Raw genomic sequence first — 113,449 nt, forward strand, 5'->3', positions numbered from 1 at the left:
AACCACCTGCACATCTTCATCGACCCCAACCCGGACCCTGCCACCAGCTTCGTCGAGCGCAAGCGCCTGTTCGACCTGCCGCGCTCGGCCTGGAGCGACTACGACGCCAGCATCATGTCCGAAGGCGGCGGGATCTTCCCGCGCAGTGCCAAGAGCATCGCCATCAGCCCGCAGATGAAGGAACGCTTCGCCATCGAGGCAGACCGCCTGACCCCGACCGAACTGCTGCACGCACTGCTCAAGGCACCGGTCGACCTGCTGTGGAACGGCGGCATCGGCACCTACGTCAAGGCCAGCAGCGAAAGCCACGCCGATGTCGGCGACAAGGCCAACGACGCCTTGCGCGTCAACGGCAACGAGCTGCGCTGCAAGGTGGTGGGCGAGGGCGGCAACCTCGGCATGACCCAACTCGGCCGTGTCGAGTTCGGCCTGCACGGCGGCGCCACCAACACCGACTTCATCGACAACGCGGGTGGCGTGGACTGCTCCGACCACGAGGTCAACATCAAGATCCTGCTCAACGAAGTGGTGCAGGGTGGCGACATGACCGAGAAGCAGCGCAACCAACTGCTTGGCAGCATGACCGACGAAGTGGCCAGCCTCGTGCTGGGCAACAACTACAAGCAGACCCAGGCGCTGTCGCTGGCAGCCCGCCGCGCCCGCGAGCGGATCGCCGAGTACAAGCGCCTGATGGCCGACCTCGAAGGCCGTGGCAAGCTGGACCGGGCCATCGAGTTCCTGCCGTCCGAAGATCAGTTGGCCGAACGCCTGGCCGCTGGCCAGGGCCTGACCCGCGCCGAGCTGTCGGTGCTGATCTCGTACAGCAAGATCGACCTGAAGGAGCAATTGCTCAAGTCGCTGGTACCGGACGACGACTACCTGACCCGCGACATGGAAACCGCCTTCCCGCCGTCGCTGGTCAGCAAATTCGCCGACGCCATGCGCCGTCACCGCCTGAAGCGCGAAATCGTCAGCACCCAGATCGCCAACGACCTGGTCAACAACATGGGTATCACCTTCGTCCAGCGCCTGAAGGAGTCGACCGGCATGAGCCCGGCCAACGTTGCCGGGGCCTATGTGATCGTGCGCGACATCTTCCACCTGCCGCACTGGTTCCGCCAGATCGAGGCGCTGGACTACCAGGTGCCAGCGGAAATCCAGCTGACCTTGATGGACGAGCTGATGCGCCTGGGCCGCCGCGCCACCCGCTGGTTCCTGCGTAGCCGGCGCAATGAGCAGGATGCCGGGCGTGACACCGCGCACTTCGGGCCGAAGATCGCCCAGCTGGGGCTCAAGCTCGACGAGCTGCTCGAAGGCCCGACCCGCGAGCGCTGGATGGTGCGTTACCAGAGCTTCGTCGACGCAGGTGTACCGGAGTTGCTGGCGCGCATGGTTGCCGGTACCACCCACCTGTACACCCTGCTGCCGATCATCGAGGCCTCCGACGTGACCGGCCATGAGCCGGCGCAGGTGGCCAAGGCGTTCTTCGCCGTGGGCAGCGCGCTGGACCTGACCTGGTACCTGCAGGAAATCAGCAACCTGCCGGTGGAAAACAACTGGCAGGCCCTGGCCCGCGAGGCGTTCCGCGACGACATCGACCTGCAGCAGCGGGCGATCACCATCTCGGTGTTGCAGATGGCCGATGGCCCGGAGGACATGGATGCCCGTGTGGCGCTGTGGGCCGAGCAGCACCGGGTGATGGTCGAGCGCTGGCGCGCCATGCTCGATGACCTGCGCAATGCCACGGGCACCGACTATGCGATGTACGCGGTGGCCAACCGCGAGCTGGTCGACCTGGCCATGAGCGGGCAGGCGGCGGTGGTGCCGTCCTGAACCTTGAGCTGAAATGAAAAGCCCCGGCAGCGATGCCGGGGCTTTTTTTATGCCTGTGCTGGCCCTTGTGGGAGCGGCCTTGCGTGGCGATAGGGCTGCGCAGCAGCCCCTGCAATCTAGCGAGGGGCTCAAATCTGGGGGGGCGCTACGCACCCCTATCGCGACGCAAGGCCGCTCCCACAGTGCCGCTTCAACAGGGTCGGTGTTTACTTGAACCTGCGCTCCACGCCTTTCTCCACAAGGATCTTCGCCGAAATCTCTTCCACCGAAAAATGCGTGGAGTTGATGTTGGGAATGTTCTCGCGGCGGAACAGGTTCTCCACCTCACGCACCTCGAACTCGCACTGGGCAAAGCTCGAATAGCGGCTGTTGGGCTTGCGCTCGTGGCGGATGGCGGTCAGGCGGTCAGGGTCGATGGTCAGGCCGAACAGCTTGTTGTGGTGCTTTTTCAGCACCGCTGGCAGCTGCAGGCGCTCCATGTCGTCTTCGGTCAGCGGGTAGTTGGCTGCGCGGATACCGAACTGCATGGCCATGTACAGGCAGGTCGGGGTCTTGCCGCAGCGCGACACGCCAACCAGGATCAGGTCGGCCTTGTCGTAGTAGTGGGTGCGCGCGCCATCGTCGTTATCCAGGGCAAAGTTGACCGCCTCGATCCGCTCCATGTAGTTGGAATTGCCGCCGATCGAGTGCGACTTGCCCACGGAATACGACGAATGGGCTGTCAATTCCTGCTCGAGCGGGGATAAAAACGTCGAAAAGATGTCGATCATGAAGCCGTTCGACGTCGCCAGGATCTCACGGATGTCCTGATTGACGATGGTGTCGAAGATGATCGGGCGCATGCCGTCGCGCTCTGCGGCAGTGTTGATCTGCTGCACCATGGTCCGTGCTTTTTCCGGGCTGTCGATGTACGGACGGGTGAATTTATTGAACGGAATGCTCTCGAATTGAGCGAGCAGGCTTTGGCCCAGGGTTTCGGCGGTGATGCCGGTGCCATCGGAGATGAAAAACGCGGTTCGTTTCATTTGCGATATGGGCCTTAAGCTGATGACGTTTCTTGGATATGATAGGTTCGGTTTGCCGAATGCGGCTGTCGGCATTCTGCCATATTTTACGAGCCTATTTTCCAGGTCCAGGCCACACGCGTCCGGCCCAGTCAACGATGGCAGGCGGGCGCCCTTGAGCTTTTCCAATACAGTTAGTGGAGAGATCACCTTGGTAGAGTACGTAGTTTCCCTCGATAAGCTCGGCGTCCATGATGTAGAGCATGTGGGGGGCAAGAACGCATCCCTGGGCGAGATGATCAGTAACCTCGCCGGTGCCGGCGTGTCGGTGCCGGGCGGCTTTGCCACTACGGCTCAGGCGTACCGTGATTTTCTTGAACAAAGTGGCCTGAACGACAAGATTCACGCGGCCCTCGACGCGCTGGACGTAGACGACGTCAACGCCCTGGCAAAGACCGGCGCGCAGATCCGCCAATGGGTGATGGAAGCTGATTTCCCGGCGCGCCTTGATTCGGAAATCCGAACCGCTTTCGCCGCCATGGCCAACGGTAACGACAACATGGCCGTTGCCGTGCGTTCCTCGGCCACCGCCGAAGACCTGCCAGACGCCTCGTTCGCCGGTCAGCAAGAGACCTTCCTCAATATTCGCGGCGTCGACAACGTGATCCGCGCGGCCAAGGAAGTGTTCGCTTCGCTGTTCAACGACCGCGCCATTTCCTATCGCGTGCACCAGGGCTTCGACCACAAGCTGGTCGCCTTGTCGGCTGGTGTGCAGCGTATGGTCCGCTCCGAAACCGGCACCGCCGGCGTGATGTTCACCCTCGACACCGAGTCGGGCTTCCGCGACGTGGTGTTCATCACCGGCGCCTACGGCCTGGGTGAAACCGTGGTTCAAGGCGCGGTCAACCCGGACGAGTTCTACGTCCACAAAAACACCCTGCAGGCCGGCCGCCCGGCCATCCTGCGCCGCAATCTGGGCAGCAAGGCCATCAAGATGGTCTACGGCGAAGAAGCCAAGGCCGGCCGTTCGGTCAAGACCGTCGAGGTCGACCGCGCCGAGCGCGCCCGCTTCTGCCTGAGCGACGACGAAGTCAACGAGCTGGCCAAGCAGGCGATGATCATCGAGCAGCACTATCAGCGCCCGATGGACATCGAATGGGCCAAGGACGGTGACGACGGCAAACTGTACATCGTTCAGGCCCGCCCTGAGACGGTCAAGAGCCGTGCCAGCGCCAACGTCATGGAACGTTACCTGCTCAAAGAGAAGGGCACCGTGCTGGTCGAAGGCCGCGCCATCGGCCAGCGCATCGGCGCCGGCAAGGTCCGCGTGATCAACGACGTGTCCGAGATGGACAAGGTGCAGCCGGGCGACGTACTGGTCTCCGACATGACCGACCCGGACTGGGAACCGGTGATGAAGCGCGCCAGCGCCATCGTTACCAACCGTGGCGGGCGTACCTGCCACGCGGCGATCATCGCCCGTGAACTGGGTATCCCGGCCGTGGTCGGTTGTGGCAATGCGACCCAGGTGCTCAAGGACGGCCAGGGCGTGACCGTATCCTGCGCCGAAGGCGATACCGGCTTCATCTTCGAGGGCGAGCTGGGCTTCGACGTCAAGCAGAACTCGGTGGACGCCATGCCGGAGCTGCCGTTCAAGATCATGATGAACGTCGGTAACCCGGACCGCGCCTTCGACTTCGCCCAGCTGCCCAATGCAGGTGTGGGCCTGGCGCGTCTGGAATTCATCATCAACCGCATGATCGGTGTGCACCCCAAGGCGCTGCTGAACTACGCCGGCCTGCCAGCCGAGCTGAAAGAGAGCGTCGACAAGCGTATTGCCGGTTACAACGACCCGGTCGGCTTCTATGTCGAGAAGCTGGTCGAAGGCATCAGCACCCTGGCTGCAGCCTTCTACCCGAAAAAGGTCATCGTGCGCCTGTCGGACTTCAAGTCCAACGAGTACGCCAACCTGATCGGCGGCAAGCTGTACGAGCCGGAAGAAGAAAACCCGATGCTGGGCTTCCGCGGCGCCTCGCGCTACATCAGCGAGTCGTTCCGTGACTGCTTCGAGCTCGAGTGCCGTGCGCTGAAGCGCGTGCGCAACGAAATGGGCCTGACCAACGTCGAGATCATGGTGCCGTTCGTGCGCACCCTGGGCGAAGCCAGCCAGGTCGTCGACCTGCTTGCCGAAAACGGCCTGGCCCGTGGCGACAACGGCCTGCGCGTGATCATGATGTGCGAGCTGCCGTCCAACGCGATCCTTGCCGAAGAGTTCCTCGAGTACTTCGACGGCTTCTCGATCGGCTCCAACGACCTGACCCAGCTGACCTTGGGCCTGGACCGCGACTCGGGCATCATCGCCCACCTGTTCGACGAACGTAACCCGGCCGTGAAGAAGCTGCTGGCCAACGCCATCCAGGCGTGCAACAAGGCCGGCAAGTACATCGGCATCTGCGGCCAGGGCCCATCGGATCACCCGGACCTGGCCAAGTGGCTGATGGAGCAAGGCATCGAAAGTGTCTCGCTGAACCCGGACTCGGTACTCGAGACCTGGTTCTTCCTGGCCGAAGGCCAAGGCGCAGCCTGATGCGGTAAATTGCGGGGGCGCGTCTGGCGCGCCCCCGCCTGGTTTTTTCCAGGGCGAGTTCCAGTGATGGATCCCGCCCTTTTTTGTGCACCAAGCAACCTTATGCAAAGCAGCAGCAACCTTTTTCCCGTGGCCTTGCTCAGTGCCGAGCGCCGCGGCGACCTCAGCGAAGACGTGTACCGGATCAAGGCCGGCAACAGCCCTGATCCCAGCGTCGAACTGGCCGTGACCCGCCTGGGTCTGGCTGATCAAGGCCGGGCCCAGGGGGTGCCGGTGATTCTGCTGCATGGCAGTTTCTCCAACCGGCGCTTCTGGTATTCGCCCAAAGGCATCGGCCTGGGCGCCTACCTGGCGCGGGCCGGGTTCGATGTGTGGATCCCGGAGATGCGTGGCCATGGCCTGTCGCCGCGCAATATCGCCTGGAAGCACAACAGCGTCGCCGACTATGCCCGCGACGATTTACCGCTGATCAGCGCGTTCGTGCGCGAACAGTCTGGCCAGGCGCCGCACTGGGTCGGCCACTCCCTGGGTGGAACCACCCTGGTGGCGGCCTTGGGCGGCGGCTTTCTCAAGGCTGAGCAGGTAGCCAGCGTGGCGCTGTTCGGTACCCAGATCAGCCGTGTCTACTGGCCGCTCAAAGTGCCGCCGCTGACCTGGGGGGCGAAACTGCTGCTCAGGCGCTGGGGGCAGATTTCCGGGCCGCGTTTCAAGCGTGGGCCGGAGGACGAGCCGATCGGCCTGGCCCTTGAGAGCATGCGCTGGCATGGCCTGTTCGGCCGTTTTGGCGACAAGCAAGGTGATTGGTGGGCGGGGCTGGCTGAAGTGGATGTGCCGCTGCTGGCCGTGGCTGGCGCCGGCGACTTCCAGGACCCGGTGTGGGCCTGCCGCAAACTGTTCGATCAGCTCGGCGGGGAGCGCAAGCAGTTCCTGCGCCTGGGGCGCGAAGAGGGCTTCGAGGCTTTCGGGCATGTCGACATGCTGGTGAGCAAGGCGGCGCAGGCGCAGGTCTGGCCGTTGGTGGAGCGCTGGTTGCGCGATCCGCTGCTGCCGGTGCATGAGTCGACGGTGATGCGCGAGCCTGTACCTGTTGGCTGAATCTGTTTCGCCTGTACCGGCCTCTTCGCGGGCAAGCCCGCTCCCACAGGGATAGCACCGATCTCAGGGGCTGTGCAGTTCCTGTGGGAGCGGGCTTGCCCGCGAAGAGGCCGGTACAGGCTGAATACAGAACTGACTGCCCGGTCCCGGATGACTGCGACAGCTTCTACGGTGTAGCCTTGGCCGATAACCGCTTTCGTTGTGACTGACAGGAGCTTCCCATGCAGCATTACGTAACGCCCGACCTGTGTGACGCCTACCCGGACCTGGTTCAGGTGCTGGAACCGATGTTCAGCAACTTCGGTGGCCGCGATTCCTTCGGTGGCCAGATCGTCACCATCAAGTGCTTCGAAGACAACTCGCTGGTCAAGGAACAGGTCGAACTCGATGGCAAGGGCAAGGTCCTGGTGGTCGACGGGGGAGGCTCGCTGCGCCGTGCGCTGCTCGGTGACATGCTCGCGGAAAAGGCTGCGAAAAATGGCTGGGAAGGCCTGGTTATCTATGGCTGCGTGCGTGACGTCGACGTGCTGATCCAGACCGACGTCGGTGTGCAGGCCCTGGCCAGCCACCCGATGAAAACCGACAAGCGCGGTATCGGCGACCTCAATGTGGCCGTGACCTTTGCCGGTGTCACCTTCCGCCCGGGTGAGTACCTGTACGCCGACAACAACGGTGTGATCATCTCGCCAAGCCCGCTGAAAATGCCGGAGTGACGCGCAGTACGCGCTGATGGAGTTTTGATGTTCGAGGAAGACAACGCGCAGTGGGGGCTGGTGCATGCCCTGGTGCTCGATGGTAAAGGTGGCGCGCGTTCGATCGCCCGGACCGAGCTGGACGGCTTGCAGTTGCAGCCTCAGGAAAGCCTGTGGCTGCACTGGGACCGCAGTCATCCGCAAACCCGTACCTGGCTGTTGCATAACAGCGGCCTGAGCGAGTTTGCCTGTGACCTTCTGCTGGAAGAAAACACCCGGCCACGTCTGTTGCCGCAGGCAGGGGAGCAGTTGCTGCTGTTCCTGCGTGGAGTCAACCTCAACCCGGGGGCCGAACCCGAGGACATGGTCTCGGTACGCATTCATGCTCAGGCGCAGCGGGTCATTTCGCTGCGTTTGCGGCCGCTGCGTGCCAGTGATGAAGTCCTCCAGCAACTGGAAGAGGGCAGGGGGCCGAAATCAGCGTCCGAACTGTTGCTGCTGATGGGCGAGCTGCTGACCGAGAAGGTTCAGAGCCTGGTCAGCGACCTCTCGGAACTGGTCGACCTCGAAGAAGAAAAGGTTGAATCCGACGAACGGTATACCCCGGAACAAGGCAGCTTGCAGCAGATCCGTCGGCGCGCTGCGGGCTTGCGCCGGTTTTTGGCGCCACAGAGGGATATCTATGCCCAGTTGTCGCGCAGCAAGTGGAGCTGGTCCTGCGATGCCGACGCCGATTACTGGAACGAGCTGAACAACAGCCTGATCCGCTACCTCGAAGAGCTCGAACTGACCCGCGAGCGCGCAGCGCTGGTGTTGGAAAGCGAAGACCGCCGGCGCAGCGAACGGATGAACCGGACCATGTACCGCTTCGGCATCATCACCTGCATCTTCCTGCCCATGAGTTTCATCACCGGGCTGCTCGGCATCAATGTCGGCGGCATCCCGGGGGCGAGCAACCCATACGGCTTCCTGCTGGCCTGCATCGTCGTACTGGCCCTTGCAGTGGGGCAGTGGTGGTTGTTCCGGCGGTTGCGCTGGGTATGAAGGTGCCGAGTCATCTTGAAACATTCGCCCCTGTGCGATGTGTGACCCGTCGCCCGGCCATCTCGTCTCTGACTGATACTGCGCGAGGTGCCCATGCACGATCCGTTTGAACAATCCCTGCGTGACCTGCTCAATGCGTCGCCCTCCGGTGAGGAGCGAGACGATGCCGCGTGCCTGGGTCGCGTGCTGAAAACCGCCAACCGCCAGGTCGGTGCCGGTGATCTGTTCAGCCTGCTTGGCCGCTGGAGCCAGGCGCTGCTGATTGCCGTGAACAATGGTTCGGCGCACGTTGCGCCGGTGCGTCGACACTCTACCCGCAACGCTGCCGATGGCAGCAAAGCAGATAAGGCCGATTGAATATGGAACTCGATCTCTGGACCCAGAGCCTGGTCACTGCGATGACCGCCCTATGGACCAAGGTAGCGAACTTCATCCCTAACCTGTTCGGCGCGCTGGTCGTGGTGCTGCTCGGTTTCGTGGTGGCCAAGCTGCTCGATACACTGCTTTCCAAGCTTCTGGCCAAAGTCGGCCTGGACCGCCTGATGGCCGGCACCGGGCTGACCAAGATGCTTGGCCGGGTCGGCATCCAGGTGCCGATCTCGACCCTGATCGGCAAGGTCGTCTACTGGTTCGTGTTGCTGATCTTCCTTGTTTCGGCCGCTGAATCGCTGGGCCTGGAGCGGGTTTCGGCAACTCTCGACATGCTCGCCCTGTACCTGCCCAAGGTCTTTGGCGCAGCCCTGGTGCTGCTGGCCGGCGTGCTGCTGGCGCAGGTTGCCAACGGTTTGGTGCGTGGCGCTGCCGAAGGTATCGGCCTGGAGTACTCCGCAGGCCTGGGGCGCATCACCCAGGGCCTGGTGATCATCATCAGCATCTCGGTGGCGATCAGCCAGCTCGAGGTCAAGACCGACCTGCTCAACCACGTGATCGTCATTGGGCTGATAACCGTTGGTCTGGCCGTTGCGCTTGCGATGGGCCTTGGCAGCCGCGAAATCGCCGGGCAGATCCTGGCCGGCATCTACGTTCGCGAACTCTACCAGGTCGGCCAGCAGGTGCGGATTGGAGAGGTTGAAGGAATGATCGAAGAGATCGGCACGGTCAAGACGACGCTGTTGACCGATGATGGCGAACTGGTATCGCTGTCCAATCGCGTGCTCCTTGAGCAGCGAGTCAATAGCCGCTAACCGCACAAAAGCTGTTAATGTATGCCGCCGCGAAATCAGCCCAAAGGGGGCTGAGCGGCGACATTGACCTGACTGTCGGCCAGATCCGTTTTGAATAAAGTTCATTCGCCGCCCATGCGTTATGACCCCCGCGAACTCACCGACGAGGAGTTGGTGGCGCGTTCGCATGAGGAGCTGTACCACGTAACCCGCGCCTATGAGGAACTCATGCGGCGCTATCAGCGGACCCTGTTCAACGTCTGTGCGCGTTATCTGGGGAACGACCGCGATGCTGATGATGTCTGTCAAGAAGTGATGCTGAAGGTGCTGTACGGTCTGAAGAACTTCGAGGGCAAGTCCAAGTTCAAGACCTGGCTCTACAGCATTACCTACAACGAATGCATTACCCAGTACCGCAAGGAGCGTCGTAAACGCCGGTTGATGGATGCCTTGAGCCTGGACCCTGTAGAAGAGGCGTCCGAAGAGAAGGCTCCGAAACCGGAAGAAAAAGGCGGGCTGGACAAGTGGCTGGTGCATGTGAACCCGATCGATCGGGAAATTCTGGTGTTGCGCTTTGTCGCGGAACTGGAATTTCAGGAAATCGCCGATATCATGCACATGGGCCTGAGCGCGACGAAAATGCGCTACAAGCGCGCGCTAGACAAGCTTCGTGAGAAATTTGCAGGTCTGGATGAAACTTAGTCCCTTGTAAATATCTCTAACGGATCGGCGAGTTCTGCTAGACTTGCCGTCGAGTTGTCCCCCGGATGTTGGTGGGACTGCTTAACTATCACCAGATGGGGATTTAACGGATGAAATTGAAAAACACCTTGGGCTTGGCCATTGGCTCGCTCGTCGCAGCTACTTCGTTCGGCGTTATGGCTCAAGGCCAGGGCGCGGTCGAAATCGAAGGCAACGTTACCAAGCAGTACTACGACAGCGAGCGTAACTTCAAGAACGACGGCACCAATCCTGGTGTTCGCCTGGGCTACTTCCTGACTGACGACGTATCCCTGGACCTGGGCTACAACGAGACTCACAACGCTCGTGGCGAAGTCTTCAACAAGGACATCAAAGGTTCCAAGGCCAAGCTGGACGCTACCTACCACTTCGGTACCGTCGGCGACGCTCTGCGTCCGTACGTTTCCGCTGGTTTCGCTCACGAGAGCCTGGGCCAGGCCACTCGTAGCGGCCGTGACCACTCCACCTTCGCCAACGTTGGCGCTGGCGCCAAGTGGTACATCACCGACATGTTCTTCGCCCGTGCCGGCGTAGAAGCCATGTACAACATCGACGACGGCAACACCGAGTGGGGTCCAACCGTTGGTGTTGGTCTGAACTTCGGTGGTAGCGGTGGCAAAGTTGCTGCTGCTCCGGCTCCAGTTGCTGAAGTCTGCTCCGACTCCGACAACGACGGCGTTTGCGACAACGTCGACAAGTGCCCAGACACCCCAGCCAACGTTACCGTTGACGCTGATGGCTGCCCGGCTGTTGCCGAAGTCGTTCGCGTTGAGCTGGACGTCAAGTTCGACTTCGACAAGTCGGTCGTCAAGCCAAACAGCTACGGCGACATCAAGAACCTGGCTGACTTCATGAAGCAGTACCCACAAACCACCACCGTGGTTGAAGGTCACACTGACTCCGTCGGCCCAGACGCTTACAACCAGAAGCTGTCCGAGCGTCGTGCCAACGCTGTCAAGCAGGTCCTGACCCAGCAGTACGGCGTAGAATCCAGCCGTGTTGACTCGGTTGGCTACGGCGAAACCCGTCCGGTTGCCGACAACGCCACCGAAGAAGGCCGCGCTATCAACCGTCGCGTTGAAGCTCAGGTAGAAGCCCAGTCCAAGTAATTGGTCTGAAGCTTCAATGAAAAACCCGGCCTCGGCCGGGTTTTTCTTTGCCTGGATTTTCTTTTGCCTGTGCCGGCCTTATCCAGCCATTGCCACCCATTCCTTCATCGCCTGCTCCCCAACCACTTCGCCGATCACCAGAATTGCCGGGCTGCACAGGCCGAACGCCCGCGCATCCTCGACCATTCGCGACACATCGCTGCGACATTCCCGCTGCTGTGGCAACGACGCATTCTCGATCATCGCCACCGGCATCCCCGGCGCCATACCGCCCTCCAGCAGCCCCCGGCGAATCTGCTCAAGCCGCGCCACGCCCATGTAAACCACCAGGGTCGTGCCGCCCTGGGCCAGTGCTGCCCAATTCAGTTCGCTGTCATCCTGGGTGTGCGCGGTCACCAGCGTCACCCCTCGGCTGACCCCGCGCGAGGTCAGCGAGATCCCGCACTGGGTGGCTCCGGCCAGGCCTGCGGTAATGCCGTTGACCAGTTCCACGTCGATGCCATGGCCTTGCAGCCACAGCGCCTCCTCGCCGCCTCGGCCAAAGATGCACGGGTCACCGCCCTTGAGGCGCACCACGCAACGCCCCTGCCGAGCATGGCGCAGCATCAGGCGCTGGATGAAGGCCTGTGGCGTGGAGCGGCAGCCGCCGCGCTTGCCTACGGCAATTACCCTGGCTTGCGGGCAATGCTCCAGTACGGTCGGGTTGACCAGGTCGTCGATCATCACCACTTCGGCCTGTTGCAGTGCGCGCACGGCCTTGAGCGTGAGCAGTTCAGGGTCGCCAGGGCCGGCACCGACCAGCCAGACTTTTGCATTCATCAGTGTTTCCTCATCGGCAAGGCACATTCAGCCCTTGAACAGGGCGAACAGCAGTATCAGGTTGAACAACAGCGATAGCAGGGCCAGCGTTCGCCAGACTTTCAACGGCTCGCGTTCAAGCAGCGGGCGTGGGCGGTTGGGCAGTTCCTGGCGGTCACCGCGCTCGAGCAGAAGTAGCCACTGCTCAGCGGTTTCAAAGCGTTGTGACGGGTCCGCTGCCACGGCTTGCTGAAGGTTGTGCTGCAGCCATTCGGGCAGGTCGGGGCGATAGCGTGAGGCATTGACCGCCTGGCCGAAGCGTGGGCGCTGGAAGGCCTCGATCTCGCCGTAGGGGTAGTGCCCGGTCAGCAGGTGATAGAGCGTGACGCCCGCCGCGTACAGGTCCTGCCGTGGGCTGGGCGGTTGGCCTTCGAAGGCTTCCGGAGCGATGAACGAAGGCGTGCCGGGGAGCTCGTGCAACGGGTCCTGGGAGAGGCCGGGGCAATACGCCAGGCCGAAGTCCAGAAGGCGCAGCTGGCCGTCATCACCCAAGTGCAGGTTGTCGGGCTTGATGTCGCGGTGCAGCAGGTTGCGCCTGTGCAGTACACCGACCGCTTGCAGCAGTTGGCGGGCGACCTCCATCCACTGGGCCAGCGGTAATGGGCCATTTTCGGCGAAGTGTGCCGCGAGGGTTTTGCCGCTGTGTTCGCGCATCACGTAGTACAGGTGTTGACGCTGGCTGGCGGTATGCAGCTCGGGGAAGTGACGGCCTGCGACCCGGCGCAGGAACCATTCCTCCAGCAGCAGGCCTTGGGCGGCGCCGGGTTGCTGCTCGCGGTTCTCGGGCAAAGTCTTCAGCAGCCATGGTTGGCCCTGCGCGTCACGCACACGGTAGAGCAGTGACTGGCGGCTGTGCGCCAGGCGCGTTTCGACCTGCCAACCATCGATCATCTGGGTGTCACGCAGTGGGCCCGGTAATGGCCACTGCTGCAGTTGCACCAAGGTGTCGCCGAGGTTGGCTGTGCCCAGTTGCTCGACGCGCACCAGCAAGGCGCTGGCGTTGTCCTGGCTACCGTTGTGCAGGGCGCTGGCCACCAGGGTGTCGGCGGCAGACTGCAGGTCGGGTTGCTCGCGCAGCACGGCCTGGATGTGCTGGTCGCCTAGGCTTGCCCATACGCCGTCGCTGAGTAGCAGGTAGCACTCGCCGGCCTGCAGTTCGCCGTCCAGGTAGTCGACCAGCAGGTGCTGATCCAGCCCCAGCGCGCGCTTGAGCACGTGCTGCATGCCGGGCTGGTCCCAGACGTGGTCTTCGCTCAGGCAATGCAGGTGCCCGGCGTGCCAGCGATAAGCCCGGCAGTCGCCCACGTGCGCCAGGGTGAAGCGGCGCCCTCGCAGGACCAGGGCGCTCAGTGTGGTCAGCAAAGGCTGGCTGCCTTGGGCGCGCAACCAGCGGTTCTGCGCCAGCAGCAGGCGGTCCAGGGCCTGGGCCACACCCCAGGTGGCGGGCGTGGCGTAATAGTCCATGGCCAGGGCCTGCAAGCTGGCGCGGGCTGCCAGGCCGCCGTCGGCACACTGGCTGACGCCATCGGCGAGGGCGAACAGGTAGCCTTTGCTGGCGGCCAGCTCCGGCGCAGGCGTGACCAGGCGCAGGGCGTCCTGGTTCTCTGTGCGTGGCCCGGTGGCGCTGGCCTGGGCAAAGCTCAGTTGCAGGCTCATGGCGCTGCCTCAGACCCGCGCAGCGGTAACCGCTGCCGAGCCCCAGGTGGTGCGCCAGCGTTGCTTGACCCCGTGCAGGCCGAACCAGGCGAGCAGGCCAAGGCTGGCGAACAGCCACAGGCCAAGCTGGTAGTCGCCGGTGTGCTGCTTGATGGCGCCCAGCCCTGCTGCCAGCAGGAAGCCGCCGATACCACCGGCCATGCCGATCAGCCCGGTCATTACACCGATCTCTTGGCGGAAGCGTTGCGGTACCAGCTGGAACACCGCGCCATTGCCGGCGCCGAGGCCGAGCATGGCACTGACGAACAACGCCAGGGCGGCTGTGGCGCTCGGCAGGTTGAAGCCGACTGCCGCGATGCAGATGGCGGCCACGCTGTACATGCCGAGCAGGGTGCGGATACCGCCGAAACGGTCGGCCAGGGCGCCCCCCAGCGGGCGCATCAGGCTGCCGGCGAACACGCAGGCGGCGGTGTAGTAGCCAGCGGTGACCGGGCTCAGGGCGTACTGGTCGCTGAAGTAGCCGGGCAGCGCGCTGGCCAGGCCGATGAAGCCGCCGAAGGTGACGCTGTAGAAGAACATGAACCACCAGCTGTCACGGTCGCCCAGGGCTTTGAGGTAGTCGGCGGCGGCCTTCGGCTTGGGCCGTTGTGGGGCATTGCGGGCGAGCAGGGCGAACAGCGCCAGGGTCAGCAGCAGCGGGAGCACGGCAAAGCCGAACACGTTGTTCCAGCCGAACGCAGCAGCCAGCACGGGGGCCAACAGGGCGGCGAACACCGTGCCGGAGTTGCCCGCGCCTGCGATGCCCATGGCCTTGCCCTGATGCTGTGGCGGGTACCATTGCGAGGCCAGTGGTAGCGACACGGCGAACGAGGCACCGGCAACACCGAGGAACACGCCCAGCAGCAGGGCTTGTTCATAGGTGTGCACGCCCAGGTACCAGGCGCCGGCGAGGGCGACGATGACGATCACCTGGCCGATCAGGCCGGCGGTTTTCGGCGACAAGCGATCGACCAGCACGCCCATGACGAAACGCAGCACCGCACCGGCGAGAATCGGCGTGGCCACCATCAGGCCGCGTTGCTGGGCACTCAGTTGCAGGTCGGCGGCGATCTGCACTGCCAGTGGGCCAAGCAGGTACCAGACCATGAAGCTCAGGTCGAAATACAGGAACGCGGCGAACAGCGTGGGCACATGCCCGGATTTCCAGAAGCTGGTACTCATCGAACACCTCACTCGGCAATGCAACGGAAACGAAAAAGACGCCGCTACCCGGTCCACTGGCGTGGAGGGGGAGCGACGTCTTTGTCGGGAGTTTTATGAGGCAACCGCCGTTGGCTACCGGTGGAATATCTTCAGCAAGAGTTGGGCCAACTTTGTACCTGGCAGGCACGCTTCCTGTAGGAGCGGCCTTGATCTGGTCAAGTAATTTTGGACACCGGTTAAGGTTCATGCCGCTGCCCTGAGCTTTTCCTCCATAGCTACCGGGGTCTCGTAGCCGTTGTAGCTGTGGAGACGCTTTAGGTTGTAGCGCACCAAATAAGCCATGATGTCGGCTTTAGCTTCAGCTTCGGATTCATAGCCTCCTGCTGGCACCCATTCTGATTTCAATGCCCCGAAGAATCGCTCCATGGCCGCATTGTCCCAGCATTGGCCACGGTGGCTCATGCTCTGTTTCAAGCTGCACTCTTCAAGTACAGCCCTGAATTTATGGCTGGTGTACTGACAACCTTGATCTGAATGAAACATCACGCCCGTAGGCTTGCCTCTGGACTCAGACGCCATGCGCAGCGCGTCACAGGCCAACTTGGCATCAGCAGTCATTGAAAACGCCCAGCCCACAACTCGGCGTGCGTACAAGTCGATTACTGCGGCCAAGTACAGCCAACGTCTGCCAACCTGAATGTAAGTCACATCGCCACACCAGACCTCGTTGATCGTTGAAACCTTGAAGTTTCGCTTCAGTTGGTTTTCCGCAATCAGTGCTTCCGTGCCTGATGACCGATACCGGTGTGGCCTACGCTGCCGGCATTTCAGGCCAGCTTCACGCATAAGCGCACGCACTTTGTAACGCCCAACCACATGGCCTTCACGCCGCAGTTCTTGCATCAACGTGCGTGAACCCGCGGAGCTTCGTGACGCCATGAAGTGATTGATTACACGCGAGCGTAGAGCATCCCTGCCGGGATTCTCACGCCCTTGGCGTTTGCGCCATGCATAGAAACTACTGCGTTTGACCCCAAGCACACGACAGCAGTCGACAACACCGTATTGCTCACTCAGCTCGTTGATCAGCGAGAACGATCTTTGGAGTCCCGAAGCAGGAGAGCACTGGCCTTTTTTAGGATTTCGATATCCCGATCCTTTTGACGAACCAATGCTTCCAGCTCTTCGATACGTTGCTGCTCCGGAGTGATGGCTTTGGCTCCAGTCGGAACCTTACCCTCTCTCTCCTGGCGTACCTGCTCAACCCAACGGCGAAGGGCTGTACGGCCAATCCCGAGGATTTCGCATACCTCAGGAACTGACTGGCCACCGTCCAGGACCATTTCGGCAGCTTGGATTTTGTGTTCTTTCGAATAAGACTTGCGCACTGATTTTGCCTCCAATTGGGCGCCATCATAGCGCCCGATGAAGGTGTCCAAAATCATTAGGCCAGTTCACCTTGCGTCGCGAAAGGGCCGCAAAGCGGCCCCAAAATCTTAAGGCATATGCTGGAACAGCCGGGGCCGCTTCGCGGCCCTTTCGCGACGCAAGGCCGCTCCTACAGGGATCGCGATTGCAGTGCTAGCCGAGCATTTCATGCATGGCGATGATCTGCTCGGCTACCTGGATGAGCTTCTGCTGCCGGCTCATGGCCTGCCGGCGCATCAGGGTGTAGGCCTGTTCCTCGTTGCAATCCTTCATCTTCATCAGCAACCCCTTGGCCTGCTCGATGCGCTTGCGCTCGGCCAGTTGCTGGTCGCGGGCCAGCAGTTGCGCCTTGAGCGCCTGGTCGCTTTCGAAACGGGCCATGGCTACATCGAGGATCGGCTGCAGGCGTGCGGCATGAATGCCTTCAACGATGTAGGCACTGACCCCGGCCTGGATCGCCTGGCGCATTACTGCCGGGTCGTGCTCGTCGGTGAACAGCACGATTGGCCGTGGCTGGTCGCGGCTGACCAGCACCACCTGTTCCATCACGTCGCGGTCGGGGGAGTCAGTATCGATCAGCACGACGTCCGGGCGCACCGTTTCGATGCAGGACGGCAGGTCGATGGTCAGGTTCGGGGCTTCGATCACTTCGAAGCCCGCTTCGCATAAGGCGGCCTTGAGGCGGCCAAGTTTGTTCCGGGTATCGTCGATCAGCAGTATGCGCAGCATGGCGATGGCCCTCACAGACCGATCCGGGCACCGGGCGTATCGCCCAGGGCGTGCAGGCGGAAGCTGCGGGCGTAGGCATACGGGTCACTGCCGTCCCAACGCAAACCGTCGATCAGCAGGCTGCTGCGCATGGCTGACTCGGGGCAGGGCACGCCGAGTGATGCGGCGGCCTCGCGGTACACCTTCAATTGCTGCACCTGGCGAGCCACGCCCAGGTAGTCGGGGTCTTCGTGCAGCAGGCCCCAGCGGCGGAACTGGGTCATGAACCACATGCCGTCCGACAGGTAAGGCAAATTGGCGCGGCCCTGGTCGAACAGGCGCAGGGCGTGCCGGTCGTGCCAGGCGTTGCCCAGGCCGTCCTGATAATCGCCCAGCAGGCGCGGTTCGATATTTTCCAGCGGCGTGTCCAGATAGGCGCTGCCGCTGAGCAGTTGTGCGGTGCTGCGCAGGTTCTCCGGGCTTTGTTCGATGAACCGGCTGGCGGCGAGCACCGCCTTGATCAGTGCGCGTGCGCTATTGGGGTAGTGTTCGACGAAGGCGCGGGCGCTGGCCAGTACTTTCTCCGGGTGGTCGGGCCAGATCGACTGGCTGGTGGCAAGGGTGAAGCCCAGGCCTTGGCCGACGGCGGCAGCGGCCCAGGGTTCGCCGACGCAGAAACCGTCGATGCGCCCAGCCTGGATGTGCGCCGCCATCTGAGCTGGTGGCACCACTACGCTGTTGACGTCATGCAACGGGTGGATGCCCTGGCTGGCCAGCCAGTAATACAGCCACATGGCGTGGGTGCCGGTGGGGAAGGTCTGGGCAAAGGTCAGTCGTGCGCCATGCTGGTGCACCAGTTGCGCCAGTGCCTCAGGGCTGGTCACACCTTTGTGCTGCAGGGCTGGCGACAGGTTGATGGCCTGGGCATTCTGGTTCAGGCCCATGAGGACCGCCATGTCGCTGGCCGGCACGCCACCGATGCCCAGGTGCACCGCGTAGACCAGGCCATAGAGGCAGTGGGCGGCATCCAGTTCGCCGCTGGCCAGCTTGTCGCGCAAGCCGGCCCAGGAGCCCTGGCGCTTGAGGTTGAGAGTCAGGCCATGTTGCTGGGCGAAGCCCTGGGTGGCAGCGACCACCACCGAGGCGCAATCGGTCAGGGCCATGTAGCCGATATTGAGGCTGGGTTTTTCCGGCGCGTCGCTACCGTTTACCCAGGCTAGAGGTGCTGTATTCACAAAGGTCCTCGCCCGTACTGAATAGGCCGTAGGCAAGCGAAGTAGCAACCCATGTGCCAAGCCCCTGTCATGCCAGGCGCGCGCTGGCTATAATCGCTGCCTCACTCACCCCGAGCCTTGCCCGCCCATGTATACCCTGGCCCGCCAGCTGCTGTTCAAGCTTTCCCCGGAAACCTCCCATGACCTGTCCCTGGACCTGATCGGCGCCGGTGGCCGGCTTGGGCTCAACGGTGTGCTGTGCAAGCAGCCGGCTGCGCTGCCGGTGACCGTGATGGGTTTGAACTTCGCCAACCCGGTGGGGCTGGCGGCGGGCCTGGACAAGAACGGCGCGGCCATCGACGGCTTCGCCCAGCTGGGCTTCGGCTTCGTCGAGATCGGCACCGTGACCCCACGCCCGCAGCCTGGCAACCCCAAGCCACGGCTGTTCCGCCTGCCGCAGGCGACGGCGATCATCAACCGCATGGGGTTCAACAACCTGGGCGTCGATCACCTGCTCGAGCGCGTGCGTGCTGCGCGCTATGACGGGGTGCTGGGCATCAACATCGGCAAGAACTTCGATACCCCGGTCGAGCGAGCGGTCGACGACTACCTGATCTGCCTGAACAAGGTCTATACCGAGGCCAGCTACATCACCGTCAACGTCAGCTCGCCGAACACCCCAGGCCTGCGCAGCCTGCAGTTCGGCGACTCGCTCAAGCAGCTGCTGGATGCCCTGGCCGAGCGCCGTGAGCAGCTGGCTGCCGGGCATGGCAAGCGCGTGCCGCTGGCGATCAAGATCGCGCCGGACATGAGCGACGAGGAAACCGCGCTGGTGGCCTCGGCGCTGATGGAGTCGGGAATGGATGCGGTGATTGCCACCAACACCACCCTGAGCCGCGAGGGAGTCGAAGCGCTGGAGCATGGTGGTGAGGCCGGTGGCCTGTCGGGTGCGCCAGTGCTTCAGAAGAGTACGCACATTGTGAAGGTGCTTGCAGGTGAGCTTGCTGGCAAGCTGCCGATCATCGCCGCTGGTGGCATTACCGAAGGCCGTCATGCAGCAGAGAAGATCGCCGCTGGAGCGAGCCTGGTGCAGATCTACTCGGGCTTCATTTACAAGGGGCCGGCACTGATCCGTGAAGCGGTGGATGCGATCGCGGCAATGCCCAAGGCCTGAAGGCGGGCATAAAAAAGGGCCCCTTCAAGGGGCCCTTGGGCCGAAGCCCGCCGCCCGGATAGGGCGCGCATGGTAACTCGAATTCAGTGTCCTCGATCAGCCAACGGCGTGATTTTCGTTGAGTCTATGGATGCCAGCGGTGCCAGTCATTCCGTCCCAGTTATCACCGCGACCTTCGCGCCAGCCGTTGATCCAGGCTTGGCGAACTGAAGGTAGAGTAAAGGGGCAAAGTTCGCGGGATTTGCCGGTGACCCCGTATTGGTAGCCACGTGAATATGCTCTTTCCAACGGATCACGCTTAAGTCTTCTCATAGGGTGTTGCCCTCACTTGTTGACTGTAATGTCCCGTCGGCCTCTCCGAGGCCGGGCAGAGTCTTTCTGCCGGTTTTGCGCTCGCTGCCGGCGTGGCGAGCTGAAGGTGCCGCCTCGTTGCGAAGCGGCCTGAGACCAGTTCTATCGAATGCAGGTCACCGTGTGAATGATCGATTTGTCATAAGCACGTAACCTTTCCAAGGGTGAGGGGATAAGTAAATAAATGCGACTCAACCTTGTTTGACGTTGAGCCCGCTATGATCAGGGTTTGCCGAACCTTGACGTCATTTCGCCAGCGTCGCTGGGGAATGACAGAAATATTTAGTAATGCGACGAAGGGTCACACTGGCCCCGAAGTCGATGGAAATTATTTGAACTGCCTGATGATCTAAGCTGTTTTTGCCACCTGGCGAGCGGCTGAACGATCAGGCGGCCCGGCCGCCCGGCTGCGATGACGCAGTGGGGAAGGCCACCCGGACGCTTGCTGGAAGGGCGTTCGGGCAAACATCGGCAAGGCGATGCGTCGCCTTGTCACTTACATAGCCCATGGCGCTGGAATACTCATGTCGGACCGTTTCGAACTCTATCTCACCTGCCCCAAAGGCCTGGAAGGCCTGCTTGCCGAAGAGGCACGAGGCCTCGGCCTGGATGATGTGCGTGAGCACACCTCGGCCATTCGCGGCGCCGCCGACATGGAAACCGCCTACCGCCTGTGCCTGTGGTCGCGCCTGGCCAACCGCGTGTTGCTGGTGCTCAAGCGCTTCTCGATGAAGAACGCCGATGACCTTTACGATGGCGTACACGCCGTGGACTGGGCGGACCACCTGGCTGCTGACGGCACCCTGGCCGTGGAGTTCAGCGGCCATGGTTCGGGCATCGACAACACCCATTTCGGTGCGCTCAAGGTCAAGGACGCGATCGTCGACAAGCTGCGCAACCGTGAAGGCCTGCGCCCGTCGGTGGAAAAGGTCGACCCGGATGTGCGCGTGCACCTGCGCCTGGACCGCGGCGAAGCGATCCTGTCCCTCGACCTGTCCGGCCACAGCCTGCACCAGCGGGGCTATCGCCTGCAGCAAGGCGCCGCGCCGCTGAAGGAAAACCTGGCGGCAGCGGTACTGATCCGCGCCGGCTGGCCGCGCATTGCCGCCGAAGGTGGCGCCCTGGCCGACCCGATGTGCGGTGTAGGTACCTTCCTGGTGGAGGCGGCGATGATCGCCGCCGACATCGCGCCCAACCTCAAGCGTGAGCGCTGGGGCTTCAGTGCCTGGCTCGGCCACGTACCGGCCACCTGGCGCAAGGTCCACGAAGAAGGGCAGGCCCGCGCGCAAGCCGGCCTGGCCAAGCCACCACTGTGGATTCGCGGTTATGAAGCCGACCCGCGGCTGATCCAGCCAGGGCGCAACAACGTCGAGCGCGCGGGCCTGGGCGACTGGGTGAAGATCTACCAGGGCGAAGTCAGCACCTTCGAGCCGCGCCCGGACCAGAACCAGAAAGGCCTGGTCATCAGCAACCCGCCGTACGGTGAGCGCCTGGGTGACGAAGCCAGCCTGTTGTACCTCTACCAGAACTTTGGCGAGCGCCTGCGCCAGGCCTGCATGGGCTGGGAAGCGGCGATGTTCACTGGCGCGCCGGAGCTGGGCAAGCGCATGGGCATCCGCAGCCACAAGCAATATGCTTTCTGGAACGGCGCACTGCCGTGCAAGCTGTTGCTGTTCAAGGTGCAGCCCGACCAGTTCGTGACCGGCGAGCGCCGCGAGGCCCAGGCCGACAATGGCGAGGTCCGCCGCCCTGCGGCGGTTGCCAGCGAGCCGGCACGCCTGTCGGAAGGCGCGCAGATGTTCGCCAACCGCCTGCAAAAGAACCTCAAGCAGCTTGGCAAGTGGGCCCGCCGTGAGCAGGTCGACTGCTACCGCCTGTATGATGCCGACATGCCTGAGTATGCCCTGGCGGTAGACCTCTACCAGGACTGGGTGCATGTGCAGGAATACGCCGCTCCCCGTTCGATCGACCCGGACAAGGCCCAGGCGCGCCTGCTCGATGCCCTGGCGGCGATCCCCCAGGCATTGAACATCGACCCGCAGCGTGTGGTGCTCAAGCGCCGCGAGCGCCAGAGCGGCACCCGCCAGTACGAGCGCCAGGCGACCGAAGGGCGTTTCCAGGAGGTCAATGAGGGTGGCGTGAAGCTGCTGGTCAACCTCACCGACTACCTCGACACCGGGCTGTTCCTCGACCACCGCCCGATGCGCATGCGCATCCAGCGCGAGGCCAACGGCAAGCGCTTCCTCAACCTGTTCTGCTACACCGCCACGGCCACCGTGCACGCGGCCAAGGGCGGTGCGCGCAGCACCACCAGTGTCGATCTGTCGAAAACCTACCTGGACTGGGCGCGGCGCAACCTGTCGCTGAACGGTTTCTCCGAGCGTAATCGCCTGGAGCAGGGCGATGTCATGGCCTGGCTGGAAGGCAACCGCGACAGCTACGACCTGATCTTCATCGACCCGCCGACTTTCTCCAACTCCAAACGCATGGAAGGGGTGTTCGACGTTCAGCGTGACCATGTGCAGCTGCTCGACCTGGCCATGGCCCGCCTGGCACCGGGTGGCGTGCTGTATTTCTCGAACAACTTCCGCAAGTTCCAGCTCGATGAGCATGTGAGCACGCGTTATGCGGTCGAAGAAATCAGCGCCCAGACCCTGGACCCGGACTTCGCCCGCAACAACCGCATCCATCGCGCCTGGCGCCTGCAGTTGCGTTAATTCGACGAGGCGCATTGCGTGCCTAATGGCCAATAGCTATAACTCAGCACAGGGCCAGAGAATTCGCAGGACGCTGACGTGATGAGATCGATCTATGTCGAAGTGGGGCGTGCGTGCGAAGGTGCTGGGCCTGTGCAGCGAGGCGATGGCTGCCTGGGCGGTGGCGCTGGTGGCGTTGGTGGCCGGCGTGCTGCTTTCGGCTGCCTTGGCGCTGGCCGCGCAGGCGTTCTACAAGCAGCAGTTGCGCCAGCGTTTCGAACTGCTGGCCAGCGAACGCCATAGCCGCATCGCCGAGCGTTTCGACGACCAGGAGCAACGCCTGGATGGCTTGCGGCGCTTCTTTACCTACTCCAACGAAATCACCCCGAACGAATTCGATGGCTATGCGCGGCCCTTGCTGCAGCGGACCCAGGCCTATTCCTGGGCGCCGCGGGTCGAGTCCGGGCAGCGACGCGAGTTCGAGCGCCAGGCCAGTGCGTGGTTGGGGCAGGATTACCTGATTCGCGAGCTGGATGGCGCAGGAAACTGGCACCCTTCGCCACGGCGTGACCACTACTACCCGGTGCTCTACACCCAGGCCAACACTTTGCAGGGGCAACCCTACGGGCTCGACCTGCGTAGCCAGCCAGCCCGTGAGCAGGCCTTGGCGCGGGCACTGCATCCAGGCAGCATGGCGGTTTCCGAGCCGCTGGACATGCTCAACGTTGCTCCCGGCTTTGGCCGTGGGTTGCTGATGGTGGCACCGGTGTTCTCCGATGCACGGCCGGCTGACCCGCCAGCGGGTTTTGTCATGGCCTTGCTGAACATGCGCCAGTTGATCACCGAAGGCCTGCCTGTCGCTGCGGATGACAACCTGGTGGTGCGCATCATCGACCCGAGCGGGCGTGATGGCCATGAAGTGCTGTTCGATTCGCAGAACCCGGTGGCGGCACTGGCCTTGGGCAGCACGCAGTTGCTGCACCTTGCCGACCACCATTTTCAGCTCGACATTCGTCCGAGCCAGGCATTTCTGCAAGCCAACCAGTCTGCCGCTGCCTTGGCCGTGGGGCTGCTCGGCGGCTTGCTGAGCCTGTTGCTGAGTGCATTGCTCTACAGCCTGTTCAGCCAGCGCCAGCGTGCCTTGACCCTGGTCGAGCAGCGCACGGTGGCGCTGCGGGTCAGCGAGCAGTCGTTGCGCGATACTCACAATCAGTTGCGCAGCGTACTGAATGCCGCAACCCAGGTGGCCATCATCGCGACCAGCCTCAAAGGCGAAGTCAGCACCTTCAACGCCGGTGCCGAACGCATGTTGGGCTATTCGGCCAGTGAAGCCATTGGGCACCTGCAGCTGGAAGATCTGGTGATGCCTGAAGAGCTCAGCCAGCGCGCCCATGCCTTGAGCCTGCGCTATGGGCGGCACATCGCCGGTGGCCAGGCGATGTTCGCCGAGACCATCCAGGACAGTGGTGGCGAGCCGGGCGAGTGGACCTTGGTGCGCAAGGATGGCAGCCATTTGCTGGCCAACATGCTGGTGACTGCCGTACTCGATGAGCAGGGGCTATGGGTCGGCTACCTGGCGATCTGCATCGATGTCACCGAGCGGCGCCGTGTGCATGAGGCCTTGGCCCTGCGTGATCGCTTGCTGGAGAAACTCAGTGCGGAAGTGCCCGGCGGCATCTATCAATACCAGCTGGGTGCCGATGGTCACTCATGCTTCCCGTATGCCAGCCAGGGGCTGTTCGATATCTACGAGGTCGACCTGCAGATGTTGCGCGAGGATGCCACAGTGGTATTCGAGCGCATTCATCCTGATGACCTGGAGCGCGTGCGCCGTTCGGTGCGTTATTCCGCCGAACACCTTTCGCCGTGGCGTGAAGAATACCGGGTGTGCCTGCCGCGTGCCGGGTTGCGCTGGGTGCGCGGCGAAGCGACGCCGGAGCCTGGCGAAGACGGTTGTACGCTGTGGCATGGCTACCTCACCGATATCTCCGACCTCAAAGGGGTCGAGGAAGAGTTGCGTGCATTGTCGGTGACCGATGCGCTGACCGGCATTCATAACCGTCGCTATTTCCAGGAGCGGCTCAAGGTCGAACTGGACCGCGCCCAGCGTGATGGGCTGGACCTGGCGGTGATCATGCTCGACATCGACCATTTCAAACGGATCAACGATCAGTATGGCCATGCCGTAGGTGATCATGTGTTGCGCAGCCTGTGCCAACGGATCGGTCAGCGTTTGCGCCGCACCGATGTGTTCTGTCGGTTGGGTGGGGAAGAGTTCATGGTGCTGTGCCCGGGCAGCAATGCCGAGCAGGCACGGATGTTGGCCATTGAGCTGTGGCATGGGGTGCGCAGCGTGCCGGTAGAAGGAGTGGGCAAGGTGACCGCAAGCTTTGGTGTGGCCGGATGGCGGCTGGGGGAGGGGGCGGATGCCTTGCTGCTGCGCGCGGATGCCGGGGTGTATGCGGCCAAGCAGGCTGGCCGAGACAGGGTCGAGGCAGAGTTGACCTGACCTTTCTTCTTGGTCTGTGCCGGCCCTTTCGCGGGTAAACCCGCTCCCACAGGTCAACCACTGCCCTTGAGAGTGGTGCTATCCCTGTGGGAGCGGGTTTTACCCGCGAAGAGGCCAGTACAGGCTACAGCCGTATCAAGGCGCCGCAGCGGTCGCGCTGTTGTTCAGTTTCGGCTGGCGATACAGGTCGAGCAGCACCTGGTCGAGTACTTGCGAGGCTCCCCACGGCTTCGGATCGTTGAGGATCGCCGCCACCGCCCAGGTATTGCCGTTGCTGTCGCGGCTGAAACCGGCGATCGCCCGCACGGTGTTCAGGGTGCCGGTCTTGATGTGCCCTTCACCGGTCATGGCGGTGCGCTTGAGGCGTTTACGCATGGTGCCGTCCATGCCCACCAGCGGCATCGAGCTGATGAACTCGGCCGAGTAGGGGCTGTTCCACGCGGCCTGCAGCAGTGCCGCCATCTCGCGGGTGCTGACCCGCTCGGCGCGCGACAGGCCGGAGCCGTTCTCCATCACCAGGTGCGGCGCGGTGATGCCTTTCTTCGCCAGCCACTGGCGCACCACGCGCTGCGCGGCACGGGCATCGTCGCCATCGGCGTCGGTGCGGAACTGTGCGCCCAGGCTCAGGAACAGCTGCTGGGCCATGGTGTTGTTACTGTATTTGTTGATGTCGCGAATCACTTCCACCAGGTCGGGCGAGAAGGCCCGGGCCAGCAGGCGTGCGCTCTTCGGCACGTTCTCAAAGCGGTCGCGGCCCTGGATGCTGCCACCCAACTCGTTCCAGATCGCCCGCACGGCGCCTGCGGCGTAGGTCGGGTGGTCGAGCAGCGACAGGTAGGTCTGCGAGTTGCAGCCATCGCCCAGCTGGCCGGTGACGGTCACGCTGATGCCGTCGGCCTGCGGCACGGGGTTATAGCGCACGTCGCCGCTGCACTGCTTGGAGGCTACAGCCTTGACCTGGTTATCGATATGGATGCTGGCGATCGGTGGTTCGACGGCAACGGTTACCTTGCCGCCGTCGTTGCGGGCAACGAAGCGCAGGGCCTTGAGGTTGATCATCAGCGAGTCGGGCTTGACCAGGAATGGCTTGTTGACGTCACCGCCGTCATCGTCGAACTGTGGCAGGTTGGGTTGCACGAAGTGGCTGCGGTCCAGCACCAGGTCACCGGTTACGGTGCGTACGCCATTGGCGCGCAGGTCACGCATCAGCAGCCAGAGCTTTTCCATGTTCAGCTTGGGGTCGCCGCCGCCCTTGAGGTACAGGTTGCCATTGAGCACGCCGTTGCTCAGGGTGCCATCGGTGTAGAACTCGGTTTTCCATTGGAATGTCGGGCCGAGCAGTTCGAGGGCGGCGTAGGTGGTGACCAGCTTCATGGTCGAAGCCGGGTTGACCGACACATCGGCGTTGAACACGGTGGCCGGGCCCGGGCCGTTCAGCGGCAGCATGACCAGCGACAGTGCGCTGTCCTGCAGCTTGTTGGCCTTGAGCGCCTGTTGGACCTTCGGCGGCAGGGTGGTATTGACGGCAGCAGCCTGGCTGGGCAATGCGAGTGGCAACAGCAGGCCGGCGAGAACGAGGGGGCGGAGCTTTTTGATCATATGGATTAAGTACCCTGCGGACGAGGGAAAATGACAATGGGGCTGTAAGAGATGATCACCCCAGGATGAAATATAGAGCGCATTATGCCCCAAGCGCAGCGTTCATGCGCCACGTTCGACGGAAAAGCGCCTTTGTAGCGTGGAAACTGTTAAAGTGCCGCGCGTTATTACTCAAGAGGATTGTTTCATGGCTACCAACCGTTCCCGTCGTCTGCGCAAGAAGCTGTGCGTTGATGAATTCCAGGAGCTGGGTTTCGAACTGAACCTGGGTTTCAAGGAAGACCTGTCCGACGAAGCCATTGATGCCTTCCTCGACGCCTTCCTGGCTGAAGCCATGGATGCCAACGGCCTGGACTACGTCGGCGGCGATGATTTCGGCCTGGTCTGCCTGGCCAACCGCGGCTCGGTCAGCGAAGAGCAGCGTGCTACCGTCGAAGCCTGGCTCAAAGGCCGCAGCGAACTGACCACCATTGAAGTCAGCCCGCTGCTGGACGCCTGGTATCCGGAAAAGCCGATCAACCCGGCTTCCTGATGCGTGCGTGAGCGGCGCCCCGCGCGGGCGTCACTCCGTCAAGCCCTGGCCAGCTCCCTGGCCAGCGCTTTCTCCGTTCGGCGCATATGCCGTGCCAGTACCTGCCGCTGCAGTTTGATGCATGCCGCAGGCGAATGTTGCTCCTCCAGGGCCGCGCAGGCCTTCATCATGCCTTTTGCTTCCAGCAGCCGTGCCGCGCTGAGGATCTTGTGCGCCTGCTCGCGGATCTCGGCTGCCTGATGGACGGGATCGAAGCCCATGAGTAGCGTCAGGTCTTCTTGCAGGCTTGCATGCACTGCGGTGAGAAAACGGCAACGGCTTTCGGGATTGTTGCCGACGATGCCGGCCAGGCCCGCAAGGTTGAACGGCGGGGCAACGACTTGCCGTAGATGGGGCGTGATCCTGGTCAGGCATTGGCTGAGGGTACGCAGGCTGATGGGCTTGAGCAGGCAATCGTCCATGCCGGCACTGAGGCACTTCTGCCTGACTTCGGGTTGAGCGTTCGCGGTGTAACCCAGAATGACGCAACGCGGGCGCCCGCTCTTGCGCTCTTCGCAACGAACGGCGGTGGCAACCTGGTAGCCGTTCATGTGCGGCATGTTGCAATCGAGCACCAGTACGTCGAACGGCGTGCGGTGCCATTTGTCCAGGCCCTCGCGACCATCGCTGGCGCTGGCATGGCTGAGCCCCAGGTAGCCCAGTTGCTGTGCCATCAGCATCAGGTTGGCAGGGTGATCGTCGATGACCAGCACCTTCAGGTCTTGAGCAGGTACTTCGATCTCTTCCACCTCCAATGCGGGTGGCAGCGGGGTATCGACACGCTCCAGCGGCATCAGCAGGCGAACCTGCGTGCCAAAGCCCGGAAGGCTCTTGATGCTCAGGCTGCCACCCATCATCTCGCACAGGCTTCGGCAGATGGCCAGGCCCAGCCCTGTGCCTGCACGGGCACCCTGGCTATGTGGATTTGCCTGGACGAACGGGTTGAACAGCCGCTGCAAATCATCGTCGTGAATGCCGATGCCACTGTCACGCACTTCGAACTCCAGCGTCGGCGGCACGCCAGGGCCTTCGTCGCGCAAGCCGAGCGTGACCTGGATTTGCCCTTGCTCTGTGAACTTGATGGCGTTGCTGACGAGGTTGGACAGGATCTGCTTGAAGCGCAGTGGGTCGAGCAAAGCATGGACACGGGCGCTGGGGTTGATGCTGATTTGCAGGGCCAGGCCCTTCTGGCGTGCTTGGCCATCGAAAACGCGGCCAACCGACTCGACCAGTGCCGAGGGGTCGACTGCTTCCGGGCTGAGAGACAGGTGGCCAGACTCGATACGCACGATATCCAGGATATCGCCGATCAGGCCAAGCAGATCCTTGGCCGAATGGTGGGCGACTTCCAGCGAGGTGGGGTCTACTTGCCCCTGCAGGGCGCGCCTCAGGGCCAGTTCGAGCATGCCTATGACCGCATTCATCGGCGTGCGGATCTCATGGCTGATGGTGGCAAGGAAGGTGCTTTTGGCGCGGTTGGCGTCATCGGCCAGGCGCTTGGCCTCGCGCAGTTCCTGAACCAGCTTGCGGCGATCGCTGATATCGATCCAGCCGCCAATGATCCCTTGCACTTCACCCAGCGAGTCACGATACGGCAGGATCCAGTGGTAGATGGTGATTTCCCTGTCCTTGAAGCGCAAAGGTCGGTCGATGATCAGTGGTACGCCGGCGGCCATTACCTGCTGGTAGTCGGCCTGAATCTGACGTGTGTTCTCGGTGCCGGTGAACGGGCTCTCGTCCAGGCGCCTGGCAATCACGTCTTCCAGGCGGGCCTGGACGGCTTCCAGGTAGCTGGCGTTGCAGCTCTGCAGGCGGCCCTCCCGGTCGCGCACGTACATCGGGTGCGGGGTGCCGTTGAGCAGCGCGCCCATGAACTCCAGCTGATCGTTCAGTGCGCGTTCGGCGCGTTGGCGATGCTTGATCTGCCCGCGCAGCCGGGCGTTCCAGATCAGTGCCAGCAACAGCAACAGGCCGGTGCCCAGCAGCACTTGCAGGATCAGGCGCCGCCAGGCTGGCCAGCTGACATCCTCATGGACATCGTAGCCGCGCCAACGATTGTTTATGACACCCAGCTCTTCCGGCGAAATGCTCAGCAGGGCTTTGTCGAGGATTGTGGCAAGTGGCATGTCCTGTTCGCTGGTGGCCATGGCGAAGATGGCCGGCTCGCTGCCCACCGTATTGCGAATGATCAGGTCGCTATTGGCGGCCAGGGCGTGGTTGGCGTCGATCAAGGGGGTGATCACCGCGTCGACGGCGCCACTGTTGAGCAGCGCCACGGAATAATAGGAACTCTCCGTCTCGATCCAGCCAACCTGTGGGAAGCGGGTTGCCAGCAGGTCATCCAGGTTGCTGTAGCGGGAGATGGCAATGCGACGCCCGTTCAGTTGCTCCAGCGAACCGTACTTTTCATCACGTGCGCGGGTGACCAGTACATGCGGGCTTTCAAGGTAGGGCCGGCTCAGGTGCAGGCGTTTGTCGGTGATACCGTCGCTGGCCAGCGCAGCAATCATGTTCACGCGCCCGCTTTCCAGTCGGGCAAGCATGTCGGCGATGCCATTGGCCCGCTGCACCTCGAAGCGCAGGCCGGTACGCAGGCGTATCAGGTCCAGCAGGTCGGCAGTTATACCGCGAAAATGGCCACTGCCATCGAAATAGGACAGTGGCGCTGCCGTTTCGTCGATGGCGACCCGCATCACCGGGTGGTTGAGCAGCCATTTTTCCTCCCCGGCCGTCAGCTGGAGTTTGCGATCGCTCAGCAGCAGGTCACCGCCAGCACTCCAGCGTTTGAAAATGCTGGTCCGCAAGGCGCTGGACTGGCGGTCTAGCGTTGCATTGACCAACGTCTTGAGCTGCACGTCCTGAGCGCGCATGGCAAAACTGAAGCCGACGTTTTCGTGCTGGCCGAAACTGGCCATGCGCAGGCGTGGCAAGTGCCCGCGGGTAAGCTGGTAGTGTGTGGAAATAGTGTCGCCGATGAACACGTCCGTCTGGCCAAATGCCACAGCATTGAGTGCTTGCGTAGAAGAGCCGAATGCCAGCAATTCGGCCTTGGGGTAGGCTGCGCGGACCTTTTCCTGGGGCAGGTAGTGGTACAGCATGCCCAGGCGCATGCCGGCAAGGCCTGCATTGAGTGGCTGCCCTTCATCTTCCCGTGTGACCAGCACGGGTTGGTCGACGGCATAGGGGTGAGAAAGCGCCAGTCCCTCGGTTGCCGCTTCGTAACCGTTGGCACTGCCGAGCAGGTCAATGTCCCCCCGTTTGAGCGCCTCGACCGCCGCTTTCCTGTGGGGGTAGCGCATGACCTGGACCGGCAGGTTCAATGCCTTGCCAATCAGATTGGCGTATTCGGCGGTGAGCCCTTGGTAGACCTGGCCGCCGCCAGTGATGTCAAAGGGCGGGTAGTCGGGCGCTGAGGTGCCCAGAATCAGGGCGTGCCGCCCCTGCAGCCATTGCCGCTGTTGTTCCGTCAACCGCGGGCTCAGCGGTTGGGTCGAAGAGCGGGCTAGCAGCGTATAGGGCACGACTTCATGGGATGAGGCCTGCGCCAGGTCGCAGGCCAGCGCCAGGATGAACCCCAGGCAGGCGAACATTTGCACCATCAGAACCTCAGACCAGCGCGTTGCGTTTAGCCATTTCGATCAGCTCGACCAAGGAATCGGCCTGCAGTTTCTGCATGAGTCGCTTCTTGTAGGTACTGACAGTCTTGTTGCTCAGGAACATGCCCTTGGCTATTTCCTGATTGCTGCGACCTTGGGCAAAAAGTTGCAGGACCATCAGTTCTCGATCGTTAACGAGTCGGAAAAGTCGCAAATCGGAGTCCGCTGTTTCGTGGTTGTTGTGAATGGCCTGGCTGGGGAAATAGTTGTATCCGGCGATTACGGCCTTGATCGCACTGAGCAGTTCATTCAGATCTTCCTGTTTGCACACATAACCCGCTGCACCTGAGTGCATGCAGCGAACGGCGAACAGCGCCGGAGACTGCGCGGTGAGGATCAGCACCTTCAGCGGCAGGGCCATGGCCTGGAAGCGCGAAAGTACCTCCAGGCCGTCAAGCCTGGGGATGCTGATGTCCAGGATCACCAGTTCGGGTTGGGTTTCACGAATCATCTGCATGGCATCCACGCCGTTGTCCGATTCGCCTACAACCTTGTAATTCTGGTTTTCAAGCAGCATGCGGACAGCAAGGCGGATGACAGGATGGTCATCGACAATAAATACAGTATTCATGTTCAAGTTCCCTGCGGCGGATGACGGAGGCAGGTGGCACCTTACCCCAGTTGCAAGTCATCGGGGATGCGTGGCATGGAGATTCGCTATATATGGGAAACGGCTTACAGCCGAATACATATTGAGCTACGAAGTGTAAGAATTTACTTCGTTATCAAAGGTGTTTTTGCAACTTTTCAGTTGTCTGTTTAGTTGGTGTTTAATCTGGTGGCGGCGCTTGTAGGAGATTTCTGAAAGCAATGAGCGTCGCTCGGTAGTGCACCGGGCGACGCCGCCTTTTTTCACGTCGGGCTTGAACGCCCGGTCATTTCCCGAGCCATCTCGCTGGCGTAGCTGTCGGTCATGCCGGCGATGAAATCGATCATGCGCAGGAAAGCCTTGTGCAGAGAGTCGTGCGGGTTGGGAGCGTTGTTACCGATCAGGTCGAGCACGCGGCGACTCTTGAACGAGGGGGTACGGCCGCCGTGCTGTTCCAGGGCGGCACCGCAGAACGTATTGAGGAGAATTTCCAGCGTGGTGTAGGCGCCGATCTCATGCAGCGTCTTGCGTTTGTCCTGGAAAATCTTGTTGCGCGCCATGTCCTTGGCTTGCAGTACGCAGCGCTTGGCCGGGCCGTGCATGTGCTCGACCAGGTCGCCGCTCAGGCGCCCGCCCAGCAGTGCCTGCTGCTGCTCGACGAAGGCTTGGGCAGCGGCATTGGTCAGGTGTTCGATTGCCTTGCCACGCAGAATGGCCAGCTTGCGTCTGCGAGAGTCGTCAGGGCCAAGCTGGCGGTAGGTTTCCGGCAAGTCGTCACCCACCAGGTCGAGCAACAGCGCCTCGACTTCGGCGTAGTGCAGCAACTCCATCTCCAGGCCGTCTTCCAGGTCGATCAGGGCGTAGCAGATGTCATCTGCCGCTTCCATCAGGTACACCAGCGGGTGGCGGGCCCAGCGCTGTTCTTCGAGTTGCGGCAGGCCGAGCTTGCGGGCGATCTGCTCAAGCAGCGGCAGTTCGCTCTGGTAGCAGCCGAACTTGTGCTTCTTGTAGCCCAGGGCGTCTGCATGCCGGGAAGTCCAGGGATATTTGAGGTAGGTACCCAGGGTGGCGTAGGTGAGCCGGGTGCCGCCATCGAACTGGTGATATTCGAGTTGAGTGAGTACGCGAAAGCCTTGGGCGTTGCCTTCGAAGTTGAGGAAGTCGGCGCGCTCGTCGTCGCTCATGTCGTCCAGCCAGCCGCGCCCGGCGGCCTGCTGGAACCAATGGCGAATGGCATCTTCACCGGAGTGGCCAAACGGCGGGTTGCCAATGTCGTGAGCCAGGCAGGCCGACTGCACGATCATGCCCAGATCGCTGGGTTCGCACCAGTCGGGCAGGCTGCCGCGCAGTGTTTCGCCGACACGCATGCCCAGTGAGCGGCCAACGCAGCTGACTTCCAGGGAATGGGTCAGGCGCGTGTGGATATGGTCGTTGCTGGAAACGGGATGGACCTGAGTCTTGCGCCCGAGGCGGCGAAAGGCCCCTGAGAAGATGATCCGGTCATGGTCTTTGTGGAAAGGGCTGCGGCCCAGTTCTTCAGCGCTGTAGAGGGCTTTGCCGAGGCGTTCGCGGGTGAGCAGGGTGTGCCAGTCCAAGGCGCGGTCTCCTGTCGATCGAAGGGTATAGCTTCCGGTGTCGTGAGCAGGCGTGCAAGGGGCAGAGCGAGACCGGCCCTGTGGGATCAGAGCCGGCCAGGGCACTCAAGGGCGCCGGTTGCCTTGCAGGAAGAGGCGTACCAGCGGCAGCAGGCTGGTTCCCAGCCGAACCAGGCGGCTCAGGTTACCGCTGCGCACCCCTTTGCCGGTGAGAAAGCCCAGCGCCACGACGGCGCCGATTCCCCACAACGGCGCGTGCTTGATGCCCAAGCCGTCATGCAGCGAGCTGCCCATGCCGCGCAGGCGCTGCAAGGGTTGCAGCATTTGCCCGGACTCATGGCGGATCTGCTGGCGGTGCATTTCCATGCGCAGGCGCAGCAGCGCCTTGCGCAATTCCCGTGGGTTACGGGTGTTCGGTAGTTCAGGCAGGCTCATGGCAACAGGCGCTCCCGGTCCTTGGCCAGTTCTTCGAGGGTCGCACCAAACGGTGAAGACTCATCGAACACTGCAGCCTTCAGGCGCAGGCCGCAATACAACGCCGCCAGGCCATAGAAAACGCACAAGCCGATGATGCCCGCCAGCCTATAGCTGTCCCACAGCAACACCAGCAGCAAGCCGGACAAGGCCGTGAGCAGCAGCAGCGCGAATACCAGTGCCAGGCCGGCAAACAGCAACAGGCTCAGAGTGCGTGCTTTCTGTTCCTGCAGTTCGATACCGAACAGCTCGATGTGGCTGTGCAGTAGCCCCAGCAGCGCCGCGCCCAGGCGTCTGCCCGAGGCGCTGGTGCCTATGCTGTCATTCTCCATGGGGGCTCCTCAGCGCCGATTGGCCAGCAGGCCGATCAACAAGCCGACGCCTGCGGCGATACCAATGGCCTGCCAGGGGTTTTCCTGGACGTACTGCTCGGCGCTGCCAAGAGCTGCCTGGCCGCGCTCGCGCACCGAGTCCTGGGTCAGCTGCAGGGTTTCGCGGGCCTGGGTCAGGCGGTCGTGAATCTGCTCGCGCAGTTCGTCGGCCTGGTCGCCAGCCAGGTTGGCGGTATCGGCCAGCAATTTTTCGGTATCGCGGACCAAGGCCTGGAAGTCAGCCATCAATATCTCTTGTGCAGTCTTTGCCGATTTGCTGGCCATGGGGCTCTCCCTGTGTAGGTGTGCAGGTGTGCAGGTGTGTAGGTCATTCGAGTAACCGCGTGCGTGGAAGGTTCACTAGCGGCGCTGGTATGGGCCTTGCTAATGAAATTTGCCACAACGCGGGGCGTCACCCGGAGCGGTGCGTCGAACCAGGGCGTCGACCCTGGCGGATACCGATAAACCTTAACCCAATCCACGACAAACCCAAGAAAAAACCACGCAGGCTACGCCCGCTTCGGCAAAACAGGGCTAAAGCTGGCACCGATTCGGTGCAGGGATGCAGGTTCTTGAACTGTCCTGGTGCTTTTTATTGCAGGTCTGCCACTTCAATGGAAAACATGCACAGCGCAATGGACTCCCTGGTCCACGGCTCCAACACCCTGTTCATCCTCATGGGCGCCATTCTGGTGCTTGCCATGCACGCCGGCTTCGCCTTTCTCGAAGTGGGCACCGTGCGCCACAAGAATCAGGTCAACGCGCTGTCGAAGATTCTCAGCGATTTCGCCATCTCGGCGCTGGTGTACTTCTTCATCGGCTACTGGATCGCCTATGGCGTGAACTTCCTGCAACCTGCGGCGCAACTGGCTGCCGACCATGGCTATGCGCTGGTCAAATGCTTCTTCCTGCTGACTTTCGCGGCGGCGATTCCCGCGATCATTTCGGGGGGGATTGCCGAGCGTGCGCGGTTCGCGCCGCAGCTGTGCGCCACGGCGCTGATCGTGGCGTTCATCTATCCATTCTTCGAGGGCGTGGTGTGGAATGGCAATTTTGGCCTGCAGGCCTGGCTGCAGGCCCGCTTCGGTGCGCCGTTCCATGATTTTGCAGGCTCCGTGGTGGTGCATGCCATGGGCGGCTGGCTGGCGCTGGCGGCAGTGCTGCTGCTGGGTCCACGGCGCGGGCGTTATCGCGACGGCCGCCTGGTGGCATTCGCGCCGTCGAGCATTCCGTTCCTGGCGCTGGGCTCGTGGATCCTGATCATCGGCTGGTTCGGCTTCAACGTGATGAGCGCCCAGACACTGCAGGGGGTCAGCGGTCTGGTGGCGATCAATTCGCTGATGGCCATGGTCGGGGGCACCCTGGCGGCCTTGCTGGCCGGGCGCAACGACCCGGGCTTCCTGCACAACGGGCCGCTGGCCGGCTTGGTGGCGATCTGTGCCGGTTCTGACCTCATGCACCCCATTGGTGCGCTGGCCACCGGCCTGGTGGCGGGGGTCCTGTTCGTCTGGAGTTTCACTGCCGCGCAGAACCGCTGGAAGATCGACGATGTGCTCGGGGTCTGGCCTCTGCACGGTTTGTGCGGCCTGTGGGGAGGTATTGCCTGCGGCGTGTTTGGCCAGGCGGCCCTGGGGGGGATGGGCGGTGTAAGCCTGATCAGCCAGCTGCTGGGCAGCCTGGCGGGGGTGCTGGTCGCATTGGTCGGTGGATTTGCCGTTTACGGCCTGATTCGCCAGTTGCACGGCCTGCGTTTGAGCCATGAGCAGGAATTCCAGGGCGCAGACCTGTCGCTCCATCGTATCGGTGCCACCAGCCAGGATTGAGCGAGGTCAGGTGCACAGGGGGCAGGACGGACCTAGAATAGGCTTCTTCCCACAGCCAAATCGAGCCTTGTCCCATGCTGCCTGAATGCCAACTCTTCGGCACCGTTGGGTGCCATTTGTGCGAAGTGGCCGAAGCCGTGCTCATGCCCTTTGTCGAGCATGGCTTGCTGATCGAACTGGTCGACATTGCCGATGATGAGGCGCTGTTCGAGCGCTACGGGTTGATCATTCCTGTGCTGCGACGTGGTGATACTTCGGCCGAGCTGCATTGGCCATTCGATGCCGAACAGGTGGTGGCGTTTCTTGCCCAGTGACGGGTAGAGGGAAGCCTCACCCTCCTGCATGCCCCGGGCGGTGCAGGTGATGATGATGAGCCGGTGAAGCGTCATCGGTTCCATTGCATTGTCATCGAGAAGCCTGCCATGTACATCACGCCACACTTTACCCTGACAGAAATGATCTCTTCGCAAGCAGCCGCGAGAGAAGGGTTGGACAACACCCCTTCACTTGCGGTGATGAGTAATCTACGCCTGCTGTGCCAAGCGCTCGAGGAAGTGCGGGCGCTGTTTGCCAGTCCCATCATCATCAGCAGCGGATACCGTAGCTTGGCGCTGAATTCGCACATTGGCGGGGCGCGCAACAGCCAGCACACGAGCGGCCTGGCTGCGGATTTCACGGTTGTCGATATAGACAGCCGTGAAGTGGTTCGGCGGGTGAGCGAGAGTGCCGTGGCGTTCGACCAGTTGATTCTGGAGTTCGACAGCTGGATTCACCTTTCGGTATCGGTGGCCGCACCGCGCCGTGAGGTGCTGACCATTCGCAAGGGTACGGGCTATCTGCCTGGCTTGCAGTGACGTTGAGTTTGATTGACGGCGCCGTGCCCCTCTCCGTATGCTGTATATAAATACAGTATCGAGGTAAACCCATGCTCAACGTCGAGCAACTCAAGTACAGCGTCAACCGTATGCCGGTGGAGCGGGTGTACGACGCCGTATTGGAATTGCGCCTCGAGGGCCTGGTCACCGATGACCGCACGCCATTCGGCAAGGTGCATTTCAATACCTGTTTTGCAGAGATCGAGGCCTTGTTTCAGCGCGCCGGCTACCACCGGGGGCTGGATGTGGTGGGTTATCAGGGGCTGGTCTACGCACTTTATGACCCCGGGCGTTGGGAGGCCGTGCAGGTGCTGCGCTGGTTGAAGGCGCATAGCGAAGGGCGGGTCGAGGCTGGTTGAGGCGCGAGGCTTGAGCGATAATGTGCGGCTTTGAATGTTCGAGCCTTGCCATGACCACGCCTTTCGACCCTGCCCACCAGCAAGCCAGCACGGTCTGCCTGCCGCCTGGCAACTGGGCCACGGTGCTCGACTGCCTGTGCGACCATTTCAAGGCCATTGAGCGCGCGCAGTGGCTCGACCGCTTCGCCCGCGGCCGGGTGCTCGATGCCGAGGGCAGGGCGATTGCCGCTGACTTGCCGTACCGTCGCGGAATGCGCCTGCATTACTTTCGCGAGGTGCCCAACGAGCGGCCAATTCCGGTGCAGGAAACCATCCTGCATGTGGATGAGCATCTGGTGGTGGCCGACAAACCGCACTTTCTGCCGGTGACACCCACTGGAGACTACGTCGAGCAAACCTTGTTGCGCCGCCTGATCCGGCGCCTGGGCAACCCTCATCTGGTACCGTTGCACCGCATCGACCGGCACACGGCCGGTCTAGTGCTGTTTTCCGCCAATCCACAGACGCGCAGCGCGTATCAGCGGTTGTTCCCGGAGCGGCGTATCGACAAGCGCTATCAAGCCATCGCTGCCGCCATGCCGCAGCATGCATTCCCCTTGGTGCACAAAAGCCGCCTGGTGCATGGCGAACCGTTCTTTCGCATGCATGAAGTAGCAGGGGAGGCCAATAGCGAGACGCTTGCCGAAGTGCTGGAGAAGAATGGCGAGTTGTGGCGCTACGGACTGTCGCCAGTAACGGGGAAGACGCATCAGTTGCGTGTGCACATGGCGGCGTTGGGGGCGGGGATCTGCAACGACCCGTTCTACCCGCAATTGCTCCAGGAAGAGGACGACTATCAGCGGCCGTTGAAGCTGCTGGCGCAGAGCTTGCGCTTTGCCGATCCGTTGACCGGCGAGGAACGCTACTTCGAGAGCCAGCTGGCGCTGGACTGGTAAGGCACCTGCGCACAGCGCTGTGTAGGAGCGGCCTTACCGGGGCGCCGGACCAGTCGGAAAGGGCCGCAAAGCGGCCCCTCAATTGCAGCTGCAAGGCACAAATTGTAGGGGGCTGCTTTGCAGCCCTGTCGCGACGCAAGGCCGTTCCTACAATACCGCGTAGGCACGGGGCTTAGCGGTTGAACCGCTCCACCAGCGAATACTGGCTGCCGGCAGTGGTGGTCAACTCTTCGCTGAGCAGCGCCGAATGTTGAGCCTGCTCGGCCGTCTGGTCGGCCAGTTCGGCGATGGTGCTGATATTGCGGCTGATCTCGTCGGCCACCGCAGTCTGTTCTTCGGTAGCAGCGGCAATCTGGGTCGCCATGTCGGTGATGTTGGCCACTGCCTCGCTGATTCCGACCAGCGCCTGATCGGCTTGCATCACGCGGTCCACGCCTTCCTGGGCCTGCCGGTGGCCGGTTTCCATGGTCAGCACGGCATTGTTGGCCGTCTGTTGCAGTTTGGCGATCAGGCCGTGGATCTGCCCGGTCGATTCGGCGGTGCGTTGAGCCAGCTGGCGTACCTCGTCGGCGACCACGGCAAAACCACGGCCCATCTCACCGGCACGCGCTGCTTCGATGGCAGCGTTGAGCGCCAGCAGGTTGGTCTGGTCGGCGATGCCCTTGATCACATCGACCACACCACCGATTTCGTCACTGTCCTTGGCCAGCTGGGTCACTGTCTGGCCGGTTTCGCCCACGGCTGTGGACAGGCGCTCGATGGCATCGCGGGTCTCACCGGCGATCTGCCGGCCCTGGCTGGTCAGGCGGTTGGCTTCCTGGGTTGCATCAGCGGTGCGTTGCACGTGGTTGGCTACTTCCTGAGTGGTGGCAGCCATCTGGTTGACGGCGGCAGCGACTTGTTCGGTCTCCACGCGTTGCCGCTCCAGGCCAGAGGAACTCTTGTGCGCCAAGGCATCGGACTGGCGCGCCTGGTCGCTGAGGTGCTCGGCGCTGTCCTGCAGGCGAGTCAGGCAGGTCTTCATGCGCGCGTCCTGGCTGAGCATGGCCATCTCCAGGCGTGCCTGCACGCCACGGCTGTCGGTGTACATTTGCGCGATCAGCGGGTCGGAGGTGGTCTGTTCGGCCAGGCGCAGCAGGCGTTTCAGGCCACGTTGCTGCCAGCTCAGGCCGAGCAGGCCGAGCGGGACCGACAGGCCGGCGGCCAGCGCGAAGCCCCAGGAGTGGCCGAGCCAGTTGCCAATCAGGAAACCGACCTGGCTGACCAGGATGAACGGCAGCCAGTCCTGCAGCACCGGTAACCAGCGATCACGGCGTGGGATGGCGGTCTTGCCGCCGTTGATGCGCTGGTACAGGGCCTCGGCGCGGCGGATCTGCTCGGCGGTAGGCTTGACCCGCACCGACTCGAAACCGACGACCTGGTTGTTCTCGAAAATCGGTGTGACGTAGGCATTCACCCAGTAATGGTCGCCGGATTTGCAACGGTTCTTGACGATGCCCATCCACGGCAAGCCTTGCTTGAGGGTTTGCCACATGTGGGCGAACACAGCAGTCGGCACGTCGGGGTGGCGGACCAGGTTGTGGGGGGCGCCATTCAGCTCTTCGCGGGTGAAGCCGCTGATCTCGACGAATGCATCGTTGCAGTAGGTGATCACACCCTTGGCATTGGTGGTGGAGATCAACCGTTGTTGGGCAGGGAAAGTCCGTTCCCTCTGGGTAATCGGCTGGTTGTTACGCATGAGCTGAATCGTCCGCAAGGCTTTCGACAGATATCGGCAAGCCACTGGTTTTATTGAATGGATATTTAACTTACTTGATCTGGGGCAATTGGCCATCACTGCAGATGCAGTAATGGCAATCGAGCTTCAGTGCGTAGAAGGCTGCCTGTTTGCCCACGTTTATGACCGTTTGGTGACAGTTAGGGCCAATGATGACTGACCGGCCACTAAAGTGCTACTGGCAAATGGCAGACTTTTCTTGTGGTAATGCGCATCGAGCGCCGCAGGCGCGGCGCTCGATGCAAAAGGCGCAGAACGTACTGAGCCGGTCAGTTGCGAATCATCTGCCGCAGCACATAGTGCAGAATCCCGCCCGACTTGAAGTATTCCACTTCGTTGAGCGTATCGATCCGGCACAGCACCTCGATCTGCTGCTGTTGCCCATCCTCGCGGATGATGCGCAGGGTCAGGTTCATGCCCGGTTTGATCTGCGCGCCACCGAGCCCCAGCAGGTCGATCTGCTCCTTGCCGGTCAGCCCCAGTTGCTTGCGATCCTGCCCGGCCTTGAACTGCAGCGGCAGCACGCCCATGCCCACCAGATTGGAGCGGTGGATGCGTTCGAAACTTTCTGCCAGCACCGCCTTGACCCCCAGCAGGTTGGTGCCTTTGGCCGCCCAGTCGCGGCTGGAGCCGGTGCCATATTCCTGGCCGGCGACCACCACCAACGGCGTGCCTTCGGCCTGATAGCGCATGGCGGCGTCATAGATTGACAGCTTTTCGCCCGTGGGCACGTAAAGCGTATTACCGCCTTCCTCGCCGCCCAGCATCTCGTTGCGGATGCGGATATTGGCGAAGGTGCCGCGCATCATCACCTCGTGGTTGCCGCGCCGTGAACCGTAAGAGTTGAAATCCCGTGGTTCCACGCCCTTGCTGCGCAAGTAACGCCCGGCCGGGCTGTCGGCCTTAATGTTGCCGGCCGGCGAAATGTGGTCGGTGGTCACCGAGTCGCCAAGCAGGGCGAGGATGCGCGCCCCCTGAATATCCTTGATCTCGGGCAGCGGCCCGCCAATGTCATCGAAGAACGGTGGGTGCTGAATGTAGGTGGAATCGTCTTGCCAAACGTAGGTTGCCGCCTGCGGTACCTCGATGGCCTGCCATTGCGCATCGCCGGCGAAGACCTCGGCGTATTCCTTGTGGAACATGGCCGTGTCGACTTTGGCGACGGCTTCGGCAATCTCCTGCTGGGTGGGCCAGATGTCGCGCAGGTACACCGGTTGGCCGTCCTTGCCAGTGCCCAGTGCATCTTTGGTCAGGTCCACGCGCACGCTGCCGGCCAGAGCGTAGGCCACCACCAGCGGTGGCGAGGCCAGCCAGTTGGTCTTGACCAGCGGGTGCACCCGGCCTTCGAAGTTGCGGTTGCCCGAAAGCACCGAAGCGACGGTGAGGTCGGCGTTGCTGATGGCTTTTTCAACGGCTTCATCCAGCGGGCCGGAGTTGCCGATGCAGGTGGTGCAGCCGTAGCCGACGAGGTCGAAGCCGAGCTGGTCGAGGTAGGGGGTAAGCCCGGCGGCATTGTAGTAGTCGGTAACCACCTTGGAGCCGGGTGCCAGCGAGCTCTTGACCCACGGCTTGCGCTGCAGGCCTTTTTCCAGGGCCTTCTTCGCCACCAGGCCGGCCGCCATCATCACGCTGGGGTTGGACGTGTTGGTGCAGGAGGTGATTGCGGCGATCACCACGGCGCCATGGCGCAAGGTATGTGTCTGGCCGCCGTGGCTGTAGTCGATCTCGCCAGCTTGGTCGGCATTGCCCACCGCCACGCCGCCACCGCCTTCGCTTTCCAGACGGCCGACTTCCTTGGCCAGCACCTTGGGCTGCTGTTCGATGAAGTGGTTGAACGCCTGGCTGACCTGGCCCAGCGCAACTCTGTCCTGGGGCCGCTTGGGCCCGGCCAGGCTGGCTTCGACCTCGGCCATGTCCAGCGCGAGGGTGTCGCTGAACAATGGTTCCTGACCCGGTAGGCGCCACAGCCCTTGGGCCTTGCAGTACTGTTCGACCAATTGCACCGCTTCACTTGGGCGGCCGGACAGGCGCAGGTACTCGAGGGTGACCTCGTCGACCGGGAAGAAGCCACAGGTGGCGCCATACTCCGGTGCCATGTTGGCGATGGTTGCACGGTCGGCCAACGGCAGGTCGGCCAGGCCATCGCCGTAGAATTCGACGAATTTGCCCACGACGCCTTTCTTGCGCAGCATTTGCGTGACGGTCAGCACCAGGTCGGTGGCGGTGATGCCTTCGCGCAGCTTGCCGGTGAGCTTGAAGCCGATCACTTCCGGGATCAGCATCGACACCGGCTGGCCGAGCATGGCCGCTTCTGCCTCGATGCCACCCACGCCCCAACCGAGCACGCCGAGGCCGTTGATCATGGTGGTGTGCGAGTCGGTGCCAACCAGAGTGTCGGGGAAGGCGTAGGTGCGGCCGTCGGCTTCGCGGGTCCATACCGTGCGCCCGAGGTACTCCAGGTTGACCTGGTGGCAGATGCCAGTGCCCGGCGGCACCACGCGGAAGTTGTCGAATGCGCTCTGGCCCCAGCGCAAGAACGCGTAACGCTCGCCATTGCGCTGCATCTCGATGTCGACGTTCTGGGTGAAGGCCTGCGGCGTGGCGTAACGGTCGACCATCACTGAGTGGTCGATCACCAGGTCCACCGGCGACAGTGGGTTGATTCGCTGCGGGTCGCCGCCGGCCTTGGCCATGGCAGCGCGCATTGCCGCCAGGTCGACCACTGCTGGCACGCCGGTGAAATCCTGCATCAATACGCGCGCCGGGCGGTACTGAATCTCACGGTCGGAGCGGCGCTCCTGCAGCCAGCTGGCGAGGGCACGCAGGTCATCGGTACCGACGGTCTCACCGTCTTCCCAGCGCAGCAGGTTTTCCAGCAGTACCTTGAGCGACATGGGCAGGCGCTGCAGGTCGCCAAGCTGCTGGCCGGCTTCGGCAAGGCTGTAATAATGATAGGTGCGGTCAGCCACCTGGAGGGTCTTGAGGGTGTTCAGGCTATCGAGCGAGGGCATTGCCAACTCCTTGTGCGGCGGGGCCCGGCATTGCTGGTTGAGGCCGGTGCCACCGCGCTGTTTCGGTCCGCACGGCACGGACCTGGCTGAATGGTCAGGTTAGCTCCGTTTGGTGCCCCTGACTCTTTTCTGGACCGGCGGGGCATGTCGCAGGTTCCGAACTTCCTTTATCATCGCCGCCCTGCCGGCGCCCGTGGCGCGCCAGCCGTAGTGGAGTGAGAGATGAATACCCTGTTCATGCATTGCCGGCCCGGTTTCGAGGGTGAGGTCTGCGCCGAGATCAGCGAACATGCCGCCCAGCTGGGTGTGGCCGGTTATGCCAAGGGCAAGCCGCAGAGTGCTTGTGCCGAGTTCGTCTGTGCTGAGGCCGAAGGGGCCGAACGCCTGATGGCCCAGCTGCGCTTCGCGCAACTGATCTTCCCGCGCCAGTGGGCCCGTGGCACGTATATCGAGCTGCCAGAGACCGATCGTATCAGCGTGCTGCTGGCGCATCTGGCAGAGCTGGGGAGAGGGTTCGGCAGCCTGTGGCTGGAAGTGCTGGACAGCAACGACGGCAAGGAGTTGTCGACCTTCTGCCGCAAGTTCGAAGTGCCGCTGCGCAAGGCTCTGGAAAAAGCCGGCCGCCTGGTCGAAAACCCGAGCCTGCCGCGCCTGTTGCTGACTTTCATCAGTGGCCGTCGGGTATTCGTCGGTGTGGCGGAGGCGAACAACAGCGCGTTGTGGCCGATGGGCATTCCGCGCCTGAAGTTCCCGCGTGAGGCACCCAGCCGTTCGACGCTCAAGCTGGAGGAGGCCTGGCACCAGTTCATTCCGCGTGAGCAGTGGGAGCAGCGCCTGGGCGACGACATGACCGGGGTAGATCTGGGGGCTTCGCCGGGTGGCTGGACGTATCAGCTGGTACGCCGTGGCATGCTGGTTACTGCCATCGACAATGGGCCGATGGCCGAAAGCCTGATGGATACCGGGCTGGTGCAACACCTGATGGCCGATGGGTTCACCTGGCAGCCGAAGCAGCCGGTTGACTGGATGGTTTGCGATATCGTCGAGAAGCCGGCGCGTACCACTTCTTTGATCGAAACGTGGCTGGGTGAGGGGTTGTGCCGTGAGGCGGTGGTCAACTTGAAGTTGCCGATGAAGCAGCGCTATGCCGAGGTGCGCCGCTTGCTGGACCGCATGGAAGCAACGTTCAAGGCGCGCAAGGTCAGGGTGTCGATTGCCTGCAAGCAGCTGTATCACGACCGTGAGGAAGTGACATGCCATCTGCGAAGGCTGGACATCAAGCCGCGCTGAAATTCGCTTGCTCTTGCTCTTGCTCTTGCTCTGCTTTTGCTTTTGCTTCTAAGCGCGCGATAGTTCAGGCGACGCAGAGTGCGACTTCAGGAGGCCGAACGCAGGCGTCTGGAGGGCCAGGGTGCGCAGCACCCCTTCGGCGTAGCCGAAGGCGCGAGATGTAGACTTGCGCAGCAAGTCGTAGGCCGCGCGGGCCCGGAGGGCGCCGGAGTGAGGGGACCCCGGAGCGCAGCGCAGGGGCCGGATGATGGGAGCGGGGTTTTTTGCCTACTTTTTGCCCAGTCAAAAAGTAGGTCGCCGTAAAGGCGAAAAGGTGATTCAGCGCCACCCTGGCGACTGCATGTAGACCTGATTTGAAAGCCCACTTCCAAAAGCCCACTTCCAAAAGCCAAAAGCCAAAAGCCAAAAGCCAAAAGCCAAAAGCTCGACTGCGATGGTTTTGACAGTTTCAAGTACATTCATTTGCGATGGCGACGCACAGTCACCTTTCCGCCCTTACGGCGGGTCACTTTTTGTCAAACGCGACAAAAAGTAACCAAAAAACGCTGGCTCCCATCATCCGGCCCCTGCGCTGCGCTCCGGGGTCCCCTCACTCCGGCGCCCTCCGGGCCCGCGCGGCCTACGACTTGCTGCGCAAGTCTACATCTCGCGCCTTCGGCTGCGCCGAAGGGGTGCTGCGCACCCTGGCCCTCCAGACGCCTGCGTTCGGCCTCCTGAAGTCGCACTTTGCGGCGCCTGAACTATCGCGCGCTTAGAAGCAAAAGCAAAAGCAAAAGCAAAAGCCAAAGCAAAAGCCAAAGCAAAAGCCAAAGCAAAAGCCAAAGCAGAGCCAGGGGGCACAGATATGGCACTCATGAATGGCTATTGGTCCTTGCTGCGCGATGGGCCACAATAGCGATCATTTGCGGAGCCCCCCATGACTGATTTCACCCCCGATGCCATCCTCGACGCCACCGGCCTGAACTGCCCGGAACCGGTGATGATGCTGCACCAGCACGTGCGTAACCTGGCCGCCGGCGGCCTGCTCAAGGTCATCGCCACCGACCCGTCGACCCGTCGTGACATCCCCAAGTTCTGCAATTTCCTCGGCCACGAATTGCTGCAGCAGCAGGAAGAGGCCGGCACCTACCTGTACTGGATCCGCAAGAAAGCCGACTGAACCGCGCTGGAACACACCTCGCGTAGCGCCTACACTGCGTTCCCCAGACAGGAGAGCGCCATGCTGATAGTTGCCGACGAGAATATCCCGCTGCTCGATGCCTTCTTTGAAGGCTTCGGCGAGATCCGCCGTTATCCCGGCCGCAGCCTCGACGCCGCCAGCGTCAAAGACGCCGATGTGCTGCTGGTGCGTTCGGTGACCAAGGTCGACCGGCAACTGCTCGAAGGCAGCAAGGTGCGCTTCGTCGGCACCTGCACCATCGGCACCGACCACCTGGACCTGGGCTACTTCGCCGAAGCGGGTATCCACTGGAGCAGCGCGCCGGGCTGCAACGCTCGTGGCGTGGTCGACTATGTGCTGGGCAGCCTGCTGACCCTGGCAGAGCTGGACGGCGTCGCACTGCCTCAACGCACCTACGGTGTGGTGGGCGCCGGCGAAGTCGGTGGCCGCCTGGTGCGAGTGCTGCACGGCCTGGGCTGGAAGGTGCTGGTCTGCGACCCACTGCGCCAGGCCATCGAGGGCGGCGACTTCGTCAGCCTGACGACGATACTTGAACAGTGCGACGTGATCAGCCTGCACACCCCGCTGCAACGCGGCGGCGAGCATCCGACCTGGCACCTGCTGGGCGAAGCGCAACTGGCGCAGCTGCGCCCGGGTGCCTGGCTGATCAACGCCAGCCGCGGGCCGGTGGTGGACAACGTGGCACTGCGTGAGCTGCTGCTGGATCGCGAAGACGTGCACGCGGTGCTCGATGTGTGGGAAGGCGAGCCGCAGGTCGACCTGCAACTGGCAGACTTGTGCACCCTGGCCACGCCGCATATCGCCGGCTACAGCCTGGATGGCCGCCAGCGCGGTACGGCGCAGACCTATCAGGCCTTGTGCCGCTTCCTGGGGGAGGCCGAAAAGGTGCAACTGGCCGACCTGTTGCCAGCGCCGCCGCTGGCGCAAATCGAGTTCGATGGCACTGCGGAACCTGCCTGGGCCCTGGCGGCGCTGTGCCGGGCGGTGTACGACCCTCGGCGTGACGATGCCGATTTCCGTCGCAGCCTGAGTGACAATGTGGACGAGCAGCGGGCGGCGTTCGACCAGTTGCGCAAGCAATATCCACCGCGGCGGGAAATCGAAGGGTTGGCAGTGCGAGTGAGGGGAGAGGCACCACAGTTGGCGCAAATGGTCAGTGCCCTGGGCGGCGTTCTGGCCTGATGCCAGGTAAGCCTGTACCGGCCTCTTCGCGGGCAAGCCCGCTCCCACAGTTTTACCACTTAACCAAGGTGAGCGATGAGCCCGCTCCCTCAGGTTTACCCCTGCATCAAGGGGAGTGATGAGTCTGTGGGAGCGGCGGTTCGGCGCCCCGACTTGCCCGCGAAGAGGCCAGTGCAGGTGAAATAAAAAACCCGGCATAAAGCCGGGTTTCAAAGCATTCGTGCTTCAGCCTTGGCGTACTTTCTTCACGCGGCTGTCTTCCAGCTCCTTGCAGGCTTTCTGGATCATCTGCTCGGTAATTTCGATCTCGCGGCCCTGGGCGTCGATGATCGAACCACAGGCCTTGGGCTGTGGTTTGTTCTGCGCTTTCACGGTGTCGCTGCCATGTTGCAAGCTCATTGCATCTCTCCTCATCAGGTTCCGGCTCAGGTTAAACCTGTGCCATGACTGGCCTGTTACAAAAGTTGACGGGCACCAAGGCCTGAACAGTCCAGCAGAAAGCGCGGCAAAGCTCCAGAGGCCTGTTAGAACGATGGGTTATAGGCACTGCCGGCATGGATGAATGGTAGTCTTCAATCTTCCTGCAATTGTGGTCCACGCCATGCCCGATCCGGCTTCCTCTCGCCAACGCCGCGCTCTGCGCCTGGCCTGGCAGTTCATGCGCCCCTACCGCCGTCAGGCGTTGCTGGCCTTGCTGGCGCTGGTCGTCACCGCCGCCATCACTTTGTCCATGGGCCAAGGTATCCGCTTGTTGGTCGATCAGGGCTTCATGACCCGCTCGGCGCACCAGCTGAACCAGACTATCGGGCTGTTCCTGATACTGGTGCTGGCCCTGGCGGCGGGCACATTCAGCCGCTTCTACCTGGTGTCGTGGATCGGCGAGCGCTGCGTTGCCGATATCCGCCGCGAGGTATTCAATCATCTGGTGGGCTTGCACCCGGGCTTTTTCGAGGACAACCGCAGCTCCGAGATCCAGTCACGGCTGACCGCCGACACGACCTTGCTGCAATCGGTGATCGGCTCGTCGCTGTCGATGTTCCTGCGCAATGCGCTGATGGTGATTGGTGGCGTGGTGTTGCTGTTCTTTACCAACCCCAAGCTCACCAGCATCGTGGTGGTGGCCTTGCCACTGGTGCTGGCGCCAATCCTGCTGTTTGGCCGGCGGGTGCGCCGCCTGTCGCGGCAGAGCCAGGACCGGGTGGCCGACGTGGGCAGCTATGTGGCCGAGACCCTGGGCCAGATCAAGACCGTGCAGGCGTACAACCACCAGGCACTCGACCGCGAGCTGTTCGCTGGTACCGTGGAAGCCGCGTTCGCCGTGGCCCGGCAACGGATTGCCCAGCGTGCCTGGCTGATCACCTTGGTGATCGTGCTGGTGCTGGGCGCGGTCGGGGTGATGCTGTGGGTGGGCGGCATGGATGTGATCGCCGGGCGCATTTCCGCAGGGGAACTGGCAGCGTTCGTGTTCTACAGCCTGATCGTCGGCAGTGCCTTCGGCACCCTGAGTGAAGTGATCGGCGAATTGCAGCGCGCCGCTGGGGCCGCCGAGCGCATAGCCGAACTGTTGGCGGCGAACAGCACGATTCTGACACCTGAAGCCCCCGCGAACCTGGCGCAGCAGCGTGCCAGTGGACGCATCGAACTGCAGCAGTTGACCTTCGCCTATCCCTCGCGGCCTTCGGTGGCTGCCATCGATCACCTGAGCCTGACCATCGAGCCAGGCCAGACCGTGGCGCTTGTGGGGCCGTCGGGGGCGGGCAAGTCGACCCTGTTCGACCTGCTGTTGCGTTTCTACGATCCGCAACAGGGGCGGATCCTGCTCGATGGCCAGCCGATCACGGCGCTGGATCCGGACGACCTGCGCCGCCAGTTTGCCCTGGTGGCGCAGAACCCTTCACTGTTCCGCGGCACGGTCGAGGCGAACATCCGCTACGGTCGGCCCGAGGCGACCTTGGCTGAAGTCGAGGCGGCAGCCCGCGGTGCCCATGCCGACGAGTTCATTCGGCAACTGCCACAGGGTTACCAGACGCCGTTGGGCGAGGGCGGCGTCGGCCTCTCCGGCGGGCAAAAGCAGCGTCTTGCAATCGCCCGGGCGCTGCTGGTGGATGCTCCGATCCTGCTGCTTGACGAGGCCACCAGCGCCCTCGATGCGCAAAGCGAGCACCTGATTCAGCAGGCGCTGCCGAGCCTGATGGCCGGGCGTACCACGCTGGTCATTGCGCACCGCCTGGCCACGGTACAGCACGCCGAACGCATTGCGGTGATCGACAAGGGGCGGGTGGTCGCGGTCGGCACGCATCGGCAGTTGATCGAGGAAAGCCCGTTGTACGCTCGCCTGGCCGAGTTGCAGTTCACCACGGGCTAAGTGTCGCGTACTTGTAACATTTCTGTAGCAATTGCCTGAGAGTATTGAATTCAACTGTTGCGTAAGTGCTCGACCTGGCTGCTATCGATTGATGGCAGCTTTTTTTTGGCCTGCGAACGAGGACACGGATGTCTGTCGCGGCGCTGCAATGGCGCGCCATTTCCTTATTCCTTGTTCCCGAGATCCGCGATGTTGCGTAAATCACTCAGAGTGCAAATTCTCACCCTGCTCGGCGGCAGCCTGGCGACCATGCTGCTGATCGCCCTGGTGTGCTTCCAGTTCCTGTCCTCCAGCGTGCGTGGTTATGGCGAACTGGTGGACGGGCCGCTGCGGGCCTCGCAATTGATCGACGAAGCCAACCTGCAGTTCAAGATCCAGGTGCAGGAATGGAAGAATGTGCTGCTGCGTGGGCGCCAGCCAGCCGAGCTGGAAAAATACTGGCAGCAGTTCCAGGCCCGTGAGCAACAGGTGCAACAGCTGCTGGGGCAACTGATCGACAGCAGTGACGACAAGCTCAAGGCGCCTTTGCAGCAATTGCGTGACAGCCATCGGCAGCTGGGCCAGGCCTACGAGCAGGGGCGCCAGGCGTTTCTGGCGGCGGGTGGTGATCCGGTAGCCGGTGACCAGGCGGTGAAGGGCGTGGATCGGGCGGCCAGCGAGCAGATGAGCGCGTTGGTCGAGCAATTGCGCGCCGACGCCCGGGCCCGGGCCGCCCAGATCAATGCCGATGCCGAACGCACCGTATGGCTGGGCGTGCTGGTGATGCTCGGTTCGGCGTTGCTGGTCGGCCTGCTCAGCCTGTGGCGGGTCAACCGCAGCCTGATCCAGCCGATCGGCCAACTGATCGAATACGTTGCGCAACTGAGCCAGGGCCACTTCGCCGCACGCGTCGACAGCCGTCGCGAGGACGAGCTGGGCCGCCTGGCGCGAGCTGCCAATACCCTGCGTGACTTTCTCGCCGAGACCGTTGGCCGGCTGAAGGACAACGCCCAGGAGCTGGAAGGTGCCAGTGGCCAGTTACGCAACATCGCAGGTGACATGGCCCGTGGCACCCACGACCAGTTCCAGCGTACCGACCAGGTCGCCACGGCCATGCACGAGATGTCCGCCACCGCCCAGGAAGTGGCCCGCCACGCTGCCGAGGCGGCACGCGCCGCCGACGACGCCGACCACAGTGCCCAGGCTGGCGAGCAGGTGATGCAGCAGACCATCGACATCATCGGTGTGGTCAACCGCGAGATTGCCGGCACTGCCGCAGTCATCCGCGACCTGGAAAATGACAGTTCACGCATCGGCAAGGTGCTGGAAGTGATTCGCGGCATCGCCGAGCAGACCAACCTGCTGGCACTCAATGCCGCCATCGAGGCCGCCCGCGCGGGTGAGGCCGGGCGTGGCTTTGCCGTGGTCGCCGACGAGGTGCGCAGCCTGGCTCAGCGTACTGCAGCGTCGATCGCCGAGATTCATCAGATTATCGAAGCCGTGCAGTCGGGCGCGGTGGAGGCGGTCAAGGCCATCGAGAGCGGCCAGCAACGCAGCGAGGAGGGCGCCGAGCAGGTGCAGCAGGCCGGGCAGATGCTGCAGCGCATCACGTTGGCAGTGGAGGCAATCCGTGACATGAACCGGCAGATCGCCACGGCGGCCGAAGAGCAGACCAGCGTGGCCGAGGACATTTCGCGCAACCTTATCGAAATCACCCGGATTGCCACGGCCAACCAGCAGGCGGTGCAGCATACCGAGCAGGCGGGGCAGCGCCTGCATGGGCTGTCGGGGCAGTTGGGTGAGGTCACTTCGCGCCTTACTGCCTGATGCAGCCGGGGCCGCACAGCGGCCCTTTCCGACCGGTCCGGCGCCCCGGCAAGGTCGCTCCAGGAGGCCGCATAGTCTTGTAGGAGCGGCCTCGTGTCGCGAAAGGGGCGCGAAGCGCCCCCAGGGGGGAAACCCGCCATCTGCCAGGATAAAACCGATCCCGCTGTGGCGGAATGTCGCCATGCGACGCGCTGCCACGCCCTTATTCATTGGCTCAAACCCAGTTGGCATGCTCCCTGCTCTGTGCGGCGCGCGTGTACACAACAACTGGACAACATCAATGAAGAAATTTCTGCTGACGTTCCTCTGCCTGGGCGTCATCGGCTGCTCCAAACCCGAAGCGCCTGAAACCACCGTCGATGTGCTGCTGATCGGCGGTGGCATCATGAGTGCGAGCTTGGGGACTTATCTCACCGAACTGGAGCCAAACTGGAAGGTCGGCGTCTACGAGCGCATGGACCAGGTTGCCGAAGAAAGCTCCAATGCCTGGAACAATGCCGGTACCGGCCACTCGGCGTTCTGCGAGCTGAACTACACCAGCGAAGGCAAGGACGGCAGCATCGATATCAGCAAGGCCGTCGGGGTCAATGAGCAGTTCGAGATTTCCAAGCAGTTCTGGGCTTACCAGGTCGAACAGGGCGTGCTCAACAACCCCAAGTCGTTCATCAACAACGTGCCACACATGAGCTTCGTCTGGGGTGACGAGAACATCGCCTTCCTGCACAAGCGCGTCGCTGCCCTGCAGCACAGCTCGCTGTTCCGCGGCATGGAAATCAGCGAAGACCACGAGCAGATCCGCAAGTGGGTGCCACTGGTGATGGAGGGCCGTGACCCGCAGCAGAAAGTGGCCGCCACGCGCATGGCCATTGGTACCGACGTGAACTTCGGCGAGATCACTCGCCAGCTGTTTGCCTCGATGACCCGCAACCCCAACGTCAAGCTGCACCTGAGCCATGAAGTACGCGATATCGTGCGTAACGCCGATGGCAGCTGGAAGGTGGTGGTGGCTGACCTTGCCCAAGGTGGCAAGGAGGCCAGCGTCAATGCCCGGTTCGTGTTCATCGGGGCCGGTGGCGGCGCGCTGAAGCTGCTGCAGAAGTCGGGTATCCCTGAGGCGGACGGTTATGCGGGCTTCCCGGTCGGTGGCCAGTTCCTGATGACCGACAACCCGGACATCGTCGCCCGCCACAAGGCCAAGCTGTATGGCAAGGCCTCGGTCGGTGCGCCACCGATGTCGGTACCGCACCTGGACACCCGAGTGATCGATGGCCGTGAAGTGTTGCTGTTCGGCCCGTTCGCGACCTTCTCCACCAAGTACCTCAAGCACGGTTCGTTGCTGGACATGTTCGCCTCGCTTACCAGCCACAACATCCTGCCGATGGTGAATGCCGGGATCGACAACCTCGACCTCAGCACTTACCTGATGGGCCAGCTGATGCTCAGTTTCGACGATCGCATGCATGCCCTGCGCGAGTACTTCCCCAACGCCAGGAACGAGGACTGGAAGCTGCTGCAGGCTGGCCAGCGCGTGCAGGTGATCAAGAAGGACCCGGTACTCGGTGGCATCCTGCAGTTCGGTACCGAAGTGGTAGCTGCGCAGGATGGCAGTATCGCCGCGCTGCTGGGGGCTTCGCCGGGTGCCTCGACGGCCGCGCCGATCATGCTGGCCGTGCTGGAAAAGACCTTCAAGGACCGCGTCAAGACACCGGAGTGGCAAGCGCGCCTGAAGGAAATCGTGCCGAGCTACGGGCAGAAGCTGAACAACGACATCGAACTGACCAACCGTACCCGTGAGTGGAGCAGTTCGCGTCTGCAGTTGCTCTATGTGCCGGTGCAGGCTGAGCAGGTGACAGCGGTCAACTGATTAGCCCGTGCACTTTCCAGAGCACAACAAAAAGCCCGCACAAGGCGGGCTTTTTGAGCTGGATTCTGGTCGGAGAGACAGGATTCGAACCTGCGGCCTTCTCGTCCCGAACGAGACGCGCTACCTGGCTGCGCTACACTCCGATGAACAAAATCCTACTGCATAGGTTTTTCGGGTGCAAGCCCTTGTTGTTTAAAGGGCTTATGCCAAAAAAACTGCGAGATCAGAGCTCTTTGACGGTGCGGATCTGGTCCTTGTTCAGGCGTGTACGCTTGCCGTCGAGCTGTTCGAATTCGTAGAAACCGGAGTCCTCGTCAAAGGATGGGGTGTCCACTGCCTGGATTTCGCGGCCGTCGTTCAGGGTGATCACGGTCGGTGATGCGCAGCCGGCAAGGGCGCCGAGGCCCAAGGCGAGCAGGAAGGCGGGAAGGGTCCGTTGAATCATCGTCTTTCTCCAGTGCAATGGTGCAAGTTTTCTTTATGACGCAGGGCGTCCACGCAAGTTCCTTTTCATTCCAGCATAGCGGCAAGCCCGGGGTATTGACCTGTGCCTGCCTGCACTGTCGCCCGGGCCGGCTGTGATATAACTGCGGCCATCCCCCTTTCCCTGCGACGGACACCCATGAAAGCCAAGGCAGATACCCCCTTCGTGGCGCTGAACATTGCCGTGCTCACGGTCAGCGACACCCGCACTTTCGAAACCGATACATCCGGCCAGACCTTCGTCGACCGACTCACCGCTGCTGGCCACAAACTGGCCGCGCGCGTGCTGCTCAAGGACGACCTGTACAAGATCCGCGCCCAGGTCGCCACCTGGATCGCCGATGACAGCGTGCAGGTCGTGCTGATCACCGGTGGTACCGGCTTTACCGGCCGTGACAGCACGCCGGAGGCTGTCGCCTGCCTGCTGGACAAGCAGGTCGAGGGCTTCGGCGAACTGTTCCGGCAGATTTCCGTGGCCGATATCGGCACCTCCACCGTGCAGTCGCGCGCCCTGGCCGGCCTGGCCAATGGCACCTTGGTGTGCTGCCTGCCGGGCTCGACCAATGCCGTGCGCACCGGTTGGGACGGCATCCTCGCCGAACAGCTGGACGCCCGCCATCGGCCGTGCAATTTCGTCGCTCACCTGAAGCAGGCAGCGGCCTGTGACAGCCGTGGCTGAGGCGCCGGCTGCCCGGCCACTGATGCCGGTGGAAGAAGCCTTGGAGCGCCTGCTGGCGCTGGCCGAAGCCGCACCGATCAAGGAAACCGAAAGCGTCTCGCTGGCCGAAGCTGAAGGCCGCGTACTGGCCACCGAGCTGGTGGCCACGCTCGACCTGCCGCCGTGGCCGAACAGCGCCATGGACGGTTACGCCTTGCGCCTGGCCGATCTGCAGGCCGAGCCATTGCCTGTCAGCCAGCGGATTTTCGCCGGGCATGCTCCCGAGCCTCTGCAGCCCGGTACCTGTGCGCGGATCTTCACTGGTGCACCGATGCCGGCAGGTGCCGACTGCGTCGAGATGCAGGAAAACACCGAGGTGCTGGAAGATGGTCGGGTACGCTTCCTCGAAGCGCTGACGCTTGATCAGAACGTTCGCCCTCAGGGCCAGGAAACCCGCAAGGGCGAGCAGGTGATGGCCGCTGGCACGCGGCTTGGGCCCATCGAGCTGGGCCTGGCGGCGACCCTGGGGCATGCGCATTTACAGGTGGTGCGGCGGGTGCGGGTGGCGGTGCTGTCCACCGGTGATGAGCTGGTCGAGCCCGGCCTGCCACTGGGCCCGGGGCAAATCTACAACAGCAACCGGCGCCTGCTGGTCAGCTGGCTGCAACGGTTGGGTTGCGAAGTACGCGACATGGGCATTCTCCCCGATGACCTGCAACGTACCCGTGAATGCCTGGGCGGCCTGGGTGATGTCGACCTGATCCTGTCCACCGGTGGTGTTTCCGTGGGTGAGGCCGACTACCTTGGCGCCGCACTGCGCGAAGCGGGCGAGCTGGCCTTGTGGAAGCTGGCCATCAAGCCTGGCAAGCCGCTGACATTTGGGCATTACCGCGGCGTGCCGGTGATCGGCCTGCCCGGCAACCCGGCGTCGACCCTGGTCACGTTCGGCCTTCTGACCCGGCCTTACCTGCTGCGCCGCCAGGGCGTAGCCGATGTCACGCCGTTACGCTTCGACGTACCAGCCGGGTTCGAATGGACCAAGGCCGGCACCCGCCGCGAGTACCTGCGCGCGCGTATCGACAATGGCCAGGTGCGCATCTACAAGAACCAGAGCTCTGGCGTGCTGCGCAGCGCTGCCTGGGCCGAGGGGCTGGTAGAGGTGCGCGAAGGCAGCACGCCGCAGCCGGGTGACAGCGTGCCGTTCATACCGCTGAGCGAACTACTCGGCTGAGCGCCCGAGCCAGGCGCCACCGCCTTGCGTGGCGTCGGCCGGTGCCGACTGGGTGAGGCGCATGTGCACCGTTTCCAGCTGCTGGGCCGCCACGCTCCAGTCGTGGCGATTGCGGGCAAACTGGCGGCCGGCCTCGCTCAGCTGGCACATGCGCCACGGCTGGTTGAGCAGTTGGGTGATATGCAGCGCCAACTGGTCGCCGTCGTCACTGCCCAGGTAGTGCTCGCCGTTATTGGCGGCCAGGCCTGATACGCCTTTGCCAGTGCTGATCACCGGCAACCCGGCGGCCATGGCTTCGAGGATCTTTACCTTGGAGCCACCGGCATAGCGCAAGGGTGCGAAGAACAATGCGGAACGGCGTTGCAGCTCGCGCAGGTCAGGGCGATAACCAACCCATTCGATACGCGGGTCGTTCCAGCGTAATTTCCAGCTGGTCGGCAAGGCATGCCCGGCAATGGCCAGGCGTACCGCCGGGTTGCTCATCCACACCTGGGGCAGGATCTCTTCCAGGGCCCATTCGATGGCCTCCACATTGGCGGCGTACTCGAAGTTGCCGACGAACAGCAGACGCTGGCTGTGAAGGGCCGGACTGACGTTCTGGTAGTAGTCGCAATCGACGCCGTTGACCACTACGTTGACCGGGCGGCCGCTCACCTGGCTGATCAGCTCGGCATCATGCGGGCTTACGGCCACCACTTCGCTGGGCTGGCGCAGCACACGCTGCTCCCAGCGCCGATAACGCCAACGGTCGAAGGCGTTGAGTGGGCGTAGCCACAGCGGCAGGCGGTCATGACAGGCTGCACCGGTCACCGATTCCAGGTTATGTTCGCTGAGCATGTAGGGCAGCTGGCGTGCTTGCAGCGCTTTTTCGAAAGGCTGGAAGCTATAGCTGTGTTCGATCTGGATAACGTCCCAGGCTTCGTCCAGCAACTGCTCGAACTGGTGCCTCAGGCCGGGAGCGAGGCCATTGATGATGGCCCGCATCGGGTAGTCGATGATCGGCGAAGCAAGCAGGTTGAGCGGGCTGTGCAGCGGGCGCCGGGGTAGCACGATGAGGCGTTCGAGCAAAGGTTCGAGGGCTTCGCGGGCGGCATCGCACAAGGGTATCTTCGACTGCACCAGCAAGGTGATCCGGTGGCCCTGCTGCGCGAGGGCGCGCAGCAGGTGGTATTGCCGGGTCTTGCTGCCACTGGTAGTGGGCCAGGGCAGGTAGGGCAGTGTCCAGAGAATGCGCATGAACCGGAAACCTCGCTGAAGGCTGCGGACAAAAAACGCGTCCGCCAGCCCTCAGCCGATGGCTGCGGCCGGGACGCGTCCGTAAATATCAGTAAAGCGCACGATGTCGTCTTCGCCCAGGTACTCGCCACTTTGTACTTCGATCATCACCAGATCGATGACGCCGGGGTTGGTCAGGCGGTGGGTGCGGCCGGGTTTGATGAAGGTCGACTCGTTGGTGTCGAGCAGAAATTCCTCTTCGCCGTTGGTCACGCAGGCCATGCCGCTGACGATGATCCAGTGCTCGCTGCGGTGGTGGTGCATCTGCAGCGACAGCGATTCGCCAGGGCGTACCATGATCCGCTTGATCTTGAAGCGCGGGCCTTCCTCGAGCACGGTGTACATGCCCCAGGGGCGGGTGACGGTACGGTGCAGGCGGTAGGCTTCATGGCCCTGGTGCTTGAGCTGCTGGGCAATCACCTTGACCTCCTGGCTGCGCGCGGCGTCGGCGATCAGCAAGGCGTCAGGGGTGTCGATGACGATCAGGTTGTCCAGGCCGACGGCACCGACCAGGCGCTTTGGCGAGTCGATGTAGCAGTTTGTCACGTCGTGCAGCACGGCTTCACCGTTGCAGTGGTTGCCGTCATCGTCGGTGTGGCGCAGTTCGCGGACCGCCTCCCAGCTGCCGATGTCGCTCCAGCCCAGCTCGCAGGGCACCACGGCAACCTTGTCGGAACGTTCCATCAGGGCGTAGTCGATGGAGATGTCCTCGGCCAGGGCAAAACTGTCCGGGTCCAGCTCCACCTGCAGCGCCTTGTCGCCTTCCTTGGTCGCGCTCTGCTCCAGGCAGCAAGTCACGCAGGCGAGCAGTTCTGGTGCATGCGCCTGCAGCTCGGCGAGCACGGTGCCCACACGCAGGCAGAACATGCCGGCATTCCACAGGTGGCGGCCGCCTTCGAGGTAGTCGCGGGCGGTGAGGGCATCGGGCTTCTCCACGAAGCAGCTCACCTGATGCGCATGCTTGCCGATGGCCTGGCCTTGCTCGATGTAGCCGAAGCCGGTTTCGGCGCGGCTGGGCAGCAGGCCGAAGGTGGCAAGCCAGCCATCGTTGGCCAGTTGCCGAGCCTGCTCGACGGCGCTGGCGAAGGCCTCGGTGTCCTGGATCAGGTGATCGGCTGGCAACACCAGCAGCACGCTGTCGTGGCCGTAATGGCTGGCACAGTGCAGTGCGGCTGCGGCGATGGCGGGGGCGGTATTGCGACCGTTGGTTTCCAGCAGGTAGTCAAGGGCGAGGTTGTCGGGGTTGACCTGGCGGTACTCGTCCTGGGTGCGGAAGAACACTTCCCGGTTGGTCACTGTCAGTACCCGTTCGACGCCCGGTAGCGCCGCAGCGCGGGCGAAGGTTTTCTGCAGCAGGCTCTGGCCATCGGGCAAGCGCATGAAGGGTTTGGGCATGGCTTCGCGAGAAACCGGCCACAGGCGGGTGCCGGCACCGCCAGCGATGATGCAGGGGATCAGAACGCTCATTTCACAGCCTCGACTCTAGGCGCTGGCTACAGCGCAGTGAAGGGGAACTTCGCGACCTGTCACGGTTTTGGCGGATAAGTCAAAAAACCGACTTTTCACTACAGCTTCATCCATGAAGGCCAAATATTTGTCGATGATGCGCCCGATGAGAAAAGCTTTCAATGATATTTATGTGAATCTGGCTGTTTTTTGTTCGACCATGCTTACGCTCAGCGCGCAATCCAGAGCGGATTTGCCTGCGTGATGCAGCATTTCAGCGATGTTTGTGGTCGAGATCTGGACGGTAAGACCCCTACGGAGACGCACGATGCCAAAGCGCAAGGCAATCTTGATCCTGCATGGCAAGCAGGCAATGAACGAAGCGGTGCGCCAGGCCGTGGGCGCCATGCGCGAGCGTGGCTGGACGCTGGATGTGCGGGTGACCTGGGAGGGCGGCGATGCCCGGCGGCTGGTTGGCGAAGCGCTGGCGGCCGGCTATGGCCACGTGATCGCGGGTGGCGGTGATGGCACCTTGCGTGATGTCGCCGAAGCCATGGGGCAGGCTCGCAGCGAAGCCAGCCTGGCGTTGTTGCCGCTGGGTACGGCCAATGATTTCGCCAGGGCCGCCGGCATATCACTGGAGCCTGCCGAGGCACTGGCATTGCTGGAGCAACCGCCACGGCCGATTGACCTGGGCCAGGTGGGCGATCAATTGTTCCTGAACATGGCCACCGGCGGTTTCGGCAGCCAGGTTACCGCCAGCACGTCTGAAGACCTGAAGAAAATGCTCGGCGCCGCGGCCTACCTGTTCACCGGGCTGTCGCGCTTCAGCGAGCTGCAGGCCGCTTCGGTCGAGCTGTCGGGGCCGGGTTTCGAGTGGCAGGGTGACCTGCTGGCGCTGGGGATCGGCAACGGTCGCCAGGCTGGAGGCGGGCAAGTGCTGTGCCCGGATGCGCAAGTCGATGATGGCCTGCTCGATATCGCCATCCTGCCGGCACCCCAGGAAATGGTCGGCGCGTTGCGTGAGTTGCTGGCGGGTGAGGGGTTGTTCGTGCGTGCGCGTTTGCCGTGGGTCGAGATCACGTGTTCGCAGGGGCTGGACATCAACCTCGATGGCGAGCCCCTGCAGGCCGACAGCCTGCGCTTTGCTGCAGTACCAGAGGCATTGAACCTGCACTTGCCGCTGAATTCGCCGCTGATCAGTCGTCCAGGCTGATGATTTTCTCGCGCACGGCGAACAGCACCAGGCCGGCCACGTCGTAGATCTGCAGGCGCTTCATGATCTGCGAACGGTGGGTCTCCACGGTCTTGATCGACAGCCCCAGGCCAGCGGCGATTTCGCGGGTGGACTTGCCGCGCACGATCAGGCGCAGGATCTCCAGTTGCCGTGCGGTGAGGTTGTGGCGGTCGACGCCAGGCTGTTTGCCTTGCTGTGCGCGCATCAGTGCCTGGTTGATCACGGTATGGGCGATGGCCGGGCTGAGGTAACGCTCGCCATTGCGCAGGGCGGCCAGGGCCTGCTCCAGTTCGGTTGCCGTCGCATCCTTGAGCAGGTAGCCATGGGCGCCACTTTCCAGAGCCCGCATGATCAGGTCCGGGTCGGTGTGCATGGACAGGATCAGCACCCTGCAGGTGTTGCCTGTGGCGCGCAATTGGGTAAGGGCATCGAGGCCACTGGTCGAGCGCATGGAGATGTCCAGCAGGACGATGTCCGGTGTCAGTTGGCGAACCTGCTCGAGCAACTGGCCGCCGTCATCGGCTTCGCCAATCACGGTGTAACCAGGGATATCGGATACCAGGGCACGGACTCCGGCACGGATCAGCGAGTGGTCATCCACCAGCAGCAATCTACAGGTCATGAGGAAGCGGTAGTCCTGGCGCGTTCATGGGTACGGGGTGGCCACGGGAATAGCACGTCGATCGTCGTGCCCAGGCCGAGCTGGCTGGTGACCGCCAGGCTGCCGTTGAGGGCGGTGGCGCGTTCCTGCATGCCAGCCATGCCGCGCTGGCCGGCTTCGGCGGGGTTGGCGGCAGGGAAGAAGCCCTGGCCGTCATCCTGGATCGTCAGGGCAAGCCCTGCTGCGCTGCGCTGCAGGCGGATGGTCAGGTTGCGTGCCCGGGCATGGCGCAGCATGTTGGTGACCGCCTCCTGGGTGATGCGAAACGCCGCCATGGCGACTTCCTCGGTAATGCCACCCAGGCGCTGATGGCATTCCAGGCTCCAGTGCACGTCGGTGTTTGCCAGGGTGCGCACCAGGTGCGCCCGCAGGCTGGCTTCCAGGCCCAGGCTGGCCAGCTGCCGCGGGTTGAGGATGGCGGAAACGTCGCGCACTTTGCTCAGGGTGTCTTCGAGGGTGCTGCGCAAGCTGCCACAGTGTTCCTGCAAGTCGCCCGGTACACGGCGCTGCAGCCATTCCAGCTGCATCTTGGCGGCGGTGAGCAGCTGACCGATGTCGTCATGCAGTTCGCGACTAAGGTGCTGGCGCTCGCTTTCCTGGACCTTGAGCATGCGCCCGGCCAGCTCCGCCGGGCGCAGGCTGATCGACTTGGCACCGTGGCTGAGGTGCCAGCAGACGCCAAGCGTGGCCACCAGTTGCAGGAGCAACAGGCTCGCTGGCATGCCATGCCCGCCAGCAAAAATGACCAGGTTGGCAAGCAGGGATACCACGCACAGCAGTGCCGTCGCCCAGCGCAGCAAGGTGGCGCGTGAACGGCAGCGCAGAGATATCTTCAAGCGTGGGAACATAGAATTGAGAAGCCACTGAAGTCTTGCTGATGGGGGCCGTGCACAGGTCTTGGCAGAGGCTCTGGCGTCGTGCTGGCAACAAATGACGAGCGCGGCTTCAAGCGATAGATAGAGGGCCGGCCGGCATTTGTTTGCGCGCATATTAACACTTCGGTTCGATTTGGTCGCGGCTGGGCAATGCTTGGAAACCTCAGCATTTCCGGGCTCGGCAGAGGGTGCTCGGCAGGGTTGACGGGTGTCAAAGTGCCACTACTTGGCCGGGTGATGGCCGCCGCAAGTTCAACTTGCAAGAGACCGCTCAAGTGCAAGGGGTTGAACTAGTGCAGTACTCCACTAGTTCGGTCATTTTGCGGCTTGGGTCATGTGCTTAGTTGCTTTAAACCGGGCCGGTTAATGGCGCTGCGCGGGCCGGCTGACTGGAGGCCTGGCCGGTGCCGTAGAGTGCGGATGCACGCAAGTGTTGCCGCTGTCGTTGCAAGGCGCACACGTTTGCGGCAATGGCTGATCCAGAGTGGCTGCCAGTTCGCCCAGTAGCGTCACCTGCTCGCAGGTGTCGAGGGCGAGGCGGCCAGTGTGCACGTCGATCAGTTCCAGTTGCCAGGCCAGCAGGGTCAGGCAGGCATTGAGCGTGGGCAGGGCTTCGCTGCCCAGGCGCTGCCGCTGGCAGGCCGGCGTGATCAACTGATGCAGGACACTGGCGTAGTGGGCAACTTCAAGCAGGCCCAGGCCGCTGGCGCGTCGGGCCAGGGTATCGAGGGCTTTGTTCAGGCAATGGCAGGCGTCCGGATCATTGGCGATCAGTTCCAGATGCTGCAGGCATTCCTGGGACTGGGTCAGCAAGACCTGGGCATCCAGCAGGAAGTCCTGCAGGGTGTCGATTTTAGAGACGCTGCTGTCCATCATGGCACTCCGGCGCGTTGGGCTGGAGCAGGGGATGGCCACGCCATGTCGATCGCTAGCAAAAGCCTGACTCCATTCATGCAGTGAGAATGGCGTCACATTAATGGCTAAAGGATATCGCGAACATCAGGTTGCACCTGATTGCTCCTAGGGGTTTCCCTGAGGCTGCCTAGGGTGCGACAGGTTGCCCCGGAGTGGATCCAAGCTGGGCGTATCGCAGTAAAGCATGATGCTAATGTGATATCAATTGCCCTGCAGGGCATTTTTGCGCAAGGGTCAAGATGCGCAGCAAAGCGCCGATATAGAACGGATCATTATCTATATTTCGACACAACCCTGGGGGTTTTCCAATGGCTGGCATTCTCGACACGGTAGACCAACGCACGCAGCTAGTGGGTGAGAACCGTCTGGAAATCCTGATGTTCCGCCTGGCCGGCCGCCAGTTATTCGCGATCAACGTATTCAAGGTGCAGGAAGTGCTGCAGCTGCCCAAGCTGACCCTGATGCCGCAGCGCCACGCGTTCGTCTGTGGCGTGGTCAACCTGCGTGGGCAAACCTTGCCGGTGATCGACCTGTCCCAGGCAATCGGCATGCGCCCGCTGCAGCCGGGGCCGGACAGCACCATCATCGTCACCGAGTACAACCGCTCGGTGCAGGCGTTTCTGGTGGGTGGCGTCGATCGCATCGTCAACATGAACTGGGAAGCCATCATGCCGCCGCCCTCCAGTGCCGGGCGCCAGCATTACCTGACCGCCATCACCAAAGTGGATGACAAGCTGGTCGAAGTGATCGATGTGGAGAAGGTGCTGGCCGAAATCGTGCCATACAACGCCCGGGTCTCCGGCGACAAACTTGCCGACCCGGTGCTGGCGCGCGCGCGTGGCCGTGAAGTGCTGCTGGTGGACGACTCCAGCGTGGCGCTGGCACAGCTGCGCGATACCCTGTCGCAGCTTGGGGTGAAGCTGCATGTGGCCAGTGATGGTCTGAAGGCCTTGCGCCTGCTCAAGGGCTGGGCCGATGCGGGCGAGGATGTCTGTGAGAAACTGTTGATGGTCTTCACCGACGCGGAAATGCCAGAAATGGACGGCTATCGGTTGACCACCGAGATTCGCAGCGATGCGCGGCTGCGCAAGCTTTACGTGGTGCTGCACACTTCCTTGTCGGGCAGCTTCAACGAATCGATGGTGAAGAAGGTCGGTTGCGACAATTTCCTCTCCAAGTTCCAGCCGGATCGTCTGGTCGATGTGGTCAAGCAGCGTCTGCTGCTGGATACCAGCAACGCGTGATCGCGCCGCCGGCCAGGTATAAGCTTGGCTTTTGACAAGGCATGAGGCGGGCAGGGATGTTTCTCAGTGAGTTGTATCGGTACCCGGTGAAGTCGGGGCAGGCGCAATGCCTGCAGGGCTCGCCGGTGGGTCTTCTGGGGTTGCAGGGCGATCGGCGCTGGATGGTGGTCGAGGAAGAGAACGGACGCTTTCTCACCCAGCGTGCCTGGCCACAGCTGGGCCAGCTGAAGGCCAGTGAGGGCGAGGCTGGCGAGTTGCTGCTGGAGTTGCCTGGGCAAAGCCCGTTGCGCGTGGCGGTGCCGGGCGCTGACGATGTGCTGCGCGGCGTAACCGTCTGGCGCGATACCTTGCGCGTGCCGGACGCCGGCGACGAGGTTGCCGCCTGGTTGTCGCAGTGGCTCGGCAAGGCGGTGCGCCTTGTGCATTGCCCAGAGCAGCGGGCGCGATACCTGCCCAATGGTTATGGCCTGAACAGTGACCGTGCGGCTTTCCCTGATGGCTTTCCGTTGTTGCTGATCGGTCAGGGCTCACTGGATGATTTGAGCCGCAGGATTGGCCGGCCCATGGAAATGCTACGCTTTCGACCGAACCTGGTGGTGCAAGGGGCTGAGCCGTTTGCCGAGGACGGCTGGAAGCGGATTCGCATTGGTGAGCTGGAGTTTCGTGTGCTCAAGCCCAGTGTAAGGTGCATCTTCACCACGCTCGACCCGGCGACCGGGGAGCGCAGTGTCGACCGCGAGCCGTTGACGACCCTTAAGACCTTCCGCGAGCGGGAGGGGGATATTCTGTTCGGGCAGAACCTGGCCGTGGATGGCACGGGTTGGCTTGAGGTCGGGATGGAAGTCGAAGTGCTGGAATAACCTGTACAGGCCCCTTCGCGGGTAAACCCGCGAAGAGGCCAGTTTGGCCTCAGCGCAAATCACATGTCATCGAAGTACCGCTCATGCCAGTCCACCAGAGGCTGCGGCACATTGAGCTTTTGCCCGTAGATCACCGAATACGACAGTACGTTCTGCACATATTGGCGCGTCTCGTCGAACGGAATCGATTCCACCCACACGTCGAAGCTCAGGTGCTTGGCGCCTTTCAGCCACTGCCGTACGCGCCCCGGGCCTGCGTTGTAGGCTGCGGAAGCCAGCACCCGGTTTCCATTGAACTGGCCGTGCACCTGGCTCAGGTAGGCCGCACCGACCTGAATGTTCTTCTCCGGGTTGAACATCTGCTGCGGCGAAGCCAGTGGGATGCTGAACTTGCGTGCGGTCTCCTTGGCGGTGGCGGGCATGACCTGCATCAGGCCGCTGGCACCGACGCTGGAACGGGCATCCTCCATGAAGGCGCTTTCCTGGCGGGTGATGGCAAACACCCAGCTCGAATGCAGCCCGCGCACCTTGGCCTCACGTACCAGGGTGTCGCGGTAGGCCATCGGGAAGCGGATATCCAGGTCATCCCAGTACTGCGCCTGGCTGATGGTGCGGATGGCCGGGAAGTACCAATGCATGTCGTAGGCCAGGCGTGCCTGGGCGACCATCTCGTCGCGGGTGAAGTGGCGGCTCACGTGGTACCACTCGCGGCGGCCTTCGACGACCTGGCCGCGGGCGTGAAACTCCAGGGCGCGTTGGATGCCCGGGGTGTTGCGCACCTTGTTGACCAGTTGCGGGCTCAGCAACAGTGGCTTGTTGTTCAGTTGGTAAGGCGTTTTTGCCCGGTCAGCCGCGAGGAAGCCGTAGAAGTCACGCTCACGTGCCACGTTCTTGTACAGCAACGGCACCTGCGGGTTGGTCGGCTGGGCCAGTTCCAGGCTGCGGGCTTGCCAGTATTTCCAGCGGTTGCTGCTGGCAAGGTCCTGTGGCAGGCGCTTGGTGAGCTCGTAGGCGTCTTCCCAGCGGCCCAGGCGCAGCAACAGGCGCAGGCGCCATTCGCTGACCGTGTTGTCGCGCAGTTCGGGGTCGTAACGGGTCATCAGGTCAAGGGCGCGGGGGTCGTAACGACGTGCCAGGGTCAGGCCGATCTCGCGGGCGATGGCGACCTTCTCGTCGCGCGAGAAGTGCATGCGTTGGGCGTAGTCGTCGAGCATCTCCATGGCTCGATCGGGATCCTGCTTGGCCAGGCGGCGCAGGCCGAGGCTGACCACATCAGACATGGCCTCGTTGGCCGGGGTAAAGCGCGAGGGCTGGTTGAGCAGTTCGGGCTTTTGCGCCACGTCGATCAGCAAGCGGCCCTGTGGCCCCAGTGTGGTCAGGCCCTGCACCATGTTGTTGGCCAGCGCGTAGTTGCGCGCCTGGGCCGCGAGCTTGGCACGGTTCCAGCGCTTGGCCTCGGTCAGCTGGCCTTCTGCGGCCCACATGCCGAACAGGGTGTCGCAGGCAGCCGGTTGCGACTTGCCGACGTTCCACAGTTTTTCGGCGCTGGCGAAACCTTCTGCACGTTGGCCGTGGCTCAACTGGTACTGGCCATTGAGGCAGTCCAGTTCGGTAAAGTTGAGCTTGGGGTCATAGTACTTGACGAAAGTGTTCCACTCGCCGCGTTCGGCCAGCCAGCGCAGCCAGCGCAATTTCATCCAGTTGGCCTGGGGCAGGTCGCCATGCTTGGCCAGGAAACCTTCGATTTCCTCGTTGCTGGCACTCTTCAGGCGCGCGGTCAGTTCGTCGTATGCCAGGTATGGCGTGAGCGGGTAGTCGCGCAGTGCCTGGCTATAGCGCAGGTAAGGGCCTTTGTCGCCCTTGGCCAGTGCACGCTTGGCCTCGTCGTAGTACTGGCGTTGCTGGGAAAGGTCGATGGCCTGCGCCGCATTGGCGGTGGCGGCAGTAAGCAGCAGGCAGGAAGCAATCTGTAACAGGCGGCTGCGCATGATACGTCCGGGCAGTTGAACCATGGGGAAGTGACGGCGAAGCCAGCACTGTTGAAATTTGATTGCCTTAGCTTAGCCGTTTGCTGGCGGCGGGTGATAGCGCTGTGCTTGTAACCGGGCATTAACACCGACCGGGCGTCGCCAAGCCCCTGTGCGGTAGTCAACTTAATGCCGGAAAGGGCCAAGTCAGGTAGAATGCGCGCCCGCTTTCTGGAGACGAACATGACCCTGCTCAAATTCAGCGATGTGTCCCTCGCATTCGGCGCGATGCCGCTGCTGGACAAAGTGTCCTGGCAGATCGCCCGTGGCGAGCGGGTGTGCATCATCGGCCGCAACGGTACCGGCAAGTCGAGCATGCTGCGCCTGGTCAAGGGCGAGCAGAAGGGCGACGACGGCGAGATCTGGCGCGCCCCTGGCCTGAAGATCGGTGAGTTGCCGCAGGAGCTGCCGGTCGCCGACGAGCGCACCGTGTTCGACGTGGTCGCTGCCGGCCTGGATGGTGTCGGCGAGTTGCTGGCCGAGTTCCATCACCTGAGCCAGAACATCCAGGGCGACGAAGATCTGGAAAAGCTCATGCACGTCCAGCACGAGCTGGAGGCCCGCGATGGCTGGCGCCTGCAGCAGGTGGTGGAAAGCACCCTGAGCCGCCTGCAGCTGCCTGCCGACAAGACCCTGGCCGAGCTTTCCGGTGGCTGGCGCCGCCGCGTGCTGCTGGCCCAGGCCCTGGTGTCGGAACCTGATCTGCTGCTGCTCGACGAGCCGACCAACCACCTGGACATCGGTGCCATCGCCTGGCTCGAAGAGGCCCTGCGCGGCTTCAACGGCGCCGTGCTGTTCATCACCCACGACCGTTCATTCCTGCAGAACCTCGCCACGCGCATCCTTGAGCTGGACCGCGGCGGCCTGATCGACTGGAACGGCGACTACGCCAGCTTCCTGGTGCACAAGGAGGCCGCGCTGGCCGCCGAAGAGACTGCCAACGCCTTGTTCGACAAGCGCCTGGCCCAGGAAGAGGTGTGGATCCGCCAGGGCATCAAGGCCCGTCGTACCCGTAACGAAGGCCGCGTGCGCGCCCTCAAGGCTTTGCGCGTGGAGCGCGGCGAGCGCCGCGAGCGCCAGGGCAAGGCGAACATCCAGATCGAGGCAGCGGACAAGTCCGGCAAGCAGGTGATGGTGCTGGAGAACGTCAGCTTCCATCACGCCGATGGCCCGCTGCTGGTCAAGGACTTCTCCATGGTCCTGCAGCGCCAGGACCGTATCGGCCTGCTGGGTGCCAACGGTACCGGCAAGACTACCCTGCTGAAGATGATGCTCGGTGACCTGGAGCCCACGGCAGGCAAGGTCGAGCGCGGTACCAAGCTGGAAGTGGCCTACTTCGACCAGATGCGCCACCAGCTCGACCTGGAAAAGACCGTCATCGACAACCTCGCCGAAGGCCGCGATTTCATCGAAATCGATGGCCAGAACCGCCATGTGCTGAGCTACCTCGGTGATTTCCTGTTCAGCCCGCAGCGTGCACGCACGCCGGTCAAGGCGCTGTCTGGTGGCGAGCGTGCACGCCTGCTGCTGGCCAAGCTGTTCAGCAAGCCGGCCAACCTGCTGGTACTCGACGAACCGACCAACGACCTGGATGTGGAAACCCTCGAGCTGCTCGAAGAGGTGCTGTCCAACTACAAGGGTACCGTGCTGATGGTCAGCCACGACCGGGCCTTCCTCGACAACGTCGTCACCAGCACACTGGTGTTCGAAGGTGAGGGCAAGGTGCGCGAGTACGTCGGTGGCTACGAGGACTGGATCCGCCAGGGTGGTTCGGCGAAGCTGCTGGGCGTGACCGAGAGCAAGGGTGGCAAGTCCGAGCTCAACAGTGCCGTGGTCGAGAAACCCGTGGAGGTGGCAGCACCTGCGCCAGCGGCGCCGGTGGCGGATGCTTCGAAGAAGAAGCTCAGCTACAAGCTGCAGCGCGAGCTGGAAATGCTCCCGGGGCAGATCGACGAGGTCGAGCAGCGCATGGCCCAGGCGCAAGAAGAAGTGAACGCTGCTGGCTTCTATCAGCGGCCGATTGCCGAGACTTCGGCAGTGTTGGCCAAGATCGAGAAGCTGCAGGGTGAGCTGGATGCGTTGGTAGAGCGGTGGGCTGAGCTGGAAGGCTGATTGGCCCTCACAGGCCTATTCGCGGGCAAGCCCGCTCCCACAGAGATTGCGAAAGCCTGAGGGCTGTGCAGTGCCTGTGGGGGCTGGCTTGCCCGCGAAGAGGCCGGTATAGGCTTAATCACTCTTTCTTCAGCAGTCGCACCGCCAGCACATCGCACGGCGCCCCATGCAGCACGTCATTGGCAGTGGAGCCCAGCAGCAATGCCAGGCCATGCCGGCCATGGCTGCCCACCACGATCAGGTCGCACTCCTGCTCCTTGGCCAACTGGTGAATTTCCTGGCGCGGCTGGCCGTAGGTCAGGTGCGAATCACCACGGTTGATGTCTGGGTACTTATTGAACAGGCGATCCATGCGCTCCTTGGCCTGGTCGAACTGTTGCTGTTGCAGTTGCGACAGGTCCATCGGCACATCGCCGCCAAAGGCCATGGCCATTGGTTCGACGATATGCACCAGCGAGACCTTGGCATTCGACGGTGCCGCCAGCGCCATGGCACGTTTGATCACCGGGTCGCATTCTTCGGTAAGGTCGACAGCGACCAGAAGATGTTCGTAGGACATGAGCTGTACTCCTGACAATCGCGATAGTAGAAGTATGGTCGCTTTCCGGCAGGTCATCCGTGAATACTGAGTAACCCGCTCATTTGCAACGCTTTATGGAATCTACAGATATGACGGTATGGCTGGTGGTGTCAATCCTTGCGCTGATTCTCAGTCCGCTTTCCTGGTTGCGGCTGTCGCGCAAGCAGGGGCAGCAGATGAACTTGCGCCTGGAGGCGCGGCGCATGGGCCTGGCCATGCAGCTGGCACCGCAGCAATGGCCGCACTGGCTGCAAACGGAGCCGCCTAGCCCGTGCCCGCAGTACCATCGCGGCCGCCGTCGGGGGCATGAGGACAGCTGGTGCTACTGGCAGGTCAGCCCCGGCGTGTGGTGGAACCAGTGGAAGGAGGTGTGCGAGGAGCCGCGCCTGAACGAGGTGTTCGCGCGCTTGCCAGAGACCGTGTACAAGGTCGAGGCCGACAAGCGCATGATTGCCCTGTACTGGAGCGAGCGCGGTGATGAATCTGTATTGCAGGATATTGCCCACGCCTTCGATACCCTCGCTTGATCGCCCATAACGACAAAGCGGCAACCCGGTAGCTACCAGGTTGCCGCTTTGTCGTTTCTGCAGCGCAGAAAAGGCCAGGCAGGCCGGGAAATTCTTGAATCCAGTCGCAGTGTAGCCATTCCCTGGCCGGTTGCATGAAAAAAATGCAGCGCCGGCCGTTTCCCTGTGGTCAATCGCTGACATGAATGATCGGCGATCACTGTCATCATGTTTTGCCCTCCGGCGATACAAAATGACTGGAAAGTCGCGTTTTCACCCCGTTCGGGAGCATTTGACAACGCCGATCTTTTCGGAGAATGTGTGCATACCCAAATCAAACGGGCGTATGAATTGAGCGTTTGTATGTCATACCGCTCATACAGAATCCCGACTATCGCGCTGACGGGTGTGCCTGGGGCAAGGGCGGCAAGGCCTGCTTTTCCACCAGCGATCGGCGTGTACAGTTCAGCTTCCATATCGTGGAGATCAGTTGATGATTTACGAAGGTAAAGCCATCACGGTTAAGGCTCTTGAAAGCGGCATCGTCGAACTGAAGTTCGACCTCAAGGGTGAGTCCGTCAACAAGTTCAATCGCCTGACCCTGGAAGAGCTGCGCCAGGCTGTCGACGCCATCAAGGCCGACGCCTCGGTGAAAGGCGTGATTGTCAGCAGTGGCAAGGACGTGTTCATCGTCGGCGCCGACATCACCGAATTCGTCGACAATTTCAAGCTGCCCGAGGCCGAGCTGGTTGCCGGCAACCTGGAAGCCAACCGCATCTTCAACGCCTTCGAAGACCTCGAAGTGCCGACCGTGGCGGCCATCAACGGCATCGCCCTGGGTGGCGGCCTGGAAATGTGCCTGGCAGCCGACTACCGGGTCATGTCCACCAGCGCCAAGATCGGCCTGCCGGAAGTCAAGCTGGGCATCTACCCAGGCTTCGGCGGCACCGTGCGCCTGCCGCGCCTGATCGGCTCGGACAACGCCATCGAGTGGATCGCCGCCGGCAAGGAAAACCGTGCCGAAGACGCCCTGAAAGTCGGCGCCGTCGATGCCGTGGTCGCCCCTGAGCTGCTGCAGGCCGGTGCCCTGGACCTGATCAAGCGCGCCATCAGCGGCGAGCTGGACTACAAGGCCAAGCGCCAGCCCAAGCTGGAAAAACTCAAGCTCAACGCCATCGAGCAGATGATGGCCTTCGAGACCGCCAAGGGCTTCGTCGCTGGCCAGGCCGGCCCGAACTACCCGGCGCCGGTCGAAGCCATCAAGAGCATCCAGAAGGCCGCCAACTTCGGTCGCGACAAGGCTCTGGAAGTCGAAGCCGCAGGTTTTGCCAAGCTGGCCAAGACCTCGGTAGCCGAAAGCCTGATCGGCCTGTTCCTGAATGACCAGGAACTCAAGCGCAAGGCCAAGGCGCATGACGAGATCGCCCACGACGTGAAGCAGGCCGCCGTGCTCGGCGCCGGCATCATGGGTGGCGGCATTGCCTACCAGTCGGCGGTCAAGGGCACCCCGATCCTGATGAAGGACATTCGCGAGGAAGCCATCCAGCTGGGCCTGAACGAGGCCTCCAAGCTGCTCGGCAACCGTGTCGAGAAAGGCCGCCTGACCCCGGCGAAAATGGCCGAGGCACTCAATGCCATTCGCCCGACCCTGTCGTATGGCGACTTCGCCAACGTCGACATCGTCGTCGAAGCCGTGGTCGAGAACCCGAAGGTCAAGCAGGCCGTGCTGGCCGAAGTGGAAGGCCAGGTGAAAGAAGATGCGATCCTCGCATCCAACACCTCGACAATTTCCATCAACCTGCTGGCCAAGGCGCTCAAGCGCCCGGAAAACTTCGTCGGCATGCACTTCTTCAACCCTGTGCACATGATGCCGCTGGTGGAAGTGATCCGTGGCGAGAAGTCCAGTGAAGTGGCTGTCGCCACCACCGTGGCCTACGCCAAGAAAATGGGCAAGAACCCGATCGTGGTCAACGACTGCCCGGGGTTCCTGGTCAACCGTGTGCTGTTCCCTTACTTCGGCGGTTTCGCCAAGCTGGTCAGCGCTGGTGTCGACTTCGTGCGCATTGACAAGGTCATGGAGAAGTTCGGCTGGCCGATGGGCCCGGCCTACCTGATGGACGTGGTCGGCATCGACACCGGCCACCACGGCCGCGACGTGATGGCCGAAGGTTTCCCGGACCGCATGAAGGACGAGCGTCGCTCGGCCGTCGATGCCCTGTACGAGGCCAACCGCCTGGGCCAGAAGAACGGCAAGGGCTTCTACGCCTACGAGACTGACAAGCGCGGCAAGCCGAAGAAAGTCTTCGATGCCACCGTGCTGGATGTGCTCAAGCCGATCGTCTTCGAGCAGCGTGAAGTGACCGATGAAGACATCATCAACTGGATGATGGTGCCACTGTGCCTGGAGACCGTGCGCTGCCTGGAAGACGGCATCGTCGAAACCGCCGCCGAAGCTGACATGGGCCTGGTCTATGGCATTGGGTTCCCTCCATTCCGGGGTGGTGCACTGCGCTACATCGACTTGATCGGTGTGGCCGAATTCGTTGCCCTGGCCGACCAGTACGCCGACCTGGGGCCGCTGTACCACCCGACCGCGAAGCTGCGTGAAATGGCCAAGAACGGCCAGCGCTTCTTCAACTGAGTGGTCAACGAGCTAGAGCGAGAGATTTGATATGAGCCTGAATCCAAGAGACGTGGTGATTGTCGACTTCGGTCGCACCCCCATGGGCCGCTCCAAGGGTGGCATGCACCGCAACACCCGCGCCGAAGACATGTCCGCGCACCTGATCAGCAAGCTGCTGGAACGCAACGGCAAGGTCGACCCGAAAGAAGTCGAAGACGTGATCTGGGGCTGCGTCAACCAGACCCTGGAGCAGGGCTGGAACATCGCCCGCATGGCGTCGCTGATGACCCAGATTCCACACACTTCGGCCGCCCAGACCGTCAGCCGCCTGTGCGGTTCGTCGATGAGCGCGCTGCACACCGCCGCCCAGGCAATCATGACCGGCAACGGTGACGTGTTCGTGGTCGGCGGTGTCGAGCACATGGGCCACGTCAGCATGATGCATGGCGTCGACCCTAACCCGCACATGTCGCTGTACGCTGCCAAGGCGTCCGGGATGATGGGCCTGACTGCCGAGATGCTGGGCAAGATGCATGGCATCAGCCGTGAGCAGCAGGACCTGTTCGGCCTGCGTTCGCACCAGCTTGCCCACAAGGCGACGGTCGAAGGCAAGTTCAAGGACGAGATCATTCCGATGCAGGGCTATGACGAGAATGGTTTCCTGAAGGTCTTTGATTTCGACGAGACCATTCGCCCGGAAACCACCCTCGAGGGCCTGGCGTCGCTGAAGCCGGCGTTCAACCCGAAAGGCGGCACCGTGACTGCCGGTACTTCGTCGCAGATCACCGACGGTGCTTCGTGCATGATCGTCATGTCCGGCCAGCGCGCCATGGACCTGGGCATCCAGCCACTGGCGGTAATCCGTTCGATGGCGGTAGCCGGTGTCGACCCGGCAATCATGGGCTACGGCCCGGTGCCATCGACCCAGAAAGCCCTCAAGCGCGCCGGCCTGACCATGGCCGACATCGACTTCATCGAGCTCAACGAAGCCTTCGCCGCACAGGCCCTGCCAGTGCTCAAAGACTTGAAAGTGCTCGACAAGATGGATGAGAAGGTTAACCTGCACGGCGGCGCCATCGCTTTGGGCCACCCGTTCGGTTGCTCTGGTGCACGTATTTCCGGCACCCTGCTCAACGTCATGAAGCAGAATGGCGGCACCCTGGGGGTGGCAACCATGTGCGTCGGCCTTGGCCAAGGTATCACCACTGTCTTCGAACGCGTCTGATCGCGTAGCGGGACAGCAGCCGGGGCCTTGTGCCCCGGTTTTTGTTTTTTACAGAATTTGTTTCAAGAGGAAGGGCGACATGCAGATACAACCAGGCGTTTACCGGCATTACAAAGGGCCTGAGTACCGTGTCTTCAGTGTTGCACGGCACTCCGAGAACGAAGAGTGGATGGTCTTCTACCAATGCCTGTATGGTGATTACAGCTTCTGGGTGAGGCCGCTTGCGATGTTCCAGGAGTCCGTCGAGGTTGACGGCGAGCAGGTGCCGCGCTTTGCTTTGGTCAAGGCCGAAGAAGGGCTGCCTGAGCTGTCTGGCAAGTCGCAAGCGTGATCGACCACGCTTGACCTCTCTCTTTCGCCACTATATATAGCGGTGCCGCGTCCGGCACCTGACGCGTTTTTCATCTTCAGATTCAGGAATACTCCGATCCATGGGCAAATCGCTGGTCATTGTGGAATCCCCGGCCAAGGCCAAGACCATCAACAAGTACCTGGGCAACCAGTACGTGGTGAAGTCGAGTATCGGCCATATCCGAGACCTCCCCACCAGCGGTTCGGCCAGCGCAAGCAAAGAGCCGGCCGCCAAGCGTGGCAAGGCCGCTGCGGGTGAGGCTCCGGCGCTGTCGCCGAAAGAGAAGGCCCGTCGCCAGCTGGTGGCGCGCATGGGCGTCGACCCCGAACACGGCTGGAAGGCCAAGTACGAGATCCTTCCCGGCAAGGAAAAGGTGATCGAAGAGCTGCGCCGCCTGGCCAAGGATGCCGACACCATCTATCTCGCAACCGACTTGGATCGCGAAGGGGAAGCCATTGCCTGGCACCTGCGCGAAGCCATCGGTGGTGACGACACCCGCTACAAGCGCGTGGTGTTCAACGAAATTACCAAGAAGGCGATCCAGGAAGCGTTCTCGCAGCCTGGCGAGCTGGACATCGACCGGGTCAACGCCCAGCAGGCGCGGCGCTTCCTTGATCGCGTGGTGGGCTACATGGTTTCGCCGCTGCTGTGGGCCAAGATCGCCCGTGGCCTGTCTGCCGGCCGTGTGCAGTCGGTGGCGGTGAAGCTGGTGGTCGAGCGTGAGCGCGAGATCCGTGCCTTCGTACCGGAAGAGTACTGGGAAGTGCACGCCGACCTCGGTACGGCCAAGAACGCCAAGGTACGTTTCGAGGTGTCGCGCGAGAAGGGCGAAGCCTTCAAGCCGCTGAACGAAGCCCAGGCCATGGCCGCGCTGGAGAAGCTCAAGGCTTCCAGCTACAGCGTGATCAAGCGCGAAGACCGCCCGACCAGCAGCAAGCCGTCGGCCCCGTTCATCACCTCCACCCTGCAGCAAGCTGCCAGCAACCGCCTGGGCTTCGGGGTGAAGAAGACCATGATGATGGCCCAGCGTCTGTACGAAGCGGGTTACATCACCTACATGCGTACCGACTCGACCAACCTGTCGGCCGATGCCCTGGACATGGCGCGCAGCTACATCGAGCGCGAGTTCGGCAAGCAGTACCTGCCGGAAGCCCCGCTGGTATATGGCAGCAAGGAAGGCGCCCAGGAAGCGCACGAGGCGATTCGCCCTTCCGACGTCAACACGCACCCGACCAAGCTCAGCGGTATGGAGCGGGACGCTGAGCGCCTGTACGAGCTGATCTGGCGCCAGTTCCTGGCCTGCCAGATGCCGCCAGCGCAGTATCTGTCCACCAGTGTCACCGTGGCCGCTGGCGACTTCGAGCTGCGTGCCAAGGGCCGCATCCTCAAGTTCGACGGTTACACCCGTGTACTGCCGCAACAGAGCAAGCCCGGCGAAGACGATGTGCTGCCGGAAATGGCCCAGGGCGAAGCGCTCAAGCTGATTCAGCTCGACCCGAGCCAGCACTTCACCAAACCGCCAGCGCGCTTCACCGAAGCCAGCCTGGTCAAGGAAATGGAAAAGCGCGGCATCGGCCGCCCGTCGACCTATGCGGCGATCATTTCCACCATCCAGGACCGCGGTTACGTCACCCTGCACAATCGCCGCTTCTACTCCGAGAAGATGGGCGACATCGTTACCGAGCGCCTGTCGGAAAGCTTCTCCAACCTGATGGACTACGGCTTCACTGCCGGCATGGAGGAGAACCTCGACGACGTGGCCCAGGGCGAGCGCGACTGGAAAAACGTACTCGATGAGTTCTACGGTGACTTCAGCAAGAAACTGCTGACCGCAGAGTCTGCCGAAAACGGCATGCGTGCCAACCAGCCGACCATGACCAACATTCCGTGCAAGGAATGCGGCCGGCCGATGATGATCCGCACCGCTTCCACTGGTGTGTTCCTCGGTTGCTCGGGTTACAGCCTGCCGCCGAAAGAACGCTGCAAGGCCACCGTGAACCTGGTGCCGGGTGATGAAATTGCCGCGGACGACGAGGGTGAGTCGGAATCGCGCGTGCTGCTGGGCAAGCATCGCTGCCCGATCTGCGCCACGGCGATGGATGCCTACCTGTTGGACGAGAAGCACAAGCTGCACATCTGCGGTAATAACCCGGATTGCGCTGGCTACGAGATCGAAGAGGGCAGCTACCGCATCAAGGGCTACGAAGGGCCGAGCCTGGAGTGCGACAAGTGCGGCAGCGAAATGCAGCTCAAGACGGGCCGTTTCGGCAAGTTCTTCGGTTGCACCAACCCTGCGTGCAAGAACACTCGCAAGCTGCTCAAGAGCGGTGAGGCGGCGCCACCTAAGATGGACAAGGTGGAGATGCCGGAGCTCAAGTGCGAGAAGGTCGACGACACCTACGTGCTGCGTGACGGCGCTTCGGGGCTGTTCCTGGCTGCCAGCCAGTTCCCGAAAAACCGCGAAACCCGTGCGCCGCTGGTGCTGGAAATCGTGCCGCACAAGCATGAGATCGATCCGAAGTACCACTTCCTGTGTGATGCGCCACAGAAAGACCCGGAAGGGCGCCCGGCGGTGATTCGTTACAGCCGCAAGACCAAGGAGCAGTACGTGCAGTCCGAGGTCGATGGCAAGCCGACTGGCTGGAAGGCGTTCTACGACGGTGGTGCGTGGAAGGTTGAAGACAAGCGCTGATCCGTCAGTGCTTTAATTGGGGCCGCTTCGCGGCCCTTCGCGGCCCTTCGCGGGCAAGCCCGCTCCCACAGGGATAGCACCAGTCCGCAAGGCGGTGCCGTACTTGTGGGGGCGGGCTTGCCCGCGAAGGGGCGCAAAGCGGCCCCAATCATTTATGATGCAGTCATTCGCCTTGCAGCCTATGGGAGGTCATTCGAAATGGCCCAGGAACTCTACACTCGCACCAACCAGAAACTGTTCTTCGCAGGGCTTGCCCTCGAGTCGATGGGCAAGGCCGAACAGAGCCAGGCCATGAATGCTCAAGGCCTGGTCCAGGCCGAGCGAGAGTCGGCGCTGTTCCACCTGTACGGTGCGCTGCTGGGGCTGTGTCATGAAATAGGTGGCTTCTACCGCTTGCCCGTGGTGGCTACAGTCGAGCAGGCGCTCGCCGATGATGCGCTGAACACCATCGCCATACCTGAAGTCGCGGAAATGCTCGAGCTGGTTCGCCAGCGCGAAACCTGGTTGGCGCAATTACTCAGTGCTTATGCCGATTTGTTCCGACCACCGGTCGCGAAAAAAACGCCAAAAACCGACGTCACCCAACCGCTGATTCAGGCCGTCAACCTTGATGAGCCCGAGCATCCAGGGTTGTCGAAGGATGAGCTGGAAAGCTGGCGCAATAACCTCAAAGGCTTGGTGAGGCGTTTCCGCGACGCGTTGAGTGAGTGCTGACAGCTGCAGTGGCTGGTACACTAACGGCCTTTCGTGGAGAACTGCCCTATATGTCTACGTCGTTTCTGGAAATTGTCGAGTTGCCTGATGGCCGTATCGAGCTGCGTCGCGCCGAGGATGAAGGCTCCCTGGTAACCCTGGATTTCTCGGAAGACGCGAAGGCGTTCCTGCAGGGTCAACATGTCGAAGTCGCCAAGGCCATGCTGAGCGTTGGTGTGCAGATGGCAGGTCGCCTGGTGGATGGTGAGCTGGAGCGCGACGAAGGGCCGCGCGTGCTGCACTAAAGAGTCCGCTTGCACTGCTTCACAGGCAAAGCCTGAACATCAGCCGAGGCGGATGTTCAGGCTTTGTGCATTTCCGGCACTGGCTGCGCGTACCAGTTGTTGGCGGGAGGTAGCGTTGACGCTGCCCAGCCAGCTGACCACGGTGTGGCTTAGGCCCAGGCGCAGTACTTCGCAGGCCAGTTGCAGTGCGCTCTGATTGCTACGGGGATGCAGCAGCAGGATCCGTTCGCGGTTGAGCCCTGCATCGCGCAGCCAGGCTTGGGTCAGGCTGGCAGGCGGGGCGATCAGTGTCAGCCAGCGGGCTTCCTGCTCTTCGCTCAACTCGCGCAGGACTGGGGCCAGCAGGCTCTGGCAATGTTCGGGGGCGCCACGCAGGGACAGTTCGCTGAACAGCTCCGGATGGCTGCTTTTGCTTGCCTGCTCGCTGGCCTTCAGGCCTGGCAGTACCGGCTGTGCGAGGAACGCTTCGAACAGTGGAAGCTGGACCTGCTGATGTGCTTGGATGGACTGCTGCATGACGCCTCCTGGATCAGCGGCGAATAACGCCGACACTCAAACCCTCGATCACCATGTCCTGTTCTTTCAGGTCGACTTCGATGGGGGCGAACTCGGGGTTTTCAGCGATCAGCCAGACCTTGCTGCCTTCACGCTTGAAGCGTTTGACGGTCACTTCATCGCCGATGCGGGCGACGACGATCTGGCCGTTGCGGGCCTCGCGACAGGTATGCACTGCCAGCAGGTCGCCGTCGAAGATGCCGACATCCTTCATGCTCATGCCGTGCACACGCAACAAATAGTCGGCGCGGGGGTGGAAGAAAGCTGGGTTGATGTTGCAGGATTGCTCGATGTGCTGCTCGGCGAGGATCGGTGCGCCAGCGGCGACCCGGCCGATGATCGGCAGGCCGTTTTCCTCGGACTTGGCTTCAAAGCCCGGGATGCGGATGCCACGGGATGCGCCCGGGGTCATTTCAATCGCACCTTTGCGGGCGAGGGCCTTCAGGTGCTCCTCGGCGGCGTTTGGCGACTTGAAACCCAGCTCTTGAGCGATTTCCGCACGTGTTGGTGGGAAGCCGTTGTCTTCGAGGCAGCGTTTGATGAAAGCCAGGATCTCGGCTTGGCGTGGCGTCAGTTTCAACATGGCAGGCGCTCTGTCTTTTTATACAGTGACTGGAATTATATACAGTACTGGATGCGCTGCAAGCACAAAGCAGCAGGAAATACCCAAGATGACGCTTGCAGCCTGCAGCTTGGCGCCTTTAAATGGCGACCGCCCAGTCACCGAGCCTTGACAGATGCAGGCCTGAAACGTATGTTTCAAACACCTGTTTGTCTCTGTCTGGCGGAGTAGTGATGGCCCAATCTGAAACCGTTGAACGCATTCTCGATGCTGCCGAGCAGCTGTTCGCGGAAAGAGGCTTTGCGGAAACCTCATTGCGGCTGATTACCAGCAAGGCCGGGGTCAACCTCGCAGCGGTCAACTATCATTTCGGCTCGAAGAAGGCCCTGATCCAGGCGGTCTTTTCGCGTTTCCTCGGGCCGTTCTGCGCAAGCCTCGAGCGTGAGCTTGAGCGGCGTCAGGCCAAGCCCGAGCAAAAGCCCAGCCTCGAAGAACTGCTGGAAATGCTGGTGGAGCAGGCGTTGGTCGTGCAGCCACGCAGCAACAACGACCTGTCGATCTTCATGCGCCTGCTGGGCCTGGCCTTCAGCCAGAGCCAGGGCCACCTGCGGCGCTATCTCGAGGATATGTACGGCAAGGTGTTCCGCCGCTACATGCTGCTGGTCAACGAAGCCGCACCGCGCATCCCGCCGCTTGAACTGTTCTGGCGCGTGCACTTCATGCTGGGTGCTGCGGCGTTCAGCATGTCTGGCATCAAGGCGCTGCGCGCCATTGCCGAGACCGATTTCGGTATTAACACCTCGATCGAGCAGGTCATGCGCCTGATGGTGCCGTTCCTGGCCGCCGGCATGCGTGCCGACAGCGGCGTTACCGATAACGCCATGGCCAGCGCCCAGTTGCGCCCGCGCAGCAAGGCCGGTAGCGCCACCGCCAAGGCCTGAAGGCTGGGCGGGGCAGGGCGCTTCGGCTAAGCTAGCGCCCATGCCTGACCTCGATTTCCTGCACATTTCCCTCGCCGACCAGCGCCTCTACGGCTTTGCCCAGGGGCAATTGTGCGTGCGCCTCGCGGTATCCACCGCTCGCAATGGCGCAGGTGAGCGCAATGGCTCGGGTTGTACGCCACGTGGGCTGCACCAGGTGCGTGCGCGGATCGGTGCAGGCTTGCCCGTCAATGCCGTGCTGCAAGGCCGGCGCTGGACGGGCGAGGTGTGGTCGCCGGCGCTGCATGCGCAGCACCCTGGGCGTGACTGGATCCTCTCCCGTATCCTGTGGCTCAGCGGCTGTGAGCCGGGCTTCAATCGCCTGGGTAGCGTTGACACCTTTCGCCGCTACATCTACCTGCACGGCACGCCCGACACGGAACCCTTGGGCGTGCCGCTGTCCCATGGCTGCATACGTTTGCGCAACACTGATCTGCTTGGCCTGTTCGAGCGTGTTCCGGCCCATTGCCCGGTGCGCATCGACGAGGCCGCCTGCCCCCAGTGGGCTTCACTGAATCTGCAATGAAGGATTGCCTATGACCGCCAGCCTGCAAGGCTCCCTGATGGTGGATATCGCCGGTAAATGGCTGACTGCCGAGGATCGCCAGCTTCTGCGCCAGCCGGAAGTGGCCGGCCTGATCATCTTTGCCCGCAACATAGACAGCCCGCGCCAGGTGCGCGAGCTGTGCGCCTCGATCCGCGCCATCCGCCCCGACCTGATCCTGGCAGTCGACCAGGAAGGCGGGCGGGTGCAGCGCCTGCGCCAGGGCTTCGTGCGCCTGCCGGCCATGCGCGCCATCGCCGACAATGCCAATGCCGAGTACCTGGCTGAGCAATGCGGCTGGCTGATGGCTAGCGAAGTGCTGGCGGTGGGCCTGGACCTCAGCTTCGCCCCGGTGCTCGACCTCGATCACCAGCGCAGCGCGGTGGTAGGCAGCCGTGCCTTCGAGGGCGACCCGCAGCGCGCCACGCAGTTGGCCGGGGCCTTTATCCGGGGCATGAATGCTGCGGGCATGGCGGCCTGCGGCAAGCACTTCCCGGGACACGGCTGGGCCGAGGCGGACTCGCATGTGGCGATTCCGACCGACGAGCGCAGTCTCGAGCAACTTCGCCAGGCGGACCTGGTGCCGTTCTCCCGCCTGAGCGGGCAGCTGGCGGCGGTGATGCCGGCGCATGTCATCTACCCGCAGGTCGACAATCAGCCGGCCGGTTTCTCACGGCGCTGGCTGCAGGACATCCTGCGTGGCGAGCTGGGCTTCGATGGGGTGATCTTCAGTGACGACCTGTCCATGGCTGGTGCGCATGTGGTCGGCGATGCTGCCAATCGTATCGAGGCGGCGCTGAGTGCCGGATGCGACATGGGCCTGGTGTGCAATGACCGGGCTGCGGCGGAGCTGGCGCTGACTGCGGCGCAGCGCCTGAAGGTCAAGCCTTCGCCGCGGATTGCGCAGATGCGTGGGCGTGGCTTTGCCAGGACTGATTACCGGCAGCAGCCGCGTTGGCTGGAGGCCCTGGGGGCGTTGAAAGAAGCACAGTTGGTTGATTGAGCCGAAGCGTAGGGATTGAGTTATCTGGGGCTGCTGACATCGAGCGCCGCCCGCGCGGCGCATCGCGGATAAATCCGCTCCTACATTTGTTGCAACGTGCCGAACCTGACAGGCCATGGTTGCCAGCCTTGGCGCATGTCTTGAGCCGTGCAAACCGGCTGACAACCATGGCCTGTCAGGCATGGCCACGTTGCAACAAATGTAGGAGCGGATTTATCCGCGATGCGCCGCGCGGGCGGCGCTCGATATCACAGGCGTCAAACTCTAAAGCCATACACCCGATGCAATCACCGCCCCCGCTTGCCAGGCAAGGGGGCAAACAGCGCATCGATTTCTTCATCGCCAAGCCGCCACTGCCCCGCCTGCCCGCCATCAAGCAGGCTTGCTGCCAGCGCGGCTTTCTCCTGCTGCAATGCCTGGATCTTCTCTTCTACCGTCCCCCGGGTAATCAGCTTGAACACGAACACTGGCTTGTCCTGGCCGATCCGGTAGGCGCGGTCGGTTGCCTGGTTCTCGCTGGCCGGGTTCCACCACGGGTCGAAGTGGATAACGGTGTCGGCCGCAGTCAGGTTCAGCCCTACACCGCCGGCCTTGAGGCTGATCAGGAATACCTCGCTGTCACCCTGCTGAAACTGTTGCACCGGCGTGCGCCGGTCGCGGGTGTCGCCGGTGAGCAGGCTGTAGCGGATCTTGCGCTTTTCCAGCTCCTGCTCGATCAGCGCCAGCATCGAGGTGAACTGAGAGAACAGCAGGATCCGGCGCCCCTCGCTGAGCAGCTCTTCGAGCATGTCCAGCAGCGCGCCAAGCTTGCCCTTGTCGGCCTGATTACTCTTGGTCTCGACCCCTTTGACCAGGCGCAGGTCGCAGCACACCTGGCGCAGCTTGAGCAGGGCGTCGAGGATCACGATCTGGCTGCGCGCCGCGCCATTGCGGGCGATTTCGTCGCGGACCTTCTTGTCCATGGCCACCCGCACTGCTTCGTAGGTATCGCGCTGGGCATCGCTGAGTTCGACCCAGTGCACCATTTCGGTCTTGGCCGGCAGCTCGGTGGCTACCTGTTCCTTGGTGCGGCGCAGCAGGAACGGGCGCACTCGGCTGGCCAGGTGGGCCAGGCGCTCGCTGTCGGCGTGGCGTTCGATCGGAGTGCGGTAATCCTGGTTGAAGCGTTTCACGTCTCCCAGCCAGCCAGGCATGAGGAAGTGGAAGATCGACCACAGCTCGCCCAGGTTGTTTTCCATCGGCGTACCGGTCAGGCACAGGCGTTGATTGGCCTGCAGTTCGCAAACGGCGAGGGCGGCCTTGCTGGTGCTGCTCTTGATGTTCTGCGCCTCGTCCAGCACCAGCACATGCCAGGCTTGCGCGCGCAGGTGCTCCAGGTCGCGCGGTACCAGGGCATAGGTGGTGAGCACCAGGTCGTATTCGTGCAGCTTGGCAAAATGCTTGCTGCGGCCCGGGCCGTGCAAGGCCAGCACGCGCAGGCCGGGGGCGAAGCGTTGGGCTTCGTCGAGCCAGTTGGGCACCAGGCTGGTGGGCATCACCGCCAGTGCCGGGCCGGCCAGGCGCCCGTACTGTTTTTCCAGCAGCAGGTGAGCCAGGGCCTGCAGGGTCTTGCCCAGGCCCATGTCATCGCCAAGGATGCCGCCGGTACCCATTTCGCGCAGGGCCTGCAGCCAGTTCAGGCCTTGCTGCTGGTAAGGGCGCAGGGTGGCGTTGAGCCCGCTCGGCACTTCGACCTGCAGGTCGCGGGCATCGCGCAGGCGCCGGCCGAGGTCGCGCACGTGGGCTCCACCCTCCCAGTGCAGTGGCAGGTGCTCGATGTCGTTCAGGCGCGCGGCGTCGGCACGGTCCATGCGCAGGGCCGGGCCGACCGCATCCTCGTGCAGGTAGAGCTCGCCGAGGGTGCCCATCACCGCCTTGATGCGGCCGTAGGGCAGGGCGACGCGCAGCGCCGGGCTGTCCAGCCTGCCGCGGTTGAGGTCGATCAGCAGGTGCTCGTCGTCGCTGCGCCGTGCCAGCTCGCTGGGGCGCAGCAGCTCAGGGTTGCTGCGCAGCAGTTGCAGCACGATCGGCAGCAGGCTGTGGCGCTGGCCTTCGACCACGATACCCAGTTCCAGGTCGAACCATTCATGCCCGGGTGCTTCGTCAATGCTGGCGTACCAGTCGTCCACCTCTTGCAGGTTGAAGGCGAAGTCGCGGTGAATGTCGATGTCCCAGCCGGCCTCGCGCAGGCGTGGCAGGCCATCGCGGGCGAAGCGCAGCCAGGCCTCGTCGTCGGGCAGCTGGAGCATATCGCCGGCGCTGTCGGGCAGGGCCTTGCTCTGCCGGGTGGCGGGCTTGAAACCGAGGTCGCGCAGCACCTTGCGCAGTGCCTGTTCGGCCTGGGGCTGGCGGCGGATGCGCTGGCTGGTGCTGCCAACCAGGCGGGCCAGGGGCTTGTCGTCATTGCCAGTGGCACGCATCCCGTCGTAGTCAAACGACAGCGCGGCACGATGCTGTATCTGGCGCTGCATGCGGCCGGTCTTGGGCATGTAGGCGCTGAATTCCAGGCTGCCCAGGGTCAGGTGCCCTTTGGGTTGAGTGTCATCGATGTGTTCAGTGCTGACTGAAGTCGGTGTGGGGACTTGACGGTTCAAGGCGTTCAAACGGTGGCTCAAGGGTACGACCAGATGTTCCGGAACGACGGGGGCGCGTGCGAGCTGACTGGCGATGAAAGGGTCCAGGTCATGGCGTAGCTTGCCCAGTTGATGGGTTGCACGGTTGATGTAATGCATCGGCTCCAAGGGCAGTGTCAGCAGTTGCGAGTGATCGCCATGGAACCAGGCGCCACGGTAGCTGCCATCCTCCAGCCTGAGCCAGCGGAACTCGCCTTGCAGCTCTGGCCCTTCGATCAAAGGCTCAGGGTCGGCTTCGACGTGCAGGCGCCCGGTCGCCAGTGCGAAGCCGAGTATTTCTGCACCTTGTTTGCCTTGCAGGTCCACGACGGGGCGCACTGCCCGGCTGCTGGCATCAATCAGGCGCAGCAGGCGGGCGTCGTTATCTGTCACGTAGCGGGGCGGGTAATAGATCAGTTCAGGCATCGAAGTGATCTTGCCGAACTTTAAGGTTCCGTCAGCTTGGCGCGTGCCTTTGACCGCCTCCAGCGTGCAGTGCTGTTGGCCTGCGTGAACCTGATAATGCAACGCCGGGCCTTTGCGCGCCGGCCCGGGAGTGGCGGGAGGCTGGCCAGTGGCTTCAAGGCTTTCGACCCACTGATCAAGCGCTGGCGAAAGGGCGTCGTTTTGCGCACTCGGTGCCTCGGCCCTGCCTTCGCCATGCTGCACATTCAGCAACACGGCGACGCAATGTTTGCAGTTGTGGCCAACCGGGCAGCTGCAGCGCCCGAACACCCGCAGTTCGCTGCCGGTCACTACCAACTGGATTTCCTGTTGGTAGTGCTCGCCGGACGAGCCAAGGCAGGTGGCTTCGATGTGCTTGTCATGCATCGACAGGACTTGCGTGCGCCCTTGTCTGGCGTAGTCGCGCCCACGGTTCAGTGCACCGCTCTGGATATGCTCGACCCAGCGCGGGTGATCCCTCAGCAGTTGCCGCGCATCGCTGTCGCTCACATCACTGCTCCATCATCTCCGGGTCCATCACTGGCATCTTCGGGGTGCCCGGTGCGGTGACCTTGAGCAGCAGGGCCAGGTGGCCGCCATCGAGGAAGGTCAGTTGGCCGCTTTTCATGTTGCTGTTGCTCTGCTTGAACTGCTCGCTTTGCAGCACGTTGCCGTTGCTGTCGAGCTGGTTGACCCAGAAGTTGGCGGCCACGGCGATGAAGCGACCTTCGGTGATGCTCAGGTTGCCTTCGATCGGGAAGTGCCCGAATTGCTCTGCACCTGAACCCAGGGCGATGCGGCTCGGCTCGCTGCCGACCTGTTGCTGCCAGGCCTTGTGCAGCAGCACGGTGTAGTCGGCGGTGGCCTCCAGCCGGGTGGCCTCATCCTGCAGCGCCAGTGGGCGCTCGGCGCCTTTGTCCAGGCGTGGGGCGCCCGCGCTCCAGTCTTCCGGGGCGAACGGGCTGGTGAAGGCGGGCACGCTGTTCTGCCGCACCAGAAGCATTTCTACCTGATACATACCTTCGGCGAAGGCGGCTGGCGCGAACAGCGCGAGCAGCAGGGTCAGGCAACGGATGGCACGCATGGATCTTCCTTAGGCAGGCTGTGGGGTCAGGCGCTCGAACAGCGCCTCCAGGGTATTGAAGCGTTCTTCGGGGCGTTCCATCGGTACCAGGAAGCGGAACTGGGTTGCGCCTTCGAACTTGTAACGTTTGGGCTGGCCCTGGATCAGCTTGATCAGGGTCAGTGGGTCGACCGGGGTCTCGGCCTCGAATTCGAGCTTGCCGCCGTTGGGGCCGGCGTCGACTTTCTTGATGCCGAGCGTTTCTGCCTGCAGCTTGAGCTGGGTCAGGCGCATCAGGTTCTTGGTCGGCTCGGGCAGCAGGCCGAAGCGATCGATCATCTCTACTTGCAGGTCCTTGAGGCCTTCTTCATCGGCTGCCGAGGCGATGCGCTTGTAGAGGATCAGGCGCGCGTGCACGTCGGGCAGGTAGTCCTCGGGGATCAGCGCCGGCAGGCGCAGGTTGATCTCCGGGCCGCCGCCCAGCGGCTGCTCAAGGTTAGGCTGGGTGCCCTTGCGGATGGCCTTGACCGCGCGCTCGAGCATTTCCATGTACAGGGTGAAGCCTACGGCCTGGATCTGCCCGCTCTGGCCTTCGCCAAGCAGCTCGCCGGCACCGCGGATCTCCAGGTCGTTGGTGGCCAGCACGAAGCCCGCACCCAGGTCCTGGGTATTGGCGATGGCCTCCAGGCGTTTTTCGGCGTCGGCGCTGATCTTCTGCCGCTGCGGTGTCAGCAGGTAGGCGTAGGCCTGGTGGTGGCTGCGCCCGACACGGCCACGCAGCTGGTGCAGCTGGGCCAGGCCGAACTTGTCGGCACGCTCGATGACGATGGTGTTGGCACTTGGCACGTCGATGCCGGTCTCGATGATGGTCGAGGCGATCAGCACGTTGAAGCGCTTGTGGTAGAAGTCGCTCATCACCTGTTCCAGCTCGCGCTCGCGCATCTGCCCGTGGCCGATGCCGATACGCGCTTCCGGGACCAGTTCGGCCAGTTCTGCGGCGCACTTCTCGATGGTTTTCACGTCGTTGTGCAGGTAGTACACCTGGCCGCCGCGCAACAGCTCACGCAGCAGTGCTTCCTTGACCGTGCTCTTGTTCTGCTCCATGACGAAGGTGCGTACCGACAGGCGCCGCGCCGGCGGGGTGGCGATGATCGACAGGTCGCGCATGCCCGCCACCGCCATGTTCAGCGTGCGCGGGATCGGCGTAGCGGTCAGGGTGAGGATGTCCACTTCGCTGCGCAGGGCTTTGAGCTGCTCCTTCTGGCGCACGCCAAAGCGGTGTTCTTCGTCGATGATCGCCAGGCCCAGGTCCTTGAAGCGCACATCATCCTGCAGCAGCTTGTGGGTGCCGATGAGGATGTCGATCTTGCCTTCGGCAAGGTCCGCGGCGGCAGCGGCCACTTCCTTGGCCGACTTGAAGCGGCTCATCACCTCGACCTTCACTGGCCATTCGGCGAAGCGGTCGCGGAAGCTGTTGTAGTGCTGCTGGGCGAGCAGCGTGGTCGGTACCAGTACCGCCACCTGGCGGCCGCTGTGCACGGCGATGAAGGCGGCGCGCATGGCCACTTCGGTCTTGCCGAAGCCGACGTCGCCGCACACCAGGCGGTCCATTGGCTTGGGCGCCAGCATGTCGACCCGCACCGCCTCGATGGCCGCTTGCTGGTCGGGGGTTTCCTCGAACGGGAAGCCTGCACTGAAGGTGGCGTAGTCGGCGGCCGGGTCGGCAAAGGCATAGCCCTTGCGCGCCGCGCGCCGGGCATAGATGTCGAGCAACTCGGCGGCCACGTCGCGGACCTGTTCGGCGGCTTTGCGCTTGGCTTTCTGCCAGGCTTCGGAACCCAACCGGTGCAGCGGCGCCAGGGCGTCATCGCTGCCAGTGTAGCGGGCGATCAGGTGCAGGTTGGCCACCGGCACATACAGCTTGGCGCCTTCGGCGTATTCCAGGGTGAGGAACTCGGCGGCCTGGCCGTCGATTTCCAGGGTGGCCAGGCCCAGGTAGCGGCCCACGCCATGGTCGATATGCACCACCGGCGCGCCTTCGCGCAGCTCGGTGAGGTTCTTGATGACCGCATCGTTGGCTGCCTCGCCGCGCTTTTCACGGCGCCGGCGCTGCATCACGCGCTGGCCGAACAGCGGGCTCTCGGCGACCAGGGCGACTGCCGGGTCGTCCAACAGCAGGCCGTCGTCCAGCGGGGCGATGGTAATCGCCAGACGCTCGCGGCCGGTGATGAAGTCAGCCCAGCTGTCGACCGTCTGCGGGCGCAGCTTGAGGCGTTCGAGCAACTCCAGCAGCACCTCGCGGCGGCCCGCCGATTCGGCGGTGAACAGCACGCGGCCGCTGAACTGGTCGAGGAATTCGGCCAGCGCCGCCAGCGGCTGGTTGGCCTTGGCTTCGATGGCCAGGTTGGGCAGGGCACGTGCGGGGAAGCGCTCACGGCCGGCGCCGGCTTCGATTTCGTCGGCGCTGACCACCACCCGTGGCCACTGCTTGAGCTGGGCGAAGCAGTCTTCCACGGGCAGGAACAGTTCGGCTGGCGGCAGCAATGGGCGGGTCAGGTCGCCACGGCGCTCTTCATAGCGCCCGCGCACGTCGTTCCAGAAGTGCTCGGCAGCGTGTTCGACACCTGGCAGCGAGAACACCTGGGTGTTGGCGGGCAGGTAGTCGAACAGGGTCGAGGTTTCTTCGAAGAACAGCGGCAGGTAGTACTCGATGCCAGCGGGGATGATGCCGCTGGCCAGGTCCTGGAAGATCGCGCTGCGGCGGAAGTCGACATCGAATCGCTCGCGGAAGCGCGCCTTGAAGCGGGTCACCTCTTCCTTCTGCATGGGGAACTCGCGCGCCGGCAGCAGGCGGATCGAGTCGACCTTGTCGATCGAGCGCTGGGTCTCCGGGTCGAAGGTGCGCAGGGTTTCGATCTCGTCATCGAACAGGTCGATGCGATAAGGCAGCTTGCTGCCCATCGGGAACAGGTCGATCAGTGCGCCGCGCACGGCGAACTCACCGTGCTCGTAGACCGTGTCGACGCAGCGGTAGCCCGTGGCTTCCAGGCGCGTGCGCATCTGCTCGACGTCGATGGTCTGGCCCACGTCCAGCACCAGGCTGCTGCCCAGCAGGAAGCGCGTCGGTGCCAGGCGGTGCAGGGCGGTGGTGATCGGCACCACAAGAATGCCATGGCTCAGCTCCGGCAGCCGGTAGAGGCTGGCGATGCGCTGGGAAATGATGTCCTGGTGCGGCGAGAACAGGTCGTAGGGCAGGGTTTCCCAATCGGGAAACGGCAGCACCGGCAGGTCCGGGGCAAAGAAGCGAAGCTCCTGTTCCAGACGATCGGCCGCCTGGCTGTCGGCGGTCAGCAGCAGGGTGAAGCGGCCTGCGCTGCTGGCAGCCTCGGCGATGGCCAGGCTGAGGGCGGCACCGGGCAGGTTGCCCCAGGTTTGTTTGCCGGCCGTGGCCGACATTTGCGGAAGGCGCAGAACTGACACGGGAGATTGCACTCCAAGCGTTGCGGCAAAGACGTCGATTGTACCGGTGACAGTGCCTGCTGTCAGGCTCGACAGGCCATGAACAGCGGGCTTTGCCATCGGCGACAGGCGCTCATTGCCGGTTACGCGCTGGGGCGTCATAATGTAGCCCCTTTTTTCTGTCCCTACATGTGGAAGGTTCCCGTGACTCAGAAGCCCGACCAGTGTCTTGGTGAGTGGATCGATCGTGAAGCTCTGGCTGAAGCGATGATCCCGCTTATCGGTCAGCTCTACCGCAACAACAATGTGGTGAGCTCGATTTATGGCCGTAGCCTGATCAACCGTTCGGTTATCTCGATCCTCAAAGCCCACCGCTTTGCGCGTCACCGTCAGACCGACGAGACCGAACTGTCCGTACACGAGACATTCCCCCTGCTCAAAGCCATGAGCGAGCTGAAACTGGGCGCCGCTTCGGTCGACCTGGGCAAGCTGGCCAACAAGTTCAAGCAGGAAGGCAACGGCCGCACTGCCGAGCAGTTCGTCCGTGAAGAGCTGGCCGACGTGGTTGGCCAGCAGAACGCTTCGGCCCGCAAGGGTACCGACGTCGTCCTGTACGGCTTCGGCCGCATCGGCCGCCTGCTGGCGCGCATCCTGATCGAGAAGACCGGTGGTGGCGACGGCCTGCGCCTGCGTGCCATCGTCGTGCGCAAAGGCGCCGAGAACGACCTGGTCAAGCGTGCCAGCCTGCTGCGCCGTGACTCGGTGCATGGCCCGTTCGATGGCACCATCACCATCGACGAAGCCAACAACACCCTCACCGCCAACGGCAACCTGATCCAGATCATCTACGCCAAGAGCCCGAGCGAAGTCGACTACACCCAGTACGGCATCGACAACGCGCTGATCGTCGACAACACCGGCGTATGGCGTGACGCTGACGGCCTGGGCCAGCACCTGGCCTGCCCAGGCGCTGCCCGCGTGATCCTCACCGCACCTGGCAAGGGCGCGCTGAAGAACATCGTGCACGGCATCAACCACGGTGACATCACTGCCGATGACAAGATCATCTCGGCAGCTTCCTGCACCACCAACGCCATCGTGCCGGTGCTCAAGGCCATCAACGACCAGTACGGCATCGTCAATGGTCACGTCGAAACCGTTCACTCGTTCACCAACGACCAGAACCTGATCGACAACTTCCACAAGGGCAGCCGCCGTGGCCGTGCCGCGCCGCTGAACATGGTCATCACCGAAACCGGCGCCGCCACTGCTGCCGCCAAGGCGCTGCCAGTGCTCAAAGGCAAGCTGACCGGTAACGCCATTCGCGTTCCGACGCCGAACGTTTCGATGGCCATTCTCAACCTGAACCTTGAGAAGCCGACCAGCCGCGACGAAATCAACGAGTACCTGCGCCAGACCGCCATGCACTCGGAACTGCACAAGCAGATCGACTACGTCAGCTCGCAGGAAGTGGTTTCGACCGACTTCGTAGGTTCCCGCCACGCCGGTGTGGTGGATGCCGAGGCGACCATTGCCAACGACAACCGCGTTGTTCTGTACGTCTGGTACGACAACGAATTCGGTTACAGCTGCCAGGTGGTTCGCGTGATGGAAGAGATGTCGGGTGTGAACCCGCCAGCGTTTCCACGCTGATCCGCTTGTAAGCGCATGAAAAAACGGGAACCTTCGGGTTCCCGTTTTTTTTGCCTGGCATTTTCCGTGCTGGCGCGGTCAGTGTAGGAGCGGCCTTGTGTCGCGAATGGGCTGCGCAGCAGCCCCGGCATTTTCGGATGTGACACTCGAATCCTGGGGCCGCTGTGCGCCCCTTTCGCGACACAAGGCCGCTCCTACAATGACTTTGCAGGCATGCAGAACCGAGAAATCCCGATTGCGCACAGCCTTACTGTTCATCCTGATGCTTCTCACCGCCTGCAACCAAGGCCCGACCTTGGAACGCCTGGGCGGCCCGACCATGGGCAGCAGCTACAGTGTCCAGTACGTCCGCGAACCCGGCGGCCCGGCACCGGCCCAGGTCCAGGCGGCGGTCGAGACCATTCTCAACGACATCGATCAGCATTACTCGACCTACCGCGGCGACTCCACTGTCAGCCAGTTCAACCTGCTGCCTGCCAACCAGTGCATGGCCTTGCCGCCTGACATGCTCGAACTGGTCGCCTTCGGCCAGCACCTGGCCGAACTCAGCGATGGCGCCTACGACCTCACCGTCGAGCCGCTGCTTGACCTCTGGGGCTTCGGTCCGCAGGCCCGTCACGAGCAGGTGCCCGACCCACAGGCTCTGGCCCAGGCTCGCCAGCGCGTCGGCTACCGCCACCTGCGCATCGAGGGCCAGGCACTGTGCAAGGATGCCCCGGTGCAACTGGACTTCAACAGCATCGCTGCCGGCCACGCGGTCGACCTGATCGCCGAACGCCTGCGCGCCATGGGGGTGACCAGTTTTGTCGCTGAAGCCACCGGCGAGCTCAAGGCCGTGGGCCGCAAGCCCGACGGCAGCCCCTGGCGCATCGCCCTGGAGCTGCCCCGCGAAGACCGCCAGATCGCCCGCCAGATCATCCCGGTCAATGGCCTGGGGGTATCGACCTCGGGTGACTATCGCCACTATTTCGAGGAGAATGGCCGGCGCTATTCACATACCTTCGATGCCCGCCTGGGGCGCCCGGTCGATCACGACCTGGCCGCGGTCACCGTGCTCGATGCCTCGGCGCTGCAGGCTGATGGTTATTCGACCTTGTTGCTGATCCTTGGGCCGGAGCGCGGCTGGGATTTTGCCGTGGCCCATGATCTGGCTGCGGTTTTGGTGACTCGGGCCGAGGCTGGCTTCGTCTCCCGAGCTACCCCCGCATTCGAACGGGCGGTGAAAGGCGATTGAAAGCGTTGGCAGGGATGATCGCCTCCAGGGAACGGTGAATGACATGTAGTGCAGGCAAAATTGGCCTACGACGCGACCAAGGGTTAATGTGCGCGGCGTTCACGCTTGATTAGACTGCACCCGAATTTTCTCATGACGCCCCGGCGGCATGATCGAGTCCCGTGGGTAACCGTAACCCCGGGCCAGTTCTGAAGGAGTACGCATGGCTGTCTACAACTACGACGTAGTGGTGCTGGGTTCCGGCCCGGCCGGTGAAGGCGCGGCAATGAACGCCGCCAAAGCGGGGCGCAAGGTGGCAATGGTCGACAGCCGCCGTCAGGTCGGCGGCAACTGCACCCACCTGGGCACCATCCCGTCCAAGGCGCTGCGTCATTCGGTGCGGCAGATCATGCAGTTCAACACCAACCCGATGTTCCGTGCCATCGGCGAGCCGCGCTGGTTCTCCTTCCCGGACGTGCTCAAGAGCGCCGAGAAGGTCATCGCCAAGCAGGTTGCCTCGCGTACCGGCTACTACGCCCGTAACCGCGTCGATGTGTTCTTCGGCACCGGCAGCTTCGCCGACGAGCAGACCGTCGAAGTGGTCTGCCCCAATGGCGTGGTCGAAAAACTCAACGCCAAGCACATCATCATCGCCACCGGCTCGCGCCCTTACCGCCCGGCCGACATCGACTTCCACCACCCACGCGTCTACGACAGCGACACCATCCTCAGCCTCAGCCACACCCCGCGCAAGCTGATCGTCTACGGCGCTGGTGTGATCGGTTGTGAGTACGCCTCGATCTTCAGCGGCCTTGGCGTGCTGGTGGAGCTGGTCGACAACCGCGGCCAGCTGCTGAGCTTCCTGGATTCGGAAATTTCCCAGGCGCTGAGCTACCACTTCAGCAACAACAACATCACCGTACGCCACAACGAGGAGTACGAGCGGGTCGAGGGCCTGGACAATGGTGTGATCCTGCACTTGAAGTCGGGCAAGAAGATCAAGGCCGACGCCTTGCTGTGGTGCAACGGTCGTACCGGTAACACCGACAAGCTGGGCCTGGAAAACATCGGCATCAAGGTCAACAGCCGTGGCCAGATCGAGGTCGACGAGGCCTACCGCACGACCGTGCCGAACATCTACGGTGCCGGTGACGTGATCGGCTGGCCGAGCCTGGCCAGTGCCGCCCACGACCAGGGCCGTTCGGCCGCTGGCAGCATCGTCGACAATGGCAGCTGGCGCTTCGTCAACGATGTGCCGACCGGCATCTACACCATTCCGGAGATCAGCTCGATCGGCAAGAACGAGCAGGAGCTGACCCAGGCCAAGGTGCCGTACGAAGTGGGCAAGGCGTTCTTCAAGAGCATGGCGCGCGCGCAGATCGCCGGCGAGCCGCAGGGCATGCTGAAGATCCTGTTCCACCGCGAAACCCTGGAAATCCTCGGCGTGCACTGCTTCGGCTACCAGGCTTCGGAAATCGTTCACATCGGCCAGGCGATCATGAACCAGCCCGGCGAGCAGAACAATCTGAAGTACTTCGTCAACACCACGTTCAACTACCCGACCATGGCCGAAGCCTATCGGGTAGCTGCCTACGACGGCCTGAACCGGCTTTTTTAAGCGGCTCCGGCCGGTGGCCTGAGCCGGTCGGGGAGACCGATTTCAGCCCTACCCGAGGGTGGTCTTGGCCAAACCGGGAAAGTCTGTAATCAGGCTGTCCACGCCAAAGTCAGCGAGCCGGCGCATCAGTGCCGGTTCGTTGACCGTCCACACCGACACATGCAGGCCCTGGCCCTGCGCCTTGAGCAGGCGCTCGGGGGTGCACAGTGTCCAGTTCAACGCCAGCAGCTCACAGTCGTAGTTCTGCGCGACCTTCAACGGGTCGAGCCAGGCGTATTCGGCAACCAGCCCGCGCTTCACATCCGGTACCAGCTCAAGGGCAGCGCCCAGCACTTCGCGTGAACTCGAAGTGATGGTCACCTTGTCCAGCAGGCCGTACTGCTGCGCCAGTTCGCGGATCGCCAGCACGGTGGTGGCGGCACGGGTGCGCGAGGCGCTCTTGACCTCCAGCTGCCAATGCTCGAAGGCGCACTTCTCGAACAGTTCTTCCAGCTTCGGAATGGGGCAGGGCTGCACATGCCCGGGGCCGCCCTTGCGGGCATCAATGCGGATCAGTTCGGCGGCCGGGTGCTCGACCACCTTGCCGCGCCGGCCGGTGGTACGCTTGAGGGTAGGGTCGTGGATCACCATCAGCTCGTTGTCGGCCGACAGGTGCAGGTCCAGTTCGCAGCGGTTCACGCCGTGGGACAGGCACTGCTGAAAACTCTTCAGGGTATTTTCGGGGGCTTCGCCCTTGGCGCCGCGGTGGCCGTAGATCAGGGTCACGTTCGTTCCTTCAAATCAGGGTGGTAGGGCTCAGGAGGCGGGGCCGTCTTGTTCCAGCTGCTGGCGCCGTTGCTGCTGTTGGCGTTGCAGGATGTAGCGGGCCAGCAGTTGCCGTTGGGCATCGGTCATGTCGGTGAATTCCGTGCCGACTTCGAAATCGCCATCTGGGCGCGGGTCGCAGTGGGTGACCTTGCCGCGCAGTAGCAGGCCGTGGGCGCGTGGCATCAGCACCATCTTCACCTTCACCCGGGTGCCCGGGGCGATCTGCTGGCGTTGAGCGAATTCGATGCCACCTTCGGAAATGATCACCCGCTGTGGCTGGCCGATTTCACCGAGCAGGGTTTGCGCGACCACCGCGCTGAGCAGGTCCAGGCGTTTGTTCTGCGCCCGCAGGAAGGCTGCCAGGGTACGGTCTTTCTCGCTCAGCTGGCGCAGCAGGTGCTGCGACTCGAAGTCGGACAGGTGCAGCTCGCTGAGCAGGTTGAACAGCGGTGAATCATCCTGCAACAGTTCTGCCTCAAGGGCTTCGGCCGCGCTGAGGGGGCTGATTTCCAGTGCGATCCGATCTTCGATGCGGTAGTATTCGCGGCGATCTTCTTCGTCTAATGTCGTCATGGCGAACCCATGGTTGCGGCGGTGGTCCGAGTGTAAAGCCGCCGTAGGCGCCTCGCCACAAGGACGTTCCCTTTCATCCGAACAAGCCCCGACATGTTCAGACCTCTTTTCGCATTCATCGGTACGCGTTACACCCGTGCCAAGCGCCGTAACCACTTCGTCTCGTTCATTTCCCTGACCTCGATGATCGGCCTCGCCCTGGGCGTGGTGGTGATGATCGTGGTGCTCTCGGTCATGAACGGTTTCGACCACGAGATGCGTACCCGCGTGCTGGGCATGATTCCCCACGCCACGCTGGAGAGCGGCCAGCCGATCAACGACTGGTCTGCCCTTGCCCAACAAGTAAAGCAGAATCCGCAGGTGCTGGCGGTTGCCCCGTACACGCAGATGCAGGGCCTGCTGACCCATGATGGCAAGGTGCAGAAGGTGTTGCTCAACGGCATCGACCCGGCGCGCGAGCGCGAGGTGTCGATCATCGACAATTTCATCCAGCAGGGCAGCCTCGACAAGCTGGCGCCTGGCGAGTGGGGCATCATGATCGGCGACAAGGCCGCGGCCAAGCTGGGCGTGGCCATCGGCGACAAGCTGACCTTCGTCGCCCCCGAGGTCAGCGTGACCCCGGCCGGCATGTTCCCGCGCATGAAGCGCTTCACCGTGGTCGGCACCTTCCACGTGGGCGCCGGCGAGATCGACGGCTACCTGGGCCTGACCAACATCACCGACCTGTCCCGCCTGCACCGCTGGAAGCCGGACCAGGTGCAGGGCCTGCGCCTGAAGTTCGACGACCTGTTCCAGGCGCCGCGGGTGGCGTGGAGCATCGCCCAGCAGCTGGGCGACCAGGAATACTACAGCCGCGACTGGACCCGTACCCACGGCAACCTGTACCAGGCAATCCGCATGGAGAAGGCCATGATCGGCCTGCTGTTGCTGCTGATCGTGGCGGTGGCGGCGTTCAACATCATTTCTACCCTGGTGATGGTGGTCAACGACAAGCGCGGTGATATCGCCATCCTCCGTACCCTGGGCGCCACGCCCGGGCAGATCATGCTGATCTTCATGGTCCAGGGCACGGTGATCGGGGTAATCGGCACGCTGATCGGCGCCGTGGTCGGGATCGTCGCTGCGCTGAACGTCAGTGCGGTGATCGCCGGCATCGAGAAGTTGATCGGGCACAAGTTCCTCAACGCCGACGTGTATTTCATCGATTACCTGCCGTCGCAGATCCAGGCCCAGGACGTGTACATGGTCTGCGGTGCGGCGCTGGTCCTGAGTTTCTTCGCCACCCTGTACCCGGCCTGGCGTGCGGCCCGCACCCAGCCTGCAGAGGCGCTACGTTATGAGTGAGTCGCGCATGAGTGATAAAGCCGTTCTGAGTTGCCGCAACCTGGGCAAGTCCTACGACGAGGGCCCGGAGTCGGTGCAGGTGCTGTCCGGGCTCAACCTGGAGCTGCACGCTGGTGAGCGCGTGGCCATCGTCGGTAGCTCCGGCTCTGGCAAAAGTACCTTGCTCAACCTGCTCGGTGGCCTCGACCGCCCGACCCAGGGCAGCGTGTGGCTGGCCGGCGAAGAGCTGTCGGCCCTTGGCGAGCGTGCCCGCGGCCTGCTGCGCAACCGCGAGCTGGGCTTTGTCTACCAGTTCCACCACCTGCTGCCAGAGTTCACCGCCATGGAGAACGTGTGCATGCCGCTGCTGATCGGCCGCACCGCCATCCCGGAGGCCCGTGAACGTGCCGAGGCACTGCTCAAGCGGGTCGGCCTGGGCCATCGCCTGCACCACAAGCCGGCTGAATTGTCCGGCGGCGAGCGCCAGCGTGTGGCAATCGCCCGAGCTCTGGTCAACCGCCCGGGCCTGGTAATGCTCGACGAGCCGACCGGCAACCTCGACCACCATACCGCCCAGGGCATCCAGGAACTGATGCAGGAGTTATCCAGTGCGTCGCGCACCGCCTTCCTGGTGGTGACCCACGACCTTAACCTGGCGCGCCAGATGGACCGCGTATTGAAGCTCGACGACGGCCACCTGGTGGCGATCTGAGCGAGTGCACGGGGTGGCAGCGCCGCCCCGTTTTCCCGTTTTAATTGGGTGTTTCCTACATGTTCAGACCCTTGCCCATCTTCATTGGCGCGCGCTACACCCGGGCCAAGCGCCGCAACCACTTCATCTCGTTCATCTCGATGACCTCGATGATCGGCCTGTCGCTGGGCGTGCTGGCGATGATCGTGGTGCTGTCGGTGATGAACGGCTTCCAGCGTGAAATGAGCTCGCGCATTCTCGGCCTGGTCCCGCATGCCTCGATCCTTGGCGTGCAGCCGCTGGACGACTGGCACAAGGCGGCCGACGCTGCGTTGCAGAATCCGGCAGTGATGGCTGCGGCGCCGATCACCGAGATGGAAGGCATGCTCTCGTACAAGGGCGCAATGCAGCCGATCCAGGTCAGCGGCATCGACCCGGCCGAAGAGGGCAAGGTGTCCATCGTTGGCCAGCATATCGTTCAGGGCCGCCTGCAGGACCTGCAGCCGGGTGAATATGGCGTGGTCATCGGCGAGCTCACCGCGCGCCGCTTTCGCCTCAACACCGGCGACAAGCTGACGCTGATCGTGCCGGAAATCAGCAAGGAACCCGGTGGCATCACCCCGCGCATGCAGCGCCTGACCGTGGTCGGCATCTTCAAGGTCGGTGCCGAGCTGGACGGCTCGCAGGCCTACATGCATGTGGCCGACGCTGGTGAAATGCAGCGCTGGGCGCCAGGCCAGGTACAAGGCGTGCGCCTGAAGCTGCATGACCTGTATGCCGCGCCACAGGTATCCAAGGCCATCGCGGCCGGCTTGGGCGATAGCTATCGCGCCGACGACTGGTCGCACACCCAGGGCAGCCTGTTCAGCGCGATGAAGATGGAAAAGACCATGATCGGCCTGTTGCTGCTGATGATCATCGCAGTAGCGGCGTTCAACATCATCGCCACGTTGGTGATGGTGGTGAACGACAAGGGGCCGGACATTGCCATCCTGCGTACCCTGGGTGCCACGCCGGCACAGATCATGGGCACGTTCATGGTCCAGGGCAGCCTGATCGGCATTGTCGGCACCTTGATCGGCGGTGTGCTGGGGGTGGTCGCTGCGCTCAATGTCAGCCAGATCGTCGGCTGGCTGGAGCGGGTGAGTGGGCAGCACATCTTCACTTCAGATGTGTACTTCGTCAGCAGCTTGCCGTCCGAACTGCAGGGCGGGGATGTGCTGATGATTTGCGCGGCGGGGCTGGTGATGAGCTTCCTGGCGACCATCTACCCGGCTTATCGGGCGTCGCAGGTGCAGCCGGCGATAGGCCTGGCGGTCTGATGTCTGCCTGAGATCCTGGGGGCGCTTCGTGCCCCTTTCGCGACACAAGGCCGCTCCTACAAAGGTATCGTGTATTCCTGTAGAAGCGGCCTTGTGTCGCGAAAGGGCTGCGCAGCAGCCCCCATTTCACCGAGTTTCAGGTAGTTCGATCACAAACCTTGTCCAGCCATCCTGGCTCTGCGCCCGAATGCTCCCTCCATGGGCCTGCACGATCGACCGGGTAATCGCCAACCCCAGCCCCGCATGCTCGCTGCTACCTTCCCGCCGCGCCGGGTCCACCCGGTAGAATCGATCAAACAGCCGGGGTAATGCCGCCGCTTCAATGGCCGCCCCGGTATTGGCCACGCAAATCCGCAAGCCCGGCTCCAGCGTCACCCGTATCTGCCCGCCTGCCGGCGTGAAGCGCAGGGCATTGTCGAGCAGGTTCGACAGGGCCCGGCGCAGCATATGCCGATCACCCTGCAACACCGCTTCGCCGTCGCGCAGCAGTTGCACTTCATTGTCCTCGGCCAGCGGCGCGTAGTACTCCAGCAATGCATCCACTTCATCGTGCAAGGCCAGCGCCGTCTGCCCCGGCACCAGCAGGCCATGGTCGGCCTTGGCGAGGAACAGCATGTCGTTGATCATCTGCGCCATCCACTGCAGTTCCTCAAGGTTGCCATGCAGTGCCTCGCGGTATTCCTCCAGGCTGCGCGGGCGGGTGAGGGTGACCTGGGTGTGGGTCAGCAGGTTGGACAGCGGCGTGCGCAGTTCGTGGGCGATGTCGGCGGAGAATGCCGACAGGCGCTGGAAGGCGTCGTCCAGGCGTTGCAGCATGGCGTTCACGGTAGTGGCCAGTTCCGCCAGCTCTTCAGGCATCTGCGCCACCGGCAGGCGCGTGGTCAGTGAGCGCGCCGACACGCTGGCGGCCACCCGGCCCATCTGGCGCAAGGGTCGCAAGCCGCTGCGCGCGGCCCAGGCACCGAGCAAGGCAGTGGCCAGGGCCGACAGCCCGACGGTGAGCCAGATCAGGCGCTGCATGCCTTGCAGGAAGTGCTGGTGATGGGTGATGTCGAGAAACAGTGTCAGCCGCGCAGCGGTCTGGTCGTTCGGTGCTGCGGCCAGGCTGCGGTAATCGACGCCGTCTGCGTGCAGGGTCGTCAGTGCGGATGCCGACGGTGTACCAGGCAGGCCGTCGCGGCTGGCGAACCAGTTCGCACCGTCGGGGCCATCAATTCGCAGTGCCAGGTCAGCCTGGTGGCTGAGCTCGTTGCGCAGCGCTGGCAAGCGGCCTTGCAGTTGCTCGGGGCTCTTCAGGCCGGCGAGCTGGCTACGAAACAGAGAAAGGCGCGACTCCAGCAGTTGCTGGTCCAGCTCGACGAAATGCTGCTCGCTGGCACGGTTGAACAGCAGCCCCGCGCCCAGCGACACGGCGGCGGTACAGGCGGCAAACAGCAGGGCCAGGCGCGTGCCGAGGGAAAGCCTGCGCATCAGTCGTGGCGCTCTTCGAGCACGTAGCCCATGCCGCGCACGGTGTGAATCAGCTTGTTCGGGTGCGGGTCGTCGATCTTCAGGCGCAGGCGGCGTACCGCCACTTCGATGACGTTGGTGTCGCTGTCGAAGTTCATGTCCCAGACTTGCGAAGCAATCAGCGATTTGGGTAGTACCTCGCCCTGGCGACGCAGCAGCAGTTCGAGCAGGGCGAACTCCTTGGCGGTCAGGTCGATGCGCGTGCCGGCCCGTTCGGCGCGGCGGCGGATCAGGTCCAGGCGCAGGTCGGCGAGGGTCAGGGTGGTGTCCTGGCTGGGGCTGGCACCGCGGCGCAGCAGGCTGCGCACCCGGGCCAGCAGCTCGGAGAAGGCGAACGGCTTGACCAGGTAATCATCGGCCCCCAGTTCCAGGCCGTGCACGCGGTCCTCGACGGCGTCGCGGGCGGTGAGGAACAGCACCGGAGTGTCCAGCCCGGCAGTGCGCACGGCCTGCAGGATTTGCCAGCCGTCACGCCCGGGCAGCATCACGTCGAGGATCAGCAAGTCGTGGTCGCCGGTCAGGGCCAGGAACTGGCCGGTTTCGCCGTCGCTGGCCAGCTCGGTGGCGAAGCCGGCTTCGCTCAGGCCCTGGCTGAGGTACTGGCCGGTGCGGGCCTGGTCTTCGACGATCAGCAGTTTCATGGGGCTCCTGCGGGGTAGGGTGATGGCTGAAATGATACGTGACGATGTGCCTGCTCGCCCAAGCTGACAAAGTTGTAATCTTCCTGTCAGCCAAGCGCCAGCCGCACCTTTCTAGAGTGGTCTCATCCCGCTGTGATCTTCGGAGTCATCATGAAACACCTGTTCATCGCCGCCGCCCTGGCCCTGGTCAGCCTGCCCACCCTGGCAGGCGAGGCGAAAACCTTTGCATTTGGCGAGCCGGCCCCGGCTGCCAAGGCCAGCCGCACCGTCGAAGTGGTGCTCAAAGACATCGCCTTCGAGCCCACCAGCCTGCAGGTAAAGGCGGGCGAGACCGTGCGCTTCGTGGTAATCAACGAAGGCAAGCTGCCCCATGAGTTCAACCTGGGTGACAAGGCCATGCATGCCGAGCACCAGAAAGAGATGATCGCCATGCAGGGCAAGATGTACAACGCCGCCATGCAGCATGAGGGCATGGACCATTCGCAGATGGGCCATGCGCCTGCCAAACCGATGGACCACGGTGCCCATGGCCACGATGCCGGCAACACCGTGCTGGTACAGCCTGGCCAGCGCGCCGAGCTGACCTGGACCTTCCGCAAGTCGGCACCCATCGAGTTCGCCTGCAATGTTCCGGGGCACTACCAGGCCGGTATGGTCGGGGTGCTGACCATCGAGTAACCGGGCCTGCAAGGCGGGGTGCAAAACCGGTAGACTAGGGGCAATTTCGAACCTTCAGGTCAGTTTCCATGCATCCCGCCGCCGAACATTCCCCGCTGGGCAAGTCCAGCGAATACATTGCCACCTACACGCCTTCGCTGTTGTTCCCGATACCGCGCACGGCCAAGTGGGCGGAGCTGGGTGTGACCGCCCAGACCCTGCCATGGCAGGGCGTGGACTACTGGAACTGCTTCGAGCTTTCGTGGCTGCTGCCTTCGGGCAAGCCGGTCGTGGCTATCGGTGAATTCGCCATTCCGGCCGATTCACCGAACATCATCGAATCGAAATCGTTCAAGCTCTACCTCAACTCATTGAACCAGACCGTGTTCGCCTCGATCAGCGAACTGCAGGCATGCCTGGTGAAAGACCTGTCGGCCGCTGCTGGCAAGCCGGTGGGTGTGCAGGTGCGTACCCTGGCGGAAGTAGAGGCGCAAGGCGTGGTTGCCTTGCCTGGGCAGTGCATCGATGCGCTGGATGTGGCGATCGACAACTACGAGCAGCCGCAACCGGAACTGCTGAGCTGCGACGCGGAGCGTATTGTCGAAGAGACGGTGCACAGCCACCTGCTCAAATCCAACTGCCCGGTGACCGGCCAGCCGGACTGGGGCAGCGTGGTGGTGGAGTACAAGGGCAGGGCGCTGGACCATGCCAGCCTGCTGACCTACCTGATCAGCTTCCGCCAGCATGCCGACTTCCATGAGCAGTGCGTGGAGCGGATCTACCTGGACTTGAAGAACCTGCTGCAGCCTGAGCACCTGACCGTGTATGCGCGGTATGTGCGCCGCGGCGGGCTGGACATCAACCCGTACCGCAGCACCGGCACGATCAGCCCGGTGAACCTGCGACTGGTTCGGCAGTAACTTCTGTGTAGTTGGGGCTGCTTTGCAGCCCGTTCGCGACACAAGGCCGCTCCTACAGGGGAATACGTTTCTCTGTAGGAGCGGCCTTGCCGGGGTGCCGGAGCGCCCCCGGCAATTCAGATCCCCATGCTGTGCAGGGAGTTGGCAATGCTGCGCAAGGTGGCGGTCAAATCCGGGTGATCGGCCTCGAAACGTTCGATCGCCAGGTTTACCCCGTCAACCACGTTGTTGTCCGGTGTAGCTTCCTCGAGCTTCAACTGCGCTTCGATCTGCCTGGCCTCTTCATGCAGGGCGGCCAGTTCTTCATCCGAAAGCGGTACGTTGCGGTCCAGTTGCTCGCGCAGGCTGTTCAAGCGCTCTTGCAATTCGCGGGCAGGCATTGGCTGTTCTCCATCAATGGCTTGGCAAAGGCATGGACCTCAGCGAAGCGGCAAAGGTTCTAGCCTGTCTCTAGCGTAATCCACTCGCTGGTGCTTTGCATGATCCGCATCAATGGGGCTGTATCAGGGTTTTTCGCCCTTGCTGCAGCGCAGGGCGATGTCCGCAAGGCAGGTGTCCAGCTCTTCGAGGTGGTCGATCACCGAGTGTACACCCAGGCTGAACAGGGCCAGTGTAGCCTTGCCACGGGCCAGGTCCTGCTCTTGCTGGGTCATGGCCTGCCATTGCGCAGAGCTGAGGTTGCACGAGGGGCTGCAGCCAGCCAGGCCCACCGTCCACAGGCCGGCATTGAGGCCTGATTGCAGGAGTTTCGGTTCACCGCTGACCAGCACGCAACCTTCCAGGCGTTCGCTGTCCAGGCTCATCAGGGCCTGCCAGCAGGCGTTCGGCGCCGGCCAGCGCACGCCATTGACCGAGTGCCCCGGCAGCCAGTCCGGCAGCACGCTGGCCAGGCGCCTGCTCTGCAGGCTGCTCAGGTCGTCCAGCCAGATGCACGGCACCTGCGCGTGGCGCAGGCCGGCCAGCGTATCCAGGGCGCCAGGGGCGGGCAGGGGGCTGCCGTCGGTGGCCTGGACCAGGCAGCCGCGCAGGCCGAACAGCACAGCGGTAATGGCAGGTGCAGCGAGCATGGTAACGTCCCTGAAATAGTCCGCAGGCTATTGGACGATTGTTACCGTGCTGTGACGAGCAACAGTTGTTCACAATTTATTGAGTAAAAATGTGTAAAGCTGATTATCAGCGTGCAAGCCTCTATACTGCCGCCGTACAGCAGCGCATCCGTTGCGCTTGCGGCCGAGAAATTCGATGGAGAAACATCTATGCGTAGGATCGGTGCCGGTGTGATCGAACGAGTCACCCAGGCCTTTGTCTGCGCCAGCCTGCTGCTGGCGCCTGTGGCAGCCACCCATGCCGCCACCGAGGAAGATCCTTGGGAAGCGGTCAACCGTCCGATCTTCCGTTTCAACGATACGATCGACACCTATGGCCTCAAGCCATTGGCCAAGGGCTACCAGTGGGTTACTCCGCAGTTCTTGCAGGATGGCATCCACAATATGTTCAACAACGTCGGCGATGTGACCAACCTTGCCAACAACGTGCTGCAGCTCAAACCGCATGCGGCAGGCGTGGATACTGCGCGGTTGATCGTCAACACCGTGTTCGGCCTTGGCGGTTTCTTCGATGTCGGCACCAAGATGGGCCTGCAGCGCAACGACGAAGACTTCGGCCAGACCCTCGGCCACTGGGGCGTACCAAGCGGTCCGTACGTCGTGATCCCTCTGCTCGGCCCAAGCACCGTGCGTGACGGCCTGGCCAAGTACCCGGACACCTACACCGAACCCTACCGCTACATCAACGATGTGCCGGTGCGTAACTCGATCTTCGCTCTGAACGTGGTCGACACTCGGGCCAGCCTGCTGCCGGCCGAGAAGCTGATTCAGGGTGACAAGTACATCTTCATTCGCAATGCCTACCTGCAGAACCGCGAGTTCAAGGTCAATGACGGCGAAGTCGAAGACGACTTCTGATCGTTGCAGGCAAAAAAAACGGCGACCTTCGGGTCGCCGTTTTTGTAACAGCTCAATGCATGGCCAAGATACGCAAGCCCAACTTCTGCTGCCCGGCGGGCTGGTCGGCGATCCACACCACCTCGGTACTGGCATGCAGGCCCCTGAGTGCCGGGTGATCGGAATCGATACGCACCTCCAGGTGGTCACCGACCTTGAATTGCTGCGGCGCCTGCACCTGCATGCCGCCACTGGAAAGGTCCAGGCACACCGCGGCGATCACCTGCCCCTCGTGCAGCAGGCTGACCTCGGTGTCGATGCGCATGCGGATGAAATCGCGTTTCTCGCTGTGATTGGAGGGCGTCTGAGGCATGCTGCATCCTTCCCAATAAGTTGTACTGGTTGGCATTCTTATAACTCTCGGTGATTTGCCCTGTAAAGAGCAGCGAACTCGACCGACGTATGCTTGAAACCCCTGGCGGATGGGAGTACCGTCTGCGCCTTACGAGTTGCCTCTGCCGGTTGCCTGGCCCGAGTTATTGGCCTACAACTCAAGTAGAGCGTTACCACAGAGTATTCCAGCAGTTGGATGTCAGCCTTGCAGACGCCCCTGCACCACCCCAAATCGGCGCCGTTCGCCCACATGCAGAAAATCAGTGCAACGCTGCTGATCATCGATGATGACGACGTGGTCCGTGCGAGCCTCGCCGCCTATCTGGAAGACAGTGGCTTCAGCGTCCTCCAGGCCAGTAATGGCCAGCAGGGGCTCCAGGTCTTCGAAGAACACCAGCCCGACCTCGTGATCTGCGATCTGCGCATGCCGCAGATGGGCGGCCTCGAACTGATCCGCCAGATCAGCGAGCGCGCGCCGCAGTTGCCAGTGATCGTGGTGTCCGGTGCCGGCGTGATGAGCGATGCGGTCGAGGCCTTGCGCCTGGGTGCCGCTGACTACCTGATCAAGCCGCTGGAAGACTTGGCCGTACTTGAACACTCTGTGCGCCGGGCGCTCGACCGCTCGCGCCTGGTGCTGGAAAACCAGCGTTACCGCGACAAGCTGGAAGCGGCCAACCGCGAGCTGGAGGCCAGCCTGCACCTGTTGCAGGAGGATCAGACCGCTGGTCGCCAGGTGCAGATGAACATGCTGCCGGAAAGCCCCTGGAAGCTTGGCGAGTTCACTTTCGAGCACCAGATCATCCCGTCGCTGTACCTGTCGGGCGATTTCGCCGACTACTTCCGTGTGGATGAGCGGCGCATTGCCTTCTACCTGGCTGATGTCTCCGGGCATGGCGCGTCTTCGGCGTTCGTCACGGTGTTGCTGAAGTTCATGACCACGCGGCTGTTGTTCGAATTCAAGCGCAGCAGCAAGCTGCGTGAATTCAAGCCTTCGGAAGTGCTCAGCCACATCAACCGCGGCCTGATCAACTGCAAGCTGGGCAAGCACGTGACCATGGTGGGTGGCGTGATCGATGAAGAAACCGGCCTGCTGACTTACGCCGTGGGTGGCCACCTGCCGCTGCCGGTGCTCTATACCCCTGGCGAGGCCCGCTACCTTGAGGGCCGGGGCCTGCCGGTGGGGTTGTTCGACGAAGCGAGCTACCAGGACCTGGTGATCGAGCTGCCGCCGCAGTTCAGCCTGAGCCTGATGTCCGATGGCATTCTGGACCTTTTGCCGGGGCATACGCTCAAAGATAAAGAAGCTGCCTTGCCGGATATCGTCAAGGCGGCGGGTGGTAGCCTGGATGGGCTGCGCCAACGATTCGGATTGGCTACGCTTGGGGAGATGCCGGATGATATCGCCCTATTGGTGTTGAGCAGGAACCTTCAATGAGTACCGGTAGAATCCAGTTCGCCGAGCAGAGCGGTACCTTTGTACTGAAATTCGTCGGTGAAGTGCGCTTGACCCTGTGTTCGGCACTGGATGCGACGATCGAGAAGATTTTCACCGCGCTGAACTTCTCGACCATTGTCATCGACCTGACCGAAACCGAAAGCATCGACAGCACCACCCTGGGCTTGCTGGCCAAGCTGTCGATCCTGTCGCGGCAGAAGGTGGGCCTGCTGCCGACCGTGGTCACCACCAACCCGGATATTTCCCGCTTGCTGCAATCCATGGGCTTCGATCAGGTGTTCAACATCGTCGACCGCCCGGTACCACGCCCTGAGTGCCTGACCGACCTGCCGTCGCAGGATCAGAACGAGGATGTGGTGCGCTCCAAGGTGCTGGAGGCGCACAAGATTCTCATGGGGCTGAACGACTCCAACCGCGAAGCCTTCCATGACCTGGTGAATGCGCTGGAGCGGACCTGATGCTCAGCCTGTGCCGGCCTGTTCGCGGGCAAGCCCGCTCCCACAGGTAAAGCACAGGCTTCGAAGCCAGTAATTTTCCTGTGGGAGCGGGCTTGCCCGCGAATAGGCCCGAAAATCCACTGTACAACTCAGCCTTTTATTGATTGTCAGGTGCAAACTCGGTTGCTTCACTGCCATCCGCACTCAACTGAAGCACGCGCGCCGGCCGCCCCTGTTCATCGAAGAACACCTGCCCCAATCCCGCCCCATTCCAGAGCCGCTCCCCAGCCCTGCTGCGGCTGGGCGTACGTGGCACTACCTCCATCTGCCTGCGCTTGGTAAACCAGTTCAGCGGTGAGCGTGGTGAGTACAGCCAGCGGTTGAGCCGGTCCAGCACGTCCAGCAGGCGCCGTGGAAACTCGTTCTTGATGCCGCTGCTGGTCACCTGCCAGAGGTGCGGGCTGCGCTGGCGATGGCGGATCAGCACCTCGTAGACGAACGAATAGTGCACATCACCCGACAGGACCACGTAATGCCCAGGTGTGCGCGAATGGCGGAAGATGTTCAGGATGACCTGTGCTGCGCCACGGTGGGCCATCCAGTTCTCGGCATCCACCAGTAGCGGATAACCCAGCCAGCTGAACACCTTCTGCACGCTCTCGATCAGCTTGACGCCGAAGATCGGTGCCGGTGACACGATGACCGCCGAAGGGTGGTCCAGCAGTGCCTGCTGCAGCTCGCACAGCGCTTCCCAGTCGAGCAGGCCGGACGGCTTGCCCAGGTCGCTTTCGCTGCGCCAGCGGCGCGTGCGGGTGTCCAGCACCAGCAGCGGTGGCTCGCTGGGCAGGCTGTACTGCCAGCCCTGGAAGCGCAGCAGCTCGCCAATCAGCTGGTCCTGCTGCCGGGGCAGTGACTGGCACTGCCCGACCAGCCCGGTGCAGGCATCCGGGTCATTGCCCCAGGCCTGGCACAGCAGGTAGCCGAGCAGCGCATTGCCGATGATCCGCCGCGAGAACGGGTGGCCGTAGGCGGTTTGTTCCCACTGCGCCGAGAGGTTCCAGTCGTCGGTGATGTCGTGGTCGTCGAAGATCATCAGGCAGGGCAGGTGGGCCATCACCCGCGCCACCTGGCCCAGGTTGGCGGCGAAGGCCTCGATCAGCGGCAGTTCCTCGCGGTAGCGCTGCTGGTGCCGAGGGCTCAGGCCTGCGGGCATGTTCAGTTCAATCAGGCGCCAGGGCTGCGGCGACCACACCAGCAGGTACATGGCCATGACCTCGGCGAAGGTCACCAGGTGGTTGTCGGCATTGCTGGAGGAGAAGATCGGTTTGCGCTTGCCGCCGAAGAAGCGCTCACGCAGGGTTTCGTTGCTTGCCTGGGCAGGCAGCAGGTCGGCGCGATGGTAGTAGCTGGCTGGATGGCGGTAGAGCGCCTGGCTGTCGCTGACTACCGCGCCGTCCAGTGCTTCGTCGAACAGGCCCAGGCGCTCGATCAGCGAATGAATGGCGCGCAGCATCGGGCCGGCGACGTCATCGGCGTAAACCTGGTCGCCGGTCATCAACATTACGGCGGGGCGCTCCTGGGGGTGCTGGCAGGCCAGCAGCAGGCGGTCGGCGCAGAGCAGGCCATCGGCGGCCGGGTGATGGGGTTTGCGGCAGGACCCATGCAGCAGGTGGTCAAGGCGCTCGCGCAGCACCAGGCTGGGGCGTTGGCTACCGGGGTAAAGCAGGTGCGGGGCCCAGTCGGCAATGCCCTGGCCATTGATCAGCAGGTCGTATTCGACGGCGATGTTGCGCGGCAGGGGCTCGGCGAAGTGGATGTCCAGCAGGTGAATGAAGGCGTGCTGGCCAACCGCGACGATCTGGCACTCGACCCGTGCGGTGCCGTCGAAGATGAATTCGGGTTGCAGGGGCTGGCTGCCGACCAGCCAGATGGCCAGCCTTTGCGGTTCGAGGCGGCGCAGTACCGGGCCGGCGAGTACGAGGGGCAGTGGGGATGAGGTCATTTTGCCTTTGGAGTCAGAACGCGTTCACAGCCCGCTGAAACACAACGGGCGGAAAATGCTGAACATTTCCCGCCCGCCTGGCAAACCTTAGATGTATCAGGCTTTTTCAGCCATCAACTTCTCGAGTTTTTCCTGATCCCGGGCAAACTGGCGAATACCTTCGGCCAGCTTCTCGGTGCCCATGGCATCCTCGTTCATCGCCCAGCGGAACTGGCTTTCGTTCAGCACCTGCTTGGCTTCGCCGGCATTGCCTGGTTTCAGGATGCGTGGCAGTTCGCCCTGGTCGCTGCCGAGTTTGTCCAGCAGGTCCGGGCTGATGGTCAGGCGATCGCAGCCAGCCAGTTGTTCGATCTGGCCGAGATTGCGGAAGCTGGCGCCCATGACCACGGTGTCGTAGCCATTGGCCTTGTAGTAGTTGTAGATGCGCGTGACCGACTGCACGCCCGGGTCTTCGGCGCCGACGTATTCCTGGCCGGTGCTCTTCTTGTACCAGTCGTAGATACGGCCCACGAACGGCGAAATCAGGAACACCCCGGCATCGGCGCAAGCCTGGGCCTGGGCGAAGGAGAACAGCAGGGTCAGGTTGGTCTGGATGCCTTCTTTTTCCAGCTTCTCGGCGGCGCGGATGCCTTCCCAGGTGGAGGCCAGCTTGATCAGCACGCGGTCTTTCGACACCCCTGCGGCTTCGTACAGGGCAATCAGCTGGCGCGCCTTGTTCAGCAGGGCTGGCTCATCGAACGACAGGCGCGCGTCCACCTCGGTGGAGATGCGCCCCGGGATGACCTTGAGGATGCCCGCGCCCACGGCCACCGCGAACTTGTCGCAGGCCAGGTCGACATTGCCCTTGGCATCGGCCTTCACCTGTTTGAGCAGCTCGGCATAGCCCGGCATGGCGGCGGCCTTGAGCAGCAGCGACGGGTTGGTAGTGGCATCGACCGGCTTGAGGCGGGTGATGGCATCCAGGTCCCCGGTGTCGGCGACCACGGTGGTGAACTGCTTGAGTTGTTCCAGCTTGGAGGTCATGGCGTGCTCTGTCCTGTGCATTTACTCGACATTACCCGAGCCCAGACGGGCGCTCAAGAGGCCTGTGGGGCAGGGCGGAGTTACCGAAGGTGATGATTCGAGTCAGCAGCTGGCGCGAGGTTCCCTGGGGTTCATCTTGAGGGTGTTAGCGCCTATCAGATCGAGCGCCGCCCGCGCGGCGCATCGCGGATAAATCCGCTCCTACATCTTTTGCAACGTGGCCATGCCTGTCAGGCCATGGTTGTCAGCCGATTTGCACGGCTCAAGACATGCGCCAAGGCGGACGACCATGGCGTAACAGGCTCGGCACGTTGCAACAGATGTAGGAGCGGATTTATCCGCGATGCGCCGCCCGCGCGGCGCTCGATCTCACAGGCGCTGAAATGCTCCGGCAGCCCTATCCCTTTCCGAACCTCACCGCCCCTGCATCAACTCCGCCGCCTGATCGAACACCTTCAACGGCTCCGCCGCCTTGTGAATATCCGCCGACAGCAACTGCCGGAACCGCCGCGCCCCCGGGAAGCCTTGCCCCAGCCCCAGGATATGCCGGGTGATGTGATGCATCGCGCCCCCGCTTTCCATATGCGCCACGATATAAGGCCGCAACTGCTCCAGCGCCTCACTGCGGCTCACCACAGCTGCCTCGCTGCCAAACAATTGCTGGTCCACCTCGGCCAGCAGATAAGGGTTGTGGTATGCCTCACGCCCCAGCATCACGCCATCGAAGGTCGCCAGATGCGTCTGGCACTCCGCCAGGGTCTTGATCCCGCCATTGAGCACGATCTCCAGGTCCGGGAAGTCCGCCTTCAACTGCGCGGCCACGTCGTAGCGCAGCGGTGGGATCTCACGGTTTTCCTTCGGCGACAGCCCCTCGAGAATCGCGATCCGCGCATGCACGGTAAAACTGCGGCAACCGGCCTCACGCACCTGGCCGACGAAATCGCACAGCTCGGCATAGCTGTCGCGGCCATTGATGCCGATGCGGTGCTTCACCGTCACCGGCGTGGCTACCGCATCCTGCATGGCCTTCACGCAATCGGCCACCAGCGCCGGGTGGGCCATCAGGCAGGCGCCGATCATGTTGTTCTGCACCCGGTCGCTCGGGCAGCCAACGTTGAGGTTGACCTCGTCGTAGCCAGCTTCCTCGGCCAGCTTGGCACAGGCGGCCAGGTCAGCCGGCACGCTGCCGCCCAGTTGCAGGGCCAGCGGGTGCTCGGAGACGTCGTGGCGCAGGAAACGGTGGGCGTCGTTGTGCAGCAGGGCGCCGGTGGTGACCATTTCGGTGTAGAGCAGGGTTTGCTTGGAGAGCAGGCGCAGGAAGAACCGGCAGTGGCGGTCAGTCCAATCCATCATCGGCGCAACGCTGAAGCGGCGGGAGGGCTCAGGCCTTGTAGTACTTGGGTTCGTGGTCTGTTCTAGGGGCATTGTGGGCCAGGGCAACGATCGGAACATGGAAAAAGGCCGATGGCGCGGTCAGTGACCTCGCCAGATCGGCCTTCGGGAAAAGTTGCCCTAGTTTACCAAGAGTGGCAGGCCTGTGCCTGCCCGCTGCCAGGATGGCGACGCAACGTCGGTTTTACCTCAGCCCCGCAGCCAACCCGCCCTGATCGGCACCGCCATCAGGCTGCGATAGCACCGTTGCACCAGGTTGGTGACAGGCAGGCCGATACGTTTCCAGACAGGCGAGAACCCTGCATACACCAAAAACGAAACGACCATCGCCCCCACCATGTCGAGCGGGAAGTGCACGCCCAGGAATACCCGCGCCCAGGCAACGCTCAACCCGGTCAGCAGAATGACCACCCCCCAGCCCGACAAACCATCCAGCAGCAAGGTCAAGCCGATGCAGCCGAACACGGTCATGTGGTCGCTTGGGAATGATGAATCGGGTGCATGCATCATCCACGTGTGCCCCAAGCCCATCATGAATGGCCTTGGGTGTGGCCAGACTGCCCAGATGAGCTGGTTGGCGAGCAAGGCGATCACGGTAATCAAAGTCGCTTTCAGCATCAGCCTGCGCTCGCCAGAGCTCCCCCATAACCAGAAGCCCAGCAGCACAGGAAGCAGGTAGATCAGGCCGGCAGCGATGCCGATGGCGAGCTGAATCATCCAGTGCGGCGTGTCACCGCCAGCGTTGATCAGCAGGAAAAGGGTGCGGTTGAGTGCTTCAAGTTCGCCCATGTTTTACGTCCCCGCAGTTGTTGCAAGCGCCCATAGCTTCAATTAAAGCCGCTTGCTTTGTTCGCGTTGTAACTAAGGTATGAAGATTGTGTCATCAGGCAGGTGTGCCAGCGGGGCAAGAAAAAAGGCCGATGGCGTGGTCGGTAACCTCGCCTTCGGCCTTCGGACAGCCATGTAGCCGATCGCTACTTCTGAGCGTTGGCAGCCGTTTCCTGCTTGTGTTCCGCCTTGTCCTGCGGCAGCAGGTCAAACTCATGCAGCCCGTCTTTACGGTAGGGGTCACCGATCCAGCGAGGTGTTGCGGCAAACTGCGCGTTCACCAGGCTCTTGGCCGGTTCGTACTTGTCGTAACTCAACCCTGCCAGGTCCGACAGCGTATGAATCAGGTGCGAGCTGCTGTAGGAACGGTTGGCCATCGACTGCAGATCCCGTGGGTGTTCGGCCTGCCAGTTGGGTGAAGTCCACAGCAGGAACGGCACGGTGTACATCGGCCGGGTCGGTGCCCCTTCGTTGCGGCCCAGGCGGTCGTGGTTGCCGGAGCTGTACACGTCTTCGCCGTGGTCGGACAAGTACAGCAGGAAGCCGTTGGGCGTGGTCGCCGAATACTGCTTGATCAGGCTCGACACCACGAAGTCGTTGTAGCGCACGGCGTTGTCGTAGAAGTTGTAGGTTTCTACCTGGTCATCGGTCAGCGCGTCAGGCGCACCTTTGCGATCGGTGAAGTGCTGATAGGCATCCGGGTAGCGGTAGCGGTAGTCCATGTGCGTGCCCAGCAAGTGGACGATGATGAACTTCTTCGGCGCCGGGTCCTGCAGGGCCTTTTCGAACGGTGGCAGCACCACTTCGTCGTACTGGCTGGCGTTCTGGTTGCGCTGGTTGTTCAGGTACACCTGCTCGTCCGTCTGCTGCGAGAAGGTGGTGAGCATGGTGTTGCGCTTGGTCATGGTCTGCTGGTTGGTGATCCAGAAGGTCTTGTAGCCCGCCTGTTTCATCAGGTTCATCAGCGACGGCTCGGTGAGGAAGCGGTCGGGGTGTTCTTCGTCGCCGAAGGTGAGAATCTGCTGCATCACCTCGATGGTGTAAGGGCGCGGGGTGACCACGTTCTGGAACACGGTCAGGCTCTTGTCGGCGGCGGCCAGGGCATCCAGGTTTGGGGTGGTGTCGCGGTTGTAGCCGTACAGGTGCATGTGCTCGCGGGTGGTCGACTCACCGAGCACCAGTACCAGGGTGCGCGGGGCTTCGCCGCTGCTGTCCTGGAGGTTCTGCAGCGGGGGCAGGGCGGCGTTCTGGGCCAGCAGGTTCTGCATGTTGTTCAGCTGTTGCAGGTATTGGCGGTAGCCGACCACCAGTTGCCAAGGCACGGCAGGTTCCATGCGTTGCTGCACTTTCTCTGCCGCATCGGCGAAGTTGCGTTCCTGGGTGACCATCTGCTTGTAGAACGGCATCACCAGGTTGGCGACCAGCAACAGCACCGCCACCGGGACGCGGCTGCGCAGGCTCAGGGTGACCGGGCGGATGCGAGTCCACAGCAATACCGCGCCCACGGTGTACGCCACCAGGCCGAGCATCAGGCCAATGCTGAAGTACTGGCTGAAGTATTCGCCTGCTTCGGCGGTGTTCGACTCGAACATCACGAAGATGACGCTTTGCGAGAACTCCTGATGGTAGATGCCGAAGTAGCTCAAACCCACCAGCGAGGCAGCCCACAACACCATGCCGATGACGGCGGAGAGGGCGCGGGTGAGGCGTGGCAGCAGCAGAACCGGGACCAACCACAGGGTGCTGAGGAACAGGGCGTCACGGAAGCCCGCGAAACCGGTGGTGCCACTGAACAGCAGAAGCGACTGGGTGACGCCGGAGAAATACCAGAAGAACAGCAGGAGCCAGCCCAGGCCGGCCCAGTCCACGCGCTTGGACGCGGATGGGGATGCGGTGTTTGCCACGTGTGCCTCGTAGAACCATGGCGGCAACCCAAAAAGGGGGGGCTGCCGGAAAGGCAGTGACGCTAGAGGGTGGCATGTGAAAATTGCGTTAACGAATTATAGAAAAAGTCTTAACAAATCATTACGGCAGGGTGATTCCTCAGGTGCACACGCTGCACTGATTTCAGCGGTAAGACGCTGAACTCAAAGCCAACGCAGTCTTTGTAGGAGCGGCCTTGTGTCGCGAAAGGGCTGCTTCGCAGCCCTTTCGCGACACAAGGCCGCTCCTACAAATCGCGCGGATTCAAGCGGATGTACTGGAGGTGAGAGATCAAAAGGTAATCCATACCTTGCAGCATTTGGCTCGGCTAGCGGTGTAGGTGTTCGCTGGCGCACAGTGTTTCAGCAGCTTGCCTTGCTGGAGGCAGGCAACTATTCAAAATCTTTTCGGCATCTCGTTGAACTTGAAGCACTTTCTGCCCTGGCACGGTTGCTGCTCTGCTCCCTGGACTTTCACAGGTCCTGCCAAGGAGCACCCTCATGAGCCAGCAACCGATCAAATTCGCCTACTGGGTCCCCAACGTCAGTGGTGGCCTGGTGGTCAGCACCATCGAGCAGCGCACCAGCTGGGACATCGGCTACAACCGCAAACTGGCGCAGATCGCCGAGCGGGCCGGTTTCGACTACGCCTTGTCACAAATCCGCTTCACCGCCGGCTACGGCGCCGACAACCAGCACGAGTCGGTCACCATCAGCCACGCGCTGCTGGCGGCCACCGAGAAGCTCAAGGTTATTGCTGCCATTCTGCCGGGCCCATGGAACCCGGCGCTGGCGGCCAAGCAGCTGGCGAGCATCGACCAGTTCACCAATGGCCGTGTCGCCATCAACGTGGTATCGGGCTGGTTCAAGGGCGAGTTCCATGCCATTGGTGAGCCGTGGCTGGACCATGACGAACGCTATCGCCGCTCCGAAGAATTCATCCGGGCGCTCAAGGGCATCTGGACCGAAGACAACTTCACCTTCAACGGCGACTTCTATCGCTTTCGCAACTACAACCTCAAGCCCAAGCCGTTGCAGCAGCCGCACCCGGAAATCTTCCAGGGCGGCAGTTCGCGGGCGGCGCGGGACATGGCGGCGCGGGTGTCGGACTGGTACTTCACCAACGGCAATACGGTAGAAGGGATCAAGGCACAGGTCGACGATATTCGTGCCAAGGCCGCTGCCAACGGGCATTCGGTAAAGATCGGGGTGAATGCCTTCATCATCGCCCGCGATACCGAGGAACAGGCACGGGCGGTGTTGCAGGAGATCATCGACAAGGCCAACCCCGAGGCAGTGAAGGCTTTCGGGCATGAAGTGAAGCATGCCGGTTCCGCCAGCCCGGAAGGCGAGGGTAACTGGGCCAAGTCCAGCTTCGAAGACCTGGTGCAGTACAACGACGGCTTCAAGACCAACCTGATCGGCACACCGCAGCAGATTGCCGAGCGCATCGTGGCGTTGAAGGCGGTGGGGGTGGA

General features: G+C 62.7%; 96 protein-coding genes, 1 tRNA gene and 1 pseudogene (2 of these 98 cut by a window edge). 53 read left to right on the top strand and 45 right to left on the bottom strand.

Going from position 1 to position 113,449, the window contains the following annotated elements; all coding sequences use genetic code 11:
• A protein-coding gene (locus tag BUQ73_RS06405) for an NAD-glutamate dehydrogenase (protein WP_079227109.1) crosses the window boundary here: on the top strand, positions 1 to 1,833 show its 3' portion. 3,033 nt of this gene lie to the left of the window's left edge; the window shows 1,833 of its 4,866 coding nt (coding positions 3,034-4,866); the start codon falls outside the window, past its left edge; its stop codon occupies positions 1,831 to 1,833.
• A gap of 206 nt (positions 1,834 to 2,039) precedes the next feature.
• On the opposite strand, the gene BUQ73_RS06410 is transcribed toward BUQ73_RS06405, so the two are convergent.
• Positions 2,040 to 2,858, bottom strand: coding sequence for a pyruvate, water dikinase regulatory protein (locus BUQ73_RS06410; protein ID WP_027919327.1), 819 nt, complete (start codon positions 2,856 to 2,858; stop codon positions 2,040 to 2,042).
• A gap of 190 nt (positions 2,859 to 3,048) precedes the next feature.
• On the opposite strand from BUQ73_RS06410, the gene ppsA reads away from it, so the two are divergent.
• The 8 genes from ppsA (at position 3,049) to BUQ73_RS06450 (ending at position 11,268) form a co-directional block, all read left to right on the top strand.
• A complete protein-coding gene (gene ppsA, locus BUQ73_RS06415) occupies positions 3,049 to 5,424 on the top strand; it encodes a phosphoenolpyruvate synthase (protein ID WP_079227110.1) in 2,376 nt (791 codons plus the stop codon).
• Positions 5,425 to 5,526: 102 nt separating this feature from the next.
• Positions 5,527 to 6,519: an alpha/beta fold hydrolase gene (locus tag BUQ73_RS06420; protein WP_237772746.1), complete on the top strand. Its 993-nt coding sequence runs from the start codon at positions 5,527 to 5,529 to the stop codon at positions 6,517 to 6,519.
• 221 nt (positions 6,520 to 6,740) lie between these two features.
• Positions 6,741 to 7,232, top strand: coding sequence for a ribonuclease E activity regulator RraA (rraA, locus tag BUQ73_RS06425; protein WP_054883439.1), 492 nt, complete (start codon positions 6,741 to 6,743; stop codon positions 7,230 to 7,232).
• Positions 7,233 to 7,259: 27 nt separating this feature from the next.
• Complete coding sequence (locus BUQ73_RS06430) at positions 7,260 to 8,255, top strand: zinc transporter ZntB (protein WP_079227112.1); 996 nt, start codon at positions 7,260 to 7,262, stop codon at positions 8,253 to 8,255.
• Between the two features lie 93 nt (positions 8,256 to 8,348).
• Positions 8,349 to 8,612, top strand: a complete 264-nt coding sequence (locus BUQ73_RS06435) for a hypothetical protein (protein ID WP_027919409.1) — start codon at positions 8,349 to 8,351, stop codon at positions 8,610 to 8,612.
• A gap of 2 nt (positions 8,613 to 8,614) precedes the next feature.
• Positions 8,615 to 9,439 carry a mechanosensitive ion channel family protein gene (locus tag BUQ73_RS06440; RefSeq protein WP_027919410.1) on the top strand — a complete coding sequence of 275 codons (825 nt, stop codon included), beginning with the start codon at positions 8,615 to 8,617 and terminating at the stop codon, positions 9,437 to 9,439.
• A 114-nt stretch (positions 9,440 to 9,553) separates the two neighbouring features.
• Positions 9,554 to 10,120 (top strand): RNA polymerase sigma factor SigX, encoded by a 567-nt coding sequence (gene sigX / locus BUQ73_RS06445; RefSeq protein WP_033696348.1) that lies wholly within the window; start codon positions 9,554 to 9,556, stop codon positions 10,118 to 10,120.
• Positions 10,121 to 10,230: 110 nt separating this feature from the next.
• Complete coding sequence (locus BUQ73_RS06450; RefSeq protein WP_079227113.1) at positions 10,231 to 11,268, top strand: OmpA family protein; 1,038 nt, start codon at positions 10,231 to 10,233, stop codon at positions 11,266 to 11,268.
• Positions 11,269 to 11,346: 78 nt separating this feature from the next.
• Here the strand turns inward: BUQ73_RS06450 and cobA are convergent, their stop codons facing one another.
• The 7 genes from cobA to BUQ73_RS06480 form a co-directional block, all read right to left on the bottom strand.
• Complete coding sequence (gene cobA, locus BUQ73_RS06455) at positions 11,347 to 12,087, bottom strand: uroporphyrinogen-III C-methyltransferase (RefSeq protein WP_079227114.1); 741 nt, start codon at positions 12,085 to 12,087, stop codon at positions 11,347 to 11,349.
• A gap of 27 nt (positions 12,088 to 12,114) precedes the next feature.
• Positions 12,115 to 13,782: a bifunctional protein-serine/threonine kinase/phosphatase gene (locus tag BUQ73_RS06460; RefSeq protein WP_079227115.1), complete on the bottom strand. Its 1,668-nt coding sequence runs from the start codon at positions 13,780 to 13,782 to the stop codon at positions 12,115 to 12,117.
• A gap of 9 nt (positions 13,783 to 13,791) precedes the next feature.
• Complete coding sequence (locus BUQ73_RS06465) at positions 13,792 to 15,003, bottom strand: nitrate/nitrite transporter (RefSeq protein ID WP_079227116.1); 1,212 nt, start codon at positions 15,001 to 15,003, stop codon at positions 13,792 to 13,794.
• 225 nt (positions 15,004 to 15,228) lie between these two features.
• Positions 15,229 to 16,158: an IS3 family transposase gene (locus BUQ73_RS06470; protein WP_322114594.1), complete on the bottom strand. Its 930-nt coding sequence runs from the start codon at positions 16,156 to 16,158 to the stop codon at positions 15,229 to 15,231.
• The gene (locus BUQ73_RS28565) at positions 16,071 to 16,430 is read right to left on the bottom strand and encodes a transposase (RefSeq protein WP_237772709.1); all 360 of its coding nucleotides are present in this window, start codon (positions 16,428 to 16,430) and stop codon (positions 16,071 to 16,073) included. Before BUQ73_RS28565 ends, BUQ73_RS06470 begins: the two co-directional genes overlap by 88 nt.
• Before the next feature lie 136 nt (positions 16,431 to 16,566).
• Positions 16,567 to 17,142 (bottom strand): ANTAR domain-containing response regulator, encoded by a 576-nt coding sequence (locus BUQ73_RS06475; protein ID WP_079230494.1) that lies wholly within the window; start codon positions 17,140 to 17,142, stop codon positions 16,567 to 16,569.
• Between the two features lie 11 nt (positions 17,143 to 17,153).
• Positions 17,154 to 18,356 (bottom strand): CmpA/NrtA family ABC transporter substrate-binding protein, encoded by a 1,203-nt coding sequence (locus BUQ73_RS06480; protein WP_079227117.1) that lies wholly within the window; start codon positions 18,354 to 18,356, stop codon positions 17,154 to 17,156.
• A 127-nt stretch (positions 18,357 to 18,483) separates the two neighbouring features.
• Between BUQ73_RS06480 and BUQ73_RS06485 the strand changes: the two genes are divergently transcribed.
• The gene (locus BUQ73_RS06485) at positions 18,484 to 19,509 is read left to right on the top strand and encodes a quinone-dependent dihydroorotate dehydrogenase (protein WP_079227118.1); all 1,026 of its coding nucleotides are present in this window, start codon (positions 18,484 to 18,486) and stop codon (positions 19,507 to 19,509) included.
• A gap of 96 nt (positions 19,510 to 19,605) precedes the next feature.
• On the opposite strand, the gene rmf is transcribed toward BUQ73_RS06485, so the two are convergent.
• Positions 19,606 to 19,821, bottom strand: coding sequence for a ribosome modulation factor (gene rmf / locus BUQ73_RS06490; protein ID WP_079227119.1), 216 nt, complete (start codon positions 19,819 to 19,821; stop codon positions 19,606 to 19,608).
• A 563-nt stretch (positions 19,822 to 20,384) separates the two neighbouring features.
• On the opposite strand from rmf, the gene rlmKL reads away from it, so the two are divergent.
• Positions 20,385 to 22,577: a bifunctional 23S rRNA (guanine(2069)-N(7))-methyltransferase RlmK/23S rRNA (guanine(2445)-N(2))-methyltransferase RlmL gene (gene rlmKL, locus BUQ73_RS06495; protein ID WP_079227120.1), complete on the top strand. Its 2,193-nt coding sequence runs from the start codon at positions 20,385 to 20,387 to the stop codon at positions 22,575 to 22,577.
• Positions 22,578 to 22,671: 94 nt separating this feature from the next.
• Positions 22,672 to 25,065, top strand: a complete 2,394-nt coding sequence (locus BUQ73_RS06500) for a diguanylate cyclase (protein WP_079227121.1) — start codon at positions 22,672 to 22,674, stop codon at positions 25,063 to 25,065.
• A gap of 135 nt (positions 25,066 to 25,200) precedes the next feature.
• Here BUQ73_RS06500 and dacB read toward each other — a convergent pair whose 3' ends face one another.
• The gene (gene dacB, locus BUQ73_RS06505; RefSeq protein ID WP_079227122.1) at positions 25,201 to 26,664 is read right to left on the bottom strand and encodes a D-alanyl-D-alanine carboxypeptidase/D-alanyl-D-alanine-endopeptidase; all 1,464 of its coding nucleotides are present in this window, start codon (positions 26,662 to 26,664) and stop codon (positions 25,201 to 25,203) included.
• A gap of 187 nt (positions 26,665 to 26,851) precedes the next feature.
• Between dacB and BUQ73_RS06510 the strand changes: the two genes are divergently transcribed.
• Positions 26,852 to 27,196 (top strand): YggL family protein, encoded by a 345-nt coding sequence (locus BUQ73_RS06510; protein WP_027919421.1) that lies wholly within the window; start codon positions 26,852 to 26,854, stop codon positions 27,194 to 27,196.
• Between the two features lie 38 nt (positions 27,197 to 27,234).
• Here BUQ73_RS06510 and BUQ73_RS06515 read toward each other — a convergent pair whose 3' ends face one another.
• The 6 genes from BUQ73_RS06515 to BUQ73_RS06540 all read right to left on the bottom strand — a co-directional run bounded on the left by BUQ73_RS06515 (position 27,235) and on the right by BUQ73_RS06540 (position 34,205).
• A complete protein-coding gene (locus BUQ73_RS06515) occupies positions 27,235 to 30,834 on the bottom strand; it encodes an ATP-binding protein (RefSeq protein WP_079227123.1) in 3,600 nt (1,199 codons plus the stop codon).
• 7 nt (positions 30,835 to 30,841) lie between these two features.
• The gene (locus tag BUQ73_RS06520; RefSeq protein ID WP_079227124.1) at positions 30,842 to 31,462 is read right to left on the bottom strand and encodes a response regulator transcription factor; all 621 of its coding nucleotides are present in this window, start codon (positions 31,460 to 31,462) and stop codon (positions 30,842 to 30,844) included.
• A gap of 281 nt (positions 31,463 to 31,743) precedes the next feature.
• Entirely contained in the window at positions 31,744 to 33,075 is a 1,332-nt protein-coding gene (locus BUQ73_RS06525; RefSeq protein ID WP_079227125.1) for a deoxyguanosinetriphosphate triphosphohydrolase, read from the bottom strand.
• A gap of 105 nt (positions 33,076 to 33,180) precedes the next feature.
• Positions 33,181 to 33,510, bottom strand: a complete 330-nt coding sequence (locus BUQ73_RS06530) for a hypothetical protein (RefSeq protein ID WP_079227126.1) — start codon at positions 33,508 to 33,510, stop codon at positions 33,181 to 33,183.
• Positions 33,507 to 33,881 (bottom strand): phage holin family protein, encoded by a 375-nt coding sequence (locus BUQ73_RS06535; RefSeq protein ID WP_079227127.1) that lies wholly within the window; start codon positions 33,879 to 33,881, stop codon positions 33,507 to 33,509. The genes BUQ73_RS06530 and BUQ73_RS06535 overlap by 4 nt, the downstream gene beginning before the upstream one ends.
• 9 nt (positions 33,882 to 33,890) lie before the next feature.
• Complete coding sequence (locus tag BUQ73_RS06540; protein ID WP_060508089.1) at positions 33,891 to 34,205, bottom strand: DUF883 family protein; 315 nt, start codon at positions 34,203 to 34,205, stop codon at positions 33,891 to 33,893.
• Positions 34,206 to 34,534: 329 nt separating this feature from the next.
• On the opposite strand from BUQ73_RS06540, the gene BUQ73_RS06545 reads away from it, so the two are divergent.
• From BUQ73_RS06545 to BUQ73_RS06565, 5 genes are all read left to right on the top strand, one after another.
• Positions 34,535 to 35,743 carry an ammonium transporter gene (locus BUQ73_RS06545; RefSeq protein WP_079227128.1) on the top strand — a complete coding sequence of 403 codons (1,209 nt, stop codon included), beginning with the start codon at positions 34,535 to 34,537 and terminating at the stop codon, positions 35,741 to 35,743.
• Between the two features lie 74 nt (positions 35,744 to 35,817).
• Positions 35,818 to 36,057 (top strand): glutaredoxin family protein, encoded by a 240-nt coding sequence (locus tag BUQ73_RS06550; RefSeq protein WP_079227129.1) that lies wholly within the window; start codon positions 35,818 to 35,820, stop codon positions 36,055 to 36,057.
• Between the two features lie 108 nt (positions 36,058 to 36,165).
• Positions 36,166 to 36,597, top strand: coding sequence for a D-Ala-D-Ala carboxypeptidase family metallohydrolase (locus BUQ73_RS06555; protein WP_079227130.1), 432 nt, complete (start codon positions 36,166 to 36,168; stop codon positions 36,595 to 36,597).
• A gap of 71 nt (positions 36,598 to 36,668) precedes the next feature.
• The gene (locus BUQ73_RS06560; RefSeq protein WP_027919431.1) at positions 36,669 to 36,977 is read left to right on the top strand and encodes a hypothetical protein; all 309 of its coding nucleotides are present in this window, start codon (positions 36,669 to 36,671) and stop codon (positions 36,975 to 36,977) included.
• A gap of 50 nt (positions 36,978 to 37,027) precedes the next feature.
• Positions 37,028 to 37,912, top strand: a complete 885-nt coding sequence (locus BUQ73_RS06565; RefSeq protein WP_079230495.1) for a pseudouridine synthase — start codon at positions 37,028 to 37,030, stop codon at positions 37,910 to 37,912.
• Positions 37,913 to 38,084: 172 nt separating this feature from the next.
• Here the strand turns inward: BUQ73_RS06565 and BUQ73_RS06570 are convergent, their stop codons facing one another.
• Positions 38,085 to 39,650: a methyl-accepting chemotaxis protein gene (locus BUQ73_RS06570; protein ID WP_079227131.1), complete on the bottom strand. Its 1,566-nt coding sequence runs from the start codon at positions 39,648 to 39,650 to the stop codon at positions 38,085 to 38,087.
• A 308-nt stretch (positions 39,651 to 39,958) separates the two neighbouring features.
• Positions 39,959 to 42,700 (bottom strand): aconitate hydratase AcnA, encoded by a 2,742-nt coding sequence (gene acnA, locus BUQ73_RS06575; RefSeq protein WP_079227132.1) that lies wholly within the window; start codon positions 42,698 to 42,700, stop codon positions 39,959 to 39,961.
• 222 nt (positions 42,701 to 42,922) lie between these two features.
• On the opposite strand from acnA, the gene rlmM reads away from it, so the two are divergent.
• The 3 genes from rlmM to pdxB all read left to right on the top strand — a co-directional run bounded on the left by rlmM (position 42,923) and on the right by pdxB (position 46,352).
• Complete coding sequence (gene rlmM / locus BUQ73_RS06580) at positions 42,923 to 43,990, top strand: 23S rRNA (cytidine(2498)-2'-O)-methyltransferase RlmM (protein WP_079227133.1); 1,068 nt, start codon at positions 42,923 to 42,925, stop codon at positions 43,988 to 43,990.
• Positions 43,991 to 44,906: 916 nt separating this feature from the next.
• Positions 44,907 to 45,149, top strand: a complete 243-nt coding sequence (gene tusA, locus BUQ73_RS06585) for a sulfurtransferase TusA (RefSeq protein ID WP_027919534.1) — start codon at positions 44,907 to 44,909, stop codon at positions 45,147 to 45,149.
• Between the two features lie 60 nt (positions 45,150 to 45,209).
• Positions 45,210 to 46,352: a 4-phosphoerythronate dehydrogenase PdxB gene (pdxB, locus tag BUQ73_RS06590; RefSeq protein WP_079227134.1), complete on the top strand. Its 1,143-nt coding sequence runs from the start codon at positions 45,210 to 45,212 to the stop codon at positions 46,350 to 46,352.
• A gap of 225 nt (positions 46,353 to 46,577) precedes the next feature.
• Here pdxB and BUQ73_RS28465 read toward each other — a convergent pair whose 3' ends face one another.
• Positions 46,578 to 46,751, bottom strand: coding sequence for a PA1571 family protein (locus BUQ73_RS28465; protein WP_192858689.1), 174 nt, complete (start codon positions 46,749 to 46,751; stop codon positions 46,578 to 46,580).
• 202 nt (positions 46,752 to 46,953) lie between these two features.
• On the opposite strand from BUQ73_RS28465, the gene BUQ73_RS06595 reads away from it, so the two are divergent.
• The 4 genes and pseudogenes from BUQ73_RS06595 to mqo all read left to right on the top strand — a co-directional run bounded on the left by BUQ73_RS06595 (position 46,954) and on the right by mqo (position 52,387).
• Positions 46,954 to 48,717, top strand: a complete 1,764-nt coding sequence (locus BUQ73_RS06595) for an ABC transporter transmembrane domain-containing protein (RefSeq protein ID WP_079227135.1) — start codon at positions 46,954 to 46,956, stop codon at positions 48,715 to 48,717.
• 762 nt (positions 48,718 to 49,479) lie between these two features.
• Positions 49,480 to 49,590, top strand: a pseudogene (locus BUQ73_RS28895) (hypothetical protein); the annotation flags it as partial.
• Between the two features lie 228 nt (positions 49,591 to 49,818).
• A complete protein-coding gene (locus BUQ73_RS28900; RefSeq protein ID WP_371260259.1) occupies positions 49,819 to 50,523 on the top strand; it encodes a methyl-accepting chemotaxis protein in 705 nt (234 codons plus the stop codon).
• Between the two features lie 280 nt (positions 50,524 to 50,803).
• Complete coding sequence (gene mqo / locus BUQ73_RS06605) at positions 50,804 to 52,387, top strand: malate dehydrogenase (quinone) (protein WP_079227137.1); 1,584 nt, start codon at positions 50,804 to 50,806, stop codon at positions 52,385 to 52,387.
• 66 nt (positions 52,388 to 52,453) lie between these two features.
• On the opposite strand, the gene BUQ73_RS06610 is transcribed toward mqo, so the two are convergent.
• Together BUQ73_RS06610 and BUQ73_RS06615 are read right to left on the bottom strand one after the other, a co-directional pair.
• Positions 52,454 to 52,530 (bottom strand) — tRNA-Pro (locus BUQ73_RS06610).
• A gap of 80 nt (positions 52,531 to 52,610) precedes the next feature.
• Positions 52,611 to 52,832 carry a YgdI/YgdR family lipoprotein gene (locus tag BUQ73_RS06615; RefSeq protein WP_027596642.1) on the bottom strand — a complete coding sequence of 74 codons (222 nt, stop codon included), beginning with the start codon at positions 52,830 to 52,832 and terminating at the stop codon, positions 52,611 to 52,613.
• A gap of 177 nt (positions 52,833 to 53,009) precedes the next feature.
• Here BUQ73_RS06615 and moaB point away from each other — a divergent pair, with 177 nt between their 5' ends.
• The gene (moaB, locus tag BUQ73_RS06620) at positions 53,010 to 53,549 is read left to right on the top strand and encodes a molybdenum cofactor biosynthesis protein B (protein ID WP_079227138.1); all 540 of its coding nucleotides are present in this window, start codon (positions 53,010 to 53,012) and stop codon (positions 53,547 to 53,549) included.
• Positions 53,533 to 54,759 (top strand): gephyrin-like molybdotransferase Glp, encoded by a 1,227-nt coding sequence (gene glp / locus BUQ73_RS06625; protein WP_079227139.1) that lies wholly within the window; start codon positions 53,533 to 53,535, stop codon positions 54,757 to 54,759. Before moaB ends, glp begins: the two co-directional genes overlap by 17 nt.
• Here the strand turns inward: glp and BUQ73_RS06630 are convergent.
• Positions 54,748 to 55,995 (bottom strand): glycosyltransferase family 4 protein, encoded by a 1,248-nt coding sequence (locus BUQ73_RS06630; protein WP_079227140.1) that lies wholly within the window; start codon positions 55,993 to 55,995, stop codon positions 54,748 to 54,750. The two genes, glp and BUQ73_RS06630, sit on opposite strands and share 12 nt — an antisense overlap.
• A 51-nt stretch (positions 55,996 to 56,046) precedes the next feature.
• Positions 56,047 to 57,501 (bottom strand): mannose-1-phosphate guanylyltransferase/mannose-6-phosphate isomerase, encoded by a 1,455-nt coding sequence (locus tag BUQ73_RS06635; protein WP_079227141.1) that lies wholly within the window; start codon positions 57,499 to 57,501, stop codon positions 56,047 to 56,049.
• Positions 57,502 to 57,808: 307 nt separating this feature from the next.
• Here BUQ73_RS06635 and yegS point away from each other — a divergent pair, with 307 nt between their 5' ends.
• Positions 57,809 to 58,696 carry a lipid kinase YegS gene (gene yegS, locus BUQ73_RS06640; RefSeq protein ID WP_079227142.1) on the top strand — a complete coding sequence of 296 codons (888 nt, stop codon included), beginning with the start codon at positions 57,809 to 57,811 and terminating at the stop codon, positions 58,694 to 58,696.
• Here yegS and BUQ73_RS06645 read toward each other — a convergent pair.
• The 3 genes from BUQ73_RS06645 to BUQ73_RS06655 all read right to left on the bottom strand — a co-directional run bounded on the left by BUQ73_RS06645 (position 58,680) and on the right by BUQ73_RS06655 (position 61,126).
• Positions 58,680 to 59,339: a response regulator gene (locus tag BUQ73_RS06645; protein WP_079227143.1), complete on the bottom strand. Its 660-nt coding sequence runs from the start codon at positions 59,337 to 59,339 to the stop codon at positions 58,680 to 58,682. The genes yegS and BUQ73_RS06645 overlap by 17 nt on opposite strands.
• The gene (locus BUQ73_RS06650) at positions 59,336 to 60,226 is read right to left on the bottom strand and encodes a sensor histidine kinase (RefSeq protein WP_079227144.1); all 891 of its coding nucleotides are present in this window, start codon (positions 60,224 to 60,226) and stop codon (positions 59,336 to 59,338) included. The genes BUQ73_RS06645 and BUQ73_RS06650 overlap by 4 nt, the downstream gene beginning before the upstream one ends.
• A 390-nt stretch (positions 60,227 to 60,616) precedes the next feature.
• On the bottom strand, positions 60,617 to 61,126 hold the full coding sequence (locus tag BUQ73_RS06655) for a histidine kinase (RefSeq protein ID WP_079227145.1): 510 nt from the start codon (positions 61,124 to 61,126) through the stop codon (positions 60,617 to 60,619).
• A gap of 350 nt (positions 61,127 to 61,476) precedes the next feature.
• Between BUQ73_RS06655 and BUQ73_RS06660 the strand changes: the two genes are divergently transcribed.
• Together BUQ73_RS06660 and BUQ73_RS06665 are read left to right on the top strand one after the other, a co-directional pair.
• Positions 61,477 to 62,412 carry a chemotaxis protein CheV gene (locus tag BUQ73_RS06660; RefSeq protein WP_027919546.1) on the top strand — a complete coding sequence of 312 codons (936 nt, stop codon included), beginning with the start codon at positions 61,477 to 61,479 and terminating at the stop codon, positions 62,410 to 62,412.
• Between the two features lie 56 nt (positions 62,413 to 62,468).
• On the top strand, positions 62,469 to 63,272 hold the full coding sequence (locus BUQ73_RS06665; protein WP_079227146.1) for an MOSC domain-containing protein: 804 nt from the start codon (positions 62,469 to 62,471) through the stop codon (positions 63,270 to 63,272).
• A gap of 59 nt (positions 63,273 to 63,331) precedes the next feature.
• Here BUQ73_RS06665 and BUQ73_RS06670 read toward each other — a convergent pair whose 3' ends face one another.
• Positions 63,332 to 65,260, bottom strand: a complete 1,929-nt coding sequence (locus BUQ73_RS06670) for a transglycosylase SLT domain-containing protein (RefSeq protein WP_079227147.1) — start codon at positions 65,258 to 65,260, stop codon at positions 63,332 to 63,334.
• Between the two features lie 222 nt (positions 65,261 to 65,482).
• Between BUQ73_RS06670 and BUQ73_RS06675 the strand changes: the two genes are divergently transcribed.
• Positions 65,483 to 67,411 (top strand): ATP-binding cassette domain-containing protein, encoded by a 1,929-nt coding sequence (locus tag BUQ73_RS06675; RefSeq protein WP_027919549.1) that lies wholly within the window; start codon positions 65,483 to 65,485, stop codon positions 67,409 to 67,411.
• A gap of 118 nt (positions 67,412 to 67,529) precedes the next feature.
• On the opposite strand, the gene BUQ73_RS06680 is transcribed toward BUQ73_RS06675, so the two are convergent.
• Positions 67,530 to 67,970 (bottom strand): universal stress protein, encoded by a 441-nt coding sequence (locus tag BUQ73_RS06680; RefSeq protein WP_079227148.1) that lies wholly within the window; start codon positions 67,968 to 67,970, stop codon positions 67,530 to 67,532.
• 110 nt (positions 67,971 to 68,080) lie between these two features.
• Here BUQ73_RS06680 and BUQ73_RS06685 point away from each other — a divergent pair, with 110 nt between their 5' ends.
• From BUQ73_RS06685 to BUQ73_RS06715, 7 genes are all read left to right on the top strand, one after another.
• Positions 68,081 to 68,518, top strand: coding sequence for a hypothetical protein (locus BUQ73_RS06685; protein WP_079227149.1), 438 nt, complete (start codon positions 68,081 to 68,083; stop codon positions 68,516 to 68,518).
• Between the two features lie 472 nt (positions 68,519 to 68,990).
• Positions 68,991 to 71,138 carry a fatty acid oxidation complex subunit alpha FadB gene (gene fadB, locus BUQ73_RS06690; RefSeq protein WP_079227150.1) on the top strand — a complete coding sequence of 716 codons (2,148 nt, stop codon included), beginning with the start codon at positions 68,991 to 68,993 and terminating at the stop codon, positions 71,136 to 71,138.
• 31 nt (positions 71,139 to 71,169) lie between these two features.
• Positions 71,170 to 72,345: an acetyl-CoA C-acyltransferase FadA gene (fadA, locus tag BUQ73_RS06695; RefSeq protein ID WP_027919553.1), complete on the top strand. Its 1,176-nt coding sequence runs from the start codon at positions 71,170 to 71,172 to the stop codon at positions 72,343 to 72,345.
• 79 nt (positions 72,346 to 72,424) lie between these two features.
• Positions 72,425 to 72,676, top strand: a complete 252-nt coding sequence (locus BUQ73_RS06700; protein ID WP_079227151.1) for a DUF1653 domain-containing protein — start codon at positions 72,425 to 72,427, stop codon at positions 72,674 to 72,676.
• A 100-nt stretch (positions 72,677 to 72,776) separates the two neighbouring features.
• Positions 72,777 to 75,389: a type I DNA topoisomerase gene (topA, locus tag BUQ73_RS06705; protein ID WP_079227152.1), complete on the top strand. Its 2,613-nt coding sequence runs from the start codon at positions 72,777 to 72,779 to the stop codon at positions 75,387 to 75,389.
• A gap of 198 nt (positions 75,390 to 75,587) precedes the next feature.
• Positions 75,588 to 76,103, top strand: a complete 516-nt coding sequence (locus BUQ73_RS06710; protein ID WP_079227153.1) for a DUF6586 family protein — start codon at positions 75,588 to 75,590, stop codon at positions 76,101 to 76,103.
• A 50-nt stretch (positions 76,104 to 76,153) separates the two neighbouring features.
• Positions 76,154 to 76,387: a hypothetical protein gene (locus BUQ73_RS06715; protein WP_027919557.1), complete on the top strand. Its 234-nt coding sequence runs from the start codon at positions 76,154 to 76,156 to the stop codon at positions 76,385 to 76,387.
• 39 nt (positions 76,388 to 76,426) lie between these two features.
• Here BUQ73_RS06715 and sulA read toward each other — a convergent pair whose 3' ends face one another.
• Together sulA and lexA are read right to left on the bottom strand one after the other, a co-directional pair.
• Positions 76,427 to 76,903 carry an SOS-induced cell division inhibitor SulA gene (gene sulA / locus BUQ73_RS06720; RefSeq protein ID WP_079227154.1) on the bottom strand — a complete coding sequence of 159 codons (477 nt, stop codon included), beginning with the start codon at positions 76,901 to 76,903 and terminating at the stop codon, positions 76,427 to 76,429.
• A 13-nt stretch (positions 76,904 to 76,916) separates the two neighbouring features.
• A complete protein-coding gene (gene lexA / locus BUQ73_RS06725; RefSeq protein ID WP_079227155.1) occupies positions 76,917 to 77,525 on the bottom strand; it encodes a transcriptional repressor LexA in 609 nt (202 codons plus the stop codon).
• Positions 77,526 to 77,737: 212 nt separating this feature from the next.
• Here lexA and BUQ73_RS06730 point away from each other — a divergent pair, with 212 nt between their 5' ends.
• The 3 genes from BUQ73_RS06730 to nagZ are packed head-to-tail and all read left to right on the top strand — an operon-like array spanning position 77,738 to position 80,031.
• A complete protein-coding gene (locus BUQ73_RS06730) occupies positions 77,738 to 78,445 on the top strand; it encodes a TetR/AcrR family transcriptional regulator (RefSeq protein WP_027919560.1) in 708 nt (235 codons plus the stop codon).
• A 40-nt stretch (positions 78,446 to 78,485) separates the two neighbouring features.
• Positions 78,486 to 79,010: a L,D-transpeptidase gene (locus tag BUQ73_RS06735; protein ID WP_079227156.1), complete on the top strand. Its 525-nt coding sequence runs from the start codon at positions 78,486 to 78,488 to the stop codon at positions 79,008 to 79,010.
• Between the two features lie 22 nt (positions 79,011 to 79,032).
• Positions 79,033 to 80,031: a beta-N-acetylhexosaminidase gene (nagZ, locus tag BUQ73_RS06740; RefSeq protein ID WP_192858717.1), complete on the top strand. Its 999-nt coding sequence runs from the start codon at positions 79,033 to 79,035 to the stop codon at positions 80,029 to 80,031.
• A 287-nt stretch (positions 80,032 to 80,318) separates the two neighbouring features.
• Here the strand turns inward: nagZ and BUQ73_RS06745 are convergent, their stop codons facing one another.
• Genes BUQ73_RS06745 through mfd form a run of 3 tightly spaced genes read right to left on the bottom strand, consistent with a single transcriptional unit; the run spans position 80,319 to position 87,669 of the window.
• Complete coding sequence (locus tag BUQ73_RS06745) at positions 80,319 to 83,636, bottom strand: DEAD/DEAH box helicase (protein WP_079227158.1); 3,318 nt, start codon at positions 83,634 to 83,636, stop codon at positions 80,319 to 80,321.
• A 1-nt stretch (position 83,637) separates the two neighbouring features.
• Positions 83,638 to 84,210 (bottom strand): CsiV family protein, encoded by a 573-nt coding sequence (locus tag BUQ73_RS06750; RefSeq protein WP_079227159.1) that lies wholly within the window; start codon positions 84,208 to 84,210, stop codon positions 83,638 to 83,640.
• A gap of 9 nt (positions 84,211 to 84,219) precedes the next feature.
• Positions 84,220 to 87,669 carry a transcription-repair coupling factor gene (mfd, locus tag BUQ73_RS06755; RefSeq protein WP_079227160.1) on the bottom strand — a complete coding sequence of 1,150 codons (3,450 nt, stop codon included), beginning with the start codon at positions 87,667 to 87,669 and terminating at the stop codon, positions 84,220 to 84,222.
• A gap of 168 nt (positions 87,670 to 87,837) precedes the next feature.
• Between mfd and BUQ73_RS06760 the strand changes: the two genes are divergently transcribed.
• The 3 genes from BUQ73_RS06760 (at position 87,838) to sthA (ending at position 92,132) form a co-directional block, all read left to right on the top strand.
• Positions 87,838 to 89,301: a glyceraldehyde-3-phosphate dehydrogenase gene (locus BUQ73_RS06760; protein ID WP_060483945.1), complete on the top strand. Its 1,464-nt coding sequence runs from the start codon at positions 87,838 to 87,840 to the stop codon at positions 89,299 to 89,301.
• A gap of 235 nt (positions 89,302 to 89,536) precedes the next feature.
• Positions 89,537 to 90,535: an FAD:protein FMN transferase gene (locus BUQ73_RS06765; RefSeq protein ID WP_079227161.1), complete on the top strand. Its 999-nt coding sequence runs from the start codon at positions 89,537 to 89,539 to the stop codon at positions 90,533 to 90,535.
• Between the two features lie 202 nt (positions 90,536 to 90,737).
• Positions 90,738 to 92,132, top strand: a complete 1,395-nt coding sequence (sthA, locus tag BUQ73_RS06770; protein ID WP_079227162.1) for a Si-specific NAD(P)(+) transhydrogenase — start codon at positions 90,738 to 90,740, stop codon at positions 92,130 to 92,132.
• A gap of 48 nt (positions 92,133 to 92,180) precedes the next feature.
• Here sthA and BUQ73_RS06775 read toward each other — a convergent pair whose 3' ends face one another.
• Both BUQ73_RS06775 and BUQ73_RS06780 read right to left on the bottom strand, forming a co-directional pair.
• Positions 92,181 to 92,897, bottom strand: a complete 717-nt coding sequence (locus BUQ73_RS06775; protein ID WP_079227163.1) for a glycerophosphodiester phosphodiesterase — start codon at positions 92,895 to 92,897, stop codon at positions 92,181 to 92,183.
• A 30-nt stretch (positions 92,898 to 92,927) separates the two neighbouring features.
• Positions 92,928 to 93,512: a PilZ domain-containing protein gene (locus BUQ73_RS06780; RefSeq protein ID WP_079227164.1), complete on the bottom strand. Its 585-nt coding sequence runs from the start codon at positions 93,510 to 93,512 to the stop codon at positions 92,928 to 92,930.
• 93 nt (positions 93,513 to 93,605) lie between these two features.
• On the opposite strand from BUQ73_RS06780, the gene BUQ73_RS06785 reads away from it, so the two are divergent.
• From BUQ73_RS06785 to BUQ73_RS06795, 3 genes are read left to right on the top strand one after another with little or no spacing between them, the layout of a single operon-like run.
• The gene (locus BUQ73_RS06785) at positions 93,606 to 94,856 is read left to right on the top strand and encodes a lipoprotein-releasing ABC transporter permease subunit (protein WP_079227165.1); all 1,251 of its coding nucleotides are present in this window, start codon (positions 93,606 to 93,608) and stop codon (positions 94,854 to 94,856) included.
• A gap of 7 nt (positions 94,857 to 94,863) precedes the next feature.
• Positions 94,864 to 95,547 carry a lipoprotein-releasing ABC transporter ATP-binding protein LolD gene (lolD, locus tag BUQ73_RS06790; RefSeq protein ID WP_176506135.1) on the top strand — a complete coding sequence of 228 codons (684 nt, stop codon included), beginning with the start codon at positions 94,864 to 94,866 and terminating at the stop codon, positions 95,545 to 95,547.
• Positions 95,548 to 95,606: 59 nt separating this feature from the next.
• Complete coding sequence (locus tag BUQ73_RS06795) at positions 95,607 to 96,848, top strand: lipoprotein-releasing ABC transporter permease subunit (protein WP_079227166.1); 1,242 nt, start codon at positions 95,607 to 95,609, stop codon at positions 96,846 to 96,848.
• A gap of 126 nt (positions 96,849 to 96,974) precedes the next feature.
• On the opposite strand, the gene BUQ73_RS06800 is transcribed toward BUQ73_RS06795, so the two are convergent.
• Both BUQ73_RS06800 and cinR read right to left on the bottom strand, forming a co-directional pair.
• A complete protein-coding gene (locus tag BUQ73_RS06800) occupies positions 96,975 to 98,318 on the bottom strand; it encodes a heavy metal sensor histidine kinase (RefSeq protein WP_192858690.1) in 1,344 nt (447 codons plus the stop codon).
• Entirely contained in the window at positions 98,318 to 98,998 is a 681-nt protein-coding gene (cinR, locus tag BUQ73_RS06805) for a two-component system response regulator CinR (RefSeq protein ID WP_079227168.1), read from the bottom strand. The genes BUQ73_RS06800 and cinR overlap by 1 nt, the downstream gene beginning before the upstream one ends.
• A gap of 150 nt (positions 98,999 to 99,148) precedes the next feature.
• Here cinR and BUQ73_RS06810 point away from each other — a divergent pair, with 150 nt between their 5' ends.
• On the top strand, positions 99,149 to 99,676 hold the full coding sequence (locus BUQ73_RS06810) for a cupredoxin domain-containing protein (protein WP_079227169.1): 528 nt from the start codon (positions 99,149 to 99,151) through the stop codon (positions 99,674 to 99,676).
• Positions 99,677 to 99,744: 68 nt separating this feature from the next.
• On the top strand, positions 99,745 to 100,575 hold the full coding sequence (gene queF / locus BUQ73_RS06815; protein WP_079227170.1) for an NADPH-dependent 7-cyano-7-deazaguanine reductase QueF: 831 nt from the start codon (positions 99,745 to 99,747) through the stop codon (positions 100,573 to 100,575).
• A 116-nt stretch (positions 100,576 to 100,691) separates the two neighbouring features.
• Here queF and BUQ73_RS06820 read toward each other — a convergent pair whose 3' ends face one another.
• The gene (locus BUQ73_RS06820; RefSeq protein WP_027919578.1) at positions 100,692 to 100,955 is read right to left on the bottom strand and encodes a DUF4404 family protein; all 264 of its coding nucleotides are present in this window, start codon (positions 100,953 to 100,955) and stop codon (positions 100,692 to 100,694) included.
• Positions 100,956 to 101,078: 123 nt separating this feature from the next.
• On the bottom strand, positions 101,079 to 101,642 hold the full coding sequence (locus BUQ73_RS06825) for a hypothetical protein (protein WP_027919579.1): 564 nt from the start codon (positions 101,640 to 101,642) through the stop codon (positions 101,079 to 101,081).
• A gap of 189 nt (positions 101,643 to 101,831) precedes the next feature.
• Between BUQ73_RS06825 and BUQ73_RS06830 the strand changes: the two genes are divergently transcribed.
• Positions 101,832 to 102,539 carry a VacJ family lipoprotein gene (locus BUQ73_RS06830; RefSeq protein WP_079227171.1) on the top strand — a complete coding sequence of 236 codons (708 nt, stop codon included), beginning with the start codon at positions 101,832 to 101,834 and terminating at the stop codon, positions 102,537 to 102,539.
• Between the two features lie 52 nt (positions 102,540 to 102,591).
• Here the strand turns inward: BUQ73_RS06830 and BUQ73_RS06835 are convergent, their stop codons facing one another.
• The gene (locus tag BUQ73_RS06835; RefSeq protein ID WP_027919581.1) at positions 102,592 to 102,891 is read right to left on the bottom strand and encodes a PilZ domain-containing protein; all 300 of its coding nucleotides are present in this window, start codon (positions 102,889 to 102,891) and stop codon (positions 102,592 to 102,594) included.
• Positions 102,892 to 103,161: 270 nt separating this feature from the next.
• Here BUQ73_RS06835 and rssB point away from each other — a divergent pair, with 270 nt between their 5' ends.
• Together rssB and rssC are read left to right on the top strand one after the other, a co-directional pair.
• A complete protein-coding gene (gene rssB / locus BUQ73_RS06840; RefSeq protein ID WP_060483984.1) occupies positions 103,162 to 104,346 on the top strand; it encodes a two-component system response regulator RssB in 1,185 nt (394 codons plus the stop codon).
• The gene (gene rssC / locus BUQ73_RS06845; RefSeq protein ID WP_027919583.1) at positions 104,343 to 104,825 is read left to right on the top strand and encodes an anti-sigma factor antagonist RssC; all 483 of its coding nucleotides are present in this window, start codon (positions 104,343 to 104,345) and stop codon (positions 104,823 to 104,825) included. Before rssB ends, rssC begins: the two co-directional genes overlap by 4 nt.
• A 136-nt stretch (positions 104,826 to 104,961) precedes the next feature.
• Here rssC and BUQ73_RS06850 read toward each other — a convergent pair whose 3' ends face one another.
• From BUQ73_RS06850 to BUQ73_RS06870, 5 genes are all read right to left on the bottom strand, one after another.
• Positions 104,962 to 106,806, bottom strand: a complete 1,845-nt coding sequence (locus BUQ73_RS06850; RefSeq protein ID WP_079227172.1) for an alkaline phosphatase D family protein — start codon at positions 106,804 to 106,806, stop codon at positions 104,962 to 104,964.
• A 96-nt stretch (positions 106,807 to 106,902) separates the two neighbouring features.
• Positions 106,903 to 107,829 (bottom strand): transaldolase, encoded by a 927-nt coding sequence (gene tal, locus BUQ73_RS06855; protein WP_079227173.1) that lies wholly within the window; start codon positions 107,827 to 107,829, stop codon positions 106,903 to 106,905.
• Positions 107,830 to 108,243: 414 nt separating this feature from the next.
• A complete protein-coding gene (gene dusA, locus BUQ73_RS06860) occupies positions 108,244 to 109,254 on the bottom strand; it encodes a tRNA dihydrouridine(20/20a) synthase DusA (RefSeq protein WP_079227174.1) in 1,011 nt (336 codons plus the stop codon).
• 156 nt (positions 109,255 to 109,410) lie between these two features.
• Complete coding sequence (locus BUQ73_RS06865; protein ID WP_079227175.1) at positions 109,411 to 110,010, bottom strand: phosphatase PAP2 family protein; 600 nt, start codon at positions 110,008 to 110,010, stop codon at positions 109,411 to 109,413.
• Positions 110,011 to 110,195: 185 nt separating this feature from the next.
• A complete protein-coding gene (locus tag BUQ73_RS06870; RefSeq protein ID WP_079227176.1) occupies positions 110,196 to 111,953 on the bottom strand; it encodes a phosphoethanolamine transferase CptA in 1,758 nt (585 codons plus the stop codon).
• A 519-nt stretch (positions 111,954 to 112,472) separates the two neighbouring features.
• Between BUQ73_RS06870 and sfnG the strand changes: the two genes are divergently transcribed.
• Positions 112,473 to 113,449: the 5' portion of a dimethylsulfone monooxygenase SfnG gene (sfnG, locus tag BUQ73_RS06875; protein ID WP_079227177.1), read on the top strand. It continues 118 nt past the right edge of the window; the window shows 977 of its 1,095 coding nt (coding positions 1-977); it begins with the start codon at positions 112,473 to 112,475; its stop codon lies beyond the right edge, outside the window.

Origin of the sequence: Pseudomonas putida, from assembly GCF_002025705.1 — a bacterium.
Classification (GTDB): domain Bacteria; phylum Pseudomonadota; class Gammaproteobacteria; order Pseudomonadales; family Pseudomonadaceae; genus Aquipseudomonas; species Aquipseudomonas putida_J.

Excerpts from the sequence above, each read along its gene's own strand:
- BUQ73_RS06410 (WP_027919327.1), bottom strand. The coding sequence starts at position 2,858 with ATGAAACGAACCGCGTTTTTCATCTCCGATGGCACCGGCATCACCGCC.
- BUQ73_RS06420 (WP_237772746.1), top strand. The coding sequence starts at position 5,527 with ATGCAAAGCAGCAGCAACCTTTTTCCCGTGGCCTTGCTCAGTGCCGAG.
- rraA (WP_054883439.1), top strand. The coding sequence starts at position 6,741 with ATGCAGCATTACGTAACGCCCGACCTGTGTGACGCCTACCCGGACCTG.
- BUQ73_RS06430 (WP_079227112.1), top strand. The coding sequence starts at position 7,260 with ATGTTCGAGGAAGACAACGCGCAGTGGGGGCTGGTGCATGCCCTGGTG.
- BUQ73_RS06435 (WP_027919409.1), top strand. The coding sequence starts at position 8,349 with ATGCACGATCCGTTTGAACAATCCCTGCGTGACCTGCTCAATGCGTCG.
- BUQ73_RS06440 (WP_027919410.1), top strand. The coding sequence starts at position 8,615 with ATGGAACTCGATCTCTGGACCCAGAGCCTGGTCACTGCGATGACCGCC.
- sigX (WP_033696348.1), top strand. The coding sequence starts at position 9,554 with ATGCGTTATGACCCCCGCGAACTCACCGACGAGGAGTTGGTGGCGCGT.
- BUQ73_RS06450 (WP_079227113.1), top strand. The coding sequence starts at position 10,231 with ATGAAATTGAAAAACACCTTGGGCTTGGCCATTGGCTCGCTCGTCGCA.
- cobA (WP_079227114.1), bottom strand. The coding sequence starts at position 12,087 with ATGAATGCAAAAGTCTGGCTGGTCGGTGCCGGCCCTGGCGACCCTGAA.
- BUQ73_RS06460 (WP_079227115.1), bottom strand. The coding sequence starts at position 13,782 with ATGAGCCTGCAACTGAGCTTTGCCCAGGCCAGCGCCACCGGGCCACGC.
- BUQ73_RS06465 (WP_079227116.1), bottom strand. The coding sequence starts at position 15,003 with ATGAGTACCAGCTTCTGGAAATCCGGGCATGTGCCCACGCTGTTCGCC.
- BUQ73_RS28565 (WP_237772709.1), bottom strand. The coding sequence starts at position 16,430 with ATGATTTTGGACACCTTCATCGGGCGCTATGATGGCGCCCAATTGGAG.
- BUQ73_RS06475 (WP_079230494.1), bottom strand. The coding sequence starts at position 17,142 with ATGCTGCGCATACTGCTGATCGACGATACCCGGAACAAACTTGGCCGC.
- BUQ73_RS06485 (WP_079227118.1), top strand. The coding sequence starts at position 18,484 with ATGTATACCCTGGCCCGCCAGCTGCTGTTCAAGCTTTCCCCGGAAACC.
- rmf (WP_079227119.1), bottom strand. The coding sequence starts at position 19,821 with ATGAGAAGACTTAAGCGTGATCCGTTGGAAAGAGCATATTCACGTGGC.
- rlmKL (WP_079227120.1), top strand. The coding sequence starts at position 20,385 with ATGTCGGACCGTTTCGAACTCTATCTCACCTGCCCCAAAGGCCTGGAA.
- BUQ73_RS06500 (WP_079227121.1), top strand. The coding sequence starts at position 22,672 with ATGTCGAAGTGGGGCGTGCGTGCGAAGGTGCTGGGCCTGTGCAGCGAG.
- dacB (WP_079227122.1), bottom strand. The coding sequence starts at position 26,664 with ATGATCAAAAAGCTCCGCCCCCTCGTTCTCGCCGGCCTGCTGTTGCCA.
- BUQ73_RS06510 (WP_027919421.1), top strand. The coding sequence starts at position 26,852 with ATGGCTACCAACCGTTCCCGTCGTCTGCGCAAGAAGCTGTGCGTTGAT.
- BUQ73_RS06515 (WP_079227123.1), bottom strand. The coding sequence starts at position 30,834 with ATGGTGCAAATGTTCGCCTGCCTGGGGTTCATCCTGGCGCTGGCCTGC.
- BUQ73_RS06520 (WP_079227124.1), bottom strand. The coding sequence starts at position 31,462 with ATGAATACTGTATTTATTGTCGATGACCATCCTGTCATCCGCCTTGCT.
- BUQ73_RS06530 (WP_079227126.1), bottom strand. The coding sequence starts at position 33,510 with ATGAGCCTGCCTGAACTACCGAACACCCGTAACCCACGGGAATTGCGC.
- BUQ73_RS06535 (WP_079227127.1), bottom strand. The coding sequence starts at position 33,881 with ATGGAGAATGACAGCATAGGCACCAGCGCCTCGGGCAGACGCCTGGGC.
- BUQ73_RS06540 (WP_060508089.1), bottom strand. The coding sequence starts at position 34,205 with ATGGCCAGCAAATCGGCAAAGACTGCACAAGAGATATTGATGGCTGAC.
- BUQ73_RS06545 (WP_079227128.1), top strand. The coding sequence starts at position 34,535 with ATGGAAAACATGCACAGCGCAATGGACTCCCTGGTCCACGGCTCCAAC.
- BUQ73_RS06550 (WP_079227129.1), top strand. The coding sequence starts at position 35,818 with ATGCTGCCTGAATGCCAACTCTTCGGCACCGTTGGGTGCCATTTGTGC.
- BUQ73_RS06555 (WP_079227130.1), top strand. The coding sequence starts at position 36,166 with ATGTACATCACGCCACACTTTACCCTGACAGAAATGATCTCTTCGCAA.
- BUQ73_RS06560 (WP_027919431.1), top strand. The coding sequence starts at position 36,669 with ATGCTCAACGTCGAGCAACTCAAGTACAGCGTCAACCGTATGCCGGTG.
- BUQ73_RS06565 (WP_079230495.1), top strand. The coding sequence starts at position 37,028 with ATGACCACGCCTTTCGACCCTGCCCACCAGCAAGCCAGCACGGTCTGC.
- BUQ73_RS06570 (WP_079227131.1), bottom strand. The coding sequence starts at position 39,650 with ATGCGTAACAACCAGCCGATTACCCAGAGGGAACGGACTTTCCCTGCC.
- acnA (WP_079227132.1), bottom strand. The coding sequence starts at position 42,700 with ATGCCCTCGCTCGATAGCCTGAACACCCTCAAGACCCTCCAGGTGGCT.
- rlmM (WP_079227133.1), top strand. The coding sequence starts at position 42,923 with ATGAATACCCTGTTCATGCATTGCCGGCCCGGTTTCGAGGGTGAGGTC.
- tusA (WP_027919534.1), top strand. The coding sequence starts at position 44,907 with ATGACTGATTTCACCCCCGATGCCATCCTCGACGCCACCGGCCTGAAC.
- pdxB (WP_079227134.1), top strand. The coding sequence starts at position 45,210 with ATGCTGATAGTTGCCGACGAGAATATCCCGCTGCTCGATGCCTTCTTT.
- BUQ73_RS28465 (WP_192858689.1), bottom strand. The coding sequence starts at position 46,751 with ATGAGCTTGCAACATGGCAGCGACACCGTGAAAGCGCAGAACAAACCA.
- BUQ73_RS06595 (WP_079227135.1), top strand. The coding sequence starts at position 46,954 with ATGCCCGATCCGGCTTCCTCTCGCCAACGCCGCGCTCTGCGCCTGGCC.
- BUQ73_RS28900 (WP_371260259.1), top strand. The coding sequence starts at position 49,819 with ATGTCCGCCACCGCCCAGGAAGTGGCCCGCCACGCTGCCGAGGCGGCA.
- mqo (WP_079227137.1), top strand. The coding sequence starts at position 50,804 with ATGAAGAAATTTCTGCTGACGTTCCTCTGCCTGGGCGTCATCGGCTGC.
- BUQ73_RS06615 (WP_027596642.1), bottom strand. The coding sequence starts at position 52,832 with ATGATTCAACGGACCCTTCCCGCCTTCCTGCTCGCCTTGGGCCTCGGC.
- moaB (WP_079227138.1), top strand. The coding sequence starts at position 53,010 with ATGAAAGCCAAGGCAGATACCCCCTTCGTGGCGCTGAACATTGCCGTG.
- BUQ73_RS06630 (WP_079227140.1), bottom strand. The coding sequence starts at position 55,995 with ATGCGCATTCTCTGGACACTGCCCTACCTGCCCTGGCCCACTACCAGT.
- BUQ73_RS06635 (WP_079227141.1), bottom strand. The coding sequence starts at position 57,501 with ATGAGCGTTCTGATCCCCTGCATCATCGCTGGCGGTGCCGGCACCCGC.
- yegS (WP_079227142.1), top strand. The coding sequence starts at position 57,809 with ATGCCAAAGCGCAAGGCAATCTTGATCCTGCATGGCAAGCAGGCAATG.
- BUQ73_RS06645 (WP_079227143.1), bottom strand. The coding sequence starts at position 59,339 with ATGACCTGTAGATTGCTGCTGGTGGATGACCACTCGCTGATCCGTGCC.
- BUQ73_RS06650 (WP_079227144.1), bottom strand. The coding sequence starts at position 60,226 with ATGTTCCCACGCTTGAAGATATCTCTGCGCTGCCGTTCACGCGCCACC.
- BUQ73_RS06655 (WP_079227145.1), bottom strand. The coding sequence starts at position 61,126 with ATGGACAGCAGCGTCTCTAAAATCGACACCCTGCAGGACTTCCTGCTG.
- BUQ73_RS06660 (WP_027919546.1), top strand. The coding sequence starts at position 61,477 with ATGGCTGGCATTCTCGACACGGTAGACCAACGCACGCAGCTAGTGGGT.
- BUQ73_RS06665 (WP_079227146.1), top strand. The coding sequence starts at position 62,469 with ATGTTTCTCAGTGAGTTGTATCGGTACCCGGTGAAGTCGGGGCAGGCG.
- BUQ73_RS06670 (WP_079227147.1), bottom strand. The coding sequence starts at position 65,260 with ATGCGCAGCCGCCTGTTACAGATTGCTTCCTGCCTGCTGCTTACTGCC.
- BUQ73_RS06675 (WP_027919549.1), top strand. The coding sequence starts at position 65,483 with ATGACCCTGCTCAAATTCAGCGATGTGTCCCTCGCATTCGGCGCGATG.
- BUQ73_RS06680 (WP_079227148.1), bottom strand. The coding sequence starts at position 67,970 with ATGTCCTACGAACATCTTCTGGTCGCTGTCGACCTTACCGAAGAATGC.
- BUQ73_RS06685 (WP_079227149.1), top strand. The coding sequence starts at position 68,081 with ATGACGGTATGGCTGGTGGTGTCAATCCTTGCGCTGATTCTCAGTCCG.
- fadB (WP_079227150.1), top strand. The coding sequence starts at position 68,991 with ATGATTTACGAAGGTAAAGCCATCACGGTTAAGGCTCTTGAAAGCGGC.
- fadA (WP_027919553.1), top strand. The coding sequence starts at position 71,170 with ATGAGCCTGAATCCAAGAGACGTGGTGATTGTCGACTTCGGTCGCACC.
- BUQ73_RS06700 (WP_079227151.1), top strand. The coding sequence starts at position 72,425 with ATGCAGATACAACCAGGCGTTTACCGGCATTACAAAGGGCCTGAGTAC.
- topA (WP_079227152.1), top strand. The coding sequence starts at position 72,777 with ATGGGCAAATCGCTGGTCATTGTGGAATCCCCGGCCAAGGCCAAGACC.
- BUQ73_RS06710 (WP_079227153.1), top strand. The coding sequence starts at position 75,588 with ATGGCCCAGGAACTCTACACTCGCACCAACCAGAAACTGTTCTTCGCA.
- BUQ73_RS06715 (WP_027919557.1), top strand. The coding sequence starts at position 76,154 with ATGTCTACGTCGTTTCTGGAAATTGTCGAGTTGCCTGATGGCCGTATC.
- sulA (WP_079227154.1), bottom strand. The coding sequence starts at position 76,903 with ATGCAGCAGTCCATCCAAGCACATCAGCAGGTCCAGCTTCCACTGTTC.
- lexA (WP_079227155.1), bottom strand. The coding sequence starts at position 77,525 with ATGTTGAAACTGACGCCACGCCAAGCCGAGATCCTGGCTTTCATCAAA.
- BUQ73_RS06730 (WP_027919560.1), top strand. The coding sequence starts at position 77,738 with ATGGCCCAATCTGAAACCGTTGAACGCATTCTCGATGCTGCCGAGCAG.
- BUQ73_RS06735 (WP_079227156.1), top strand. The coding sequence starts at position 78,486 with ATGCCTGACCTCGATTTCCTGCACATTTCCCTCGCCGACCAGCGCCTC.
- BUQ73_RS06750 (WP_079227159.1), bottom strand. The coding sequence starts at position 84,210 with ATGCGTGCCATCCGTTGCCTGACCCTGCTGCTCGCGCTGTTCGCGCCA.
- BUQ73_RS06760 (WP_060483945.1), top strand. The coding sequence starts at position 87,838 with ATGTGGAAGGTTCCCGTGACTCAGAAGCCCGACCAGTGTCTTGGTGAG.
- sthA (WP_079227162.1), top strand. The coding sequence starts at position 90,738 with ATGGCTGTCTACAACTACGACGTAGTGGTGCTGGGTTCCGGCCCGGCC.
- BUQ73_RS06780 (WP_079227164.1), bottom strand. The coding sequence starts at position 93,512 with ATGACGACATTAGACGAAGAAGATCGCCGCGAATACTACCGCATCGAA.
- BUQ73_RS06785 (WP_079227165.1), top strand. The coding sequence starts at position 93,606 with ATGTTCAGACCTCTTTTCGCATTCATCGGTACGCGTTACACCCGTGCC.
- lolD (WP_176506135.1), top strand. The coding sequence starts at position 94,864 with ATGAGTGATAAAGCCGTTCTGAGTTGCCGCAACCTGGGCAAGTCCTAC.
- BUQ73_RS06795 (WP_079227166.1), top strand. The coding sequence starts at position 95,607 with ATGTTCAGACCCTTGCCCATCTTCATTGGCGCGCGCTACACCCGGGCC.
- BUQ73_RS06800 (WP_192858690.1), bottom strand. The coding sequence starts at position 98,318 with ATGCGCAGGCTTTCCCTCGGCACGCGCCTGGCCCTGCTGTTTGCCGCC.
- cinR (WP_079227168.1), bottom strand. The coding sequence starts at position 98,998 with ATGAAACTGCTGATCGTCGAAGACCAGGCCCGCACCGGCCAGTACCTC.
- BUQ73_RS06810 (WP_079227169.1), top strand. The coding sequence starts at position 99,149 with ATGAAACACCTGTTCATCGCCGCCGCCCTGGCCCTGGTCAGCCTGCCC.
- queF (WP_079227170.1), top strand. The coding sequence starts at position 99,745 with ATGCATCCCGCCGCCGAACATTCCCCGCTGGGCAAGTCCAGCGAATAC.
- BUQ73_RS06820 (WP_027919578.1), bottom strand. The coding sequence starts at position 100,955 with ATGCCTGCCCGCGAATTGCAAGAGCGCTTGAACAGCCTGCGCGAGCAA.
- BUQ73_RS06825 (WP_027919579.1), bottom strand. The coding sequence starts at position 101,642 with ATGCTCGCTGCACCTGCCATTACCGCTGTGCTGTTCGGCCTGCGCGGC.
- BUQ73_RS06830 (WP_079227171.1), top strand. The coding sequence starts at position 101,832 with ATGCGTAGGATCGGTGCCGGTGTGATCGAACGAGTCACCCAGGCCTTT.
- BUQ73_RS06835 (WP_027919581.1), bottom strand. The coding sequence starts at position 102,891 with ATGCCTCAGACGCCCTCCAATCACAGCGAGAAACGCGATTTCATCCGC.
- rssB (WP_060483984.1), top strand. The coding sequence starts at position 103,162 with ATGCAGAAAATCAGTGCAACGCTGCTGATCATCGATGATGACGACGTG.
- rssC (WP_027919583.1), top strand. The coding sequence starts at position 104,343 with ATGAGTACCGGTAGAATCCAGTTCGCCGAGCAGAGCGGTACCTTTGTA.
- BUQ73_RS06850 (WP_079227172.1), bottom strand. The coding sequence starts at position 106,806 with ATGACCTCATCCCCACTGCCCCTCGTACTCGCCGGCCCGGTACTGCGC.
- tal (WP_079227173.1), bottom strand. The coding sequence starts at position 107,829 with ATGACCTCCAAGCTGGAACAACTCAAGCAGTTCACCACCGTGGTCGCC.
- dusA (WP_079227174.1), bottom strand. The coding sequence starts at position 109,254 with ATGCCCCTAGAACAGACCACGAACCCAAGTACTACAAGGCCTGAGCCC.
- BUQ73_RS06865 (WP_079227175.1), bottom strand. The coding sequence starts at position 110,010 with ATGGGCGAACTTGAAGCACTCAACCGCACCCTTTTCCTGCTGATCAAC.